Source organism: Dictyobacter formicarum (genome assembly GCF_016587435.1).
This window is the reverse complement of the sequence record NZ_BNJJ01000002.1, coordinates 401,544-516,886: the sequence shown is the minus strand read 5'-3', so window position 1 is coordinate 516,886 and position 115,343 is coordinate 401,544. Positions and strand designations below refer to the sequence as shown.

Annotated in this window: 90 protein-coding genes, 2 rRNA genes, 1 pseudogene, 1 riboswitch and 1 other annotated feature (2 of these 95 cut by a window edge); of the genes and pseudogenes, 63 read left to right on the top strand and 30 right to left on the bottom strand. The window is 49.0% G+C overall.

Annotated elements, in window-relative coordinates:
• The 3 genes from JMI88_RS04730 to JMI88_RS04720 all read left to right on the top strand — a co-directional run.
• On the top strand, positions 1-718 hold the 3' portion of the coding sequence (locus JMI88_RS04730; protein WP_201360580.1) for a PIG-L deacetylase family protein. The gene continues 14 nt to the left of window position 1, outside the view; the window shows 718 of its 732 coding nt (coding positions 15-732); its start codon lies beyond the left edge, outside the window; its stop codon occupies positions 716-718.
• 56 nt (positions 719-774) lie between these two features.
• Positions 775-937: riboswitch (FMN riboswitch) on the top strand.
• 196 nt (positions 938-1,133) lie between these two features.
• Entirely contained in the window at positions 1,134-2,012 is an 879-nt protein-coding gene (locus JMI88_RS04725; RefSeq protein WP_201360579.1) for an ABC transporter permease, read from the top strand.
• A gap of 125 nt (positions 2,013-2,137) precedes the next feature.
• The gene (locus tag JMI88_RS04720) at positions 2,138-3,163 is read left to right on the top strand and encodes an ABC transporter substrate-binding protein (protein ID WP_236022814.1); all 1,026 of its coding nucleotides are present in this window, start codon (positions 2,138-2,140) and stop codon (positions 3,161-3,163) included.
• Between the two features lie 73 nt (positions 3,164-3,236).
• Here the strand turns inward: JMI88_RS04720 and JMI88_RS04715 are convergent, their stop codons facing one another.
• Both JMI88_RS04715 and JMI88_RS04710 read right to left on the bottom strand, forming a co-directional pair.
• Positions 3,237-5,465 carry a serine/threonine protein kinase gene (locus tag JMI88_RS04715; protein WP_201360578.1) on the bottom strand — a complete coding sequence of 743 codons (2,229 nt, stop codon included), beginning with the start codon at positions 5,463-5,465 and terminating at the stop codon, positions 3,237-3,239.
• 469 nt (positions 5,466-5,934) lie between these two features.
• On the bottom strand, positions 5,935-7,419 hold the full coding sequence (locus JMI88_RS04710; protein ID WP_201360577.1) for a cation diffusion facilitator family transporter: 1,485 nt from the start codon (positions 7,417-7,419) through the stop codon (positions 5,935-5,937).
• Between the two features lie 836 nt (positions 7,420-8,255).
• On the opposite strand from JMI88_RS04710, the gene argC reads away from it, so the two are divergent.
• From argC to JMI88_RS04665, 9 genes are all read left to right on the top strand, one after another.
• Complete coding sequence (gene argC, locus JMI88_RS04705; protein ID WP_201360576.1) at positions 8,256-9,344, top strand: N-acetyl-gamma-glutamyl-phosphate reductase; 1,089 nt, start codon at positions 8,256-8,258, stop codon at positions 9,342-9,344.
• 50 nt (positions 9,345-9,394) lie between these two features.
• Positions 9,395-10,264: an acetylglutamate kinase gene (argB, locus tag JMI88_RS04700; RefSeq protein WP_201360575.1), complete on the top strand. Its 870-nt coding sequence runs from the start codon at positions 9,395-9,397 to the stop codon at positions 10,262-10,264.
• 221 nt (positions 10,265-10,485) lie between these two features.
• On the top strand, positions 10,486-12,816 hold the full coding sequence (locus JMI88_RS04695) for an HAD family hydrolase (RefSeq protein ID WP_201360574.1): 2,331 nt from the start codon (positions 10,486-10,488) through the stop codon (positions 12,814-12,816).
• A 66-nt stretch (positions 12,817-12,882) separates the two neighbouring features.
• Positions 12,883-13,491: an imidazole glycerol phosphate synthase subunit HisH gene (gene hisH, locus JMI88_RS04690; RefSeq protein ID WP_201360573.1), complete on the top strand. Its 609-nt coding sequence runs from the start codon at positions 12,883-12,885 to the stop codon at positions 13,489-13,491.
• Positions 13,488-14,204 (top strand): 1-(5-phosphoribosyl)-5-[(5-phosphoribosylamino)methylideneamino]imidazole-4-carboxamide isomerase, encoded by a 717-nt coding sequence (gene hisA, locus JMI88_RS04685; RefSeq protein WP_201360572.1) that lies wholly within the window; start codon positions 13,488-13,490, stop codon positions 14,202-14,204. The genes hisH and hisA overlap by 4 nt, the downstream gene beginning before the upstream one ends.
• 5 nt (positions 14,205-14,209) lie before the next feature.
• Entirely contained in the window at positions 14,210-14,977 is a 768-nt protein-coding gene (hisF, locus tag JMI88_RS04680) for an imidazole glycerol phosphate synthase subunit HisF (RefSeq protein ID WP_201360571.1), read from the top strand.
• Positions 14,971-15,909 carry a phosphoribosyl-AMP cyclohydrolase gene (gene hisI, locus JMI88_RS04675; protein ID WP_201360570.1) on the top strand — a complete coding sequence of 313 codons (939 nt, stop codon included), beginning with the start codon at positions 14,971-14,973 and terminating at the stop codon, positions 15,907-15,909. Before hisF ends, hisI begins: the two co-directional genes overlap by 7 nt.
• Positions 15,910-16,163: 254 nt before the next feature.
• Positions 16,164-16,877 carry an HAD family hydrolase gene (locus JMI88_RS04670; RefSeq protein WP_201360569.1) on the top strand — a complete coding sequence of 238 codons (714 nt, stop codon included), beginning with the start codon at positions 16,164-16,166 and terminating at the stop codon, positions 16,875-16,877.
• Positions 16,878-16,895: 18 nt separating this feature from the next.
• Positions 16,896-17,633: an HAD family hydrolase gene (locus tag JMI88_RS04665; RefSeq protein ID WP_201360568.1), complete on the top strand. Its 738-nt coding sequence runs from the start codon at positions 16,896-16,898 to the stop codon at positions 17,631-17,633.
• Positions 17,634-17,730: 97 nt separating this feature from the next.
• Here the strand turns inward: JMI88_RS04665 and JMI88_RS04660 are convergent, their stop codons facing one another.
• The 3 genes from JMI88_RS04660 to JMI88_RS04650 form a co-directional block, all read right to left on the bottom strand.
• On the bottom strand, positions 17,731-19,230 hold the full coding sequence (locus JMI88_RS04660; protein ID WP_236022813.1) for an amidase: 1,500 nt from the start codon (positions 19,228-19,230) through the stop codon (positions 17,731-17,733).
• Between the two features lie 336 nt (positions 19,231-19,566).
• Positions 19,567-22,881 carry an isoleucine--tRNA ligase gene (ileS, locus tag JMI88_RS04655; protein ID WP_201360566.1) on the bottom strand — a complete coding sequence of 1,105 codons (3,315 nt, stop codon included), beginning with the start codon at positions 22,879-22,881 and terminating at the stop codon, positions 19,567-19,569.
• A 96-nt stretch (positions 22,882-22,977) separates the two neighbouring features.
• Positions 22,978-23,703, bottom strand: coding sequence for an alanyl-tRNA editing protein (locus tag JMI88_RS04650; RefSeq protein ID WP_201360565.1), 726 nt, complete (start codon positions 23,701-23,703; stop codon positions 22,978-22,980).
• A gap of 41 nt (positions 23,704-23,744) precedes the next feature.
• Positions 23,745-24,119 (bottom strand) — a binding site (T-box leader).
• Between the two features lie 321 nt (positions 24,120-24,440).
• On the opposite strand from JMI88_RS04650, the gene JMI88_RS04645 reads away from it, so the two are divergent.
• The 6 genes from JMI88_RS04645 to JMI88_RS04620 all read left to right on the top strand — a co-directional run bounded on the left by JMI88_RS04645 (position 24,441) and on the right by JMI88_RS04620 (position 33,042).
• The gene (locus JMI88_RS04645; protein ID WP_201360564.1) at positions 24,441-27,299 is read left to right on the top strand and encodes a 2-oxoglutarate dehydrogenase E1 component; all 2,859 of its coding nucleotides are present in this window, start codon (positions 24,441-24,443) and stop codon (positions 27,297-27,299) included.
• Entirely contained in the window at positions 27,289-28,587 is a 1,299-nt protein-coding gene (gene odhB / locus JMI88_RS04640; RefSeq protein WP_201360563.1) for a 2-oxoglutarate dehydrogenase complex dihydrolipoyllysine-residue succinyltransferase, read from the top strand. The genes JMI88_RS04645 and odhB overlap by 11 nt, the downstream gene beginning before the upstream one ends.
• A gap of 205 nt (positions 28,588-28,792) precedes the next feature.
• Entirely contained in the window at positions 28,793-30,238 is a 1,446-nt protein-coding gene (locus tag JMI88_RS04635; RefSeq protein WP_201360562.1) for an FHA domain-containing serine/threonine-protein kinase, read from the top strand.
• Positions 30,239-30,350: 112 nt separating this feature from the next.
• Positions 30,351-30,890 (top strand): DUF6391 domain-containing protein, encoded by a 540-nt coding sequence (locus JMI88_RS04630; protein WP_201360561.1) that lies wholly within the window; start codon positions 30,351-30,353, stop codon positions 30,888-30,890.
• Positions 30,891-31,035: 145 nt separating this feature from the next.
• Complete coding sequence (locus JMI88_RS04625; protein WP_236022812.1) at positions 31,036-31,920, top strand: sulfurtransferase; 885 nt, start codon at positions 31,036-31,038, stop codon at positions 31,918-31,920.
• Between the two features lie 24 nt (positions 31,921-31,944).
• On the top strand, positions 31,945-33,042 hold the full coding sequence (locus JMI88_RS04620; RefSeq protein ID WP_201360560.1) for a phosphotransferase enzyme family protein: 1,098 nt from the start codon (positions 31,945-31,947) through the stop codon (positions 33,040-33,042).
• A 51-nt stretch (positions 33,043-33,093) separates the two neighbouring features.
• On the opposite strand, the gene JMI88_RS04615 is transcribed toward JMI88_RS04620, so the two are convergent.
• Positions 33,094-34,701, bottom strand: a complete 1,608-nt coding sequence (locus JMI88_RS04615) for a serine/threonine-protein kinase (RefSeq protein WP_201360559.1) — start codon at positions 34,699-34,701, stop codon at positions 33,094-33,096.
• Between the two features lie 866 nt (positions 34,702-35,567).
• Here JMI88_RS04615 and JMI88_RS04610 point away from each other — a divergent pair.
• A complete protein-coding gene (locus JMI88_RS04610) occupies positions 35,568-36,734 on the top strand; it encodes a class II histone deacetylase (protein ID WP_201360558.1) in 1,167 nt (388 codons plus the stop codon).
• 86 nt (positions 36,735-36,820) lie between these two features.
• On the opposite strand, the gene JMI88_RS04605 is transcribed toward JMI88_RS04610, so the two are convergent.
• Positions 36,821-38,578, bottom strand: a complete 1,758-nt coding sequence (locus tag JMI88_RS04605; protein WP_201360557.1) for a S53 family peptidase — start codon at positions 38,576-38,578, stop codon at positions 36,821-36,823.
• 482 nt (positions 38,579-39,060) lie between these two features.
• On the opposite strand from JMI88_RS04605, the gene JMI88_RS04600 reads away from it, so the two are divergent.
• The 4 genes from JMI88_RS04600 (at position 39,061) to JMI88_RS04585 (ending at position 43,077) form a co-directional block, all read left to right on the top strand.
• A complete protein-coding gene (locus tag JMI88_RS04600; protein WP_373323750.1) occupies positions 39,061-40,590 on the top strand; it encodes a YifB family Mg chelatase-like AAA ATPase in 1,530 nt (509 codons plus the stop codon).
• A 236-nt stretch (positions 40,591-40,826) separates the two neighbouring features.
• Entirely contained in the window at positions 40,827-41,681 is an 855-nt protein-coding gene (locus tag JMI88_RS04595; protein ID WP_201360555.1) for an amidohydrolase family protein, read from the top strand.
• Between the two features lie 20 nt (positions 41,682-41,701).
• Positions 41,702-42,025, top strand: a complete 324-nt coding sequence (locus JMI88_RS04590) for an L-rhamnose mutarotase (RefSeq protein WP_201360554.1) — start codon at positions 41,702-41,704, stop codon at positions 42,023-42,025.
• 137 nt (positions 42,026-42,162) lie between these two features.
• Entirely contained in the window at positions 42,163-43,077 is a 915-nt protein-coding gene (locus JMI88_RS04585) for a diacylglycerol/lipid kinase family protein (protein WP_201360553.1), read from the top strand.
• A gap of 49 nt (positions 43,078-43,126) precedes the next feature.
• Here the strand turns inward: JMI88_RS04585 and JMI88_RS04580 are convergent, their stop codons facing one another.
• From JMI88_RS04580 to JMI88_RS04565, 4 genes are all read right to left on the bottom strand, one after another.
• A complete protein-coding gene (locus tag JMI88_RS04580; RefSeq protein WP_201360552.1) occupies positions 43,127-43,537 on the bottom strand; it encodes a hypothetical protein in 411 nt (136 codons plus the stop codon).
• A 296-nt stretch (positions 43,538-43,833) separates the two neighbouring features.
• A complete protein-coding gene (locus JMI88_RS04575; RefSeq protein ID WP_201360551.1) occupies positions 43,834-44,193 on the bottom strand; it encodes a zinc-ribbon domain containing protein in 360 nt (119 codons plus the stop codon).
• 276 nt (positions 44,194-44,469) lie between these two features.
• Complete coding sequence (nth, locus tag JMI88_RS04570) at positions 44,470-45,162, bottom strand: endonuclease III (protein ID WP_201360550.1); 693 nt, start codon at positions 45,160-45,162, stop codon at positions 44,470-44,472.
• Position 45,163: 1 nt separating this feature from the next.
• On the bottom strand, positions 45,164-45,442 hold the full coding sequence (locus tag JMI88_RS04565) for a hypothetical protein (RefSeq protein WP_201360549.1): 279 nt from the start codon (positions 45,440-45,442) through the stop codon (positions 45,164-45,166).
• A gap of 468 nt (positions 45,443-45,910) precedes the next feature.
• Here JMI88_RS04565 and JMI88_RS04560 point away from each other — a divergent pair, with 468 nt between their 5' ends.
• The 9 genes from JMI88_RS04560 (at position 45,911) to JMI88_RS04520 (ending at position 58,927) form a co-directional block, all read left to right on the top strand.
• Positions 45,911-47,146 (top strand): GTP-binding protein, encoded by a 1,236-nt coding sequence (locus JMI88_RS04560; protein WP_201360548.1) that lies wholly within the window; start codon positions 45,911-45,913, stop codon positions 47,144-47,146.
• 3 nt (positions 47,147-47,149) lie between these two features.
• Positions 47,150-47,938 (top strand): hypothetical protein, encoded by a 789-nt coding sequence (locus JMI88_RS04555; protein WP_201360547.1) that lies wholly within the window; start codon positions 47,150-47,152, stop codon positions 47,936-47,938.
• Between the two features lie 123 nt (positions 47,939-48,061).
• Positions 48,062-48,808 carry a 4'-phosphopantetheinyl transferase family protein gene (locus JMI88_RS04550; RefSeq protein WP_201360546.1) on the top strand — a complete coding sequence of 249 codons (747 nt, stop codon included), beginning with the start codon at positions 48,062-48,064 and terminating at the stop codon, positions 48,806-48,808.
• Between the two features lie 111 nt (positions 48,809-48,919).
• Positions 48,920-49,789, top strand: coding sequence for a prephenate dehydrogenase (locus tag JMI88_RS04545; RefSeq protein WP_201360545.1), 870 nt, complete (start codon positions 48,920-48,922; stop codon positions 49,787-49,789).
• A 699-nt stretch (positions 49,790-50,488) separates the two neighbouring features.
• A 16S ribosomal RNA gene (locus JMI88_RS04540) occupies positions 50,489-51,974 on the top strand.
• A 310-nt stretch (positions 51,975-52,284) separates the two neighbouring features.
• Positions 52,285-55,249 (top strand): 23S ribosomal RNA (locus JMI88_RS04535).
• Together the 16S and 23S rRNA genes form the textbook arrangement of a ribosomal RNA operon.
• A 438-nt stretch (positions 55,250-55,687) precedes the next feature.
• On the top strand, positions 55,688-57,226 hold the full coding sequence (locus JMI88_RS04530) for a peptide ABC transporter substrate-binding protein (protein ID WP_201360544.1): 1,539 nt from the start codon (positions 55,688-55,690) through the stop codon (positions 57,224-57,226).
• Between the two features lie 208 nt (positions 57,227-57,434).
• A complete protein-coding gene (locus JMI88_RS04525; RefSeq protein WP_201360543.1) occupies positions 57,435-58,058 on the top strand; it encodes a cyclodeaminase/cyclohydrolase family protein in 624 nt (207 codons plus the stop codon).
• Positions 58,055-58,927 carry a bifunctional 5,10-methylenetetrahydrofolate dehydrogenase/5,10-methenyltetrahydrofolate cyclohydrolase gene (locus JMI88_RS04520; protein WP_201360542.1) on the top strand — a complete coding sequence of 291 codons (873 nt, stop codon included), beginning with the start codon at positions 58,055-58,057 and terminating at the stop codon, positions 58,925-58,927. Before JMI88_RS04525 ends, JMI88_RS04520 begins: the two co-directional genes overlap by 4 nt.
• A gap of 70 nt (positions 58,928-58,997) precedes the next feature.
• Here the strand turns inward: JMI88_RS04520 and JMI88_RS04515 are convergent, their stop codons facing one another.
• Together JMI88_RS04515 and JMI88_RS04510 are read right to left on the bottom strand one after the other, a co-directional pair.
• A complete protein-coding gene (locus JMI88_RS04515) occupies positions 58,998-59,780 on the bottom strand; it encodes a carboxymuconolactone decarboxylase family protein (protein WP_201360541.1) in 783 nt (260 codons plus the stop codon).
• 324 nt (positions 59,781-60,104) lie between these two features.
• A complete protein-coding gene (locus tag JMI88_RS04510) occupies positions 60,105-60,593 on the bottom strand; it encodes a hypothetical protein (protein WP_201360540.1) in 489 nt (162 codons plus the stop codon).
• Between the two features lie 774 nt (positions 60,594-61,367).
• On the opposite strand from JMI88_RS04510, the gene hemA reads away from it, so the two are divergent.
• From hemA to hemB, 6 genes are read left to right on the top strand one after another with little or no spacing between them, the layout of a single operon-like run.
• A complete protein-coding gene (gene hemA, locus JMI88_RS04505) occupies positions 61,368-62,729 on the top strand; it encodes a glutamyl-tRNA reductase (protein ID WP_201360539.1) in 1,362 nt (453 codons plus the stop codon).
• Entirely contained in the window at positions 62,635-63,636 is a 1,002-nt protein-coding gene (hemC, locus tag JMI88_RS04500; RefSeq protein ID WP_201360538.1) for a hydroxymethylbilane synthase, read from the top strand. Before hemA ends, hemC begins: the two co-directional genes overlap by 95 nt.
• On the top strand, positions 63,629-64,525 hold the full coding sequence (locus JMI88_RS04495; protein ID WP_201360537.1) for a uroporphyrinogen-III synthase: 897 nt from the start codon (positions 63,629-63,631) through the stop codon (positions 64,523-64,525). Before hemC ends, JMI88_RS04495 begins: the two co-directional genes overlap by 8 nt.
• 27 nt (positions 64,526-64,552) lie before the next feature.
• Complete coding sequence (locus JMI88_RS04490) at positions 64,553-65,266, top strand: chlorite dismutase family protein (protein WP_201360536.1); 714 nt, start codon at positions 64,553-64,555, stop codon at positions 65,264-65,266.
• Between the two features lie 22 nt (positions 65,267-65,288).
• Positions 65,289-66,593, top strand: coding sequence for a glutamate-1-semialdehyde 2,1-aminomutase (hemL, locus tag JMI88_RS04485; RefSeq protein WP_201360535.1), 1,305 nt, complete (start codon positions 65,289-65,291; stop codon positions 66,591-66,593).
• A gap of 30 nt (positions 66,594-66,623) precedes the next feature.
• A complete protein-coding gene (hemB, locus tag JMI88_RS04480) occupies positions 66,624-67,601 on the top strand; it encodes a porphobilinogen synthase (RefSeq protein WP_201360534.1) in 978 nt (325 codons plus the stop codon).
• 190 nt (positions 67,602-67,791) lie between these two features.
• Here hemB and JMI88_RS04475 read toward each other — a convergent pair whose 3' ends face one another.
• The gene (locus JMI88_RS04475; protein ID WP_201360533.1) at positions 67,792-67,956 is read right to left on the bottom strand and encodes a hypothetical protein; all 165 of its coding nucleotides are present in this window, start codon (positions 67,954-67,956) and stop codon (positions 67,792-67,794) included.
• A gap of 358 nt (positions 67,957-68,314) precedes the next feature.
• Here JMI88_RS04475 and JMI88_RS04470 point away from each other — a divergent pair, with 358 nt between their 5' ends.
• From JMI88_RS04470 to JMI88_RS04460, 3 genes are all read left to right on the top strand, one after another.
• On the top strand, positions 68,315-70,297 hold the full coding sequence (locus tag JMI88_RS04470) for a glycoside hydrolase family 15 protein (protein WP_201360532.1): 1,983 nt from the start codon (positions 68,315-68,317) through the stop codon (positions 70,295-70,297).
• A gap of 163 nt (positions 70,298-70,460) precedes the next feature.
• Positions 70,461-71,663, top strand: coding sequence for a class I SAM-dependent rRNA methyltransferase (locus JMI88_RS04465; RefSeq protein WP_201360531.1), 1,203 nt, complete (start codon positions 70,461-70,463; stop codon positions 71,661-71,663).
• A gap of 192 nt (positions 71,664-71,855) precedes the next feature.
• The gene (locus JMI88_RS04460) at positions 71,856-72,317 is read left to right on the top strand and encodes an SRPBCC family protein (RefSeq protein ID WP_201360530.1); all 462 of its coding nucleotides are present in this window, start codon (positions 71,856-71,858) and stop codon (positions 72,315-72,317) included.
• A gap of 103 nt (positions 72,318-72,420) precedes the next feature.
• Here the strand turns inward: JMI88_RS04460 and JMI88_RS04455 are convergent, their stop codons facing one another.
• The gene (locus JMI88_RS04455; protein WP_201360529.1) at positions 72,421-72,855 is read right to left on the bottom strand and encodes an SRPBCC family protein; all 435 of its coding nucleotides are present in this window, start codon (positions 72,853-72,855) and stop codon (positions 72,421-72,423) included.
• Positions 72,856-73,185: 330 nt separating this feature from the next.
• On the opposite strand from JMI88_RS04455, the gene JMI88_RS04450 reads away from it, so the two are divergent.
• Complete coding sequence (locus JMI88_RS04450) at positions 73,186-74,355, top strand: hypothetical protein (protein WP_201360528.1); 1,170 nt, start codon at positions 73,186-73,188, stop codon at positions 74,353-74,355.
• A 202-nt stretch (positions 74,356-74,557) separates the two neighbouring features.
• Positions 74,558-76,024, top strand: a complete 1,467-nt coding sequence (locus JMI88_RS04445; RefSeq protein WP_201360527.1) for an acyltransferase family protein — start codon at positions 74,558-74,560, stop codon at positions 76,022-76,024.
• A 36-nt stretch (positions 76,025-76,060) separates the two neighbouring features.
• On the opposite strand, the gene JMI88_RS04440 is transcribed toward JMI88_RS04445, so the two are convergent.
• Positions 76,061-78,979: a sensor histidine kinase gene (locus tag JMI88_RS04440; protein WP_201360526.1), complete on the bottom strand. Its 2,919-nt coding sequence runs from the start codon at positions 78,977-78,979 to the stop codon at positions 76,061-76,063.
• Positions 78,980-79,039: 60 nt separating this feature from the next.
• Here JMI88_RS04440 and JMI88_RS04435 point away from each other — a divergent pair, with 60 nt between their 5' ends.
• On the top strand, positions 79,040-79,357 hold the full coding sequence (locus JMI88_RS04435; protein WP_201360525.1) for a hypothetical protein: 318 nt from the start codon (positions 79,040-79,042) through the stop codon (positions 79,355-79,357).
• Here JMI88_RS04435 and JMI88_RS04430 read toward each other — a convergent pair whose 3' ends face one another.
• The gene (locus JMI88_RS04430; protein WP_201360524.1) at positions 79,358-80,515 is read right to left on the bottom strand and encodes a YihY/virulence factor BrkB family protein; all 1,158 of its coding nucleotides are present in this window, start codon (positions 80,513-80,515) and stop codon (positions 79,358-79,360) included.
• Positions 80,516-80,875: 360 nt separating this feature from the next.
• Here JMI88_RS04430 and JMI88_RS04425 point away from each other — a divergent pair, with 360 nt between their 5' ends.
• The gene (locus tag JMI88_RS04425; RefSeq protein WP_201360523.1) at positions 80,876-81,160 is read left to right on the top strand and encodes a J domain-containing protein; all 285 of its coding nucleotides are present in this window, start codon (positions 80,876-80,878) and stop codon (positions 81,158-81,160) included.
• A gap of 23 nt (positions 81,161-81,183) precedes the next feature.
• On the opposite strand, the gene JMI88_RS04420 is transcribed toward JMI88_RS04425, so the two are convergent.
• On the bottom strand, positions 81,184-81,912 hold the full coding sequence (locus JMI88_RS04420; protein WP_201360522.1) for a zinc ribbon domain-containing protein: 729 nt from the start codon (positions 81,910-81,912) through the stop codon (positions 81,184-81,186).
• Positions 81,913-82,622: 710 nt separating this feature from the next.
• Between JMI88_RS04420 and JMI88_RS04415 the strand changes: the two genes are divergently transcribed.
• Together JMI88_RS04415 and JMI88_RS04410 are read left to right on the top strand one after the other, a co-directional pair.
• Complete coding sequence (locus JMI88_RS04415) at positions 82,623-84,719, top strand: DNA gyrase/topoisomerase IV subunit B (protein ID WP_201360521.1); 2,097 nt, start codon at positions 82,623-82,625, stop codon at positions 84,717-84,719.
• A gap of 15 nt (positions 84,720-84,734) precedes the next feature.
• Entirely contained in the window at positions 84,735-87,218 is a 2,484-nt protein-coding gene (locus JMI88_RS04410; RefSeq protein WP_201360520.1) for a DNA gyrase/topoisomerase IV subunit A, read from the top strand.
• A 120-nt stretch (positions 87,219-87,338) separates the two neighbouring features.
• On the opposite strand, the gene JMI88_RS04405 is transcribed toward JMI88_RS04410, so the two are convergent.
• Together JMI88_RS04405 and JMI88_RS04400 are read right to left on the bottom strand one after the other, a co-directional pair.
• Entirely contained in the window at positions 87,339-87,812 is a 474-nt protein-coding gene (locus tag JMI88_RS04405) for a DinB family protein (RefSeq protein ID WP_201360519.1), read from the bottom strand.
• Positions 87,813-87,958: 146 nt separating this feature from the next.
• Complete coding sequence (locus JMI88_RS04400; RefSeq protein ID WP_201360518.1) at positions 87,959-88,300, bottom strand: DUF4342 domain-containing protein; 342 nt, start codon at positions 88,298-88,300, stop codon at positions 87,959-87,961.
• A gap of 323 nt (positions 88,301-88,623) precedes the next feature.
• Between JMI88_RS04400 and JMI88_RS04395 the strand changes: the two genes are divergently transcribed.
• Both JMI88_RS04395 and JMI88_RS04390 read left to right on the top strand, forming a co-directional pair.
• Positions 88,624-89,037, top strand: coding sequence for an EVE domain-containing protein (locus tag JMI88_RS04395; RefSeq protein ID WP_201360517.1), 414 nt, complete (start codon positions 88,624-88,626; stop codon positions 89,035-89,037).
• Positions 89,038-89,096: 59 nt separating this feature from the next.
• A complete protein-coding gene (locus tag JMI88_RS04390) occupies positions 89,097-89,942 on the top strand; it encodes an aminotransferase class IV (protein WP_201360516.1) in 846 nt (281 codons plus the stop codon).
• 92 nt (positions 89,943-90,034) lie between these two features.
• Here the strand turns inward: JMI88_RS04390 and JMI88_RS04385 are convergent, their stop codons facing one another.
• Entirely contained in the window at positions 90,035-90,658 is a 624-nt protein-coding gene (locus tag JMI88_RS04385; protein ID WP_201360515.1) for a hypothetical protein, read from the bottom strand.
• A gap of 263 nt (positions 90,659-90,921) precedes the next feature.
• On the opposite strand from JMI88_RS04385, the gene JMI88_RS04380 reads away from it, so the two are divergent.
• The 4 genes from JMI88_RS04380 (at position 90,922) to JMI88_RS04365 (ending at position 94,764) form a co-directional block, all read left to right on the top strand.
• Entirely contained in the window at positions 90,922-91,674 is a 753-nt protein-coding gene (locus JMI88_RS04380) for a hypothetical protein (RefSeq protein ID WP_201360514.1), read from the top strand.
• Between the two features lie 154 nt (positions 91,675-91,828).
• Positions 91,829-93,073: an NAD(P)/FAD-dependent oxidoreductase gene (locus JMI88_RS04375; protein WP_201360513.1), complete on the top strand. Its 1,245-nt coding sequence runs from the start codon at positions 91,829-91,831 to the stop codon at positions 93,071-93,073.
• A 133-nt stretch (positions 93,074-93,206) separates the two neighbouring features.
• Positions 93,207-93,440 carry a mycoredoxin gene (locus JMI88_RS04370; RefSeq protein WP_373323762.1) on the top strand — a complete coding sequence of 78 codons (234 nt, stop codon included), beginning with the start codon at positions 93,207-93,209 and terminating at the stop codon, positions 93,438-93,440.
• A 151-nt stretch (positions 93,441-93,591) separates the two neighbouring features.
• The gene (locus JMI88_RS04365) at positions 93,592-94,764 is read left to right on the top strand and encodes a cysteine desulfurase family protein (RefSeq protein WP_201360512.1); all 1,173 of its coding nucleotides are present in this window, start codon (positions 93,592-93,594) and stop codon (positions 94,762-94,764) included.
• Positions 94,765-94,879: 115 nt separating this feature from the next.
• Here the strand turns inward: JMI88_RS04365 and gnd are convergent, their stop codons facing one another.
• Both gnd and JMI88_RS04355 read right to left on the bottom strand, forming a co-directional pair.
• Positions 94,880-95,893 (bottom strand): phosphogluconate dehydrogenase (NAD(+)-dependent, decarboxylating), encoded by a 1,014-nt coding sequence (gene gnd, locus JMI88_RS04360; RefSeq protein ID WP_201360511.1) that lies wholly within the window; start codon positions 95,891-95,893, stop codon positions 94,880-94,882.
• 486 nt (positions 95,894-96,379) lie between these two features.
• Positions 96,380-97,795 (bottom strand): amino acid permease, encoded by a 1,416-nt coding sequence (locus tag JMI88_RS04355; protein ID WP_201360510.1) that lies wholly within the window; start codon positions 97,793-97,795, stop codon positions 96,380-96,382.
• A 646-nt stretch (positions 97,796-98,441) separates the two neighbouring features.
• Here JMI88_RS04355 and JMI88_RS04350 point away from each other — a divergent pair.
• Together JMI88_RS04350 and JMI88_RS04345 are read left to right on the top strand one after the other, a co-directional pair.
• Entirely contained in the window at positions 98,442-98,819 is a 378-nt protein-coding gene (locus JMI88_RS04350) for a zinc-ribbon domain-containing protein (protein WP_201360509.1), read from the top strand.
• Positions 98,820-99,143: 324 nt separating this feature from the next.
• Positions 99,144-100,355, top strand: coding sequence for a WD40/YVTN/BNR-like repeat-containing protein (locus tag JMI88_RS04345; protein ID WP_201360508.1), 1,212 nt, complete (start codon positions 99,144-99,146; stop codon positions 100,353-100,355).
• Here the strand turns inward: JMI88_RS04345 and JMI88_RS04340 are convergent.
• The 3 genes from JMI88_RS04340 to JMI88_RS04330 all read right to left on the bottom strand — a co-directional run bounded on the left by JMI88_RS04340 (position 100,344) and on the right by JMI88_RS04330 (position 101,786).
• Positions 100,344-100,652, bottom strand: a complete 309-nt coding sequence (locus tag JMI88_RS04340; protein ID WP_201360507.1) for an MBL fold metallo-hydrolase — start codon at positions 100,650-100,652, stop codon at positions 100,344-100,346. The genes JMI88_RS04345 and JMI88_RS04340 overlap by 12 nt on opposite strands.
• A complete protein-coding gene (locus tag JMI88_RS04335; RefSeq protein WP_201360506.1) occupies positions 100,637-101,248 on the bottom strand; it encodes an MBL fold metallo-hydrolase in 612 nt (203 codons plus the stop codon). Before JMI88_RS04335 ends, JMI88_RS04340 begins: the two co-directional genes overlap by 16 nt.
• A gap of 79 nt (positions 101,249-101,327) precedes the next feature.
• Entirely contained in the window at positions 101,328-101,786 is a 459-nt protein-coding gene (locus JMI88_RS04330) for a hypothetical protein (protein WP_201360505.1), read from the bottom strand.
• Positions 101,787-102,003: 217 nt separating this feature from the next.
• Between JMI88_RS04330 and JMI88_RS04325 the strand changes: the two genes are divergently transcribed.
• The 3 genes from JMI88_RS04325 to JMI88_RS04315 all read left to right on the top strand — a co-directional run bounded on the left by JMI88_RS04325 (position 102,004) and on the right by JMI88_RS04315 (position 104,891).
• Positions 102,004-102,438, top strand: coding sequence for a response regulator (locus JMI88_RS04325; protein ID WP_201360504.1), 435 nt, complete (start codon positions 102,004-102,006; stop codon positions 102,436-102,438).
• A 371-nt stretch (positions 102,439-102,809) separates the two neighbouring features.
• Entirely contained in the window at positions 102,810-103,772 is a 963-nt protein-coding gene (locus tag JMI88_RS04320) for a S1C family serine protease (RefSeq protein ID WP_201360503.1), read from the top strand.
• A 117-nt stretch (positions 103,773-103,889) separates the two neighbouring features.
• Positions 103,890-104,891, top strand: coding sequence for an NAD(P)H-dependent flavin oxidoreductase (locus JMI88_RS04315; protein ID WP_201360502.1), 1,002 nt, complete (start codon positions 103,890-103,892; stop codon positions 104,889-104,891).
• A 70-nt stretch (positions 104,892-104,961) separates the two neighbouring features.
• On the opposite strand, the gene JMI88_RS04310 is transcribed toward JMI88_RS04315, so the two are convergent.
• Both JMI88_RS04310 and JMI88_RS04305 read right to left on the bottom strand, forming a co-directional pair.
• A complete protein-coding gene (locus JMI88_RS04310; RefSeq protein ID WP_201360501.1) occupies positions 104,962-106,395 on the bottom strand; it encodes an acetate--CoA ligase family protein in 1,434 nt (477 codons plus the stop codon).
• Positions 106,392-107,357: a PAC2 family protein gene (locus JMI88_RS04305; protein ID WP_201360500.1), complete on the bottom strand. Its 966-nt coding sequence runs from the start codon at positions 107,355-107,357 to the stop codon at positions 106,392-106,394. Before JMI88_RS04305 ends, JMI88_RS04310 begins: the two co-directional genes overlap by 4 nt.
• A gap of 271 nt (positions 107,358-107,628) precedes the next feature.
• Between JMI88_RS04305 and JMI88_RS04300 the strand changes: the two genes are divergently transcribed.
• From JMI88_RS04300 to JMI88_RS04290, 3 genes are all read left to right on the top strand, one after another.
• Positions 107,629-108,567, top strand: coding sequence for an RluA family pseudouridine synthase (locus JMI88_RS04300; RefSeq protein ID WP_201360499.1), 939 nt, complete (start codon positions 107,629-107,631; stop codon positions 108,565-108,567).
• Positions 108,568-108,611: 44 nt separating this feature from the next.
• Positions 108,612-109,157, top strand: a complete 546-nt coding sequence (locus JMI88_RS04295) for a hypothetical protein (protein WP_201360498.1) — start codon at positions 108,612-108,614, stop codon at positions 109,155-109,157.
• A gap of 219 nt (positions 109,158-109,376) precedes the next feature.
• Positions 109,377-111,242, top strand: a complete 1,866-nt coding sequence (locus tag JMI88_RS04290; protein ID WP_201360497.1) for a MutS family DNA mismatch repair protein — start codon at positions 109,377-109,379, stop codon at positions 111,240-111,242.
• A 72-nt stretch (positions 111,243-111,314) separates the two neighbouring features.
• On the opposite strand, the gene JMI88_RS04285 is transcribed toward JMI88_RS04290, so the two are convergent.
• Positions 111,315-111,986, bottom strand: a complete 672-nt coding sequence (locus JMI88_RS04285) for an orotate phosphoribosyltransferase (protein WP_201360496.1) — start codon at positions 111,984-111,986, stop codon at positions 111,315-111,317.
• 303 nt (positions 111,987-112,289) lie between these two features.
• On the opposite strand from JMI88_RS04285, the pseudogene JMI88_RS04280 reads away from it, so the two are divergent.
• Positions 112,290-113,783: pseudogene (locus JMI88_RS04280) on the top strand (ABC-F family ATP-binding cassette domain-containing protein); the annotation flags it as partial.
• 48 nt (positions 113,784-113,831) lie between these two features.
• Positions 113,832-114,209, top strand: a complete 378-nt coding sequence (locus tag JMI88_RS41130) for an ABC transporter C-terminal domain-containing protein (RefSeq protein ID WP_444542377.1) — start codon at positions 113,832-113,834, stop codon at positions 114,207-114,209.
• Positions 114,210-114,244: 35 nt separating this feature from the next.
• Here JMI88_RS41130 and JMI88_RS04275 read toward each other — a convergent pair whose 3' ends face one another.
• A protein-coding gene (locus JMI88_RS04275) for a tetratricopeptide repeat protein (protein WP_201360494.1) crosses the window boundary here: on the bottom strand, positions 114,245-115,343 show its 3' portion. The gene runs 743 nt beyond the window's last position; the window shows 1,099 of its 1,842 coding nt (coding positions 744-1,842); its start codon lies beyond the right edge, outside the window; its stop codon occupies positions 114,245-114,247.

Below are 115,343 nucleotides of genomic sequence, written 5' to 3'. Positions count from 1 at the left end.
ACAGAAAGTAGCAATGGTGGTGGTAGCTCATCCGGATGATGCAGAGTTTGATAGTGCGGGTACCGCGGCGCTCTGGGCGCGTGAGGGCTGGGATGTTTATTTCGTCATCTGCACCGATGCCAGCGGTGGTGGTCCCGATAGTGCCACTGACGTTAGCCAGGATGCGCGGCGCTGGGTAAGTCAGACGCGGATGGAAGAGCAGCGGGCCGCAGCCAGAATCCTGGGCGTTAAGGACGTAATCTTTTTAGATTATCCAGATGGCTGTTTGCAGCCTGACCTGGATCTACGCCGTGCTATTGTGCGTCAACTGCGTATTTATCGTCCCTCACGCGTGATCTGCCAGTCACCTGAACGCACCTGGACGCCTGAGCTGATCATCCCTCGTTACCATCCCGATCACCTGGCAGCTGGAGAGGCCACGCTGTCCGCTATCTATCCCGCTTCCCAAAATCCCTGGGATTTTCCCGAATTGCTGGATGAAGGATTGCGGCCCCACAAAGTATCGGAAGTATATATAACAGGCGCGCCAGTACAAAACCATAGTATCGATATTTCCTCAACTATTGATCTTAAGCTCGCTGCTCTACGGGCGCATGTCAGTCAAGTGGGGGAGGGCTTTACAGAGTTGGAAAAATTTCTGCGCGACCTTGATGCCCAGACAGGTCAAAAGTACGGCTATACTTATGCCGAAGAATATCATCGTGTCGAAAACCGTTAGAATAACAACATAAGCACTTGCATATTTCGACTTGTATATGGCATAATAACCACAAATAAGACCTTCGGGGCAGGGTGAAATTCCCTACCGGCGGTATGGCATAGTATATTAGATTATGTCGAGCCCGCGAGTTTGCCATTGATTGCTTCTTGATCAATGGCGAACAGATTCGGTGAGAAGCCGAAGCCGACGGTATAGTCCGGATGGGAGAAGGTTATAATGTGAACCATCGCTATGCGCAATGAGCGTGTTAGTAGCGGATGGGGTGTTTTCGTATATCCACACCTCATATATGGTTTAATCACATCTCCCTCATATGTCCCCCTGGGTTAGTTGAATTGACATCACACTCTTTTATCCTTTTTCAGGTGAGTGAATGTCAGTATTAGCTAAGAACCGAGGGATATCAATTCTTATGAGTGCCACAACTTCAAGAACTGATGGCGCGCAACTGGACGTGCGCAAAAATCGTCGTGCTGGGTCCGCTAAACAGAGCGCAAAGGATGCGGGAGCGGCCCGGCAGGAGCGGTCCTGGAAAAAGTTAAATACCATCTGGAATCTTTTGCCTCCTATTGTTTTAGGCATATTACTATTGTTCGCCTGGTATATCACCACAGCCACCGGGCGCATCAACGCGTTTATCCTACCTCCTCCCAAAGATGTGTTTGCCAGCCTGATTGATGGATTAACCGGGGGCTTGTACTGGGAACATATTCTCATTACTGTGCAGGAAAGCCTGGCAGGCTTTTTATTGGGTGTAATCGTGGCGTTGCCGCTAGGCTATGGAGTCGCCAAATCGCGATTTCTGGCCAATATGTTGCAGCCATATCTGTCAGCTGGTCAGGCGATCCCGGCCATTGTGCTGGCTCCTTTCCTGTTTCTCTGGTTTAATACCGGGCCGTTGCCTGTAACGATCATATGTATGCTGGTCGTGCTTTTCCCCATGGTCATTAACACTATATTTGGTGTTCAGACCATTGAGCGTGAATTATTGGATGCAGCGCGACTAGAAGGAGCATCGGGCCTTTCTTTACTATCCTACATTGAGTTTCCTCTGGCGCTACCTGCCGTTCTGGCGGCAGTGCGTACTGGTCTCACACTCTCAATTACCGGGGCGCTGGTAGGGGAATTTTTCTGTAGTCCCGACAAAGGTCTGGGTGCCTTGATCCAGATGGCCCTGCACCAGTACAACATGTCCTTTATGTTTGCTACCGTAATTATCCTGGCGATACTGGCAGCCCTTTACTACAGTGCCACCTGGCTACTCATCAAGCTGGCAGAAATAATCTATTAATGACAACATCATTGTGGTAGGGAACAATATGCCCATGCATATTGTTCCCTTAGTAGGATAGTAAGCAGGCTGAGTAGCCCTATTCTAATGTCCTTAAAACGAATTGAAAGGCAGAAATCATCTCGATGTCATTAACATCTCATCGTTTATCTGTGACCTGGAAACTGATGGCACTCGTTGTATTATGCACCGTGTTACTGGCCGCCTGTGGAGAATCAGGGGCAGCAAATAATAGTAATAGCAACTCCAGTGGTAGTACGGACAAAACATTGAAAAGTATTTCGATTGGTCTGGGATACAATCCGGATATCCAGTTTGCTCCTTTTTACGTTGCGCAAAGCAAGGGATATTATAAAGATGCAGGCTTAAATGTCACTTTCAATCATGGTATTGTCACCGACCTGATCGGCACCATGGCCGCGGGAAAGAATAACTTTGTTTTTGCCAGTGGTGACGAATTGCTGGTGGCCCATGATAAAAATAAAAATCTACAGGCGGTAGACGTCTCGACTATTTTTCAGAAATATCCTGTAAGTCTCATTGTACCTAAAGACTCCCCTATTCAAACCCTGGCCGATTTAAAAGGCCATACAATCGGTGAGCCAGGACCTTTTGGGTCAACACACACTGGACTGTTAGCCCTGTTACAGGCCGGTAAACTTACACCATCTGATGTTAAGCTGCAGTCGATTGGTTTTAATCAGGTCTCAGCCATGATATCGCATAAAGTCGATGCCGTCGTTGGTTACTCCAATAACGAGCCCTTGCAGCTGGAGCGTAATGGTTTTAATGTGCGCACCTTTGCAGTTTCAGATTATGTGCCGCTGATCTCTAACGGCATTATTACCACCCAGGATATCTATACCAACCAGCCGCAGACCGTGCGCGCCTTTGTTGATGCCACCATTAAAGGTTTGAAAGACGTCATTGCTGATCCGCAGAAGGCGGTAGATATCAGTAAAAGCTATGTGCCTGGCATGAATGCCGATCAAGCATTGGCGGTGTTGAAATACACTATCCCTATTTACCAGGGTAATGGCAAACTGGGGTATAACGATCCAGCGATCTGGCAATCGACCGAAAAATTTCTGGTGGCGCAGAAAATGATCGCTCCAGTTGATAACCTTTCACAGATCTATACCAATAAGTAAAGGTAGCCTTTATCAAACAGGCCTCGCTAACATCTTATCTGTTAGCGAGGCCTGTTTGGTTTATTATCAACGATCAGGCGCTATAAATGGCGACGTTTTTGAACGAGACATCCGAGCCTGGCGCGACGGTGAGACCGATGTTGCCACCGCTGTTGCTGTCGCCAAAGTTACCGCTGGCGGTTCCTTGCTTGACTCCGTTAATATAGTAGTAAAAGGTGCTTCCCTGCACAAGGATATCTATCGTGGCAGTACCATCTAGCTGGGTGCCATTTAATCCTATTGAAGCCAGCTGGTTTTGGGTGCCGTTTTTATCGGTATAGTTGGCGGTCCAGGTAGAACTGCTGAACATGACTGTGTAGTAACTATCAGATTTATTGTGATAGTAGAAACCAAACTGACCGCCTGGTGTATTTATTTTGACCTGTGCCTGAATATAATAGTTATCAGGCAATGTTTGCCCATTGGGAAGCTGAGTCAGGAAGGTGCCAGCCACACCAGAGCCAGGATTTGACAGTCTTAACTCGTCTGGTCCACACACTGCTTGAATATTCGTATTTTGCCATTTACCACCCTGAGGATCACAGGTACCTGGATAGTTGGTGCCATAGATAAGGTTTCCCATGCCATCCACTTTGGGCGCAGGCAATGGATAGGTGGCATGCACTGTGCTCCCGGGAGGTGTTGACTTACCCGGAGCTGGCGTGGCTGTCCTGGTTGCTGCAGATGGAGACTGCGCGATGCCAGGTGGTTTGGATTGAGGCGAATTTCCTTGCTGATTGCTGATGATGACACTCGCAATTGCAATGACAAGAATAACTGCCAGCACGGCTCCAGACAGCACCAGATAGCGTGGCATTGTAGCGCCAGCCTGGCGGTGGCTGGTGCGAGGGAACCGTTCCGGGTAGACCTGAATCTGCGGCTGGCGTGCTGCCTGTTCAGATTGTTGTTGGCGGGGTTGTTCACTGGCAACTTCTGACTGCCTGGCCGCTGGTTCGACCTCCTGGTAATTGCGCGCAGCCGGTGGATTGGTTGTAGGTGTGACCGAACGAACGGGTGAATTTGCCAATGGTACCGCCAGGGGCTCGGGTCGAGCATGATCGGCAATGGTAGCATCCATTTCAGTGATGACGGTAGGCATAGCCTGTAAGCGATTCTGTGTATGTTCGGAAAGGCGAGGTGTAACTTTGGTTGGTTCAGTAGCCTCAGCATCCTCCTCCTCATTTTCCATCAGCATCGTTGACATCGCCTGATTTGGAGTTTCTTCTTTGTCTGCTGTATGCTTCATTGCCTCCGCTGGTAGCTCATCATTGTTTGTGGCTGGCTCAAGCGGCGTCTCAGCATTATTTTCTGGTGTCAATGGCGGCAACAGCACGGGGGTAATATGCTCACCAAGAGCAGGAGGAGCAACGCTAGGGAAGCAATCTCCCAGCGCTTCCGCTACGGCCTGTCGTAATGCCTGCGCAAAGACGCCAGCGCTGCTAAAGCGATCATTAGGAGATTTCGCCATAGCCTTCATTACCACCGCCTCCACATTCTTTGGCACCTGTGGATTAAAGCGCGTAATTGGAGGGGCCTGTTCCAGCGTATGTTTAATAGCCACTGCGACGGGAGAAGTACCGGTAAAAGGCACGCGACCAGCCAGCATTTGATAGAGTACCACCCCTAATGAATAGACATCGGTACGATAATCGATTGTATCGCCAGTGCTCTGTTCCGGTGAAAGGTATTCCGGTGTTCCCACGATAGTGCCAATGCTGGTAAGATGGCCATTGGTACTTTCCTGATTGGTCACATCTTTCAGCACCTTGGCCAGGCCGAAGTCCGCTAGCAGAACGCGACCATCGGCATGAAAAAGAATATTGCCCGGTTTTAAGTCGCGGTGCACAATACTCTGTGCGTGCGCGCTATCCAGTCCGGCGGCTGCCTGCTCGATAATCGGCACCACCTCTTCCAGTGAGAGAATGCCGCGTTTCTCAAGCACCTCACGCAGAGTGCCGCCAGTGACATAGGGCATGACCAGATACGCAAGATCGCCCTGTTCACCATATTCATACACTGGCATAATATTAACATGATCCAATGCTGCAACGGCATCTGCCTCGCGACGAAAACGGGCCAGAAACTCGTTACGTGGTCGCTGCTCAAGAACAATGCCAGGTAAAAGTACTTTGACGGCTACGATCCGCCGTGGACGTGATTGTCGCGCCAGATACACTGCACCCATACCGCCGCGTCCGAGGAGACGTTGGAGTGTACATGTTCCCAGCGCCTGCCCTAGTAACTCATTGCTATCCGTTACCACGCTCGTGCTTCCTCTCAATGAAAAAGATCAACTGGTTGGTAGTTTGCATAAGAAATATTTCTAATTAAGGAGTATTTCTGTATATCCTGTCCAACCCGTTAGCAAATCCGTTTGCAGATCCTTTCATTCTGGACAGAATAGTAGCAAGCGATTTCCTTAATGGCTTCTATTTTTCTGGTTCACTATCTATTAACTTTTTATCATGTATAATACGGTATCACACTTCTCCCAAACTTGTATGGCAGGGAAGAAAGAATATGAGCGAAGTGCCTACATCTCTTTTTCTCTTTGCTTATATCAGAGTTATCTTGTCTGACATGCAAAACGTTTTGAGAAAACAGAGAAGGTGATCTTGTGATATTTCTTAACTCATTATAATAGACGTTTCGTGTACGTCAACCTTTGTATTTGTTAACCAGGCCTGGAAATAGAGATACACGAACACTTTTAAGAGGCTGAATGAGGCTATTTAATCTCGACAGATTGAATTTTCTGGAGGCTCAGTGTGTATGATGACGGTGTTGAGATTGGGGTATGAGCGGCGTAGGGCGCGTTTGATCTTTTCTGCGTCAACATGAACCTGACTAAGAGGGGCATGGGCATCAAAAATTGCATGCAAAACAAGATCCAATTCGGGTGCCCCTTTTGTACCATGACCCCCTACCTCTGCGACTAACTTGTTTGGTCGATAGAGATGAATATCATGTGCACTTCCGACTCCAGCGATACCATCGGCAATACGGCACATTCTGGCGGCCATTTCTGGATAGTGCATCGTCACATCCTGGCGTTGTACAATATTTTCATCGGGAGCTTCCAGGTGGGTGGTCACACGGCGCAACCGTTTATTATGCTGTAGCAATGACTGTTCCAACTGCGTTGCGATCGTATGGGCTTGCTCCAGATTCATATCGGCGTGGATCTCTACATCAAAGTCTGCCTCTAGTTTACCGGCAACTTCTCGCACATGGATATCATGTGCATGTACCCCCTGACATTCAGCCAGGTAGTGAATCTGGTCGATGACCGTTTCCCTGGGAGAAGTAACTGGTTCAACGTGCACCACCACATCGATGTCATCCAGGGCCGAGAAGCTATGCACTTCGTCAATCGTTTCATTCTCAATCAGATCGCTCAACTGGTGAATTTGTTCAAAAGTCAGCATCCGTGGGGCAGATATAATCACATCAGCAAAATACTTATTGCCAGCGCGACGCACGCGCACTCGCCTCACTTCTATCACATCATCCAGCCGCGCCAGCCGTTGTTTGATCTGTGTTGGTAATGCTCCCGGGGAATGATCAAGCAGAGCATTGATGGTCTCACGAGCTAACCGCAGGCTTATCCAGATCACAATGCCTGAGACGCCAAATGCCGCGATCGCGTCCGCCTGACTCAGCCAGGCTGGCCAATGGAACAGATTCGTCAGGTAGACAATCAGCAAGCCAAAGATCACGACCGCTGAACTCCAGATATCAGTACTAAAATGGAGTGCATCCGCCTCCAGCGCCTGGCTTCCTAGCTTTTTTGCTACTCGCAGCAGTACCCTCGAACGCGTCACATCAACGACAATTGAAACCAGCATGACCACAAAAGCCCAAACACTGGCATCGACATGACCCTCATGATAGAGCAAGCGGCGGGCTGCCTCAACAATCACCCAGATGGCAGTACCCAATAACAACAAGGCTTCCAAAAAAGCGGAAAGGTTCTCGACCTTCCCATGCCCATAATTATGATTAGCATCGGCGGGACGATCTGCCACGCGTACCGCAAAAAAAGTCATCAATGCCGCTACCAGATCCAGGCCTGAATGGGCAGCCTCTGCCATAATACCCAGGCTCCCTGTCAAAACCGCCACCAGAATTTTCAAACCGGTTAAACCTACCGCAGCCAGCACCGACGACATTGCAGCCATCGTTTTCTCACGCTGGGCACTCTTTGAAAGTGACATGCGTCCGAACTGCCTCCTCTATCAAAAAAACTTTTATTTTCGTTTGTACCCGCTGTCCAGGAACATATCGTCCTCATTTTACTCGATGCAGTGATTCACAGCAAGGAATATTGAGACTTGTCCGGAGCTTTCCATATCGTCCGCGTGCTACCCGCACTGGCACTTTCACGTAAGGATGCAGCAAGATCAAAAAATGCTACCTGGAGGGAGCAAACTCATCGATCCGTATATTTTGTTGCGCATTTACCTGTTCAATGACAGAAATTGAATATAGTTAATTTTGCCATATGATTATACTACTACCATAAAAAATATTAATTGACAGAGACACATTCTGCTGTTATGCTGTTTATAACAACTATATAAATAAAGACTGACCCGCGTTGATCAAACCCAGTATGAGGTTGGGAGCCAACAGAGATCCGGCGTCTGGTGAGAGTTCGGAACGGTATACCCCCTCAGAACCCCTTTGTGAGCGGCTGGCCGAAGAAAGTCCTGGTTGCAAAATCTATACAATGTGTCTCTTTTTTCTCACGCACGCCTTGTTAATAAATAGAGGCAGCGAAAAAAGTATGAAAAAAGAGCACAGCATCAGGGCAAGTAGGACAGATGGGTGGCTCCCAGGCAGCACAATAGCTAGAAAGAGTGGTCTTTCCACGCTCGCTACATTGTGGTACGAGGAGAGTAGTTGTCTTTCAAGCAACTTCTCAGATACATGTGGAAGACAATCTGGGTGGTACCACGGGAGCAACAATGGCTTTCGTCCCTTGCAGAATGAAATATAAGGGATGAAGGCTTTTTTTATTGGTTCAAGTTTTTTTGCGAGGTGGACGACAATGACGACTGTTTCTATTGTGAATGTAACAAGCTATACAGGATCGGAACTGTTGCGTTTATTGGCGCAGCATCCTGATTTTGTTGTGACCTCTGTGACCGGGCGTAGTACCGTAGGGAAGCGTCTGGAAGAGGTGTTCCCCTATCTGCGTGCGGGTATACCTACTCTGGAAGGTCAGCGGCCAGCAATAGATCCAGCGTTAGTGATTACCGAAGAGCCTGCTCAGACGGATCTGGCATTTGTTTGTTTGCCCCACGCGGCGGCGGCCGAAGCTGTGATCAAATTGCTACAGCGTGGAACGAAAGTCGTGGACCTCTCGGCCGATTTTCGGCTGCGTGATGTAGCGACATATGAAGAATGGTATAAACACACACATCCGGCGCCAGCATTACTGGAGGACGCGGTTTACGGTTTGTGTGAGACCTACCGCGAACGAATTCGGCATACCAACCTGGTAGCTAACCCTGGTTGTCATACCACCACGGCCATCCTCGCGTTAAGCCCGGCCTTTGCCGCCAATATTATTCAGCCTGATGTAATTATTGACTCTAAGACCGGTATAAGTGGTGGCGGGCGTAACCCAAGTCCAACCTACCACTTCCCAGAGGCCAATGAAGACGTCAGCGCCTATGGTTTATCGGGGCACCGACATATGCCAGAGATCGCGCAAGAACTGACAGCGATCGCTGCCGCCCATAGCCATCCTTTTGATGACGCGTTACGTATTACATTTGTCCCACATTTAATGCCAATGACGCGTGGTATTCTGGCAACCTGTTATGCCGATCTCAAAGCAGGCGAGAATGGGGCCTTGCCAGCAACCGCAGATATTCGCGCACTTTATGAACATTATTATGCTAATGAACCATTTGTACATGTGGTCGATCAGCCACCGCACACCAAATGGACCTATGGAAGCAATCATTGTTTTATCTATCCAATTGTTGACCAACGAGCAAAACGTCTTATCGTCGTTTCCTGCCTGGATAATCTGGTTAAAGGCGCATCCGGTCAGGCGATACAAAATGCGAATTTACTCTATGGATTGCCAGAGACAACAGGTTTGTCCTCACTAGGCGTACATCCATAACACTTTTTAAAAAGATTTTTTGCAATCATCTATTCTGAGGAGTACAGCTCATGGCAATCTCATTTTCACGCACCCCGGAGGGTGATGTTATCAGCGACCATCATCTTATTGCGCAGGTACTGGGTGAAGCACTGCCATACATTGACTTTTTAAAGGGCAAAACGCTGGTTATCAAGCTGGGTGGTAGTACACTGGAGCATCAGCGTGCGGTTTTGCAAGATATCATCTGGCTGCGTGCTCTGGGTGCTTACCCTGTACTGGTGCATGGTGGGGGCCCCTATATCAACGAATGGCTTACAAAGCTCAATTTACCGACCCGCTTCGTCAATGGACTGCGAGTCACCGATGCGGCCACGCTTGAGGTCGTGCGCATGGTTTTGCTAGGACAGGTAAACCAGGGCCTCGTACTGATGGCTTCGCAGATGGGCGGCAAGGCCATTGGTTTGTCAGGAACAGATGGAGGCATGGTGCGAGCACATATGATTGATGAGCGCCTCGGTTTTGTGGGCGAAGTAGATTCGGTAGATCCAACGCCAGTGGAGGCCCTGTTAAAAGATGGTTATATTCCGATTGTAGCTCCACTGAGCGAAGGGCCGGATGGCACCTGCTTGAATATTAATGCCGACCTGGTAGCGGCACACCTGGCTGGTGCGCTGAACGCAGAGAAACTCATCTTCTTAAGCAACGTGTCCGGCATCTGTGGCTCCGATGGCAACTTGATTTCCGAATTGCGCGAGTCAGAAGCCAGGAAGCTGATTGACGATGGTGTCATTCATGGAGGCATGATCCCAAAGGTGACGGCCTGTCTGGATGCGCTGGTAGCAGTACCACGTGTCCATATTGTAGATGGTCGGGATTCGCATGTCTTGCTGCGTGAGCTGTTCACTGATAAGGGCGCCGGCACAATGATTATTCGCTAGCCACAACTAAAACGAGCGTATCGTCAAAGGGGACAGTCAGAAATACCGTTGGCTGTCCTTTTTTGTGTTATTTATCGCCGAACCTCACAATAGAATGATACACTATCTTTGAGATATGTATCACACATGAGTAAGGTGCAAAAAGTGAAGTGGAGCTTGCTACTGCCGATAATCAAACATATTAGCAGCAGGAATGCGCCTGAGCAATTGAAAGGGATGTTTTGAGCAACGTTGTTGTATTTGATCTAGATGGTGTAATTACAAGTGAAGAGGCTTACTGGGTTACAGCAGGCCTGGTTCTTCACGAAATCGCATACAGCCCTCGCTACTGGGATCTGCAGAGGGCTGAAAGCTATGTGCCGCCGGCTACAGCTGAAGAATGTGATCGTTTAAGCCACGAAGTGTTGCCTGAAGAGATCATGCTGGGATTTAAGGCACGCTCGATTAATTCTAATTGGGACACCTGCTATGCTGCAGTCAGCGTCTGCCTGGTTGATTTACTGGCCAGGATCCCCGATCGCGCAACCTTGTTTCCTTTGCAGCCCTGGAATCCGGGTTGGATGGCTCTATTCCGCCAGGCCCTCGACCATCTTGAAGGTGAAAAGACGCTCGGTCGAACTTCCTACAAGCTACTGGAAAAACCTCCTTTTCAAAATTATATTGGTTTTGAACTTTTTGAGCACCTGAACCAATATGCCAGCGAGCTACTTGGTCAGCCAGTTGAAGGCGTTTTCGCCCGCTACAGTCCTTTCTGGAATCTGTGTCAGGAGCTATTTCAAGAGATTTACCTTGGTGATCAATTGTATGAGCAGGAGTACCACCATGCCCCTTCGCAGCAAGGTCGTTATGGATGTATCTACCTGGAGAAGCCCATCCTGGATGTTGAGGCATTGCGCGCAACTCTACAGACCCTGCGTGAGCAAGGCTATATCCTGGGTGTAGCCACGGGTCGTCCAGGGCGCGAGGCCATCGTCCCACTACAAAATTACGGCCTGTTCGAGTATTTTGATCCCCGCCGTGTGCTGACCCATACCGAGGTTGCGCATGCCGAAGAGCAATTGCTGGCTCGGGGAGATAGCACTTCGCTGGTCAAGCCCCATCCTTACCAATTTTTAGCTGCAGCTGATCCAGATTATCAGCCCCATCAGCCTGTTTTGCCACGTGGCAGTTTCATCGTGATTGGCGACACAACCAGCGATGTTCGTGGGGGGCAGGCGGCCGGAGCCCTGGTTGTCGCCGTCCTGACGGGGGCAATGACCGCTGAAGCGCGCCGTCTACTGGAAGAGAGCCAGCCCGACTTTATGATACCCGATGTCACCAGAGTGCCAGAGCTATTGCAGCGCCTGGATGATCTGGCAACGATTCAGCGTATGCAATTTCTAGAGCGTGACAAGGCCGAAGTTCTTCTGAAGCGTTGGTTTATTCATCACATGGACCTGGTTGTAGATGAGATACGCCTGACCCCCAAAGCGGTCTCGCTCAATTCCTTCAATGGCGTGTATCGCGTCGGAGCCGAAGAATACTTCTTTAAGACGCATGTAGAAGAGCAGGGTATTCTCGAAGAATACTACCATGCAGAATTGTTGTACAAAGCTGGTTATAACATTGTGCGACCTTTGCGTACCGTCCACCAGAAGGGTCAGCAAATGGTCATTTATCCTGTAGTCAGTGCTCCGGTAATGTTTGATTTGATGCGAGCCGTAGAGACCGGTGACACCTCGCAGGCGAATGTAGAGTTGCTGGCAGCGGCCGAGCGACGAGAATGCGAGCGTTTACTGGAGATTTATCGCTCTACTCTCAGCAAGAGCACTGCAGCTGAACATGCTCAAGCTCCCATTCACCAGCTTTTCTGGCATCGTTTGATGGGAGGACGACTGGCCAGTTTCTACGAAGACAAATGGTTTCCCTTCCCTGGTCAACCAAAGGCTGAAGAAGGTGGACTGGGACTCTCCTTTGCCGAGCTCTTACAGTATGAATGGACGATTAATGGCGAAGAGATAGGGACATATGGGCGGACACTGGGGCAACTACTTGAGCGGGCAAAGGGAGTATTGCAGCCCTCTCAGGCCGCCTTAACCGCCATTGGCCACGGGGATGCCCACTTTGGCAATGTTTTTCTGGAGCAGCAGGCGCATTATCAATACTTCGACCCTGCTTTCGCGGGCCGGCATACGCCTCTATTGGATATCGTCAAACCATATTTCCACAATGTGTTTGCGACCTGGATGTATTTTCCACAGGAGATTGAACGGGAACTTTCCATTGCCGTACAGGTGCAGGATAAGAGGATCATAGTCGAGCACAACTATGCTCTGACCCCGGTACGGCAGGCCATACTGGATACCAAAAGAACATATCTACTGCCCCAGATGGTCGAGTTATTACGTGAGCAGCGAGCGCTACCGGACAACTGGGAAGAGATAGTGCGACTGGCCTTACTGTGTTGTCCATTGTTAACCGTTAACCTGCTAGATGACACGAAGCGGTCGGCGGCAATTTGTTGGTTAGGACTCTCGCAGGTGATGCAGATGGGGAATATCTTGATCTTTTAAAATGGTATCTCCAAGATGGATAGTAGTGTGAATAGCTGTTGATTTTTATGCCAGGAGGGTACTATCATGATTGCCATTATCGATTATGGTGCGGGCAATATTCACAGCATTGAGAAGGCACTCGAGCATGTGGGCGCGCAAGTGCAGGTGACGGATGATCCCCAGGTAGTGGCGAAGGCTCAGGCTGTGGTTCTGCCCGGAGTTGGTTCTGGTGGCGCTGCTATGGCACGCATGAGCTCGCGTGGACTTGATAACGCGATTCGCGAAGCCACATTTCAAGGCAAACCATTTTTAGGCATCTGCCTGGGAATGCAGTTGCTCGCGGACCACCATGAAGAGGGTGAAGTAGCAGGTTTGCGTCTGTTCCGGGGATCTGTGCGCCGCATTCCGCATGGTCCCAAAATTCCACACATGGGATGGAACCAGATCCAGGCTCTGCAACCTGATCTGCCCATTTTCGCCGAGTTGCCATCCGACGCTTACTTCTACTTTGCGCATTCATATTATGTCGAACCACAAGATCAAACAGGCGTAGCTGCAGTGACCGACTATGGTTCCCCATACTGTAGTGTGATTGCCACCGACCAGGTCTGGGGCACGCAATTTCATCCCGAGAAGAGTGGAGATATAGGAATGCAACTGCTCAAAAATTTTGTGAAATGGGTGAAGCAATGATCATTTTACCGGCTATTGATATTAAAGATGGGCGCTGTGTGCGCCTGTTCCAGGGCGATTATGCACAAGTAACCACCTATGATACCGATCCGGTACAGGTGGCGCTACGCTGGCAAGAGGCAGGTGCCTCCTGGCTGCACCTGGTTGATCTGGATGGAGCAAAAGCGGGCTACCCTGTTAATGTTGAATTGATCAAGCGCATTCGGGCGGCGACCACATTACGTATCGAGGTTGGTGGCGGCATGCGCACGCTAGAACATATTGAGCAGGTGCTTGGACTGGGCGTAGACCGCGTGATTCTGGGCACGGTAGCGATCACCAACCGGGATTTGTTGCGGCAAGCATTAGAGCGCTGGGGTGAGCGCATCGTAGTTGGATTAGATGCGCGAGATGGGCTGGTAGCAATTGCTGGTTGGATAGAAACCTCACAGGTAACAGCGGTCGCCCTGGCTCGTGAACTGAGTGAACTGGGCGTACAGCGTTTTGTGTATACCGATATCGCCCGTGATGGCGCCCTGACCGGTCCCAACCTGAAAGCTCTCACCGAGATGCAGCAAGCGATAACGAGCTCTCTGATCGCCTCTGGCGGAGTCAGTTCGTTAGCCGACCTGCAGGCTTTATCACAGAGCGGTGTTGAAGGCGCCATCATTGGCAAAGCAATCTACACAGGTGCTGTCGATCTCGCAACAGCTATTGGCGAAATTGAGAGGTAAAAGCCATGCTCACCAAACGTATTATTCCCTGTTTGGACGTCATGAATGGACGTGTAGTCAAGGGTGTCAGCTTTGTCAATCTGCGCGATGCAGGTGATCCGGTCGAGCTGGCAAAATTGTATAATCAAGAAGGCGCGGACGAAATAACCTTTCTGGATATCACTGCATCATATGAAAACCGAGCTACCATGCTAGACGTTGTACGACGTACGGCAGAGCAAGTATTTATTCCGGTCACGGTCGGTGGTGGTATTCGCTCAGTTGAAGATATCCGCGCGACCCTGGGTGCTGGCGCCGACAAAACCTCTGTCAACACCGCCGCCGTCCAGAATCCACGGTTAATCACCGCAGGCTCCGAACAATTTGGAGCGCAGTGTATCGTGCTGGCCATCGATGCTCGCTCCAATCCAGCCATGCCCAGCGGCTACGAAGTCTATGTGCATGGTGGGCGCACGCCCACGGGCCTGGATGTACTGGAATGGGCGAAGCGCGGTGTCGAACTAGGTGCTGGAGAGATTCTATTGACCAGTATGGACCGCGATGGTACAAAGAGTGGTTATGACCTTACGCTCAATGCTAAAGTTTCTGCTGCGGTCACAGTGCCGGTAATTGCTTCGGGTGGTGTCGGCACACTGGAGCATATGTATGAAGGTTTAACCCAGGGCGGTGCTGATGCCGTGCTAGCGGCCTCAATCTTCCACTTTGGTGAATTTCGAGTGCGCGACGTCAAGCACTACTTACAAACAAAAGGGGTAGTAGTACGACCATGCTGAATTTTGATAGCCAGGGTCTGGTCCCGGCTGTAATCGTAGACGATACAACAGGCGATGTCTTGCTGGTTGCCTTTATGAATCAAGAGGCCTATCAGCTTACTCGCCAGACCGGGCAGACCCATTTCTTCAGTCGCTCACGTAACAAAATCTGGCATAAAGGCGAACAATCGGGGAATGTCCAGGAGGTACGCGATATCTTCATTAACTGTGAAGAGAATAGCCTGATGATTCGCGTCCAACAGCATGGTGAAGCCGCCTGCCACGAAGGTTATCATAGCTGTTATTATCGGCGCATATTACCAGATGAAAGTTTTGAAGTCGTGGCCGAACGCATCTTTGATCCTGCAGATGTGTACGAGACTGAACAAAGCGAAGGAGAGCCTATGACCACTGATACAGGCCAATCGCAGACTCCACTAGAGCTTGAGCAAGCTTTGCGCCAGCTATATGCTGTTTATATTTTGTTGCGTGATCAGGACCACACCGCAACCTCCAACACATCACGCCTGCTGCACGAAAAGAATCACAGCTTTCTCGTGGGCCGCCTGGCCGACGAACTGGGGGAGCTGGCTGGCGTACAAACAGGTGAACACGTCCATACAGGTTTGCAAGAGGATACCACATTAGAGGGGAGCCAGGTAGGGTACTGGCTTTTCTTGCTGGCAGCCATCAATCAATTAGACTATGGTAGTTTTAACCCGCACACTGCCGTTCTCCAGGGTTTTATCGCACATTATACGGAGGACCAGATTAATGAATTACGGCAGAAAGCGATTGAGTTCCTGGCCTCCAATGATCAGGCCCATCTGGTACGTGGCCTGACGGCTGGATTTGCCCTCATTGGTTGGGCCTGTGTCTCCGCCGGTATCAGCCCCCTGGCTCCTGTCGAATACGACCTTGATCAGATGCGCAGCAAAGGCTTGCTGAAGTAAATTATTCACAGCTCGGCGTATGTGCGCTCGAGCTGTGTAGAGTATGTGGTGTGGAAAATGCAACAAGAACATTTTCCACACCACATATTCTACACTTTTGAGTACCGCAGGTGCGAAAATGTATGCACAGAGATTAGGGAGCGCATGCGAGTCGGGCACATTCTGACAATCAAAAATATTCTCAAATAACGGCAAGAAAAAGCTGTAATAGTGATATAATGATATGCAAATTTAATGGGTTGAGAGGAGGAGATATGAAGTATGATGCTATCATTTTTGATCTTTTTGGGACACTGGTCGATAATTTTCCACCAATAGCTTTTAAGCAACTTTTGACTCAGCTTGCTGATGTGTTGCAAGTGCCTGCCTCAGAGTTTATTCATCTATGGAATGGTGTTCTCTGGCCCAAACGTATGCGTGGTGAATTTCCGACTGTGCAGGCGGCTTTCAGCTATGTCTGTACCAGCTTAGGCGTGGTACCTACAGAAGCACAACTGGAAGAGGCGGCCCGGATGCGCTTAGACTATTCGCGGCGCTCATTAGTGCCTCGGGTGGATACAGTCGAGACCCTGCGCTGCCTGAAAGAGGCTGGTTACGCTCGTGCATTGATCAGCGACTGTTCGATGGAAGTGCCTCAACTGTGGGAAACCTCGGCACTGGCCCCTTTGATCGATGTGCCGATTTTCTCGTGTGTGGTTAAATTAAAGAAGCCAGATCCACATATTTATGCACTGGCCTTCGAGCGCCTGGGTATTCCTCCGGAGCATTGCCTGTATGTTGGAGATGGAGGGAGCCGCGAATTGACAGGTGCGGTAGCTGTTGGGATGCAGGCCGTTCTTATCTGCGCGCCACACGAAAAGGATAAAGGACACGACGAGCATCAGCAAGAGGTTGATGGCTGGCGGGGGCCGAGGATCGAGACCTTAAAGGAAGTGTTAGCTCTGGTGGATGAAGCGTTAGTGGTTTAGAAGGGATAAATGAGTATTATGGCTATTCGAGCTGTCATTTTTGATCTTGGTGGAACGCTGATTGACTGGCCGGATTGGGATGAGGATGTGCTTCGACGATGGGGATTATCCTATGAATATTTATGTCGCAAAGTTCCTGACCGTCAGTGGCCGGAGAAGGAGTACTATGTCGATGCTATGCGCGGGGCTGAACTGGCTCACTGGCAACGTGTCAACACAATACAAGCCAGTGCTACTCCAGAAGAAGTGTTGCAGGAAGGCTTTCAGGTCCTTAATTGTACAGTCAGTGCTACCGAACTGCGTATAGCCCTCGATGGCTATGGTCAGGCCGTCAACGGTTGGTCAATGGTCTTTCCAGATGCCGTTCCGACCCTGCTCAGCCTGCGCAAACAGGGATATCGGATTGGCCTGCTCTCCAATACCTGGTGGGCCGCGGCCTGGCATAACTCAGACCTGGCCACGCATGGCCTCGACAGTTTACTGGATGTCGTATTGTATACCTCAGAGCTCCCACACTCTAAACCACACCCAGAAGTATTTCGTCTCGTGAGCAAACTGTTGGAGGTTGACCCAGTTGAATGTGTTATGGTAGGAGATCGTCTGATTGATGATGTTTCAGGAGCCCTCGGGGCAGGCATGCGTGGTATCTGGAAAAAGACTCCCTACCCCTGGCCTGAGCCCTCTCATATTCAACCGACTGCAACCATTATCCAGCTCGCCGAACTTTTGCCTTTGCTCGAAACTCTCAACTCATGAATAAGCATCGAAACAACATGCAAAAAGAATATACATACCTTTGATCCAGCGACCGTTTCTCACTTATAGCGAGAAACAGTCGCCTGTTGTCTGCTGATTAGATGGTGGGTAGAAATTTTGGTTTTTGGCGAGCTTGCGTCATTTGCTCGAAGGCATAGGCAAGCTTGATCAGGGTAGGCTCACTGTAGGCGCGGCCCATAAAGGTAACGCCTACCGGGAGTTCCTGAACATGACCTGCTGGCACATTGATGGCGGGATAGCCAGCCAGCGCAGCGGGTTGAGTACTACTGCCAGTATAGTGGTCCCCATTAACGTTATCGATATACCAGCCAGGACTGCAGGTTGGCATGACTAGCGCATCTAACTGATACCGATCCATAACAGCGTCGATACCTTCCTGACGAGCGAGGCGATGGCTCTCTGCCAGGGCCTGGATGTACGCGGGATCATCAAGACCAGCAGTGGCTTCGGCTGCAATGAACATCTCCTGACCAAATAAACTCAATTCCTGCTCGGCATGCGCCTCATTGAAGGCGATCAGGTCGGCAAGGGTGCGCACTGGAGACTCTACCAGTTCACTCAGGTAGGCATTCATATCTGCCTTTAGATCAGTGATCAGCACGAGATTTTCCGCCGATGAGGATTCCATCTGTTTGGCGGTAGGGATATTGGCAGGATCTATCAGAATTGCTCCTGCTTCCTCGAGTGTGTGCAAAACTGTCTCGATCAAGCGATTTGCTTTTGGACTATAGCCAAAGTAAACATCACGGGCCACACCAATACGTGCTCCTCGCAGTGCACTGGCATCAAGGAATTGCGTATAATCTGTGTGATATTTACCTTCACTCGCAGCGGTCATCTCATCGCGCTCATCCACGCCGATAATCGCACCCAGCAGAATCGCAGCATCGGTCACGGTGCGACCAAAGGGCCCAATTGTGTCTTGATTGTGTGAGATCGGGATCACGCCCGCTCGGCTGGTCAAGCCAACAGTTGGTTTAATGCCCACCACATCGCAAATCGAGGCGGGACAGAGGATCGAACCATCCGTTTCCGTACCCAGGGAGACGGTCGTCAGATTAGCGGCTACTGCCACCGCCGAACCTGAACTGGAGCCACAGGGTGTGCGATCCAGTACATAAGGATTGCGCGTCTGGCCACCGCGGCCACTCCAGCCACTGATCGATGGATGTCCACGTAGATTTGCCCACTCGCTCAAGTTGGCTTTGCCCAGAATAACCGCCCCCGCCTCGCGCAGCTTCTGTGCCACAAAGGCATCCCGCGGCGGACGCGCACCGAGGAGTGCCAGTGAGCCAGCGGTTGTCTGCATCTTATCAGCTGTCGCGATATTATCTTTGATGATTACCGGGATGCCGTGTAAAGGGCCGCGCACACTCTGTTTAATGCGCTCCTGATCGAGCGTATCAGCAATTTCCAGAGCATCCGGGTTAAGCTCAATAATCGATTTTAGCGTTGGACCGTTCTGATCAATAGCATGTATACGTTCTACATAGTATTCAACCAACTGACGTGCTGTGAGTTTGCCTTCGGCCATTGAGGCCTGCAGCTCATTAATGGTAACTTCTTCCAAATGCATGAATCTACCCTTGCCGTATTCCATTGGTTAAGAGCGAATTTGTGTTCGCGAGATGAACTAAATAGAGATAAACGGACAGGAAAGAATAAATTAATAAAAAATTCCTCCTGTAAAAGAAGTGTAACGAGAATGAAAAGAGATACAGGCTAATAACATTTGCTATTAACTTAAATGAAATTTTAACCTATCATTCACTGGTTACAATTGCATTATTATAGCAAAAAAAGGTTCTATCGTACACGGATAGAACTACTTTAATAGTCCATAAAGCCTATAGTTGAAAAAAGTGCAGGCCCGCCATCACACGGGCGGGCCTGCATCTGTGAGTATGAAAGGTTAGAGGTGGCTACTGTCGCGGACATTTTTGCCGAGAACGACCTCGATAGTGTAGCCTTCGAGTTTTTTGCTGGACTCGGGCGAGATGCGTTCGCGATAGACCTCTTCAAAGGATGGGTAGTCACGCTGACTGATTGAGAGCAGGAGATTGGCGGCCAGGGTTTCGACCATGATCTCATGCTGATATGGCTGCAGAATGTGCGCCAACTCAACCTCAGTGTAGAGCGCGACCCCGATATGGTCTTCGATGTTGAAGCCAGCCTTTTTACGCATATCCTGTATAAAGTGGATCAGATCGCGCACCATACCTTCCTCACGCAATTGAGGCGTGATCGTGGTTTCCAGAGCAGCGATATAGCCACGCTCTTCTGCGGTAACGAAGCCCGGACGAGCCGTAGCCAGGATCGAGACCTCATCAGAGGTGAGACTGACTTCTTTGTCGGCCACGGTAAAGGTCAGAGTACCAGTGGTATTCAACTGCGTTGCAGCCTCCTGAGCCTCGTGGGCCGACAAGCCCTTGAGATGAGCCAGAATTTTCTGGACCAACGGACCATATTTGGGTCCCAGGATTTTGACCTGAGGCCGAACCGTGTAGGCCAGCATATCGCTGTCTGCGCTGATGAGCTCCAGCCGTTTGATGTTCAGCTCTTCCAGGACCTGCTCGCTCAAGCGTTGCAGAGCCTCTTCCTCAGCGCTGCTGGGCACATGGACATAGAGCGCGTTCAAAGGCTGGCGAACGCGGATTTGAGCCTTCTCACGGGCAGCACGACCGAGTCCAACGATACGCATCACCAGATGGGTCTCGTTCGTCAGCTTCTCGTCGATCAGCTCTGAACGGACCTCAGGCCAGTCCTGCAGATGGACGCTCAACGGTGCCTGCTCATCAACGCTACGCACCAGATTCTGATAAAGCTCTTCGGTCAGGAAGGGCATAAAAGGAGCCAACAACGTGATCAGCGTCGTCAGGCTCTCATAGAGAGTCAGGTACGCAGCAACCTTATCCTCATCCAGTTGTGATTTCCAGATGCGCTCACGACTACGGCGCAAGTACCAGTTAGATAGATCTTCCAGGAAACCCTGGATGGCCTCGGCTGGCTTCGTGGTGTCATACTGTTCCAGATTAGCCGTAACATCACGGATAGTTTGATGCAGTTCTGAGATGATCCAGCGATCCAGTTCACTGCGTCGCGCCACCGGCAACTGATGTTGCGTTGGATCGAACTGATCGATATTGGCATAGGTTACAAAGAACCAGTAGACATTCCAAATCTTATCCAGGGTACGACGGGTCAACATCCACTTCTCGCTCAAGCGCACCGGCATACCGGTCTCGCTGGCTTTCTGGATTTCCGCCTCGCCCGGGATGGCCGGGAAGTTCAGGTTTTGCTCGGGTGTATGGTTGGTATAGAGCCAGCGCATAGTATCTGAACCAACGCTCTCAGCGGCATCGTCGAAGATGACCATATTACCCTTGGATTTATGCATCGGCGTGCCATCTTCCGACATCAACGTGGCATAACCAAACAGGGTCTTGAAAGGCGCGGTCTTCTCTAACACCGTACTCATGACCAGCATGGAGTAGAACCAGTTTCTAAACTGGCCCGGGAAGGACTCAGTCACAAAGTCAGCCGGGAACCACTGCTGCCACTGCTCATGATTGGTGAGATAGTGGAGTGTTGAATAGGGAACGATACCCGCATCCAGCCAGGGATTGCCAACGTCTTTGATGCGCGAGACCTTGCTACCACATTTTTTACAGGCGATCTTGACCTCATCGATGTACGGGCGGTGTGGGGTATGGCCTTCAAACTCCTCCCAGCCAGCGACGGCACGCTCTTTCAGTTCCTCCTGGCTACCGATAACCTCAAAATTGCCACATTGCTGACAATCGAAGATTGGCAGGGCCAGGCCCCAGTAACGCTTCTTCGAGATCATCCAATCGTCCATATTGCGCAGCCAATCCATCTCGCGATCAAAGCCAAAGGCCGGGATCCACTGGATCTGGCGCACCACATCCATGATCTCATAGCGCAGGGTCTCCATCGAGATGAACCACTCGTCAACCAGGCGGAAGATCAGCTCAGTTTTACAGCGCCAGCAGGTTGGATAGCGGTGTTTATAGTTTTGTGGGCGGTAGAGCAGGCCCTTCTGGGTCAGGTTCTCAGCGATCGGTTTCGCAACCTCAGAGGTATGTTTGCCGGTCAACCAATCAAAGCCCTCTTTATAGATACCGAACTCATCGACAGGAGCCACCACGGCCAGCCCAAATTCCTTGGATAGCCCGAAGTCCTCACGACCACAGCCCGGAGCGATATGCACGATGCCGGTTCCCTCACTGGCATTGGCTTCTTTCCAGGGCACTACTGTATGTGCCACATCCTTCTCAGCAGGCAGTTCATCAAATGGACCCCGATACTTCCAACCGACCAGGTCAGAGCCCTTAAGGGTCTCCACCACCTTATAATCGCCCTTATCGTGTCCTTTGAGCCCCTTGAGCACCGGGAGCAACTGTTCGGCCAGGTAGTAGTACTCCCCATCCTGCTCAACTTTCACATAGGTCAGATCAGGATTAACGGCGGCAGCCACATTGGCCGCCAGTGTCCACGGGGTCGTAGTCCAGACCAGCAGATACTCACCCGGACGATCCACCAGCGGGAAGCGAACATACAGGCTCAAGTGGGTCAGCTCTTTATAGCCCTCGGCCTCCATCTCCATATTGGAGATACCGGTCGCACAGCGTGGACACCAGGGCATCACATCGCGGCCCTTATAGATCAGATTGCGCTCCTGACACTTCTTCAAAAAGTGCCAGATCGTATAGTTATTCTCGTCTGAGAGCGTATAATAGTCATTGCCCCAGTCCATCCAATAGCCAAGGCGGATCGACTGTTCAGTCTGGCGTTTCGAAAAGGTAAACACGCGTTCTTTACAGCGTTCCACAAAGGCCGCGATCCCGTACTTCTCGATATCGCGTTTGGTTTTCAGGCCCAGATCTTGCTCAACGTTTACCTCGACCCAGAGGCCCTGACAATCAAAACCATTCTGGTAGCGCTGCTTATAGCCTTGCATCGTCTTAAAGCGCTGATAAAGATCTTTATAGGTTCGGCCCCAGGCATGATGGACGCCCATGGGATTATTCGCGGTAATAGGACCATCCAGGAAAGAAAATTTCTTTTCGCTGTGCTCATTGCGTTTCAGATACTGCTGACGAACGGCATGTTCGTCCCACCAATGCTGGATGGTGTGCTCCAATTGTGGATAATCGACACGATCGGCCGCCACAACCGGCTTGAATACACTAGATTTTACTGACACGGTGTCCTCCTCTGCGTCCATGGCCACACAAGAGGCCGCCTCGCAGATGAATATAGCAGTTGTACAATAACTGCCCTGATAAATCCAATAGAATATTTATTGTGAAGAATCGAGCATAATCTCCAGGCGCTTATTGATTCTGCCCTTGTTCTCAGTTTTTGTAATATGGATCCCGCCAACCTCTCTGGTATGGTTGACATGCGTACCGCCGTCGGCCTGCAGATCCAGGCCAACTATTTCAACGATGCGTATCTCCTCCATTTCGGGTGGTAAAAGATTAACCTTGGTGCGTACGAGATCAGGAATTGAAAACGCCTTCTCGCGTGGCAGCGAATAGACCCGAATGGGATAATCCGCCTTGATAGCCTCATTAACCTTTTCTTCGATATAGGCAATGCGCTCTTTATCCAGATTCTCCATCGCGAAATCCATACGTGCGCGATCCGGATACATCTGTCCGCCGGTCACCTGGACATTAAATTCTTTCCAGATGACACCACAAAGAATATGTAGAGCCGTATGAGTACGCATCATCTGGTAACGGAAGTCCCAATCGATGGTGCCGACGACTTCAGTGCCAATGGGGGGCGGTGGATAATCCAGGGTATGCCAGACGACATCGTCGCGTTTATGCATAGCGATCACGCTGGCGGGATAATCCTGACCGGGCCAGGTAATCATCCCTCGATCGGCCATCTGCCCACCGCCACCAGGATAGAAAACGGTAGCATCTAGCGCGATATCGTCACCCTCCACAGCCACGACAGTGGCTGTACACTCATACGTGAAACTATTTGTATGGTAAAGGAGTTTGGTTTTCATCTGTAAGTTCCTTTTCCTCAACAAAAAAAACCCTCGTCCAACAAAGGGACGAGAGGAACTCCCGTGGTACCACCCTGATTAGCCTGGCATGGCACTTCCATGGCCAGGCTCACTCAATACACATATTCCGGACGACCCCCCAGCGAGAGTTTCTCCGTGATAACGGTTCTGCTCATCTTGTAAAGGTGTAGAAGTGCTGGAACGCATAGCATAAAGGAACGGCGGACTATATGCCTTCGTGATAACGGGAAGGAACCGACTGCGCTTACTCTGAAATGTTGATCCCGGGGATCACATCTGCTGGTTCGGCTGGTAGCTCTGGAGTGATATTCTGCACGCAACTTGTATCCGGTTGCACCATCCCCGGACTCTCTCTGACAAGGGTAGCGGCATACTGGCTCCGTCATCGCTTTTGAGCATTATGCTGTAATTATCGTTAATGTATGCTTCTCGCGCAGAGCGCGAGCAAGTCTATCTATTGTGTTCCAATATTCATGTTCTCTCTGCACGATAGGATTTCAGGTGTTTAGCATTAAAGAAACGAAAGGGTATGCTTATTCGTCCTAAGTCCTGTAGGCGTTAGTACCGTGAATATTTTGGAGTATGGTAAAGCTATGATACCATAGTACGTGGTAGAATACAATAGCTGGATCAGAGACACGAGCAACGAGGCTCATTCCTCAATTTCGTGTTCCGTAAGTTATACAAACTGTGTTAATGTAACCTAAGGAATATACATGCAAAATCTAGAGAAATTTTATGGTCCAAATGCAGGCTATGTTCAGGAACTTTATGAGCGTTATCAGCGGGATCCAGAGTCCGTTGATGCTGCGACGCGCGCAACATTTGATTCCTGGGCGGCTGAAGACGCGAGCGCAGCCGCAAGCTCGCGAGGCACAGGTGCTGTGTCAGCTCCTCCCGCACCAGCCGAAGCCCTCGAAGATACCCCGGCATACTCGCGCACCCAGGTGATGAAGATTGTCGCTGCTTCTACCTATGCTCATGCTATTCGTGAAAAAGGGCATCTGGGAGCTCACCTGGATCCCCTGGGAAGCGAACCAATCGGCGATCCTGCGCTGCTACCTGAGACATATGGTCTGTCGCAGGTAGACCTGGCGCAGTTGTCCCCTCGGGTCATAGGTGGTCATTCAGCAGAAGGGGTTGAGAACGCATTAGAGGCGGTTGCCGCCCTCAAGCGAATGTACTCGGGCACCATTAGCTACGAGTTCGACCAGGTGAAAAGCCCCGATGAGCGGCGCTGGTTGCGCGATACCGTCGGACTAAATTTATATCATCGCGATCCAAAAGCGGCCGATGCGCGCAAGTTATTAAAGCGCCTGACCCAGATTGAGGTGTTTGAACGTTATATCCACCAGAACTATACCGGTCAGAAGCGTTTTTCCATTGAAGGCATCGATATGCTGGTGCCGATGTTAGATGAAATTATCTCAGGCGCCATAGACTCAGAGACCAAAGAAGTAGTGATTGGCATGGCGCATCGTGGGCGCCTGAACGTATTAGCCCATGTGCTGGGCAAGCCCTATGGTGCTATCCTTGCCGAGTTCGTGCACTCCAAACATGAAGAGGGAGTGCCCTTAACCGATAGCTTTGGCTTTGGCTGGACCGGTGACGTCAAATATCATTTAGGGGCTGAACACCTCTTTGGCGAAGGAGCGGCTGTCGATCTCAAGGTCATTCTATCGCCAAATCCGAGCCATCTAGAATTTGTGAATCCCATAATCGGGGGGATGTCGCGTGCCTCGCAAGAGATTCGTACAGTCGCAGGTGCTCCATTACAAGATGTAGATAAAACGTTACCGATCCTCATCCACGGCGACGCCGCATTCCCGGGTGAAGGTGTGGTCGCGGAAACAATGAATCTATGGCATTTACGTGGGTATTGGGTGGGTGGAACTATTCATATTATTGCTAATAATCAGTTAGGCTTTACTACAGATCCTGAAGATAGCCGATCTACGCCCTTTGCCAGCGACCTGGCCAAAGGCTTTAGTATACCAATAATTCATGTTAATGCTGATGATCCTTATGCGTGTTTAACCGCTGTACGTATTGCGCATGCCTATCGAGATCAATTTCATAAAGATGTGGTAGTCGACCTGGTTGGCTATCGTCGTTGGGGTCATAACGAAGGCGACGAACCGGCATTTACTCAGCCCCAGATGTATGAAATTATTCGCACGCATCCAACAGTTCGTGAGCTCTATGCCCGTATGCTAGAGCAACAGAAGCAGATCGAGCCTGGTGAGGCCGAGGCCCTGGTGAATGATGCCTTTGCGGTTCTAGAGCAAGCCAAGCGCGAGGCCGATGAGGGAGTATATACTACCCAGGAACAGAAGTTAAGCAAGCGAGTTCGCCCAACATTGGAAGTTCCCCCGACCATGTCGGCGGAACAGGTGCGAGCGTACAACGACGAACTATTGAGCTGGCCCAAGAGCTTTACACCTAATTCCAAACTGGCGCGTATTTTACAGCGCCGCGCGACTACCCTGAGACCAGAAGGTGGCATCGACTGGGGACAGGCCGAAGCCCTGGCTTTTGCCTCTATTCTGGCTGAAGGGACTCCCATTCGCCTGACGGGCCAGGATGTAGAGCGAGGCACATTTAGCCATCGCAACGCGGTCCTGCATAGCTCTGATAGCAATGAAACCTATATCCCACTGCAACATCTGCTCGACTCACAGGCATCGTTTTCCATTTATAATAGCCCATTGAGTGAAGTCGGAGCACTGGGATTTGAGTACGGTTATAGCGTCCACGCGCCAGACACGCTGGTGTTGTGGGAAGCTCAATTTGGTGATTTTTCCAATGTAGCCCAGGTCATTATTGATCAATTTATCGCCTCGGGCCGAGCTAAATGGAAGCAGAACTCATCAATTGTTATGTTATTGCCTCATGGGTACGAGGGACAGGGACCAGAACATTCCAGCGCGCGCCTGGAGCGCTACCTGCAGCTGGCAGCCCAGGACAACTGGCGTGTAGCCAACTGCTCGACCGCGGCCCAGTATTATCATCTACTGCGCTTACAGGCCCATAATCTCAAGAACTATCCAAGGCCATTAATAATCATGTCGCCCAAGGCCCTCTTGCGCAACGCACAATCAGCATCTAAATTAGAGGATCTGGTCCAGGGCACCTTCCAATCGGTACTGGATGACCAGAGGGCGAATCAGCGTCCAAAGGACGTTCGACGTGTTATTCTCTGTACAGGCAAAATAGCCATCGACTTGCTTGCGCACGACAGCCGTGCCCATAATGATGATATCGCCATTGTGCGGGTAGAAATGCTCTATCCGTTCCCTGGAGAAGAAATCAAAAAAGTCCTGGCAAATTATCCACATGCGCGTGAGATAATCTGGGTACAAGAGGAGCCAAGAAATATGGGAGCGTGGAGTTATATCTCTCCTCGTTTGTCAGATATCGTCGACAACACGGTCACCATCGATGTCATCTCTCGTCCCGAACGATCAAGTCCAGCGGCGGGCTTCTGGGATCTTTATATTGCAGAGCAGGAAAAAATCATCAAGGAAGCCTCCACTTTACCGCTGAAACAACCCGGAGGAAACTATGTCCGTTGAAGTTAAAGTCCCTGCCCTGGGAGAGTCAATTGTCGATGCAACAATCGCATCCTGGTTAAAGAAAGAGGGTGACGTCGTGAAGCGCGGCGACACCCTTGCCGAACTCGAGACCGATAAAATTAATGTTGAGGTGAATGCCGAGCAAGATGGCGTTCTCCAGAAAGTATTAAAGCAGGTTGGAGATGTGGTTGCGGTTGGTGAAGCTATTTGTATAATTGGTGAAGGAGCGGCTGCGAGCAATGGCGCTTCTCCTCAGGCAACATCAACAACTGCTGAAACGACATCCGACAAGAAGCAAGCACAGAAATCGGCCAGCATAGAGGAGACAGCTGTATTTTCTGACACCCAGCGCCCGCCATCCCCATTGGCGCGCCGCATTGCCGCAGAGCATCACGTAGATATCTCGCAAGTGCGAGGCAGTAGCCCTCATGGACGTGTCACGAAAGAAGACGTTATTAGCTATCTGGAACAAAACGGACAAGAACCATCGATCGCTGTTGCTAATGGGACGCAGACGCCAGCAGCTCTGACCCAGCCAGAAGCCCCGGCACCAACAGCCAGAGTTACTCAGCCGGTCACCACAGATGCACGAGGCGAGGAGCGCATCCGTATGTCGCGTCGGCGCCAGACTATTGCTCAGCGCCTGGTTGAAGCTCAGCATACTGCGGCTATGCTCACGACATTTAACGAAATCGACATGACCGCAGTTATGGATGTGCGCAGCCGTCGCAAAGACGCTTTTAAAGAAAAGCATAATGTTTCACTAGGCTTTATGTCTTTCTTTACCAAGGCCGCCGTTGGTGCTTTGAAGGCCTATCCCCGCTTAAATGCCGAGATTCAGGGCACCGATCTTGTGCTCAAACACTACTACGATATCAGTATCGCCGTCTCTACCGACGAAGGACTGGTCGTGCCCGTAGTGCGTGACGCTGATCGCAAAGGATTTGCTCAGATCGAGCGCGAGATTGCTGAACTGGCCAAACGTGCCCGTGCCAATGCGCTCACACTCAATGATTTGCAGGGAGGGACCTTTACCATCACTAATGGTGGCATCTTTGGCTCCTTACTGTCGACCCCAATCTTGAATGCACCCCAGGTTGGTATTCTCGGCATGCACAAGATCGAGCAGCGCCCGATCGCCCTCAATGGTCAGGTCGTCATTCGTCCGATGATGTATGTCGCCCTCTCCTACGACCACCGGATTGTTGATGGTAGTGAAGCTGTGCGTTTCCTCGCCACTATCAAAGAATTGGTTGAAGACCCGGAATCCCTCCTTCTTGAAGGATAATTCGATACGCTGTTTCGCTCGACATGACGCGTTAATACCTGTATAATCAGAATGAAGAGAAGAACCATCGACCGTCTGGTCTGACCCATCAATGGTGGGTCAGACCACGGGTCAGCAATGTATCTATCATGGATATATTGCTGAAAGTGGATATTCCAGTCATTTCATAGATCACACGGCAGGAATAGAGGGAGTCGTCAGGGTTATGCAACCAGGAAATAACTATCCTCAACAAGCAGGAAACAGCGGCGATATGAACACACTCATAGGGAAATCCCTGGGACAGTATCGTATCGTTGAACGTATTGGAACTGGTGGTATGGCGACGGTCTTCAAAGCATATCAACCAACCCTTGATCGTCATGTAGCAATCAAAGTTTTACCTGCCTATCATGCAAAAGACCCTGTGTTTGTCAAAAGGTTTGTCCAGGAAGCTCGTTCGGTAGCGAAACTTGCGCATCCCAATATAGTGCAAATACATGATTTCGGCGAGCAGGATAATATAACATATATCGTCATGGAATATGTGGATGGTGGAACGCTCAAAGATCGCCTCAAACATGCATTATCAGTTCCCGAGGCAGTCGATTTTATCATCCAGGCGGCTGAAGGTTTGGATTGTGCACACCGCAACGGCATTATTCATCGTGATGTCAAGCCTGCTAATATGTTACTGCGCCGCGATGGGCATCTCTTGCTGTCAGACTTTGGCATTGCCAAGATCCTTGAGGAATCGACCAATTTAACACGTGTGGGTACTGGTATTGGCACGCCACAATATATGGCGCCAGAGCAAGGCATGGGGCAAAAAGTAGATCGCCGGAGCGACATTTATTCGCTAGGTATTGTGCTCTTCCATTGTTTGACTGGCCGTGTTCCATTTATCGCCGATAGCCCTTTGACGATTACTGTCAAGCACCTGAACGAACCGTTGCCGGTTGAGCGCATGGCGGCTGAAGGTGTGCCAACACCTGTCATCCAGGTGGTGCAAAAGATGACTGCCAAACAAGCAGCTGATCGTTATCAGGCAGCGGAAGACTTGATAGAAGCCCTGACAGGCGCGCTAGCTTCATCCCGTTTATCTTTGCCACGCCTGTACAGAGTAGCGCCGATCACCCCTGCAGTGGAAAGTGGATCAAATCCTGGCGCCATGACGAACCAATCCAGTGGTTCTGGATCGGGTATAAGCTCTATGCCCAGCAAATCCCTGGCTGGCTCGTCGGTTATCTGTTTCCGTTGTGGTGCGTCCAACCCAGGGTCACGGCTCTACTGTACAACCTGCGGTGATGAATTATCTAATCCGCGTGCCAGTAAAGATACCTACCTGGTCAATGGACGTCCGGTGTTGGCCCGCCTGACGTTACAGACCGGGCCGGAGGCCCTGGTGGGACGTTCTTATCGCTTCCATCAGGATGTGACGACCGTTGGGCGTACCAATGGCAACGACCTGATCATTCCCGGCCGTTCCGTATCACGGCGGCATGCGCGGCTCTGGTTTTCAGAAGGACACTGGTACCTGGATGATGTTGGCAGTTCCAACGGCACACTGGTCAATAATGTGCGAATTTTTCAAGCTGTCATGCTCAATGACGGTGATGTCATAAACTTTGGGGACGAAATAGTCGTATTTAATATTACATATGGTCCATAACTATCCACACGAGAAGTGAGCAGGAAGATAGTAACGACACGAAAGCAGTCAGGCCTTTATGTTGGTGCCAATGGGTACCAGGTTGCCTGCTCCTATGGAAGGACGGAAAACTATGAGTTCTATCAATCCCGTCGTACAAGTTGCCCAGCAGATGTTATTAGGTGGTGCAGTCAAACAGAATCACGCACTAGAGCATGCCACCATCGTCTTGCTTTCCCGTAAATTTCCTGAGGTGCGTTTTTCTGGCATCTCATTTGCTGCCGGCTTTTTTGTGTTTGGGGATGTGCCAACCGAAGCGATCTTGCCAGCGGCGCAGAAGGCTTTAGAACTGCTGCGAACCTCGCAGCCTGAACTGGCAGTGCATGAGCGCTGTGGCACCAACCTGGCTGTAGCGGGTCTGCTAACGGGTCTCTCTTCCATGGTGGTTGCCAAATTACGCCGACCTTACAGCACTGCTAACAACGTTATTCTGGCTTCAACCGCAGCCCTTGTGCTGGCGCGTCCGCTGGGTCTGGTCGTACAACGCTATGTGACCACTCAGACCCCCAACACATCCATGCGTATCCTGAATGTAAAACCGATGACCATCTTTGGCTCACCGGCCCATTTTGTCAGCACGGATAATCCCGATGCTGCCGGCTTATTCGCTTAGCGCAAATCACTTGACACGTTCAGTATCCTTCACTATCATGAGCCATTATTATGGGGCCTGGGAAGTAGTGGTTCTCTTTCCTCGTTGCTTTGATCCGTGTAAGGGTACTGTAAGTGTAAGGATACTATAATAGAGAGGAATATGTATGATGGAACAGGAGCGCCGCTCGCAATTTCTGGTGGAAACCGCGTGGCTAGAGGAAAACCTGTTTGATCCTGCCATTCGCGTAGTTGATATGCGTGGTTATGTACGAACCGTGATGAAGGATGGACAGCAAGAAGCTGTGTATGTAGGTGCTCCTGAAGAGTATGCTCAGGAGCATATTCCGGGAGCGGTCTATATCGATTGGACGCAAGATATTGTAGATCATGCTGATCCTGTCGAGGCGCAACTGGCTCCTGCCGACCAGTTTGCAGATGCCATGGCGCGTGTAGGTATCGGGGATCAACATCTGGTAGTGGTATATGATACACATCCCGCCTCACAGTTTGCGACACGGCTCTGGTGGGCCCTGAACTACTATGGGCACACACGCGTAGTCGTCTTGAATGGCGGGCTCACCAAATGGAAAGGTGAAGGGCGCCCTGTGGATCGTATCGTACCCAGTTACCCACGTGCTACCTTTACCCCGAAACCACAGCCCCAACTGCGTGCAACTGCTGAAGAGGTACTTGCGCTGATCAATCAGAAGGGCACCACCCTGGTAGATGCACGAGACAGCGGCCAATATACAGGTACTGTCGTGCGTGGCGCAGGCCGCGCGGGCCATATTCCAGGAGCTATCAGCCTGCCGCGTGAAGAATTAATCAATCCTGAAGATGGAACGTTTCGCTCGACTGAGGAATTGCAGAACATCTTTAAAGCGGCCAATCTCGCGCCAGAGCAGCATGTGGTCGCGTATTGCAATGGTGGTGTCGCAGCCACGACCGTGTTGTTTAGCCTGGCGATGCTAGGCTATCCACAATTAACCAACTACGACGGCTCCTGGAACGAATGGGGTATTCGTCAGGACCTGCCAGTAGAAATCTAAGGGGAACATCGAGACCAACATTCCATGAACGAATTCGAACAACAACCACTTGAAGGCAATTCTATAGACGAAAACCTGCTTGATCTCAACGAGGTCATGCAGGCTTTTGGCATTTCTACCTGGAAAAATCTGGGACCGCTAGATGCGGGAAACAGTGATAATTTGAGTCTGGCAGTTGAGATAGCTGGACAGCCCTATGTATTGCGTGAGCGCCCGCTGGGGCCGCTGGGCGAAGATGTGCATTTTCGTTATGCATTTCAGCAGCACCTTCAGAACGCAGGCATCCCGGTACCATCTTTTTTGCGCACGCCACAGGGTGATCCAACGGTACAAATAGGTGAAGACTTCTTTGAAATCCATCAACAGATTGGAGGAGAGCTTTTCAGTACCTCTAGTCGACGTAGCCTGGACTGGGTTGAGTCGGCAGGAGCGATGCTGGGACGTATTCACCAGGCATCTCAGCAGTACCGGGGAGAGCAGAATCGCTGGCCGGTTGATGCTCAGATCGGTAGCCTGGTCCAGGGTTATCTCAATCTCGCTCGTAGCAGAGCCGCTGAAGGATCGCTCCAGGCCGTCTCCTCCTCGCTTCAAGAATGGGCTGACCAATGGGAAGCCGTCCTGCCTCAAGCTATGATGTCGATTGGAGGTAATCATGCCTTGCCCGAATTTCATATCCATGGCGACTATCATGCCTTGAACCTGCGCTTTGGACCGTTCGGGGTTAGCGCAGTGACCGGGTTTGAAGCGGCCCGCTGGGAGAAACGCATCTTTGAAGTTGCTTACGCCCTCTTTTACTTCGGTGCCCTGGCCTGGTTACCTGGTAGTAACGTCACGCCTCCGCTTGTCAAGCGCGGGATGGAACCTGAGCGTGTACGTAGTTTCTTACAGGGATATCGTGACTTCTGTCCGCCGGTCAAAGGAGAGGCTAACCTGCTGGTGGATGCCCTCATGCTTGTCTCTCCCATCGCAACTCTGAATGGGCCACTAGAAGACCTCTTCTACGCTGGCGAAGAAACTGAAAGCGCAGTGATCGACGACCTTTTAGAGCGCTTGGCCTGGGCAACCTCATTACCAGCCTGGTTGGGACGTGTACGTCGTTCATTCGCAGAAATGTGGGAATAAAGCCGAGAGGGCTGAGCAATCGGCCCGGCCATAAAGGCCAGGAAACCGAAGCTACATATGGCGCATAAGTACGAAAGCGCTTACAAGCAAGATAACCAGAATAACGATGCCGCCAATAATCAGCCAACGCGGGATTCCTTGCTCGGTATTCTGAGTGACGCCCGATCGAGATGTCGGTCGGCGTGATGAATTATGTCCAGTTGGCATATTTGATTGAAGCGATTGAGCCGGCACTGCCATAGCCTGAGCCTGAGACGATTTGTTTTGCTGATACGCAGGATAATTATCAGACCTGGGAGTCGTGGGCGGTACTTGCATATGTCCTGGTTTCTGGCCAGGCGTGCGTGCTAGAGCCCCCTGTCGCATCTGCTCCTGAGACATAATCAATGTCTGCTCTGCCTGAGATACAGAAGTACTGGCATGCTGGGTCGGTAGATTTGGATGGCTGCCTGGATTGGTCAAAGACAAGCCGCAGCGTGGGCAGAAAGAGGCGTTGGGGGCCAGCGGATTGTTGCAGCGAGGGCAAACCATATTGGAGCCGCGCGTAGGGGGCGTCGGTGGCGTCTGCGGTGGATTTTGCTGATTGGTAGCATTGCCCTTGCTAGCCTGGAGGGTATCATAGATCTCAGACAGATTGGGCTGGGTGCTATTAGGGTCTTTGGGCCGATGTGGCGATGGTGGCTGTGGCAAAGCCGCGATCACATTTTTCAGATCATTGGCGAAATCCGCTACATACTGATAGCGATCCCGTGGACGCAGAGCCATCGACTTCTGAATGATATGATTCAAAGCATTCAATAACTCTGGTGGTACATTTCCCAGTTGAGCAATATGACGCGAGTGGCGTGGTGCTGGTTTTGCTGGCTTGCTCACACCCAGGCGGAACTGACGGGCAGCGCTAGCTTCTGGACTTTCTTCGGGCGGATTATTGGCCAGATGCTCCTGCAGAGAGAGAAGATCCGGGCGGCCTTGCTGGATTGATTGATTGCGCGTAGAGACGCTGGGGGGTTCAGCGGCGAGCAAGGCAAAATAGAGAGTACCACCCAGCGCATAGACATCGGAGCGAGCATCCGTGCCCGTTCCACCCGGATATTGTTCTGGTGGCGCATAGCCTGGAGTGCCCTGGTGACGAATAAAAAATAGTGTCCGAGCACCATCCGCTGCCGCCTTGGCATTGCCCAGATCCACCAGGACGGCTGTCCCATTGGGTGTAATACGGATATTATCTGGCTTGATATCACGATGAATGACCGTTGGACGCTGGCTATGCATAAACATTACAGCATCGCAGATTGATAAGATCCAGCTCAACATCTGGGCAATAGGAATAACCTCATTGCGCTGGCGCGTCAGGCGAATCAGATCCGTCAGATCCTCTCCCTCAATATAGCTCAAGACAACGTAGTAGCGCCCACGTTCGATAAAGGTATCCATGAAGGCAGGTAGGTTGGGATGATGTAACTGGCTGAGCACACGTGCCTCATGCTTCAGTTGCTCCTGACCACTTGTTCCTGTTACTAAATATTCTTTTACAGCAGCTTGCTGATTTGTCACCTGGTCGAGTGCCAGGTACACATGGCCAAAGCCACCGCTACCTAGTACACGTTCAATACGATACCGTCCATGTAGTATTGTACCAGATGGGACTGTTTCTATCATTTGTTCCTCCAGTGAATTTGCCCTGCCTTGTAAACGGGGAACATCGAATGTATTGGGGGATGAAAATAGTGAATAACGATGTTTATCTTCTCCCACCATCATACTATTATTATTACCATGACGCTTTTTAAGCGCTGTCGGGTCCAATGCTCCATGGTATGCTTAAGCGCAGCGACCAGATATGTATCTATCACATGCAGATCAATCCTTTGGATTGGTCTGAGGGAGCAAAACTAGCCACGATTGAGCGGCGTATTCGATTGTTTTGTACTGAGCGTCCGATTGTTATCGGTAATATGTAATAAAAAGTACGCATATGAAGCTATGCCATACAACTTACTGAAGGCACGCATGCTGTGTGAATGCAAAATACTTAATTGTGAATGTAAAATATATCCAACGAGGAGACCGCTCATCGTAGGGCTAAGCAGGACGAATGTTAAAAGTATGAATAAATATTATCGTTGCTCAGGCAGCTTTCACGCCCGCATTCGCATTATACACTAGTTCGGGAAACATGTACACGTCAAAAAGTCGGACGTAGGACCACCTTATTGTACTCCTCACGATGTGTTGATAAGTCTCTTCTCTTAACACGTATGGGAGAACCTTTTCGATATACGCATAGGTTGATTGATAGTTTATCGTGTATGATAGGGAGAATGTAATATTTTACCTGGATCAATCACATTGCTAACTTCATGCGTATGTTTATCGATCTAGCGCTTTGTTTTTGCGCTGTTTGTTTCAAATGTGTAGTGTGCAATGGGTAAGCTATGAATGCCTATCTGTTTCCTGCACACGATAAACGAGCGCCACTGAGAAAGAATATCTTGACTATATATATTTGTGGGAAGGATAGCAGCATGATGGATGTTGTAGATAGAACCACGTCTCGCACGGGCCTGGTCTATGATGAGCGTTTTCTTGCGCATGATACTGGTGTTGAAGCCCGGGTGCTGTTACGTACGGGATCATTTGAGCTGTCACCACAGCCTCATCCATCGGCGGCGGTAATCACGCAACGCACCAAAGAATTTTTTGATGGAACCGGTCTGACCGGGCACATGCAGCCTATTCCTGCCCGTCCCGCCAGCGTAGCTGAACTGAGTAGCTACCATACCCCTGAATACATTGCTGGTATTCGTGCTTGCGCTAAAGAAAGTATCCACGGGCCTCTGAGCACTTCCTGGGGAGAGATAGATGAAGAGACTATTTTAAGCCCCGGCTCATTTCAGGCAGCTCTTTACGCGGCTGGAGGGGCCATGAATGCGGTCCAGGCTGTATTGGAAGGAACTGTGCTTAATGCTTATGCCCTTCTACGTCCTCCGGGTCATCATGCCACAAGCAAACAGGCGATAGGTTTCTGTATCTTTAACAACGCGGTGGTAGCTGCCCATTATGCCCGGCGTGTATATGGATTGGAACGCATTATGATTATCGACTGGGATGTGCATCACGGCAACGGCACCCAGGATGCTTTTTATACAGATCCAGGGGTGTTGTTTGTTTCGCTACACCAGCAGGATTGGTTTCCGGAAAATAGTGGAACCTTAGAGCAAGCTGGCAGTGGTGCTGGTGAAGGGTATACTATTAATATTCCGCTGCCACCTGGCACTGGTGACCGTGGCTATCGAGCAGCCTTTGAGCGTATTATTCTTCCGCTAGGCCGCCAATATCGGCCTCAGCTGATTCTGATTTCTGCAGGACAAGATGCCTGCTGGTTGGATCCTCTGGCACAAATGATGATGACTATGGATGGGTACCGCGACCTGACTACAATGGTAGTCAAACTGGCCGCCGAGGTCTGTGAAGGCCGCTTAGTCCTCCTCCACGAAGGCGGTTATAGCGCACCGTACGCACCTTACTGTTCAGCAGCCACAGTTGAAGCCTTAACTGGTATAAACGTTGGCATTATTGACTTGTATGACACAGCACCTGAGCTCAAGTGCTGCCAGACCATCTTTAGCCATGATACGCAGCAGGCACTCCAGGATGCGTTCACACACTATCAGCGGTGGTGGCGACTGTGAGTAGCGGGGAAAAATATGAATTGGCCCTTGAATCGTTAAGACTCAAGGGCCAGGGGCTTTGACCTAAAATCTGCGAGGCTTGATGCTTAAATGCTATCAGCAATCACTTTATAGATGGTATAGAGGTTGGGTGTACCGATTCCCGTAGGCTGATCCCAGCCGGGAGTAGCTTTATAATAAAGATTATTTCCTTCTGTAACATCGAAGTAAGGAGTCTTGTTCTCACCTGCATTATTCACTACCCAGTACATTGGCTCGGGACTAAAGATCAGCGTCTGCTTTGCAGTCTTCAATTCTTGATTTACCAGCGTCCAGCCTGCCGCCCAGATTGGAGCAGCGGCACTGGTGCCTCCTGCCACAAGCCACTCACCATTGTAGTAAACGGGTAGATTTGTAGCAACCGCAGAGACATCGGGAACCTGGCGCATACCATGAGCATATTTATTATTAACACCGGGGGCATTTTGCCATTTGGGTTGCTCAATACGAGTACTCACACCACCGCCAGTGCCCCAGGAATTTTTGCAGGCACTCTGATTTTCACCATTGGACCAGGCAATTTCCTTCGCACGCGTGTTTTTATTATCAAGGGTAAGGGTTGTACCGCCGACGCCCACCACCGCCGGATCAGAAGCCGGGTAATCGACAGAGAGCAAGTTATAGATACCCATATTAAAGGCGCCACAATCTCCGCTGGATGCGAAAACCGTCAAATGCTCAACCTGGGTCATAATCTCAAAGCGCTGATGGACCGCCGCCAGATAATTACTGGATTTTAGCTCCTCCGCGCTACCCCAACTGGTAGTGACTACCCCGCCAGTTTTATTATTAGCATTGTCGTCGATAACGCGTTGCAGAACGTCCAGATACGCATTTGCTGCCTCAGTTTGCGTTTGCGCATAAGTCTGGTCGAGCATATAGACAACAATATTGGCAGACGGAGCCATGCCCGCGATCATCTCAATGTCCAGTGTTGTTTCACCCTCGGGCTTCGGAGCGGGTGTTATAACATTGACTGCCTTCAATGTTCCTCGAAAACCGACGCAGGTGAAATAATTCGCTATATCATTTTGATCAAAGCCATCGAATGTAATAATACTGATGGTTTGTTGTTCGCCATGAATACCTTTATTCCAGAACTGATCATAGCCATAGGCATGGGCCAGTGCTGCTGACTCAACGATTCCGGGATTCGCCCCCGGCCGTAAACAACTTGCCTGTGAATGCTGCATAGTATGTGCAGCCTGAACATTTTGAGCAGAAAGCGTACTATGTTTCTCTGGTGGGGAGCTGTAAGTATCCAAACCAGTAATAGCTACTGCATTATCTAACACAAACTTCGGCAACATTGGTGGTTGTTTCGGGTCAGGAGCATAGAACTGGCGCCCATTCAGCTCATGAAGAAGAAACTTCGTTTTTAACAGTGTAGCGGCAGATCCAGCCTTAATATCGATCGTCAGATCTGTACGCAACTTCCCTGCTTTAACCGTTGCATCCTGAATGCCAAAGTACGCCTGGACCTTCTTAACCACGGCTTCATTAATCCCCAGCGTGTTCGCCATCTCAGTTGCACTTTTCGAGCTACCTTCTGGCAGCTTACTATTTTTCCCGATCTGGTTTATCGCATTTTGATCCAGCTTGAAAGCCACACTGATATGCAAAATCTGATTATCAGGTACGGTACCCACAACCGGAGCTTTGAGTGCATTGGGTGGCAGGCCGGGATCAAACTTAGTCAATGTAGTATCCAGGTTCGGTATCAATGTTGAAGTCGGAGCCGGAGTTGGCGTTGACGCTGGCCGGGATGTTTCTGGTGACCCGGCACAGCTCGCAAAAAGCACCATGAAGAGCACTAATGATATACACCCTAATGACCTATTGAAGATTAAACAATTTTTGCATTTTAGAAGCATAATTACCTCTTTATATAAATGTAATACACAAATCTACATCACACATGAATTAAGCCTATTAATTGCCACCCACATAGTATCTTTAAGTACGTACCGTATCGATACAATATATACGGTACGAATAGAAATATTTCGTACTTCTAATACATAGAATATTAATATAGAAAAACAATTGTTACAGTGAAAAAATTCATATATTCCCTGATAATTTATTAACATTACTGTTCTGGTTATTGCTAGCGGTGTAGCTCTAATGGTTTGAACAGTACAGCACGCAATTACATAAGCGTAAGCACCAGAGCAGCCAGACAGGTCTCTCGTTGCCAGTGGATCTCTTGCATTTTCCTCTTTGCCTGTGCATAATGCGCATTAATAGAGAGAGAAATACCACACTAGAGGAGGGACTACGAGGTATGTTGTCAATGGCTCGTAGCTGCGCAGTGGTGGGCCTGGAAGGGGCTCTGATTGAAGTTGAGGTGGACCTGGCAACTGGCATGAGTGCTTTTACGATCGTTGGATTGCCTGATGCAGCCGTCAACGAAGCCAAGGATCGTGTTCGGGCTGCTATTAAAAATAGCAATTGTAGTTTTCCTTTCAAGCGTATCACCGTCAATCTCGCGCCCGCTGATCTGCGAAAAGAGGGTCCGGTTTATGATTTGCCAATCGCGATTGGTATTTTGATCGCCTCTGAGCAGATAGCCGATAGCGAATTAATCCATAACGCTCTGTTTCTGGGGGAGCTCTCTCTGGATGGAAGTGTGCGCCACACTAATGGCGTGTTACCGATGGTGGCCCTGGCTCGTGAGCGACATGTTAAAACCGTTTTTGTGCCTGCTGTCGACGCGCTGGAAGCCACACTGGTTGAAGGTATCGACGTCTATCCTGTTGAGACATTATATCAGCTCATCGAGCATTTAAATGGCGCCACCATGATTCAGCAATATACTCGCGATATGACCTTGCTTGATCATGATAGTGAACTTCATATTGGCCAGGAGATGTCAGCGATTCGTGGACAGGAGCATGTAAAGCGGGCGCTCGAAGTAGCGGCCAGCGGCGGACATAATCTTTTAATGAGTGGACCTCCCGGTTCGGGTAAAACTTTGCTTGCCCGTGCTGTGCCTTCAATTCTGCCTCGCATGCTGATTGAAGAGGCTTTGGAGGTCACCAAGATTTATAGTGTCAGCGGCATGCTCTCTTCAGACGTTCCGCTCATTCGTCAGCGATCATTCCGTGCGCCACACCACACTATCAGTCACGCAGGTCTGGTGGGTGGAGGCCGCATTCCCCGTCCTGGCGAAATTAGCCTGGCTCATCGCGGTGTACTCTTCCTGGATGAATTGCCAGAGTTTGGTCAAAACGTGCTGGAAGTACTTCGCCAGCCATTAGAAGACAAAGTTGTCACCATTTCACGAGCTCAAGGCAGCATCACCTATCCTGCCAACTTTATGCTGGTGGCTGCCATGAATCCCTGTCCATGTGGTTTTTATGGAGATCCTGTGCGCGAATGCACGTGTTCCGCGACTTCTATTGCCCGTTACCAGAAGCGTATCAGTGGTCCATTACTGGACCGTATCGACATTCACATTGAAGTTCCGCGTGTCGACTATGAAAAGCTTGCCGACAAACGCAACGCCGAATCCTCGGCAACCATTCAGGCGCGTGTCCAACAGGCTCGTGAACGCCAGCTTCAACGTTTGAAAGGTACCAACCTGACCTGCAATGCTGAGATGGGACCTGCCGAAGTACGAAATTTCTGTGACGTAGACAATGGTGGAGAGAAGCTGTTGAAAGCAGCCATGCAGCAACTCCATCTTTCTGCACGTGCGTTCCATCGCGTTCTCAAGTTGGCCCGTACCATCGCTGACCTGGCTGGATGCGATATTATCGCCGCTAATCACGTCGCCGAAGCCATCCAATATCGCCCCAAAATCCGCATCTGAGCGCTACCTGGATCGTTGATGAGGGAAATACGGGGAGGCGCACTTTTTGCCCGCCTCCCCATGCTTATTATTCTCTACGACTACAGCGAAGAGAAAATCACCAGGAGTGCTAGAAGAACTCATATGGTATTATGTAGATATTATAGCCCTTATCTATTTTTTGCCTGCTACGTGGTAGAAGACATAAAGCTATACTTTCACCGCAGCGTTGCCAGTAGAAAGGTAATGTAGTAAATATGCCTGACTTCCCAATTATTGATACGCATGTACATTTGTGGGATCCTGAACGCTTTCGTATGAGCTGGTTAGACAATGCTGGAATATTGAATCAACGTTATGCACTATCAGAATACCACCAGCATACTCAGGGTGTAGATATTGAAGGGATGGTTTACGTTGAAGTAGATATTGATCCACATTATACATTGATCGAGCCTAAATGGGTTGCTGAACAGGCCAGGCAAGATCCTCGCTTACGCGGTATCGTTGCCTATGCCCCAATCGAAAACGGTGCGCGTGTACGGGCCTATCTAGACGAACTGGTCAGCATCAGCCCTCTTATCAAAGGAGTGAGGCGGCTGTTCCAGGGTGAACAGGACGATGCCTACTGCTTGCGACCAGAGTTCGTCCACGGCATACAGATTCTGCCTGAGTATGGACTCTCTTTTGATATTTGTGTACGTCATACACAATTAGAGAGTGTGATTGAGTTGGTCCGCCGTTGTCCTGGCACAGCTTTTATACTGGATCATATCGCCAAACCTGACATCAAAGACCATCTTTTAGATCCATGGCGTCAGCATATTGAAGCCTTAGCGGCACAACCTAACGTCGTCTGCAAGATCAGCGGAATGGTTACTGAAGCTGATCCAGAGCACTGGACTATTGAGGACCTGGCACCCTATGTTGCCCATGTTATCGCTGCCTTTGGGGAAGATCGTATCCTCTACGGTGGTGACTGGCCGGTAGCTCTGCATGCTACCAGTTATCCTCGCTGGGTCGAAACCCTGGATACTTTAACAGCACATCTTTCTCCCACAGCCAGGCGCAAGCTCTGGATTGACAATGCACGTAAATTCTATCGTTTATAGTTTCAGAAGGAGCTGCTATTATGAAACGTGTTGGATTTTTACTTAAAGTCAAACCTGAAAAAATCCAGGAATATCGCGAACGTCACCGCGCCGTCTGGCCTGAGATGCAAGATGCTCTACGCCGCAATGGCTGGCACAATTATTCCCTGTTTCTGCGTGAGGATGGCACACTATTTGGCTACGTTGAGGTCGAGGACAGCTTTGCGGCTGTGTTAGAGGGGATGGATCGGGAAGAAATCAATACACGCTGGCAAACATATATGGATGGTTTCTTCGAAATTACGCCTGGCCTGCATGCAGATCAGGCCATGTTGGAGCTGGAAGAGGTTTTTCACCTGGATTAGCCAGCATCGTATTCAGGCGTACAGAGCGTTACTATGAACCAGGCAACGGTATGTGGTAAGCGAGCAAGTATAGCTGTGAACGAACGAAGATGTTACAATGACCCACATCATAGCTCAGTTTAGAAGGAGTTGTTGCCATGGAGACATCGGCTCCCATTGGGAATCCTCTTGTTATCCTGAATCCGGCTGCCAATCGAGGCAATATGAAGGTGTATCGCAGTTTGTTGCAACGCTATCGAGATCAGCAGCGCATCGATTATATCGAGACGCGCCGACCCGGCGAGGCAAAAGATCTGGCCCAGCAAGCTGCGATGGCTAATCGAGAGGTAATTGTTGTTGGCGGCGACGGTACCGTTCATGAAGTTGTGAATGGATTATTGACTGCAGGTCGACGGGTTCCTCTAGGTATTGTGGCAGCTGGTTCTGCCAACGACTTTGCCTGTAATACGCTCAAACTTCCACGCCAGCCAGAGGAAGCGATTGAACGTGCGCTCAATGGACACCTGACCGATGTTGATGCGGGCCGGGTTAATGACACATACTTTGCCAACGGCTTTAGTATTGGTATGGATGCCGAGATTGGTGCGCTCACCAATCGCATGAAGAATATTCCCCTGATGAGTGGGGCGGGACTTTACTATGTAGCTGCGCTAAGACAGCTTATCTTTGGTTTTCACCGTTGTCCATGGCTTACTTTTCGCCTGGATGATGGGGCTGTCGAACAGACAACTGAAAAACGCTACGTCTTGATTGCTGTGACCAATGGGCCAGCTTATGGCGCTGGTTTTCACATTAATCCCAGGGCCGATTATGCTGATGGCCTGCTCGACATCTGCATTGTCGACTACACCCCGCTCTGGCGTGTGCTTCAACTGTTTCCGGGCGTCAAGCAAGGCAAACACGTGAATGAACCGGAAGTCACATTTTATCGGGCACGCAATATCCATATTGAAAGTAAGCAGCCCGTTACTTTGCAGGCTGATGGAGAAGAAGCGCGCGTAACTGCTGTTGATGCTGTGGTTCTGCCGGGAGCTTTGTGGATACGCCTGTAGCACGGTGATAGAGGGAACTACTCTGCAATAGAGTAGCTCCCGCCGTCAACTATGCATTCTGAGTGGATTTACCTGAAGAGGCGCGTAGCCGGCGTAAGTAATTGGCCAGGTGTGCATTGAAAGTCACTCCCTCATACCATTCAGGATAGATAGTATGCAAAGATTGAAAAGCCACCGGAATGACATATTGTGCAAACTGATTGATATCCATCGCTGTTAGCAATGAACGCAACTGCTCGGAAGAGGGAGCTCGCCAGTAGGTATTTGTTCCGGATTCAGTGGATACGTTGGTATATCCCAAAGCAAGGCATGTATCTTCCGCAACACCCAATACTGATGCGACCAGGCTTTCTCCACCCATCCATCGATGAATTGTGATAAGCAAATCATCATTGCTGAGTGCGAGTAAATCTGTCTGAACCTGCTTGGTGAAATTGCGAGATTGGTTGCTGGTTTTCATGAAGCGTCCTTCCTGATACCCGGTTGATCAATGTAAAATATAATCCGTTGTACAATTAATGAGAAAAAAATACAAAGTAGTATTGACTATCTTATAGCCATACGACTATTGCTTTGCCCTCTGGTTCTCCATGTGGAAACTGACAAATATAGGAGAAGATGGGCAAACTTGTAAAGGAAGTTATATGTAAATGGCCCAACCGTCAAGCGCACCGGCAGATATCTGCAGTTCGCACTTACGAATTGGGCCGTTTACATACAAGTATTATCTGTTTGTGCCAGCAAGCTGGCTACAGATTACCAGCGGGAGCGTCGGTCGCTAGAGCGGCTATCACGCTGTGCCTGGAAGCAATCGCTACAATAGACGGGGCGATCTTCGCGTGGCTGGAAAGGCACCTGGGCCTCATTGCCACAGCTAGCGCAGATAGCAGTATACATCTGACGTGGCTCACTGCGGTAGCCACCGCCATTGCCACCGCGGCTGTAACCGCCACGGCTCTGGCCACCGGCCTGCTGCTTACGTGCGGCGCGGCATGATGGGCAGCGGCTTGGGGAATTGGTCAGGCCACGGCTGGCATAAAATTCTTGCTCACCGGCGGTGAATGTAAACTCCTGGTTGCAATCGCGACAGTAAAGGGTTTGATCGGTGTATGACATGTCACATTCTCAATTCTTGGGGAAAACCCCTATGTTGTTATTAAACGCTCGCTATCGCGCTGCTTCCAATAGGCAAACTACCCTAAGCAATCACGCACCTACGGCGTTTTTTTATTATACACCAACTGTCTACCCCTTAGTGGAGAAAAGTAAGGAAGTACTAATCATATTTGTATTTTTTTATCTGCACACTCTCGCTTCCGGTAAAAGTGTATGCTTGCCTCTGACAAAAGGGAGTGTACAATTCTCACGACCATGGAAATTGCACACTCTCTACTAGATTGAATTGCGTATTGGTGTAGCTCTAAAAGCTGAGGGGCAGAGGTGGGCCAGCGAGCATTGCTCACATAAGGGTTTACGAGCGTCGCAGATGGCGCGGCCATGGAAAATAAGAAGGTGTGAGAGATCGAGCCAATCTTCTTTGGGCACAATCAGCATGAGCTCTTGTTCAATCTTGACGGGATCAGTGCTGGTTGTCCAGCCAAAACGCCGTGCCAGGCGCCCCACGTGGGTATCAACGACAAAACCAACCACAATACCAAAGGCATTGCCCAGCACAACATTGGCGGTTTTGCGTGCCACACCTGGCAGGGTCAGCAAATCCTCCATCGTACGTGGAACGTTTCCATCATAAGCAGTAATCAAACGCTGGCAGGTGGCACGAATATTTTTTGCCTTATTACGATAAAAGCCAGTAGAGCGGATATCCTGTTCAAGTTCCTCCTGTGCGGCGGCAGCAAAGGCTTCAACACTGGTATATTTCTTAAACAGTCTGGCGGTTACTATATTGACGCGCTCATCAGTACACTGTGCTGAAAGCTGGGTAGCAATCAATAACTCCAGCGGATTTGAGAAGTTTAGTGAACAAGCAGCCTCGGGATAGAGACGACGTAACTCTGCGATAATCGCTTGTACCTGTGCTGGTGAGCCGGGCTGTGGTCCTGTATAAATGGGTGCAGCGATGTTCATACTAATCGTAGTTTTCACGCTGGATGCGCAAGAGGTTGCGTAAAGCATCAGCCTGGCCTCGGTTCCAGGCGGCAGATCGAACTTCAGACCCAACAATGGGAAGAGAGCTCTTCTCGCGGATACGCGCTGCTCGCTCACGTTGCACAATTTCATGAATAAGTTGGCGCTCACTTAAGCGCCAGCCATGAAGTCTGGCTTGCTCTGACAACCACATAATACGCCCAAAACCAGCCTCATAATCTCGCTCTGCTGGATCATTGCGCATCGGTGTATTTTGCATATAGTGCCTCTATTGCAGAAAAATAATGGGACGAAATGCTCCTGATTAGATTGTAGTTCTACTGTCCCGATTATGTCAGAAAATAGGTTTACATGTCAAGAATAACTGTACCTGATTCATAACTTGCGAGGCTGCCTTTACCAATGAATGATAGTGCGAATTGATTGCAGATGGAACAGTTCTGCACCCCTTCGCTTATATAGCCGTAATATATATAACCTGGAATATATTAGTCTAAAAGCTGTGCAGTATGCTAGAATCAGGAGACAAGCATTTCTTTCAAGGTAAGTTGAAGGACTTATGGTAGAATCTTGCGGTTTATATGAAACGCACTCTTATAGATGCTCGTACTATTGTTGTAAACAGTGTTGCTGAATATAACAAAGTGGCACAGACAGCGAATTTGTACAACACGTCATATTGTTTTATAGAGGTCTCGTTAAATGATGTCAGGGAAGGAAGTTGAGCGTGGCTAAAAAAAAATTCACCAATGCAAATACTGACAGGGAAAAGTTGAAAAATGACCTGGCTGCCAGCATTTTACGTGAACGTAAACAGCCCAAAAATTTCAAAGAATTAGGTCTGCACACCCTGCGGAATCTGCCAGCGAACATCTCAATGGTTCAAGGTTTGATGAAAGCCGCGAACTGGAAATTAGCCCAACAAGAAGTGCTGGAAAACCTGAATAATACGGTTGTCATTGTCGGACAACCAAATACAGGCAAGAGCACATTGTTTAACACTTTAAAGGGGCAAAATCTGTCTCCAGCATCTTCACAGGCTGGTACAACTCGTACTCTGGTACGCACAGACTTCGGGCCTTTCACTCTTGTTGATACTCCGGGACATTTGCCTGATGTGATGGAAAGTGGAATGGATCAGGCCAGCGTGATTGTGTTCTTGATAGATGCATCGAAGGGCTTGCAGGCGGCCGATCGTGAATTGTATAACGTTATCAAACGCTTTGAAAAACCAACGATTGTGGCAGTCAACAAGATTGATGCGCTCAAAGGTGGCGAAGGCGGTGATCAACTGGCAACGGAAGTAGCTGTACAACTTGAAGCGCCTGGAGTGATTCCTGTATCAGCTAAAACCGGCGAGAATATTGCTGAGGAGCTCATTCCAGTCATTATCGAATCCAGCCCTGAGGCTGCACTGGCGATTGGGCGAGAGTTGCCTGCCTACAGGCGTGTGGCCGCTCAGCGCATTATCCGTAACTCAACCCTGGTCAGTTTAGCAGCAGGATTGGAGCCAATTCCGTTTGTTGATATTCCCATTTTGCTCGGCACACAGATTCGCCTGGTATTGCGCCTGGCTGCACTATATGGTGAGCAGATGGATAATGCGGATTCCAAGAAGCATGCGCGCGAACTGATTGCTACGATTGCCGGTGGTCTGGGATTGCGCTATCTGGCCCAACAGGCTGCCAAAGCCGTACCCTTTGGTGGCGACTTTGTGGCAGGTGCTATCGCTGGTGCCGCAACCTGGTCTATCGGTCAGGTTGCACTTGAGTATTATGAAGATAACAAACAGTTAAGTCCGAAACGTCTGCAACAACTTTATGAGAGCTTCTACCATCGTTTCCGTAAAGATACCAGGATGCAGGACTTACGGGAGCAGGCGTTAAGCGAACTAGAGACAGGCAAATCTGAATCATTATTAGAAGAGCCCGATCGTCGGCTCTTAGAGGAAGGAAGGGCTTAAGTCGTGCCTATGCTCTTTCCCTATGATCATTACGAGATGCTGAATGAGCCCTTTACCGTATATTATCCGGCGAGTGAGGAAGTACTTGCTCGCCAGATAACGGAAAAGATTGATAAGGCTGGCAAACAGCTCTCAAATCTTCTCCATATAGACCTGCCTGACTTTGAAGTCTTGCTGGTTGATATGGAGGATTGGCCTCTGGTGCCTCACAGTGAATCTGAAGAGGTTGATGCGCCCCATCCCTATATAACTGATCTTACTGCACCGCCGACGCTAGTAGTGCCTACTGAGCTTGATCCCATTTTCGGCGATATTACGCCAGAGAAGTTTGCTTTTATGCTTTATCATGAGCTTACAGTGGCATACCTCGAAGATGATCCACGCCCCTGGCCAGAAGTAGCACCGCTCTGGGCAGATGAATGGCAGTTTAAGTTTATTTCTCTCTGGCTCTCCCAGCAACTGGATGGAGTCCAGGGCCTGGTTAATAAAGATTTACATGACCAATATAGCGAAGCCTTTGAGCCAGAAGCTGACGGCAAAACGCCGGTAACTGTGCGAGGTTTTGATTGGTATGATGACACAACGCCAGAAGAGTATCTCACGTATGAACTATTGCTAGAGCAGTTGGCATCCGATCTTTTAGCTCGTTATGATATTTCGCTGATACAGCGTTTCTTGAACCTTTATCGAAACGAACATCCCGAGTTGTTGAGTGATCAGGTAACAAAGATGTTGGCGGAAGCCATAGGGCCTCAATCTGAAGAATGGTTAGAAGAATTAGTCTATTTTTAGCTCCTGCTATTAACAGCACTCCAGCTGGAATGTGGTTCTCTCTGTGAAAAGGGGGCATTGAGTTAGGATGCTCATGCCTTCTTTCTTTTTCTGTTTGGCAAAGCAGTACAAAGGATGGTAAAGTTGGAATTAGCATGGGCGCGGTCACCTTCATCGGTAATATTGAAACCAAATGAGATCCATATCTGGCGTGTTTTTGTAGATGAATGGATCGCGGCAATACCCGATTTGCAAAACGTTTTAAGTCCTGAAGAGCAAGCGCGAGCGCAACGATTTTATTTTGAGCGCGATCGACACAGTTCGATCATTGCTCGTGGTGTCCTGCGTGTATTACTGGGACGTTACTGCACTATTGATCCTGCGATGATACTTTTACATTATAATGAATTTGGCAAGCCCAATCTGACCATAGATGGTTCACCTTCCCCACTCTATTTTAACCTGGCTCACTCGCATACTACCATTGTTTACGCTTTTACCTATATCAATCATATTGGCATTGATATAGAGTATATGCGCACTAATGTTGAATATGAGGAAGTGGCACAGCATTATTTTTCGCCCCGTGAAAAAGAACAACTACAAGCCGTACCTACGGAACAAAAAATGCAAGCTTTTTTTGCTGGTTGGACCAGAAAAGAAGCCTATATCAAAGCTCGTGGTAAAGGTTTGTCAATTCCACTAAATTCTTTTGATGTCACGTTACAGCCTGACAAAGATCCTTGTTTACTGGATTGCCGTGAAGACCCTCTGGCCGTGAACCACTGGTCGCTCTATGCGCTTCCTCCAGATCCCCATTATGCTGGCGCACTTGCCCTGGATGGGACATGCGAGCACATACATTTCTGGCAGTTAACCTCACCCTTTTGAGCAGCATTCGCCTCCTCTATGCTTTTGGAAGCCATTCTAGTATAATGGCACTCAATTCATAGGGTGAACATGTGGATTTGAGATTTACGGTGCGAGAAGGAGCGCTATGTTATGTTTAATCGGGTAACCATTATAGGTCTGGGGCTCATTGGTGGTTCGATCGGGCTGGCTCTGAGGAAGGCCGGGGCGGCTAAACAGATCGCGGGTTATGATCTGGGCCGCGGAGTAAGTGCGCAAGCGTCCAAGATTGGAGCAATCGATCAAGCTTATGAGTGTATAGCGGATGCAGTGCGTGGGTCTGACCTGGTTATCTTAGCAACTCCTGTTGGCGCGGTACGAGCCTTGTTGCAAGCGATCGCCCCGGTATTAACGCCTGGCACTGTTGTTACCGATGTCTCCAGTACGAAATCTCAGGTCATCAACTGGGCCGAAGAATTTCTGCCAGAGCATGCCTCTTTTGTTGGTGGTCATCCCATGGCAGGGAAAGAAGTGAGTGGAGTGGAGGTTGCTGATGCCGACCTTTTCAAAGATTGCATTTACTGTCTGACACCTACCGTCCACACAAACTCAGCAGCTGTTAGCAAGGTCGCTGCCTTAATAGAAACCCTTGGGGCGCGTGTGCGTTTTCTAGATCCTGCAGAACATGATGGATTGGTAGCAGGCATCAGTCATCTACCATTCCTGGTTTCGACCGCCCTCATGGCCACTGTTGCTGATGATCCCACCTGGGGAGACGCTTCTCTTCTGGCCTCATCAGGTTTCCGAGATGCTACGCGTCTGGCGGCGGGTAATCCCGAAATGTATCGAGATATTTGCCTTACGAATAGTACCGCTATTGTACGCTGGTTGGACATTTATATCTCAAAACTTTCTGATTTGCGTGATCATATTACCACGCACGACAAATACATCAACGAATCATTCGCCAAAGCGCAGCAACAACGTCAACAGTGGCAAGCATCTCATCATCCCGATGAATAAAAGAAGAACAGGCAATCAAAGTATGTTGTTGCTGGCCGCATAATTATTCAACAGAGGCAGCTTGTTATATGCAACAGGCTCTCACTGTATAGCCGGTATTTTTCTGTCCTAAAATGCTTGACAATCTCTATTCCTTCTGGCATAATCATCGAGCTGTCAAAAAAGCGACAATCACCCGCCTCAGCGAGCGTGGGTGCTCCTGTCCGTTTGCATCAGTTGTGCTACGGTAAGGTAGCTCCTTTGGGATCAGATGTTTCCCCCATGAACGACCCAACGCAGATCTGCGTCCGCGGGTGTTTCAGGCCTTTTTGACCGGTGGTTGCCACGGCAACCGGGAGAAACAACGAATTTTCGGAGCCGAGCAAAAAGTGGTCGGAAAACCGCTTGACAAAGCACAATGGATATGCGATACTACAGCACACGAGACAAGCGAACGCAAAAAGAACAAACGCTTGTCCGATGATGAAACGCTGGTTTCGTCGATTGTGTACCTTGACAACTGAAGAGTGGAAAGCAGAACAGCAACTGGAACAACAATACAAGTAACCAGTTCCTGTCAATTCGGTCCCAGCGCAGTTCCCCTGCGATGGTGACCATAGAATCTGCGAAACATGCCAATGTTATGTAACTTGGCCATGATCGCAACTTACCATGCTGTTTCACATATCTTGCAGAGATATGTGTCTATAAAAAAACAATTGGATGGCGAGTTTGATCCTGGCTCAGGATAAACGCTGGCGGCGTGCCTAACACATGCAAGTCGAACGCCCTTAGCAATAAGGGAGTGGCGGACGGGTGAGCAACACGTGGGTTATCTGCCTCCGGGTGAGGAATACCGGCGAGAAATCGCCGACAATACCGCATAGGCTCTTCCACACGAAGAGCAAAGCCGGAAACGGCGCCGGGAGATGAGCCTGCGCTCGATTAGTTGGTTGGTGGGGTAATGGCCTACCAAGGCGACGATCGATAGCTGGTCTGAGAGGACGATCAGCCACACTGGGATTGAGAACGGCCCAGACTCCTACGGGGGGCAGCAGTGAGGAATTTTCGTCAATGGGGGCAACCCTGAACGAGCAACGCCGCGTGCAGGATGACGGCCTTCGGGTTGTAAACTGCTTTTCTCTGGGACGAGAACGGACGGTACCAGAGGAATCAGCCTCGGCTAACTACGTGCCAGCAGCCGCGGTAATACGTAGGAGGCGAGCGTTGTCCGGAGTTACTGGGCGTAAAGCGCACGCAGGCGGTCAGATAAGTCTGTGGTGACAGTCGTCGGCTCAACTGACGAAGGACGATGGAAACTGTCTGACTTGAGGGCTTCAGAGGGACACGGAATTCCGGGTGGAGTGGTGAAATGCGTAGATATCCGGAGGAACACCAATGGCGAAGGCAGTGTCCTGGGAAGCACCTGACGCTCAGGTGCGAAAGCTAGGGGAGCGAACAGGATTAGATACCCTGGTAGTCCTAGCCGTAAACGATGACCACTAGACGTTGGGGGTATCGACCCCTTCAGTGTCGTAGTTAACACAGTAAGTGGTCCGCCTGGGGAGTACGGTCGCAAGATTAAAACTCAAAGGAATTGACGGGGACCCGCACAAGCAGCGGAGCGTGTGGTTTAATTCGATGCAACGCGAAGAACCTTACCAAGGCTTGACATGGACCTGCACCAGCCGTAACGGGCTGTCTCTTCGGAGCGGGTTCACAGGTGCTGCATGGCTGTCGTCAGCTCGTGTCGTGAGATGTTGGGTTAAGTCCCGCAACGAGCGCAACCCCTGTCGTTAGTTGAACTTCTCTAACGAAACTGCCATTTCAAAATGGAGGAAGGCGGGGATGACGTCAAGTCAGCACGGCCCTTACGCCTTGGGCGACACACACGCTACAATGGTCAGGACAAAGAGTGGCCAACCCGCGAGGGGGAGCTAATCTCGTCAAACCTGGCCTCAGTTCAGATTGGAGGCTGCAACCCGCCTCCATGAAGTTGGAGTTGCTAGTAACCGTAGGTCAGCACACTACGGTGAATACGTTCCCGGGTCTTGTACACACCGCCCGTCACACCACGAAAGTTGGCAACACCTGAAGCCGCTGGGCTAACCCGTTTGGGGGGCAAGCGTCGAGGGTGGGGTCAGTGATTGGGGTGAAGTCGTAACAAGGTAGCCGTACCGGAAGGTGCGGCTGGATCACCTCCTTTCTAGGGAGCTTGGACAAGGGTTGGAAGATACTTCCAACGTACATGATTGTCCCACTTCCAGGTCGAACAGGACACGGTCGCTGTGTTGCCAGAAGCAAAGCTGGTTTCCACTCTTGAGCTGTTGGGGTACAGCGTCTACTCTCATGGGAGCATGATGGCCAACAGTGCACCCTGAACAATTGAATACGATCTATCTTCAATTTTGCTGAGCCAAGAAGGTCAGCCAGAGTTGAAGCAGAGGGTCGTCTGGTTGGAGTCATCCAACCAACGACACGAACAAGCATTCACATACATGATGAAGAAATGAAGAGAACAAGCTACACAGAGTACGAGGTGGATGCCTTGGCGCTAAAGACCGAAGAAGGACGCGGAGACCGGCGAAACGTTCGGGGGGAGCTGCATACAAGCGATGAACCCCGAGAATCCGAATGAGGCAACTCCTCCAGAGTGATGTCTGGAGACCGCCTGCTGAACACATAGGCAGTGACGGGGGGCAGTGGGTGAACTGAAACATCTCAGTAACTCGACGAACAGAAATCAACCGAGATTCCCGTAGTAGTGGCGAGCGAACCGGGAGGAGCCCAAACCAGTGGTTTTTCGGAACCAGTGGGGTTGTAGGACTGACAGCAAACACCGATGAACTACTTGAACACGCTGGAAAGCGTGACCAGAGCGAGTGAGAGTCTCGTAGAGGACGGTTTATTGGTGTGGGTCAGGATCCTGAGTACCACGAGACACGTGCAATCTTGTGGGAAGCTGGGGGGACCACCCTCCAAGGCTACACATCTTTAGCGACCGATAGCGAACAAGTACCGTGAGGGAAAGGTGAAAAGCACCCCGAGAGGGGGATGAAAGAGACCCTGAAACCACGTACTCACCAGCAGTCAGAGGCCACTGTAGCACGAGCTACCAAGGGCTGATGGCGTGCCTTTTGTAGAATGATCCGGCGAGTGCATCGTCGTAGCCTGGTTAACCAGCGCTAAAGCTGGGGAGCCCCAGGGCAACCGAGTCTGAAGAGGGCGGATGTTGCGGCGATGCGACCCGAAACCGTGTGAGCTATCCATGAGCAGAGTGAAGCGGATGTGACAGTCCGTCGAGGCTCGCACCCACCAGTGTTGCAAAACTGGGGGATGACTTGTGGATAGGGGAGAAATTCCAATCGAACACGGAGATAGCTGGTTCTCCCCGAAATGTATTGAGGTACAGCTGTATGTTGTACTATCCTGGAGGTAGAGCTCTGAATGGGCTAGGGGCCTCGTGCAGGTTACCAAACCCAAGCAAACTGCGAATGCCAGGACAGCATGCATGCAAGTGAGACGGCGGGGGCTAAGCTTCGTCGTCAAAAGGGAAACAGCCCAGACCATCGGCTAAGGTCTCCAAATCCATGCTTAGTGTCAAAGGGGGTCACAACGCCCAAACAGCCAGGATGTTGGCTTAGAAGCAGCCACCATTTAAAGAGTGCGTAATAGCTCACTGGTCGAGTGTCGTGGCACCGACAACGTATCGAGGCTCAAGTATGGTACCGAAGCCATGGAACCTGGTGAACAACCAGGTTGGTAGGGGAGCGTTCTGTTGGGCAGAGAAGCCAGACCGCGAGGACTGGTGGAGCGAACAGAAGTGAGAATGCCGGAATGAGTAGCGTCATGTCTGTGATAACCAGACACACCGAATGCCTGAGGGTTCCTGGGCACCGTCAATCGTCCCAGGGTGAGTCGGGTCCTAAGCCGAGGACGTCATCGTCGTAGGCGATGGAAAGCAGGTCAGAGATTCCTGCACCGGAGATGCTCGTTAGGAGCAATGGGGGGACGCGGTAAGGAAGGTGAGCCCATCGATTGGACAGGATGGGTCTGTGCGCTGAAGTGCGAAGCCGAGGCAAATCCCGGTTTCCTGTGCATGACACGTGCAGCGAGCGGACGACAAGTCCGCGGAAGTCATCGGCCCCTAGGCCGCCAAGAAAAGCCTCTCGCCAGAGTTGTCTCCGCCCGTACCGCACACCGACACAGGTAGGCAGGGGGAACACTCCCCAGGTGATCGAGCGACCCTCTGTTAAGGAACTCGGCAAATTGACCCCGTACCTTCGGAAGAAGGGGTGCCCTAGTAGCTTTCAGGCTTGCCTGGGGGTGAGGGGGTTGCAAGAAATTGGCTCAACCGACTGTTTACCAAAAACACAGGTCTCTGCGAACGCGCAAGCGGAAGTATAGGGGCTGACTCCTGCCCAGTGCCGGAAGGTTACGAGGAGCGGTGCACGTAGCTGCGAATCTAAGCCCCGGTGAACGGCGGCCGTAACTATAACGGTCCTAAGGTAGCGAAATTCCTTGTCGGGTAAGTTCCGACCCGCACGAAAGGAGTAACGAGTTGAGCACTGTCTCGACAGAGGACTCGGCGAAATTGAAGTACCCGTGAAGATACGGGTTACCCACGACAGGACAAAAAGACCCCGTGGAGCTTTACTACACCTTGACCCGGAAACGAGGCAGAGCGTGCGTAGCATAGGTGGGAGTCGGAGAACCTATCCTTGTGGGGGTAGGGGAGACAGCAGTGAAATACCACTCTCGGTGTGTTTTGTTTCTCACACGTCACCGTGAGCCGGGACGTGGACAGGATCAGGCGGGTAGTTTGACTGGGGCGGTCGCCTCCCAAAGGGTAACGGAGGCGCCCAAAGGTTCCCTCAGGGTGGATGGACATCACCCATGAGAGTGTAAAGGCACAAGGGAGCTTGACTGCAAGACGGACAGGTCGAGCAGGGACGAAAGTCGGGCTTAGTGATCCCACATTCCCGAGTGGAAGGAGTGTGGCTCAACGGATAAAAGCTACCCCGGGGATAACAGGCTTATCTTGCCCAAGAGTTCACATCGACGGCAAGGTTTGGCACCTCGATGTCGGCTCGTCGCATCCTGGGGCTGGAGTAGGTCCCAAGGGTTGGGCTGTTCGCCCATGAAAGCGGCACGCGAGCTGGGTTCAGAACGTCGCGAGACAGTTCGGTCTCTATCCGTCGTGGGCGAAGGAGAATTGAGGGGCGTCATCTCCAGTACGAGAGGACCGAGATGGCTCGACCGCTGGTGTGCCAGTTGGCCTGCCCGGGCCAGAGCTGGATAGCTATGTCGAGAAGGGATAAGCGCTGAAAGCATCTAAGCGCGAAGCCGCACCCAAGACGAGTTCTCCCATCACATACGTGTGATCAAGATCCCAGGAAGACGACCTGGTGGATAGACGACACGTGGACACCTGGTAACAGGCGGAGCGAAGTCGCCCTAATGATCGTACGGCTTGTTTCACCCATTGTATCTTCATCGTGGAGCGCGTGAGTGCCCTCGGCTTCAGCTCGGCTGACTGCTGGCTCGGCAAAATTGAGGATAGATCGTATGCAGTTGTGCACAACCAGAGAGATCTTACTTGGCAGAAGTAAGGTCTTTTTTGTTTGCATAAAAGCTGACACACTGGGAATTTATAGGTGATAGATCCTATTAAAGCATAATTTTTGATCGCCCCTTTGTCATAGCGGACAACCTCCGGTATAATGATCACAACCATATATACTATGTCTCACCTCGAGAGAGATAATTATACCTTAAATTAAATGAGGTCTGATAAAGAGAGGTCCAGGAATGTATTATCGTTCCCTATATATACATACGCGCCGTTTTAGTGCTACTCTCCTATGCATCTGTGTTGCAGTTCTGATGTTGGCTGGCTGTGGTGCTGGAAGTGGAACGATGCTGCTTACAAATGGCAAGCCTACCCTCTCGGCGCAGCAGAATTTGACCATACCTCTAATCGGTATGACCGACACTCCCTCTTTCAATCCAACCGATCAGCCGGATGCCAGTACCAAAATACTGATGAATATGCTTTACAGCGGTCTCGTTCGCACCGACAAAAACCTTCAAGTGATACCTGACCAGGCTACATGGACAATCTCTGCTGACCAGAAACAATATATATTTCATCTAAAGCCACAGATCATGTTTGGGGATGGTAGTCCTGTAACGGCTCAAACCTATATTGACTCCTGGACATATGCAGCACGGCCATCAAATCAATCGCCACTTGTTTCCAGGCTGATGTATGCTATTGTTGGTGCTCGTGATATACATGAAGGTCATGCTCAAACGCTCGCGGGCGTCAAAGCTATTGATGAACATACCATCCAGGTTACACTAAGCAAGCCAACACCATACTTCCTGGCAGCCCTGGCCGATCCTCTTTTTATGCCCATCAACCAGAAATATTTACATTCGTATAGTCAGAAGGCGACGGCGATTACTGCCGCTCAGCAAGGGCTTGGTACGGGACCTTTTGTTGTGAAAGATGTAACGGGCGCAGTTAAAATGACGCTGATACCCAACTCGCACTATTATGGCCATAAGTTGATTACTCAACAGGTTAATGTTTATTTTGTCAATGATCCCCGGGTCGCTTATATCGCCAACCGGGCAGGTCGTTATGATCTTGTTTGGGACCTGGAGCAGCAGGATCAGCAGCCTGCAGTGAAGCTGGCTGGTTTTGTACGTACTGAATTGTTACAGACAGATACTTTATTTTTCGATACCAGCAAAGCACCTTTTAACGCTGTTTCTGTACGCCAGGCTTTTGCTCAATCCCTTGATAAACAAAATTTTGCTCATACAGTAATGCAGGATTCTGTTGCTCCAGCTGAAACACTGCTACCTCCTGATATGCCTGGATATCAGGAGCAGAAGCCAACCTTTGCAGCTTCTAAAGCGCGGGCGCTACTGAAAACAGCCTATCCAGATGTTTCTAAATTTCCGACTGTGACTTTTGCCTATCCAGATTCTCAGGTTTCGCCAACGATGGCCCAATCCTTGCAGAACATGTGGCAGAAGTCTCTGGGCATTCAGATCAATTTGAGGCCGTTAGAAGATATGGCTTATCAACAAGCCCTGGCCGATCATAGTATTCAATTTGGTTTTATCTCCTGGCACGCAGAGATAGCAGACCCATACTTTTTTGCGGAAAAATTTCTTTCCGACTCAAAACAGAATGTCTCGCAGTGGCACAATCCTGCCTATGATCAGCTCATAGAACAGGCTGAGAATGCCACCGGCAGCCAACGTCTGGCTTTGTACCACGAGGCTGAACAGAAAATACTTACCAACGCCATCGTAATTCCTCTGGATCATCAGCAGCTAGCCGCCTTAATTCCCAACTGGCTGCAGGGGATCTCGATCAATAGCAACGGACTGTATTTTGGGGACTGGTCTGACGTCGCAATTCTAAACCATAAGGAATAATTGAGCATAATCTTCATGGACCTCTTCTTCATCACCAATGAAGAAGAGGTCTATTTATGTCGGCCCACTCGACGTTAGCTTTGAGAGGGTGTTAGAATGCAAAGGAGTATCCCAGAGAATAGGTTCTGATTACCGTCATACAGAAGCAAAAATATGTGCATCGCTGTGGCGGCTGGGAGTGATCTAAAATGAATTTGGAAGAGAGAACATGTATCTAGATAAACCTCTACAAGAATACCTTGATGATCTGGCCTCGTCAAAGTCCACGCCAGGAGGCGGCTCTACCGCGGCCTTAAGTGGGGCAATGGGATCGGCATTGGCCTGTATGGTTTCCAGACTGACGCTGAGCAAGGCTGATTACGCGGATGTACATGCCGACATCGAAACGATCCTGACGCAGACTGAACAGCTTCGTACGCGCTTTCAAGAGCTCATGCAAGCTGATATAGATGCTTATGATAAACTTTCAGCCAGTTTTAAATTACCACGAGCAACCGCGGAAGAAAAAGCTGCTCGCACACAGGCTATTCAGGCTGGTTTGGTAGATGCTGCCCTGGTACCACTGGAGATGGCCGAGTGTGCAGCCGAGTTAGTCCAGCACTGCCAGCGCATTGCTGAGATTGGTAATAAGAACGTCTTGAGCGATATCGCAACCGCTTCCATGATGGCTTCTGGTGCCGGAACAGGCGCCGCCTGGATGGTGCGCACTAACCTGAATGCCATGAAGGACGCTGAACGTGTTAGCGCATTGAATAGTCGTTTGAATGCTGCCCTGGACACCATCTCGGCTGGCAGTCAGCGCGTGGTTGCTATTGTAGGAGAAAGAGCGTGACAGCAGCAATACTCAACGGGCGCACGATGAGCGCTGAATTGAAAGTCGAGCTGCGCGAAGAAGTACAGCGCTATGAACAAAAGCATGGGCATGCACCAGGATTAGTAATTGTGCGCGTTGAAGGTGATGCAGCATCCGGCTTTTATAGCAAAGCAATTTTAAAGATTGCCAGAGAGATTGGTGTTGAAGCGCGCCTGGATCTGTTGCCTGAGCAAACAACTGCTGAGGAACTACATACAGCTCTGGTGCGTCTAAACCGCGATGACAGAGTGCATGGAATTATTGTGCAGATGCCTTTACCAACCCATCTCTCTCAAGATCTTGTCGCAAACACGATTGCACCTGAAAAGGATATCGATGGTATCAGCCCGATCAGTGCAGGCAACCTTTGTCTGGGACTTCCCAGCTTCCAGCCATCTACAGCTGCGGCTGTGATGGAGATTTTAGAACGCGGCAATATTCAGTTAGAAGGAAAACACGTAGTTGTGCTGGGGCGGAGTAATGTAGTTGGAAAGCCGCTGGCTTTACTATTGCTACAGAAAAACGCAACTGTAACGATCTGCCATTCTCGCACACCTGATCTTGCATCTTTCACCAGGCAAGCAGATGTGCTGGTTGCAGCCGTGGGCCGTGCAACCATGGTCAAGGCAGAAATGGTACGTCCGGGGGCAACTGTCATTGACGTTGGTATCAACGCCTTGCCGGAAGGCGGTATGGTGGGTGATGTAGATTATACCGCAGTGCAAGAGATCGCAGGCGCTATCACTCCTGTGCCTGGTGGTGTAGGGCCTTTAACCAATGCATTGTTACTGAAGCAATGTATAGCTGCAGCCTGGCAACAGGCAGAGAAACGCGCACAAACGCGCTAGCCAGTTTTTATGCCGTGCATTTCGTTGCCGGCCAGATATATGTGTCAGGATTTAGAGCAACCAGCCTTAACTACCATAAGGCTGGTTGCTCTATTCCCCATATAAGCTCAGATTTACTCTGCTTCTGGCAACGTAAACCAGAAGGTCGTACCCTGGTATGAAGATCTTGTTCAGTGAGTTGGTGCTGTCGATGTGCTCGTTCAAATTGCTCATTAATAACTGTATGAAGCCGAGTTGCATCTCCAAACGCGGTATCGAAACTATTGATAATCTGTTTATCTTTTTCTTTATATATTTCTGGATTTGCTCCAATCCAACGATGGCAGGTATGTATATAGTTAAAGAGCGCAACAAGAAACATATAGCGTTTTCCTAGCAACCGCTGTAACTCTTTACGGCAACCAGCCGAGGCATGAGTATGGTATAAAAAGAGATGAACTATGCAGGCGAAAAACATCAACTCAAGGCTCTTATCGTTTTTTGGCCAGTTATCTAATGTCTCTGGTATGGCACGCAACTGCTGCACATGCTGATCAATTTGTTGCGCCGTAGGAAGTGGTGTTTGTAGCAAGGCAACTATTTCGGATTCACTTACACCATATTTTTTGAGCATAATACAATGACTACGTAAGTCGTAAGGCATGTCGCAAGAATACGATATATATAGAAAAAATTTTTCTTTAAGTACAGGTGGAAGAGGATTATTGATGTACATTGCACGAGTTTGCTGCCATAAAGCGTGTAGCAGATCATGATCTGCCTTTACAGCAACAAAAACAGGAGGAACAAAGCCAAAGTAATGCCTGATTTGATTAAACACAGGATTGGTTGTTTTTTTATCAGGATTGAACATGCTTACCTCCCCCACTAAAATCTATTACCCCAGAGTGCGATGAAGTGTCATAAAGCCAACAATATTACATTTCACAAACACTATAGCTATTATTTTTATCGAATATTTGTTCTGGTTAAAAGCCTTTTTGAAGATCACACGTTCACAGATCAGTTTTCCGTCCAATGCACCTGGAAAAGTAGCGACAATGATTTTGGCTGCTCTCTTTGTATGATAACGATTGAGGCATGTTAATTAGATGCATGCTGTATGAGAGGGGTGAGCACACATCTAATGTGGAGCGCAAAGATTATTGGATGAGAGGTGAAGTAATAATCCGGCCTGTCAGGCTTTACCCGACTGACGTCGGCGGGCAGCTGCTGCCTTCTTGCGTCGTTCACGACGATGGCGAATCTGGATCGCAAGTTGTTCAGCTGTAAGTTTCTGCTGCTCAGGCTCTTCTGAAACTATTGGCTGATGGACTGGCGTTGAAGTGCGGCGAGAACGACGGCGTGAGGCTGCCAATGTCTGTAAGAGTATCAGCAGAAGCACGGCGGCAGCCAATAGCAGCACTATGGTGTAGAGTGGTACAACGATAGCTGCCATCGACTCTGGAAAAAAACCTGTCGAGATGCCTAGATTAAGAAGAAGAACCACCCCAAGTAAGCTATACTCTATACCTGTTAAGATACCAACCTGCTTGTACCAGGCAGTCTTATCACCACGGGCACGCATCAACCGCATGCGCTTCTGCCCAATATAGCAGTTATAGAGCCCCATAGCAATAAAAAGCACACTAATAATGGCCGTAAAACGGGGATCGAGATGAATCATGCAATGTTACTCCTGGATGACAGCCTTAGAACCGGCTCAAGCGGTCCCTGCTTAAGCCAGCTCATTAAAATACCATCAACATTGTTATCAGAGATTATGCTGATATGATACAACTTTTTGTCCGTCGCGGGAGTACATTTTGACTCTTCATTTGAGTCGTTATATCCTGGTGATTATCTGAGTAATAGCGACCGGTATTGTCGGATGCGGTTGTGACATTCGTGGCACTTTATAGGTAAGCGCAATAATGCATAATAGCTCGTGAAGTGGATGAATGCCAGAGTTTTTGGTTGCACTGGGAAATTGGGATATACAAAAGACGTTCTTGATTATGTTTGCCCCTAAAATAGGAACGCCAGTGAAGATAAATTTGGGGCTAAAAATTACATAGGATAGACTTGGAGAGGCCATCAGCCCGAGCGCGTACCACAGGAGGCATGCTCATTTTTCCCTCTACGTCATCCTATGTATCTACCTTGATGTTGCATGAATGAAGAACGGGTAACATACATAGCTATTACCTCGCACAAAAATTTCTGCTTCATGCACTAGCAGCGTTTCTTTGCCGGACGCCAATACAGTATTCTGGTACTATTGCTGGTAAGCTGGAAATTGATGTTTTTTCTATCGGACTTTGTCAGCTTACGCCAGAATGTACCATCATATATAGGGTGTTCTCCTGATAAGATATCGGGCAATACAGCCTTGACTAACGGCAAAAAAACGCTAAAATCTCTATAGACTATAAATTATTTAGAGGTTTATGAGGTTTGCATGCATATCATTGTTGTTGGCGTTGATCATACTACCGCCTCTATTGCATTGCGTGAGCGCCTCGCGTGTTCTGCGCGTTATATTCCGCAGCAGCTCCAAGCAGCTAGTAAGGTTGCCAGTGAATGTGTTTTTCTCTCTACCTGTAACCGTGTTGAACTGTATGCAGTGTGCCAGGATGCTATTCAAGGGCGTATAGACCTACTTCATGTTCTGAGTGAGATGCGTCAGGTTGCTCTCGACGAATTAGAAGCTCATTGCTATTGTTTTATTGACGAACGTGCAACTGCGCATCTCTTTGGTGTTGCCGCTGGCCTTTATTCTTTGGTTCCAGGAGAGCCTCAAATTCAAGGACAAGTGGTTGATGCATTGGAGATTGCGCAGGGAAGTGGCTATGCCGGCTCTGTAACTTCTGCTTTATTTCGGGCAGCGGTTGTCGCAGGGAAGCGAGCGCGCAGCGAAACTGGTATTAGTAAAAATGCAGCCTCATTGAGCCATGTCGCTGTACAGCTGGCGCGCCACCTGCTACCTGATTTTCATCAGGCCAATGTTTTGCTGGTTGGCTCTGGTAAAATGAGCGAACTGGCTGCTCGTAACCTGAAGGACAACGGGGCGCGTCAAATTGTTATTGTCAATCGTACTCAGGCCAATGCGATAGAACTGGCAGAGTCCCTGCAAGCGACCTTGCGGCCATTTCAAGAGCTATCTGAAGCATTACTGGATGCTGATGTTGTCATCAGCTCAACCAAAGCGCCCCATGCCATTCTCACTCCTGACATAATGACCCAGGTCATGGAACAGCGTGGAGAGCGTTCCCTGTTAATGATTGACATTGCATTACCACGAGATATAGATCCCGCAGTGGGAGCAATTCCAGATATTCATCTTTATAATCTTGATGATCTACAATCTGAAGTAGAACGAGGTATACAGCTACGCTTATTAGAAACTGAACACGTACAGGCCATTATTGAAGAAGAAGTTCAGTCCTTTCAGCGCTGGTTGGCTTCCCTCAGTGTTGTTGATACCATCAGTGATTTACGGCAAAAAGCTGACGAATTACGCCAGCAAGAATTGACGCGCATACTGCGCCAGCTCTCCCCTACTCTCTCTGAACGGGAAGTAGTGGCTGTACAAGAACTGACAAAACGTCTCATGAATAAATTGTTGCATACGCCTATGTTACGACTAAAGGATGCGGCGGCGGCTGGTCAGGGGCATGTTTATGCTGATGCTATGCGCTATCTGTTTGATTTAGAAGAGAAAAACCATGAGAGTGACCATCGGAACGCGAGCCAGCAAGCTCGCCATGACCCAGACCCAGTGGATTGTCCAGAAATTACATCAGCAGTGGCCAAACCTTGAAATCGTTATTGAGCAAATTCGTACGACTGGCGACCGTGTTACAGGTGTGCCACTCTCACAAATTGGCAGCGATGGCGTTTTCGTTACCGAAATCGAGCGCGCCCTGCATGAGGGCAGCATCGACCTGGCCGTCCATAGTTTAAAAGATTTACCGACGGTACAGCCAGATGACTTACGCCTGGTGATCGTCGGCCCGCGTGAAGACGTACGTGACGTTTTTGTTTCCCGTGTACCTTTTCATATTACAGATGGAATGCTGCGACCGGTAGAAGAGCAGGCCGCTTTTGCAAACACATTGCGAATTGGTACTTGTAGTTTACGGCGTACGGCGCAGATCCGCGATCTGGCTCCCCATGCTCAGATCTTATCATTGCGAGGAAACGTAGATACACGTCTGCGCAAATTGGACGCAGGCGATTATGATGGCATTGTTTTAGCCTCTGCAGGCCTTCACCGTTTAGGGATGCAGGAGCGGCTGGCTGGACGACTCACATACTTTCCTGTCGATAAGTTGTTGCCGGCCCCGGGACAGGGCGCTCTAGCCCTTGAATGTCGGGCAGAGGATCGCATGCTAGAATTGCTAGCCCCCCTTCAGGATACGGCGGTCCTGGCTACTACAACCGCTGAACGTATGTTTATGCGTCGCCTGGGAGCTGGTTGTTACTTGCCAGTGGCGGCGTATAGTACCATAGCTGCACAGACACTTGAGATTGATGGTATTGTTGCCAGCCTGGATGGTCAGCGACGTATACGTGTACGACAGTCGATATCCTGGACAGAGCATTCTACCGTAGAGGAGGCCGAAAAACTAGGAATTGCCCTGGCAGAGCAAGCTCTGGCTCAAGGTGCGCGTGACATCATCCAGGAGTTAGCCTTACCCCGAGATCGGGAGCATCTCAATGTTTAAACACAGCATCGTCTCGCTACAGGGAAAGCGCATCCTGGTTACCCGCACTCGGGAGCAAGCCAGCGTTTTATGTGAGCGCCTGCGCTCATTAGGCGCTATTCCCATTGAATTTCCTACTATCCATATTGTTCCGCCGGAAGACTGGACAGAACTGGATCAGGCCTTAAAGCGCTTATATGCCCATGATAGCTCTGCTTATGATTGGCTGATCCTGACCAGTGCCAACGGAGTGCATATCTGCATGCAGCGCCTGCAAACAATCGGATATGAGCCAGCCGCACTGCATACCAACCAGAGCGTACGGATAGCCACCATTGGTCCCGCGACCGCGGCGGCCCTGGCACAATATGGAGTGACCGCCGATCTGATCCCCGACGAGTATATTGCCGAAGGAGTTATCAGTGCCCTTCAAAAAGACGCAGACGAGCGCCAGACTCCTCTATCAGGGCAGCGTATACTATTGGCGCGAGCTGCGGAAGCACGCAAGATCCTTCTCACCGAGTTGCGGCAGGCCGGAGCTCAGGTAGATGAAGTTCCTGCATACTATACAGTTCCCGTTGCCCGGGATGACGAGCGGGGCCGCGAAGTGTTACAACTTTTACAGCAAGGTCAGCTCGATATTTTGACTTTCACCAGTTCTTCTACAGTACGCAATTTTGTTGCATGGCTACAAAGTTGTGCCGCTGATGCCACCACACCTTCGTTAGATGACATCAACCAGCACGTACAATTGGCCAGCATTGGTCCCATTACTTCACAAACCGCGCGTGAACTGGGCCTCAAGGTTGATATTGAGGCCACAGAATTTACCATTGACGGGTTAGTGCAAGCAATAGTTTTACACGAGGAAAATTATGGTAGATCAAGCAACCACAATACATACAGATAATATTAATATCCCCAGACCGAGACCCAGGTGGCCACGGCCCAACCGAAGCCGAAGCAACCACGTCAGCTTGTGCGCTTTAGCTTCTATAAATTAGATCAGCAATGGCAACTGTTACCTGCTGATGTGCGTGAGCAAGGCAAGCAGCAACTCAAGCAAATCTATGCTGACTATGCTGCTCAGGACGAGCTGATTCGCAGTTTTGCTCTGTACGGCGTGCGTTCTGATATAGATTTTATGATCTGGCAGGCCACGTACGATATTGAACAGCTGCGCAAATTTAGCAGCCAGCTGCGCCGCAGCATTATGGGACCATATCTGCGTGAAGAGCGCTCCATGTTATCTATGACGAAGCGTTCCGTGTATGTCGGGAAAAATGCCCGTGGCGCACACGATCCGCGCCTGGTTATTACTCCAGACGATAAAAAATACCTGTTTGTCTATCCGTTTGTTAAGACGCGTCCGTGGTATGCACTGCCAATGGAGGACCGTAAACGCATGATGGGTGAGCATATTCGGGTAGGGCTGAAATATCCGAGCGTCTCTTTGAATACGACCTATTCATTTGGTATCGATGATCAGGAATTCGTAGTAGCCTTTGAAACCGATAACATTTCTGACTTCCTGGATCTAGTACAGGAATTACGTGAGACCGAAGCCAGCATGTATACATTACGAGATACTCCCATGTACACCTGCGTGGCTGAGCCGCTTGCAGACATTCTGGATGCGCTTGGCGCCTAACAAGGATGATAAGGGGATATATATGCTCATAACAAATTCTGATACCTTTTCATTGGAGCGTTCCCATCAGCTTTATCAAGAGGCGCAACAACTGCTTCCTGGTGGAGTAAATAGTCCGGTACGCGCCTTTCGGGGCGTGGGTGGCGAACCTGTGTTTATCGAGCGAGCGGAGGGGCCATATCTCTATGATGTAGATGGACACCGCTATCTGGATTATGTGCAATCCTGGGGCCCTATGATTCTGGGCCATACGCATCCGGCTGTGCTGGAGGCTGTAGTAGCAGCCGGGCAGCGCGGTTTTAGCTTTGGGGCTCCCACGGAGGCGGAGAGTAACCTGGCGCGTCTGGTGATCGACTGTGTTCCTTCGGTCGAGATGATTCGCTTTGTCAATTCTGGTACGGAGGCGACTATGAGCGCGCTGCGCCTGGCGCGCGCCTATACCGGACGCAACAAAATTATCAAGTTTAGTGGATGCTACCATGGACACGCCGATATGCTGCTGGTACAGGCTGGCTCAGGCGTGGCAACGATGGGGCTACCAGATAGTCCAGGTGTACCAACACAGACGACGCAGAACACTCTCACCGCCGACTATAATAACGCAGCCGAAGTGGAACAGCTCTTTGCCAGTTACCCTGATGATATCGCAGCCGTTATTGTTGAGCCAATCGCTGCCAATATGGGGCTGGTTCCACCTGAACCGGGATTTCTGGAGAGGCTACGCGAGTTAACACAGAAGTACCATGCCATCTTGATCTTTGATGAAGTGATGACTGGCTTCCGCGTTGCCCTGGGTGGTATGCAAGAGCGTGTCAAAATTACCCCTGACCTGACCTGCTTTGGCAAAATTATTGGGGGCGGTTTACCTGTGGGGGCCTATGGTGGTCGTAGAGAGATTATGGACATGGTGGCGCCAGTTGGCCCCATGTACCAGGCTGGTACGCTCTCTGGCAATCCACTGGCCATGGCGGCAGGTATTGCAACATTAAACGAGCTGCGCAAGGCCGGACAATATGAAGAACTTGAAAGAAAAGGACAGCGATTAGAAGAGGGCTTTAATAAAGCCTTGCAGGATAACAAAGTTGACGCAACCTTTAAACGGATTGGTGCTATGTTCTGTCTGTATTTTTCGCGTGAAGCCGTCGTAGATTACACCAGCGCGAAGCGTTCAGACACACAACGATTTGCTCGTTACTTTTGGAGTATGTTGACGAGTGGCATCTACCTTCCTCCTTCTCAATTTGAGTCCTGTTTTATCTCACTTGCGCTTGATGATGATATGATCGAAGAGACTATCCAGGCAGCGGCTACAAGTGTAAATGCATAAGAGTAGTAAGTAGGAGAGGATTTGGAAGTGATGAATAATTTTCCGCATGTACGTTTACGTCGTTTGCGTCAGAATGAAAAGATACGCAGCCTGGTGCGAGAAACCCATTTACGCGTAGACCAGTTAATCTATCCCATGTTTATTGCCGAGGGTGCGCAGGAGCCACAGGAAATAGCTTCTATGCCAGGAATCATGCAATGGCCGTTGGACCAGGTGACTCAGGAAGCTAGACGCATCGCTGACCTTGGCATCCCGGCCGTCTTACTTTTTGGTATCCCCAATGAGAAAGATGCTGTTGGCTCACAGGCGTATGCCGAGCATGGCGTCATCCAGGAAGCCATTCGTCGTTTGAAGGCCGAGTTGCCAGAGCTCCTGATCATTACCGACGTCTGCCTGTGTGAATATACAGACCATGGTCACTGTGGCGTTATCCATAATGGCACCGTTCAGAACGACGAGTCCCTGAATTTGCTAGCCCAGATGGCCCTCTCTCATGTGGAGGCCGGTGCGGATATTGTGGCTCCATCAGATATGATGGATGGAAGGGTTGGAGTGCTGCGCCAAACGCTTGATGAACATGGCTTTAATCAGACGCCGATCATGGCATATTCGATCAAATATGCCTCAGGCTTTTATGGCCCATTCCGTGAAGCGGCCGGCTCCACGCCTCAGTTTGGGGACCGACGAGCGTATCAGATGGATCCCGCTAATGTCCGTGAAGCCTTACGCGAGCTAGAACAGGATATCAGCGAAGGGGCGGATATGGTTATGGTTAAGCCGGCTTTGTCCTACCTGGATGTCATTCGTCAGGTGAGAGACCATTGTGATCTACCTGTGGTGGCATATAATGTCAGTGGTGAATATTCAATGGTGAAGGCAGCCGCCCAGAACGGCTGGATCGATGAGCAACGCATCGTGATGGAGATCCTGACAAGCATCAGACGCGCGGGAGCAGACATGATTATTACCTACTTTGCTCCCGAAGTCGCTCAATGGCTCAATAGCTAGTACTTGATGAGTGTGATATAGTGTCAGAGAAAGACAGCGCCGGTTATTTATAATACCAGCGCTGCTATTGTAGGGAAAGACAGCGCTGGGTATTATATACCAGCGCTGCTATTGTTATACAGACTCTAGATGGCAAGAGAAACGAGGATGCTGAAGCACTATAAGCATCATAGAGAGCCTCTTGATAATGCTAGACTGGTCGCTTCATTTTACCCGCGATCAAACGACACAGGCCTGCGAACAGTAAGGCTTTACTTGCCTCACCCATTACGGTGGCGATAAGGCCAAGTGTCAGACCAATGGTGATTCCAATTCTACCTGCCGGGTGCCGCATCACTTGTTGGAATGCTCGCATGTATAGCCGCCCTTTATACTAATAGTAACTGTTCTATAGCATAGATAGCCTGGCTCTTCCGTAGGTTTCGAAGGTGAAATCCTACTAAAAGTAAGGTAGCATATATGGGCTATCGGTGTCCATAGGAAACAGCAATAAATTTGATTGTTGTACGTATAGTGCACCTCTGTATGCGCCTTTAGATGCGAAAAGATTAAAAAAAGAAAATCCTTAAAAATCCTGTTACCATTTCATGTGCTATTGCGTTCTTCTTTGGTATAAGGCTCCTATCGTTATTAAGGATTTTTTAAGGAAGCTTTAATAGTTTTCTAAGGGTGTTGTGATCGCAAAGTTTTTTAAAAGAGAGAAGTGTTGTGTAATGGTTGGGATGAACGAACTCAATCGCACATATCTGCCGATTAATTCGTATGGCGTCATTGGAGACTGCCATTCAGCGGTACACGTATCGCCAGACGGGTCGGTAGACTGGGGATGTCTACCGGACTTTGATAGCCCGGCCATCTTTTGCCGTTTGTTAGATGCGGAGCGTGGAGGCTACTTCCAGATTGCACCAACGGAAGGGACCATTCCAGGCTCACAGCGTTACCTACGTGGAAGTAACGTATTACAAACACGTTTTGCCAGTATCGCGGGAGAGATAGTCCTTACGGACTTCATGCCAGTTGAAACACTGAGCGCGTGGCCGTATAAGGCTATGAATAATAATACCTGGACCCGCGATGATGGTTCCTGCCATTGTTTGGTACGCATAGTTGAATGTGTACACGGAGAAATGTCGGTTACCATGAGGTTGAAAGTCAGTCCTAACTACGCAGCCGATGCCTGTGCAGTTGAACTGATCCCTGAACACCTGGGTGCCTTCATCTCCAGTGGCCAGCAACATGTGGCCCTGGCAATTGTTGGAGCTAATTTACTGCCATCGTATTCCGTGCAGGTAGTGCAAGAAAGTAATGAGGCTTTTGCTACAATTGTAGCTCAAGTAACATTGCGTGAGGGTGAGCGTCTCTTATTCGCTGTTGGTATGGGGAGGACAGCTCAATCTGCCAGGAGACTGGTAGAAGAAGAACTGCCAACTCGTAACTTTGATGCTGAATTAGCGCATACTCTTCATGCCTGGCGTAAATGGATTGCAGGAAGCAGCTACCAGGGCCCTTATGCTGAATGGGTCGAGCGTAGTGCACTTGCCTTGAAGCTAATGACATATGCTCCGACCGGAGCAATTGTTGCGGCGCCTACAACATCGTTGCCTGAACATCTGGGAGGAGTACGTAACTGGGATTATCGTTTTACCTGGTTACGGGATGCTACCTTTACCTTGTATGCTTTTAATGTATTGGGCTTCACTGAAGAAGCACGTGCCTTTACACATTGGTTGCGTCGCCTCTCTTACGCAAACGGTGAAGATCTGCAAATTATGTATGGTATTCGTGGTGAACGAGATTTAACGGAATTTGAACTACATCATCTTAGCGGCTATTGCAATTCTAGGCCTGTACGTATCGGGAACGGTGCGGCTGACCAGAAACAAATGGACGTGTTTGGTGAGGTATTAGACTGTATCCATCTCTATCGACGCCAGGGGTGTTTTGAACGCTACGGTGAGACGCTGGAAGGCCCTCTGTGGTCGATGATGCGTATGCTGGTAGATCATGTTTGTGCTCACTGGCAAGAACCCGACAGTGGTATCTGGGAAGTACGCGGCGGATTACGTCATTTTGTGTATTCAAAAGTTATGTGCTGGGTTGCCCTGGATCGTGGTATTCGAGCTGCTGAGCAAATGAATCTGGAAGCTGACCTGGCGCGTTGGATTGCTGTACGTGACCAGATCAGAGCTGATATTCTGATGAACGGATATGATACGAACCTGGGAGCATTTACACAATCTTATGGTGATGCAACCCTGGACGCATCTAATCTATTGCTGCCCCTGGTTGGTTTTATCGCTCCAGATGATCCACGTATGCGTTCGACAGTTGACCGCACGATTGAGCAACTCACAGATGAACATGGTTTTGTCTATCGATATCATGCTGATGATGGTTTAGATGGTTCCGAAGGGACATTTGCCATCTGTACATTCTGGTTAGTTGATAATTTAGCTATGCAAGGGCGCATAGATGAGGCTCGCTCTCTGTTTGAGCGTTTATTAACCTATGCAGGACGTCTGGGATTGTTTTCAGAGGAAATTGATTCAGAGAATAATACATCTCTGGGAAATTATCCACAGGCATTTACCCATATAGCTCTTATCAATAGTGCAAATAACTTAAGAAAAGCAGAAATTCGCATGGCCGAGCATCATACTGATCCACTTATCGCTGCTATCCGTTTACAAAAGTAGTAAGCGCAGGCCATCTTTATTATTCTCGCAATTATTCATTTTTCCTTGGGGGGGACGCTACTAAAAGCGTTCTCCTCTTTGTTTTTGTGCTCTTGTCCATCTATGCGATAATGAGCCAGATTGTATGTATACATAGTGTATGGATGAAGGAGTATGTGGTCTAGTGTCTGCTATTCATTACCCTGCCACGAGCTTGAAGCCTCATCGCGATGAAAGCTTGCTCAATGGACATCTCTGGATTTTCTCTGGAGCCCTTCAACAACCTCCCCGTTGGGTTGAAAATGGCGGCGTCCTGGACGTAAAATCGGCAACCGGCCAGTTTATTGCCCGTGGATATTATAATGCGAACACCGATATTGCAATTCGTATTTTAACGTATGACGCTGACGAGGATATTGACCTTGATTTTTTACGGCGTCGCATTCGCAGTGCTCAGGCATTGAGAGAGGTTTTTGATCCTGCCCATACAAATGCTTATCGTCTAATTAACTCCGAGGGTGATGGTTTGCCCGGGTTGGTGGTGGATCGTTATGCTGATGTTCTGGTCGCCCAGATTCATACAGCAGGGATGGAGCGGCTACGCCCATTGGTGATAGAAGCGTTAATGCTAGAGACGGGGGCTCGTGGGATACTGTTGCGCAATGATGGTCAATCCCGTCGGAGGGAAGGATTGCAAATCGAAGAACCCATTATAGCCTCCGGCGACGTTCCTGAGCAGGTGCAGGTGCGTGAAAATGGAGTTTCCTTTTTCGTCGATTTCTGGCAAGGACAGAAAACGGGCTTTTTTCTAGATCAGCGCGATAAACGTGAAGCCTTGCGTAAATATACTCGCGGCAAGCGTGTACTCAATTGTTTTAGTTACACTGGAGGCTTCTCTGTTTATGCGGCTTTGAGCACGCCACCTGCTCAGGTTACCAGCGTAGACATCTCGGCACCCGCCATAGATGCATCCCGCCAGATTTTTGCTATGAACGGATTGGATATTTCTAATCATCAATTCATAGTAGCTGATGTCTTTGATTATCTAGCAGAGGCTCGTGACAAGGGTGAGTTCTTCGATGTTGTAGTATTAGACCCACCGGCCTTTGCCAAGTCCCAAGGGGCCCGTACACAGGCTCTCAAGGCTTATCGCCGACTTAACCTTCTTGGCATGCAGGTATTGAAACCTGGAGGTATTCTTCTGACTTGTTCATGTTCTGGTGTCGTTAGAATGGATGATTTATTGGGTGCAGTATCGCTCAGCGCCCAGCGCCTGCACCGTTCGGTACAATTGCTCGAGTCCTATACCCATGGAGTAGACCATCCTATTCATATAGCAATGCCCGAGACAGCGTACTTAAAATCTGTGTTTTGCCGTGTTCAATAGCATGTGGTTGATACAAGAGATTTTAATCATTTGCATTCTGCCCGAAGTGATGTGATGCCAATGCGGGAATCACATCACTTGTAACCTTTGCCGGTTGATAAGTCAGTCTGTGGTATGATAAAGACCTGTGTTGATATGCGCCATGAGCTAATTTATGGATGATATATCCTGGTTGAAAGGTAGTTGTTCAATATGGAATTTGCTGGTTCGCAAACGATTGCCGTCCCTATCGAGAAAGTATGGACGTATCTTATGGATGTCAACAAAGTAGCTGCCTGTGCTCCTGGCTTTCAGAGCCTGGAGGTCATAGAACCTGAATACTGGAAAGCCCTGGTCGCGGTTGGTATTGGTCCTGTTAAGGCCAAATTCACGCTGGATGTAACTCGTCCAGAAATGGTTGAGCCCGAAAAGATGACGGTGAAAGCCCGTGGTAAAGCGCCTGGAAGCACTGTAGATTTGTCTGGGAGCATGAATTTGACGTCTCTGGATGCTAACCAGACACAGATGAATTGGACGGCTCATGTCGTGGTTGGAGGAACGCTGGCCAGTGTGGGCGCACGTTTGATGAACAGTACTGCAGAAAAGCTTACCGGGCAATTTTTCTCTTGTCTGAAAGCTAACTTACAGGCTCCCCAAGAAACAACAGCAGAATAACAGATGGTAGTGATGAGCTAGAAAAGCCAGCAGCATATTTGCGCGACGTGTGTTGTACCGATATGCTGCTGGCTTTTTGTGTAAAGCACGCTTACAATGGATATTAAGCGATATTTTTTTCCAGATTTTTGAAGAAGCTGCTGAGAGAACTCTTCACGATGCCCTGGCCAAGTGGGTTGCTGGCGATAGCAATGGGGCCTTCGAGCTCTGCATTGCCATTGTAGGTGAGCAGGGCGCCATCAGCCTCGTCAACCAGGCTGATCTGAGCAACAGCATTGATAGAACCACCTTTACCCTGGCGCAGGAGCTGCAGTTCGAGATCGCTGGGATCCTGGCGACGCACAATATTAAGACTGAGTCCATATGGTCCGCGCAGGCCGGGCAGAGATGTAGTGATCTCAACATAGAGTGTGTTAGGGTTCTCATATCTAACACTATTTGCACCTGGGATGCTTGCTTTCAGTACCTCAGGATTGAGAATCGCATTGAATACTTGAACGCTACTCGCATTGAATTTATGTGTTCCGCTGAGCTTCATGTAGGAAAAATCCTTCCTCTTTTTTTGAAATATGACGTCCCACCACGTCTGTTGAGACGAACGCATATAAATGCGTTCGTGTCGATCTATCCGATCAGGCATTATTGTAGCGGTTTCTCCCGATACTTTCAAGTGTGTGAATGCAAATATGCCAAATTTCCTAGTCTGCTTCTCATACCTTTAAGATATATTCTAATTACAAGTTTTTAACGCTAATAAGGTGAATGTGCTATAGATAGCAGTAAGTATTCATTTCTGTGCTATAATGCCTCTGTGTATCTCAACGTGTATCGTATATGCCAAAAAATGTGTTATATATCGGGAGCTGCGATGATTTTGAATGAAGAACATAATGAGCAAAATCAGCAAGCATGGCTATCTCGTGTGGCACGGGAGCGGCAAGGCCTCTCTGTTTCTGTTGAGGAAACATTGGGGGACGCTTCTTCAGGAGAATCAGGCTGGTCAGAGGACGATGAGCATGGAATGACAAATTTTACACGGTCAGTCCATGAGCCATCGCTTGTTCTACCCCGCTTGCGCCTTCAATCCAGGGCGATAGAAGCAATTCATACTGAAGAAGATGCTTTTGCTGATGCAAGCTCATATACCGTTGTTTCTTCTGGTGAGGTGGAAGAGAGGAAGCTCGATACCGCGACACAAAATACGAACATACTGATGCGCTTTGCGCAACGTCTAACCTCGTCTTTTGTTGCCTTTAACGGTCCTGTTCCAGCGGCAGAGGCGCCTTCGCTGGTATCCACTCATTCAGATTGTACTCAGCCAGTTGCAATGGGCGCGAAAGCCTCTGCCCTGGCTTCTATTGCAGATGTAGAAGTTTGTACTGCCTCAACAACTGGCTCGATACCTAAAGAGGCGAAAAAGTCCCCGACACCTTTAAAGGAGCCACAGGGTCGACAACGCCTGGCTGGTCGGACCACAAGAATTCGTCTGGAAGTAGTTCCAAATCCTGCTGCGCAGAAGAACAAGGCGGCGCGGGCAACTAATGGTAGAGGTAGTGATAAGGTTGCTGACCAAAAAGGACAGAGAGCTTTCGTTGAACGGGAGGATGGTAATACTACAGGTATGCACCTTCCTGTGCTCTCTCCGCGGCGTGAGGAAGCAGGCTCAACCAGTGTACATCTTCCCACTGTAGGCACAAAAAAAGGAGAGCCTTCTACCAGCAACCAACCCCTGTGTGTATCGGTGGCTGAGAAGGAAACGCCCCATTTGGGGACCTGTGATAGAGTGATGAAGCGAGCCACTCAGGGAAGCCTATCAGGGACAGATTTTTTTGAATGTGGACAAAGAGACGCTACTGTTGCCAATCCACATATCACTGCATCCAGCGTGGTAATGGTCACGCTCACTTCAAATCCGGGCCCTGTAGTTGTTCAATATATCTCTTTGCAGCCGCAAGTAGGATTTACTGTACATCTAACGGCGCCTACCTCGATGCGTACTTCTTTTAATTATATTGTGTTGCTGGGTGAACTCTTTTAAGTAAGTTGTTCACCTGGATGATATGTAGTAAATAGTGGCATGGGTGGGGTTAGTCGCAGCACTAACCCCTATTTTTACTGTATTTTGTCGGCCTCTCAAATATTCTTTAGGGCAAAATAAAGTTTCTCGTGTATTTTAAAATAAAAATAAAGCGGAAAATTGCTGCGAAAGATCATTGACCACACAAAAGGATGGCGCTGAGATGTGGAGGAGGGATACGTCGTTGCCGGAGGTGACCAACAGTCTTGTTAGTAGCATACAAATGTGGAGTCAATCTGTAACCTGTTCGCTTGAGGACAGCAAACAGAAGAAAACTATTTATGCATTAGATGGTATACGTGCTCTAACATGTCTGGGTGTGGTCAGCTTTCATTTGAATCTACGGGCCTATATTGCTCATGTCTGGTCCCCTTTTTTAGATAATTTTGGGGCTATGATAAGTTCTCTGGCTTTAATTGGTGAGACGGGCGTACTCCTATTTTTTCTGCTATCAGGATTTCTCCTTTTTTTACCTTATGCAAAAGCAATGTTATTTGATAGCGATTGGCCCTCATGGCAACGTTTTTATATACGTCGCATATTTCGTATTTTCCCAGGCTATTATGTCGCCCTCTTCTTGATGCTTCTTTACCTCAGCCCTGAATATTTACGGGCTGCTAATTGGGATAAGCTTTTCCTTTTTCTGACTTTTCGTATGGACTTTCCTGCTACCTATCAACAGTTGAATGCGCCTTTTTGGACGTTGGCGATCGAGGTTCAATTTTATCTGGTCTTGCCATTAATTGCCTGGTTGATAGGACGCCTGGTACGCGGAGGGTCTCTTCGCCTGCGCATGTGTAAGTTAAGCTTTTGTTTAGCTCTCTTGTGGATGTGGGGTTTTATTACGCGCTACTGGGGGTTCAAGCTGGCTGATACCCATCAGCTAGATACCATTATTCCACATGAATTCGCTCAGATGCTCAGACCCTATATTTTTGGTACGGTTGGCAAATTTTTTGAATCTTTTGCGATTGGTATGTCCGTGTGTATGTTGTATATATACCTACATTCTGCGCCCAACGCCGCCAATTTAAAGGGCCGTATATCGCGTTTCTGCCCATTGATACTTGGAGCAGGTCTGGTCTTGCTGTTTGCAGTCAATATCTGGCACTACTACGTCATTTACATGATTCATCTTTCCTTTCACTTTCTTGATCCCTATCAAAATTTTATGGAAAGTTATCGAGATATTGTTATGCAAGATGGTTTTTCATTCGCCTACGGTTTTATTTTATTTGCCGTCCTCCATGGTTCGCGTTGGCTCCAGCGACCATTGGAGTGGGCACCGTTGCGCTGGATTGGTTTTATTTCTTTCAGTTTGTATATGTGGCATGATCCATTTGTAATCTATTTTTTTTACATGCTCTTACCAAAATTTCAGAACATGGGCTGGAATGTCACTGCACAATATACTGTCTATGTCCTGTGGGTGGATGTGACAACGATCCCGCTGGCGTTTACACTTTATCGCTGGGTGGAGCTACCAGGTATGCGTCTGGGAGAGAAATTATGTAAACTCATTGAGCGCACGCCACAAAAGATAAAGATCGCCCCCATCGCAGAACCAGCGGCCGTGGAAGACGTTCCAGCGGTGCTCTCTGGCTCCTCAAGCACAAAAAACGTGGTATAGATTGCGACATTAATGTCTACTTTGTTGGATGTATATTTATATTGACTGGCTATTTTTTTCGAAAAGCGGCAATCTGACTGTGAAACAGCTACCTTCGCCCGCGATACCACTACTCTCTACCTCGATGGTCCCGTCATGTAGATGTAGAAACTCTGCTACCACATAGAGGCCGAGCCCAACACCACGGGTCTGACTGTTGCCAATATTTGGAGCGCGATAAAATCGTTCAAAAAGATGTTGTTGTGCTTGCAACGGAACGCCAATGCCTTTATCTGCAATCGTTATCTCGATATGTGGAGCTTCATTATTGAGCTGGCGTTGGGCCATGGTGATGGTAATTGGGCCGCCATCGGGGCTATATTTGATGGCATTTTGGAGCAGATTAACAAAAATTTGCTGTAATCGTGCGCGATCTCCCTGGATCATATATGGTTTGTGCGCTTTTCCTATGCTCAAGCTAATGTGATGAATAGCAGAAGTCGTGCTTTGATTGTGTACCGTTTCCTTAATCAGATCTGCCAGATTGAGCTCTTCTGAATTGAGCTCGATCTGCCCACGATTGAGCCGCGTTACTTCTAAAAATGTATTGACAATATTAGTCAACTGGCGTGTTTGCTCCTCGATGTACGAAATACTTTCATTGAGGCGCTCTTTCAATTCGGGAACGACTTCAACGGCTTTACCGAGCAAGCGCGACATCATCTGACTATGAGCCAGAATAATAGTCAATGGGGTGCGGAACTCATGTGCAGTGATAGCTAAAAACTCATCTTTAAGCGCGTTGGATTCGCGCATGGTTGCTTCATTGGTACGAGCAATTTCAGCCTCTTGTTGCCAGCGGGTCTGCTCAATAGCCAGGCCTGCAAACTGAGCAATGCCTTCGACCACAGCCATATCCCAGGCGTTAAACCCTGGTGCTGCTAGAGGTCGGGTTGCACCAGGAAAGTGAGTTGTTGTTTTCTTATAGTATGTTGAGCGATCAAGCAGCATCACTCCTAATAGGTGTTTGTTGTGCGTGATAGGAGTAGCCAACACCAGCGTCTGATTGATGATCTCAGAATTTCCCAGCGTTGATATGACATGCTCTTCACTGAAGAGGGTGGCATGACCATCCTTCAGTTGTTCTTGAAAACCGTTATATTGATTAGCGCCTGGTGAGAACCAGCCTGCCTGTTCACTTAACCAGGACTGCACTTCATCTTCTGTAAAGCCAATTGAGAGAAGAGGGACAAACTCTTGTTGCTCATCCTGATAGATTTGAACCACTCCACGCTCACAGTTGAGCGCAGTCAACGTCATAGCGAGTACGCGATAGAGAATTTCTTTGATATTGGTAATACCAGAAACTGCTTCGGCTGCGTGCAGCATCGTGTCGAGGGCGCGTCTGATGCGGCGCTCAACCCTGACCTGTTCGGTAATATCGCGAAAGGCACTAACGATACCAATTTTTTTCTGATCATTATCGAGCAACGGTTCAATATTGACTTCAATGGCATGCTCGGCCCCATCGTGGGACGTATCCAGGTAACGTTCGCCCCGGACACGTTCGCCATGCAATGCCCTGGTAAGCGGAAAGTGCTCAGGGGCAATTTGTTGACCTGTTAATGTGTATACGGGATGATGTTGCAGATAGGTCGCGAGTTGTTTTTTCGTTTTGCCTGTGAGTCCCAGGAAGCGCGAGGCATTTTCATTGCTGAGCATGACCTTGCCATCCGCATCACACACGATCAACCCTTCGGTCATGGCATTAAACACCGCATTCAGGGTATTTGCCCGTTCATTGGCAAGAGCTTCTACTCGTTGTGACTCGGCTAAATGGCGTGCTTTCTCAATAGCAAGTGCGCAATGCGCGGCAATATCTTGCGCAAAGGCAATATATCCTGAGGAAGGTGGTTTTGATGTTTGACGATAATTGACGAAAGCAAAACCAACACAATGTTTTTCATGGCTGGAAACACATTCCGGCTGATGGGCTATCTGGTGATGAGTACCTCCGACTAGCAACGGAATAATCAAAATGTTGGTCATGCTCAGATGATTAAACCAGGACTGTTCCTCCTGCGTCAGCTGTTCATGGTACATAAATAGAGGGGTTTGTTGCTTGATCGTTGCACAGCAGTTCTCAAAGGTTGTGAGTAATGAGGGAGGTGCACTAGACACGAGCGCAAGGCTGGATCGATTCGCAAGTACGAGCCGATCCTGTTCTAGTAAAGCGATGGCAGCCTGGTCCGTGTGGAGTCCTCGTGTTAGATGCTGGACGGCAATTTCAAGCACATCTGAAAGATCGTCACCAGAGTTGACCGCCATGGCTACTTGATAAATAGATTGTGCTCTTTCAATCAATCGTTCCGCACGCTTACGCTCTATTTGGGCTTCCTGATAAAGTCGCGCATTATCGATTGCCACCGCGGCTTGTTGACCAATCGCGCGCGCCATCTGTAGCTGATCATTGCTGAATTCTGTACATTGCCCTGGATTGTCAAGAGACATCATGCCAACGGGCCGATCTTCTCTGATAAGAGCCACCAATAGTACTGAGCGCACAAAGAATTTTTCTGCCAGCGGCAAGAGCGTTATCTCAGTGGAGAGATCATGGAGTGAGAGCAAACCGTTTTCATGCAACAATTGCTGAATAACAGAGTTATCAAAAGCGATTGAGCTATGACGCCACACGCGGTCAGCGGCCTGCAATACTTTGCTTTTAATGTTCTGGGTTGACATATGATAAGCGGAAGGGAGGAATCTGGTATGGGACTCATCGAGGAGCCAGACTGTGCAGCGGGAGACATCGCAAACCTCGGTAGCGCGCCTTACAAGCACCTGTAGAATACGCGTGGGGTCCAAAGAAGAGGCCAGTAATTCTGCTAACTCTCGTAACAGTTCACTTTCGCGCAAAGCTTTGCGTAGGCGGTTCTGCTCCTGACTGTCAGTGGATAAGGAACGTTTACTTTGCATATATGTTGACCTCTTATTAAGAAAAGAAATGCTATATAAGCATAGGTACAGGGAAATTTATTGCCAGCAACCTTGCAAATCATGTCTGTACGAGGCTTTGTCTTGTTGAGTCAAAGTGTAGCAGATTCATCTACTTCGCGTCAAGAAATGCGTCAATGCGGTCAATGGGATTTCACGCTGCCTGAGGTTGTGACAGGAGTAAAGGGTATAAGCGCCAGGGCCATACCTTTGGATGAGTGCTACTTTGCTGATCGCTATCGCTTTTTTCACTATCCCCAGACCGAGGCCGAGCTAGCAGGTTTTGAGGCGGCACAGGGGGCCGCGCTTTTAGCTTATGGGCTGGGTCGACCCGGTCTGGCAGAAGAAGTAGCGCAATAGCTATTTGCCATTGCGAATACGGAGCATTTCAATTACCATAGCAAGCAATGATCCCGCGACCACGGCCAGTGTAGTTGAACCCTTACCTGGTTGTTTATTTTTATCTTTATGTTCCGTCATCTTCATATGTTGGTGAGCAATTTCTTGCTGGCGTTGCATATTATGCCGCTGATTTTGCTCCTCCTCCTGACGTACTCTCGCAATGTGTATAGAGTCTGCGCGTTCAGTTGGTTCCGTATCGACATGAGTAGGCGACTCTGCATCTGGACGATCTTGATTAAGTTTGCCAGCCATTGTGCACACAAAAGTGGCCAGATTATTGGGTAAGGGACGAATCTTCTCGAAGAAGAAGGCATTGACCTCGGCACCCAGCATCAGGATAACCGCGAAGTAGTAGAAGAACGCCAGCAGCACGACAGCAAAGCCAATTTGTCCCTGATAGTTTCCCATGGCGCGAGCTGTATAGACAGGGAAAAGCGCAATAAAGATTTCCAGTAAAACGCCCGCTGCAAGGGCGCCCTGCCAGCTATTGCGAATACTGATACGCTGATTGGGCACAATTACATAGATAGCTTCAAACAGCAGGAACGCTGCGATTAAGCCACCAATGTAGCCACCAATCTGAGCCGTTATAGCGTTCTCAGCGAGGGTTGATAGAAATGGAATGGCCTTCAATGAAGGATTATTGTTGACCAGATTGAGTAAAGTTAAAGGGAGCGTTGCGGCAAAGACCATAATGGGGATAAGTATAGTAAAGATCAACATCATGCCGATTGCGATCGCGTTTTGCTTTAAGAAAGGTCGAGGGCGCACGCGATAAACGATGCTCATACACCCCTCCATGGCCACAAAGAGGCGTGAGCCGCCAAATAGAGCCAGCAGAACCGCAATAATAGCCAGAAAGCCAGCCGACTTGGCCAGGCTATTTGTAGCGCTTCGAAGCAGGTCCTGCTGTGCAGAACCCAGGCCAGGGATACCTTTGAGCGCATCAAGTATGTTTGCACTATATTGCGTGCCCGGAATAGCGGTAAAGATGAAGCCTAAAATAGCCACCAGGGCGATGGCAATTGGCAGCATAGCGGTTAATAAACTATATGCGAGCGCACCCGAAAAAGTCATTGCCCAATCGTAACTGAACTTACGGAAAAATTGTTGCAATGGCCTACTTTCTTTTTGGGCCGTGGATATCACATTTGTTGTTTTTGATTTGCGTGAATTATCTTTTGTAGAATTCTCACTTGCCATGAAAAACACCTCACTTACAGCTGGTTAAAAGATTATCTGGAATAATGCATTGCATTAACGGTATTTCAGCTACAGAAATAGCCAGTTATATAGCATTCAATGCCAGGCCAGCCAGTTAGTCAGGTGTTTACTCAAATCCGATACTATAGAACTTCTATTCCTGCTATGTATTTTACGGTCGATCCTGGACAGGCGTTTCATTGTGCTGGAGAATAGCGTATAGTATAGGCATATGTATCAGTTGTATCTGCCCAATGAATAGAAAAGAAGAAAATGAGCTCAAAACCACCTAAATCATTTGTCTTTTTATTATGGGATGCGGTACGAATAGGGGTTCGTGCTTTCTGGCAGAGCGGTGCAAATCCTGCGCGTCCAATCTTGCTGCGGCAACAAGCCCTGGCTGTTCTGGGATTACCCGCCAATGCAACCCCGGAACAGATTAAGCGACGCTATCGCAAACTGGCCAAGCGCCATCACCCTGACTGTGGTGGCGATCCCAAAGAAATGCAGCGCATTATTGCCGCCTATGAATATCTGGCGAAAGAGCATGCCAGATAAGATAGGCAGATCAAGCCGTTTTGTTATGCCAGGCGTGCTCCACAGCTATTGCAGAAACGCTTGCCAGGGCGACAGCGTGCCCCACATTGATCGCAGAAGATTGCCTCGGGCCGGCCTGGTGAGGGAGTAGGCGTGGGATTGGCAACTTGCTGTTGAATTGGTGGTTGGTAAGGGGTAGCGGCCGGCGCAGAGGGTGAATAATGCTGCGCAGGAGCAGCCTGAGGAGATCCTGCTGGCTGTGATGGTCCGGCTGGTGCCTGATGCTGACTACTAGACTCCTGCACTGATTGGATGGTTCCCTGAATGGTTTTAGCCGCTTTAATGGCCATACCGCCCAGCGTACTGGCGATCTTCAATCCTTTAGCAATATCATCCATATCTTTTTGCAGCCTATGGGTAGGCGGCAACAGTGTAGAGTCTGAAACTTTCGTAAAGTAATTGGGACCAATCTGTATGCCAGAGCCATCAGGAGTAAGATGAGCCTGTTCGCTGCCACTGTTATTAAACTGTAGATATACCAACAAATCCTGCTGGGTATATGTGCCTTCCAGACGTGTTTCAGGTGCCGCTGATGAGACCTGCTGTCCTTTTAGCAACGACTGGGCAGCATTAGCCGCACGACTCTGACTTTGTGTTGTCATCACAAAGCTGCCATTTGATTGTAGTACAAGTCGATCGATGCGGGACGTAAAGTAATCCAGGCCAACCCCAGAGCTATGCACGCATTCATATTGACCAACAATGGGTTTCATAATGTTGACCCCCTTGCTCCCAGAAATATTGTAGTAAGAACGAACTAATGTATACTATAGCACTTAATTGGCGTGCGTGTCGTCTGCCAGAGTGGTGTGATAGTTACTGGCTATCCTGATAGATTGCGGTCATATAGCCCAAAGGGGTAGCACTATTGATCATTTGCAAAGTCGTTTTATAATGTTCCAGTGCCGCGTCCAGTGATTGAGCTTCCCTAAGTTTCTACCAGGTGGATACACAGGGAAGCAGAAGCGCATATTTTGAACGGCTGACAGAGAGACATTGGCCGAGAAAGCTTATTGTGCCTATACATAAAATCTTGTTTCCAGGCCACTCTTCCTACTTGAAAATCTTTACTTACAGTGAGAGAGTATAAGAGAATTAAGCGTACTTATAATTGATTGCGCAGGAAAAACAATTGGGAATATGATGAAGAGGTAAATAGACCGAAAGTATAGTCAGCGAGTAGATTTCCTGTCTATAAGCGTCTAAATAGAAGTATACGTTGCGGAAATAGCATAAGCTCACGAAAATATTTCCACTTTCATTTTTGAAGACAAGAATAGAGTCTTACATACCATTTGCGAACGGATGCTCAAAAATTTCATGGGAATTAGAACTTTTGGTCCAATCCCATCTTGACTTTCAGGAATGAAGGCTGTATGCTGAATAAGCAATTAAAGCATTCTGAAGAGAGGTATAAGGGTAGATGTTTCGTTCCCCCAATGCACTCCCTCCTACGCGAGATGAGTCAGATGCCAAGCATGAGCAACTCTCTCTCTTTGCTACCAGGAGAACAGGTGAACATACTGAAGAAATGATTTCAAATAAATTAGAAGCAAAGCAAGCGACGCGCACCAAGAAGAGTGCAACAACCTATTCATCGGCAGATATCCAGGTACTTGAAGGTATTGCTGCCATCCGACATCGCCCAGGCATGTATATCGGTTCTACGTCTACCTCGGGGCTGATCCATTTGATCTGGGAAGCATTAGACAATGCTGTAGACGAAGCGGTTACGGGGTATGGTAAGCATATTTGGGTCCAGATTGATCGGGATGGGTGGGTGACGGTTCGTGACGAAGGGCGTGGTATGCCCTTTGATCCCATGCTTTACCAGGGTGAATATTTGCCGGCAGCCACCGTAATTTTGACGGTACCTCATTCTGGCGGTAAATTTGCTGAAGGAGCATATAAGACTGCAGGGGGATTGCACGGTGTTGGCTCGACGGTGATTAACGCGCTATCTGAAAAACTGGAATTGACGATCTGGAAAGATGGTCAGGAATTTTCTCAAACATTTAGTCGCGGAACGGCCATGCCGCACCAGATTACTCCGTGTGATCCTAAACTCCATGGCACCCGGTTACGTTGGCTGTACGATAGTGCTATCTTTGATCCGGATGTCTATTATTCGCTGGAATCATTAGAGAGCCGTCTCAAAGCTGCAACCTATCTCAATCGCGGTGTTACTTTTCATCTCAATGCGTGGGATGACGCTGCCAACGAGCAGGTTGAGCGCGTCTTTTATTCGCGTGATGGCTTGCCCGATTATGTACGCGACCTGGCAACCACCACCAATACACCATTATTCAAGCATGTCATCAGCATCATGAAAGAGAAAGATGAGGTGCGGGTCGAGGTCGCTTTACAACCAACATCTGGCTATAAAATCTCCATGTACAGTTACGCCAATGCGGTCAGAACACGTGATGGCGGAGTGCATGAAACTGGTTTTAAGGCAGCACTTACCAAGGTCGTGAATGACTATGCGTTGAAGTGGAACATCATTAAAAATCGTGAGCGCGATGGTTTCCGACCAGAAGTGATCCAGCAGGGCTTAAATGTCGTCATTTCGGTGAAGCTTACCAACCCACAATTCCAGGGGCAGACCAAGGATCGTTTGAACAATGCTCCGGTAGAAGGATTAGTGCGCTCCGTTGTGGACGAGGGCCTCAAAGACTGGTTTGAATCCAATGTCAGTGCTGGAAAAGAGTGGTTAAAGAAGATCCAGCAAATGCAGAAAGCGCGTAACGAGGCGCAACTGGTAGAAGAACTGGCGCGGGCGGGTAACAAAAAGAATGGCGAACTGATCGATACCAGTCTGTCAAAGAAGTTTTTGCGTTGCAATACCAGTGATGCTTCACGCGCTGAGCTCTTTATCGTTGAGGGTGATTCGGCCGGCGGTAGCGCGGGTCAGGGGCGTTTTTCAGATTTCCAGGCTGTGCTAAAGCTTAAAGGGAAGCCACTGAACGTTGCTAAAGCTGACCTGAAAAGTATTGTCGAAAACGAGGAAATTCGCACCATTATCAATGTATTAGGCACAGGTACTCGTGATACATTTGATATCAGTCGCCTCAAATTTAGTCGAATCATTATCGCCACTGACGCCGACGTGGATGGGTTGCACATTCAATGTCTGCTTTTAACGCTGTTTCATCAAGAATTTAGTGACCTGATCGAAGCAGGGCATGTCTATATCGCGTGTCCTCCACTCTATTCAGTAAAATACAAAAATAAGGTTCACTGGTTATTAGATGATGAGGCACGGCTACAATTTGTTCGCTTGCATCCAGACGCACAGAATCTTGAATTCAAGCGCTTTAAAGGCCTGGGTGAAATGAATCCTAAAGAATTACGTGATACCACCCTGGACCCTGCAAGGCGCATGCTCAAGCGTGTCACTATGGAAGATGGCGTTCTGGCTGCCAGGCTCGTTGCCGAACTGATGGAAGATAAGAATGCGGAGCGTAGACGCACATTCCTGGCCGAACATTCCCGCAAAATTAAGGAACTGGACGTATAACAGATGGCTCGTAATATGACTGAAACAGATTCTTCAGGAACTGGAATTATTCGCGAGGATTTTTCCGTTATTATGTCGCAAGCCTTTGCGACGTATGGACTTTCGGTAGTTACTGACCGTGCTCTACCAGATGCTCGTGATGGTCTTAAACCTGTGCAGCGACGTATTCTGGCAGGTATGCTCGATGCGCGTTATCTCTCATCACGGCCAACTGTCAAAAGCGCTGAAGTAGTTGGACTGATTCTTGGTAACTATCATCCTCATGGCGACGTCTCAGTGTACGAAGCAGCAGCTCGTATGTCGCAACCCTTTACCCTGCGTTACCCCCTGATCGAGGGTCAGGGTAATATGGGTAGTGAAGATGGGGATGCACCCGCCGCATATCGTTATACTGAAATGCGGCTTTCGCCTCTGGCGGAAGCCTTGATGGCGGACATTGAACGCGATACCGTGCCCTTGCATCCTACCTACAAGCAAGATCCCAAAGTGCAAGAGCCGGATTATTTACCTGGCCGCATTCCGCCCATTGTCAATCCTTCAAGCGGTATTGCCGTTGGACTTTCCACCAATATTCCTCCACATAATCTGGGCGAAGTCATGCGAGCCTGCATTGCTCTGCTAGATCGTCCCGACATGACTGTTGAACAGATCATGACATACATTCAGGGTCCAGACTTTTCCCAGGGCGGTCGTGTCATTGGTATTGAAGGCATTAAAGATTATTTCACCACCGGCAAGGGACGCATCATCATACGTGCGGATGTGCGGCTGGAAGAGACGCCGCGTAGTCGTTCGTTGATTGTCACTCAGATTCCTCCCATTGGTCGTGACAAGCTTAAAGCCTCAATTGTTAAAGCGATCAATGCGCGCAAGCTCGAAGGTCTAATGCCTGATCTACGGGATGAAAGTGATACCGAAAAAGGCACGCGTATCGTGCTAGAGTTGCGCAAAGATGCTGATGCCGCGCAGACATTGATGCAACTTTTCAAAGAGACAGATCTGCAAATCGCGTTATCATTCCAGATGGTTTTTCTCTTTGGTGAGCCGATGCAGCCTGGTCGACAGCCGAAGCAAGTGGGTGTAATTGAATTACTTAATTACTGGAATGAGCATCAAATCGATGTATTGACCCGTCGCGCGCAGTATGATCTACGCAAGGCTCAGGAACGTTTGCACGTAGTCGAAGGCCTGGTGATTGGTGCTGCTAATGCCGAGCAGATCGTCAAGATCTTCCAACAGGCTGAAGACCGGATGTCGGCGCGTAAAGAGATCGAAGCGCGCTATCAGCTTACCGCTATACAATCAGACGTCATTGCCTCCATGACTCTGTCTCAAGTAACACGTCTGGATAGCAGCAAATACGCACGAGAACGAGAAGAACTCCAGGTACGGATTCAAGAACTACAGCGCTTGCTCTCTGACCGCAAAGTTTTGATTGCCGCTTTGAAAAAAGAGATGCAGCAGTTAATCAAACAATTTGGTGATGAGCGGCGCACAATCATTGATGCTGAAAGCCACGTGCTGACTCCAATCGAAACAGTTGAGAGTCTACATGAGCGCGAACCTCTGCTGATCGGCTTTACCCGTAACAATGCATTGAAGGCCTTGCCTATAGACACCTACAAGCCGAAAGGCAAAAATGGCAATACTGTCTATACACCAGTACGGGGAGATGAACAGCTACGCCAACTCGTTGCATCGACGACTCAGGACTACCTGTTGTGCGTGTGTTCAAGTGGCCGGGTATGTCAGATAGCCACGCATCGCATTCCAGTGACCACACGCTCAAATAAGGGTGAGCTCATACATGATCTGCTGCAGTTGGCACCAGATGAAGAGGTTGTCAGCGTGCTACCAGTTGACGCCTACGACGAGGATCGTTACCTGGTCATTTTTAGCGCCTCTGGTAAGGTCAAGAAATCTCCCCTGAGTGAATATAAGGCAACTGATGTAGATGGCATCCAGGATATGAAGCTAGCCGACGGTGACATGGTGGCTACCGCTTTGATCTCCTATGGACGAGGAGAATATATCGTTTCAACCGACAATGCCCTGACGCTACGCTTTAGTGATGAGCAGCTGCGCAGCCAGGGACGTGGTGGGCAAGGCGTTGCTGCGATTGCCCTGAACAAGGGAGGTACAGTCGTAAGCGCCTCTTACCTTGACAGCGAACCAGCGATTGAAGCTGATCGCGACATCTTTAGCGTGACCAGCCTGCTCGTCATTACCGAAAGTGGCCGAGCCAAAAAGGTACCCATCAGCCAGTTTGCTCAGAAAGGGCGAGCGACCGCTGGCGTCCTGACGATAGAATTGGCCGCTGAGGACCATGTTGTGCAAACCATGCTGGTGCAAGAAGAAGACACATTCTTAATTGTCGTAGCGAATGGTAAGAATGAACAGGCTGTTGTCGTGAAGGCTGCGAATATTAAAACCTTTTTGCGACCGCACACAGGTGAAGAAATTGTTACTGGACCAGTCCATAGAATTATCAAGCTGTGAACTCCTCTCACATAGAGGGTAAATATAGAGAAACGTCTGATTTCCCTGCTTTTCGCACCTGCGGCCCCTGACGCTACGCACCTGCGGACGGGCGCGCATGCGCGCCCGTCCGCAAAGGTGTTATTGGGTCAATGCTTGTTTAATGCGCTCTATTTGTTGGAGATGGATTTCTCCATGCTCTACATATGTCTGGAAAATGTCGTAAAGACTTAGTTTGCCACGCTCAGCATGGGTGCTGGTCAACTCCCACGATTCGGAAGGAAGAAGTTCGAGTAAGGCCGCGCTGGATGCGCGGAGAGCTGCGAATAGTTGTAACGCCAGACGGTAATCCTGTTGGCGATAGAAAAGTGTCTTGCTCCAGGCATCCTCATCATAAACGGCCAGAATAGAATCTCTTTCCGCCAGTGTTTTGCGTAGCCGCCAGAAGCCAACCGCCTCACTATCTGCTAGATGAATGATAACCTCATGGATATTCCATTCTCCATCAAAGGGCGTTTGCTGTAACTGTGTTTCTGTCAGTCCCTCGATCGTTCTGGCAACCTGTGCTGGGATAGCTGCATATTGTTCTATCTGTTCACGCGTAGCGACGGGCATATATGGGGTATCCTTTCCATTATACAATAGTATGAAGACCTCGCCATTATATAATATTGTGCGCTATACTCACCATCCAAATTAAAAGCCCTCGCAGAAGATCAATAGTTTTCTGCGAGGGCTTTTTTTATTGTGATTGCTGCTGGTTAGAGGGTTGCGCCGCCGTCGAGTTTTACCTCCTCAACGCTATGAGCGCTGGTCGTATCAGCGGCCGGTGCATCTGTACGGACCACTTCGATCGAGCACTGGCCGAGCAATGCACCCAGTACGCCCAGAGCGGCCCAGACGGGAGCGATCGCGATACTGGCCACACCAAGGGTCAGCGGAAACTCGATGATCGAGCGCCCATCCTGCTTGATGATGATGCGGCGAACATTGCCTTCATGGACAAGCTCTTTTACCCTGGCCAATAGCTGTTCACCGACAACTTGTAATTCCTCTACTCCATAGCCTGATTTCTGTTCGAGATTTGGATCTGTCTGAGTCATACTAAAGTTTCTCCTTATATGCGTAAACAATAACGCTTCGATAGAATTCTTCAACAATGTTTAGTACATGTGTAAACAGATGTATCCTCGTAGAAGCAACCGGCGCCTGGTTTGTTTTACGATGAACATGAAGGCCGTCATTTTGTTGACTACACCTTGTATACGTAACAGAGCGACTTTAAGTTAGATAAATTGATATATTTATGTGAACTTATTTTGTACTGGCTATACGCCTGTATTTTTGTTTGCTATGATGGGATTATAGAACACCACGTTCTCACGACTTGATGAGAGAAGCGTGAGGATGCAGATAAGGAAATGAAATGGCGTATTTTTTAGCAAAAACCGATCCAGAGACATACGCAATCGAGCGCTTTGCGTTGGAGAAAGAGACTGTGTGGGATGGGGTGCGTAATGCTCAGGCTGTTCGTATTATTCAGGCTATGAGGCCAGGTGATATGGTTTTTATTTATCATAGTATGGGAGATGCGGCGATCGTTGGCCTGGCACGGGTGATATCTGAACCGCGTCCAGATGCCCAGGATGCAAAAAGCTGGGTGGTCGACATGGCATTTGTGCGCCAGTTTAAACAACCGGTTACCCTGAAAACAATTAAAGAGACGCATCTTTTCGACGATTGGAGCCTGATACGTCAAAGCAGGCTTTCAACCATGGGTGTACCCGATACATTTGTGACCTGGTTCCAGGAGCACTATCCAGGCAATGAATTGGCTTGATTATGATCCAGATTTACATAGAGAGGCTGGCAAAAGCCTGAGAGAAAGAGGTGAGAGCTATGGATGAGCAGGCATGGTGGTATGTCAATGGTAACTGGGTACACCCACATGAAGCGAGCATCTCAATTAACGATGTGGGGGTTCTGCGCGGCTATAGTGTCTTTGAGTCATTGCGCACCTATCATCGCCGTCCATTTCATCTGGATGAGCACTTGCAGCGTTTATATCGCTCGGCCCAATTGATTGAATTAGATGTTACATTTTCTTTTGATGTTTTGAGAAATATTGTGCTTGAGAGCATTCAGCGCAATGCTTATGAGCATGCAACTGTACGTTTGTTGGTGACAGGTGGCATCAGCGAAGATGGTGTCCTACCTGCCAGTCAATCCAGCCTGGCCGTCATGGTCACGCAGTTGGCTGAGCGGGATATGGAGCGCTTTGCACGAGGCTGTAAACTAATCACTACCCATCTCACCCGTATGATGCCCGAGGCCAAAACTTCTAATTACGTCTCGGCTATTCGAGCGCTAAAAGAGGCCGCCCAACAGCAAGCCAGCGATGCGCTCTTTGTCAATGAACAAGGTCATGTGTTGGAATGCACCAGAAGCAATTTTTTTGTCTTTCGTGGTGACACTCTGATTACACCTCAAGCAGAGGTCCTGATCGGAGTGACCAGGAATGTCGTTTTAGCGCTAGCGCGTGAGCGTTTTGCTGTCGAAGAGCGCCCCATTCTCCTCCACGAACTCAGCAGCATTGACGAGGCATTTATTACCTCGTCTTCAAAAGAGATTATGCCAGTGGTACAGATCAATGACATAGTGATTGGTGATGGAAAACCCGGGGTCCGCACTTACGAACTGGAGCAGCACTTTATTGAGCTGGTAGAACAAGGCACATTTAAGTGATTATGTTGACATGAAGAAAGCGATGCATTATACACCTGCACGTTCAGATGTATAATGCATCGCCTCCAATGCTGTAGTTGCGTTGATCTAATTTATGCCGCACCCTGTGGAGCATTATCATTAGCGAGTTTATTTTTGGGCAGAAGTTGCTCGGCAGCCGCTTTCAAACGAGCCTCGCTGCGGGGGCCAAAGCCTGGCAGGTGGCGAATACGCTGTTGACGGGCCGCCCACCATAGCTTCTCGACCGAATCGATCGCTAATTCCTGATGTAACCGAATAGCGGTATAGGGTCCGACATGTTCGACCGCCATCAATGTACGTACCCCATGGGGAAGTGTTTCCATACAAAATCCATTATTAATTGTTATTGTGCCCAGCTCAACTAACTCCGCTATACGCCCTCGTAAGCGCGTACCGAGTCCGGCTATCGGCAACTGTTCTCCACGGGCCAGAATATCGGCTGCCGGCTCTTCAAGCTCTAAGACGCCGCGGGCAGCGTTGCGATACGCCTGAACACGATACATATTACTGTTCTGAGCAGCCAGCATATCTGCGATTTCGGATAGTACCTCTGCGATCTGGCGATTCGTAATTTTTGGAGCCGCTTCAGGCTCATTTTCCATACCTGGCAACGTAAGCTGAGAAGTATTCTTGCTAGATCTGGGTAGAAGCGTTGGCATGATATGAATAGTCTGGGTAATTTGCAAAATACTCATGATACGTTGCTCCCCTTGTTTGATGTGTAACGTCCTATAAGGGAATTCTTTTTTGAGTCAGTAAAAACGGAGAACATACAAGGAACGAAGAATGAAAAATGCGTAGAAGATGTATACGTAAGTGTTCGAAATCTTGTTCTAATTATAGCATGTTTACGAGTTAACGTCAAATAAAATCTAGCCCTGTCCAGGCAGCTTATAGGCGGCTTGAGACATAATAGAATAATGTATCTGCGTACCTTTTGTAGAGAAAAGAATACTGTATGAACATCGCTGATCACGAACCGGTAGTAGCTTTTACCCTGGCCCGTTATCCACGTCAGGAGAGTGTGCGGGCCCTGGCACATTTAGGCCTTGATCGCTGGCCATTAGCACACACCCCTGGTTTACAATTCTGGCGCCTGCTTGGTGTGGGACAGGGATGCGTCTTCGATCCACATGCAGACCTGCAGCGCTATGCCCTGTTTACTATTTGGAGATCGCTGGAGGATCTACGGCGCTTTGAAAGCACTTCGGCAGTTATGAGGCGTATCTACCAACGCTCTGAAGAGTCCTGGACCGTGCATATGTTGCCTGTCAGTTGGCATGGTAAGTGGGGTGGGCATGATCCACTGCAAAGGTTTGTAGCCGCTCCTCCTCCGCAGACAGACCCATGGATTATTCTGACCCGAGCAACGATACGCCCGGGTAGGGTCCAAGCATTTCTGCAAGCGGTGCCCGCGGTAGCAGAGCAACTCCTACAACAACAGACCTTACTACACTCCGTTGGTGTTGGAGAAGCACCATTATTCTATCAAGCAACATTAAGTATCTGGTCTACATTGCCTCCGATGAAACAATTTGCTTATGGGCCCACCGCGCATGCTGACGTCATTCGACGAACAAGAAATGAGCAATGGTACAAAGAGGAAATGTTCGCGCGCTTTCGTCCACTGGCGTCTTACGGGACCTGGGACGGTATAGATCCTCTTGGTACGCGACCTGAATACAATGCAGGCTGTATCAAAAGACAATAGGTGTCTTGTCTGGCAGAGTAGACAGTCTGTCATAGTTCGACTATACTAACCACGATAAGAGCGAGAAACATACCTTAGTTGGTTTCCTTGAATGTTTCATGGTAATCATCGGTAATATTCTCTTTATGCATCATTCTCCTAAAGAAGGACTTCCATGTCAGACGATTATAATGTGCTCGTAGTGGGCGGTGGACCTGCTGGTTTAGCGGCTGCAGAGGCTGCTGCTAAGCGAGGCGTTCGCACACTGGTTTTAGAGCGTCAGAACGAAATTGGTTACCCTATTCATACCAGTGGTGGGAGCTGGATCAAGGATATGCAGGCACTTGGGATACCTGAACACCTGTATCATCCTGTCAAAACAGTTTATTTCTTAACTCCACATCGTGAAGTTTCTTTCCAGTACAATCCCGCTGTTGCTTGTGTGGTAGATATTCGTGGTTTATACCAGCATCTCGCCGCCCGCGCAGTAGCCGCTGGTGCAGAATTGCGGGTTCGCCATACGGTGGAACAGGCATTGCTCGAACAGGGCCGTGTGATTGGCGTAACGGCAAAGACCCATGTAAGCGAGCGCATAACTGTGCACGCCGATGTCACCATTGATGCCTCCGGCTTCTCGCGCCATATCGGTGTACGCGCAGACATGGGTGGAGCATTTCATCGCTATGGATTTGGGGCAGAATATGATCTCTATGCCCCTAACTATCCTCAAGATGAATTATTTCTGATTATGGGGAGCGCCTTTGCGCCGCAGGGATATGCCTGGGCCTTTCCTCGAGGCAACGGTCGTGTTCGCCTGGGTGTTGGCGTGATTCATCCTGATAATGACGAGGACGCTCGTGTATACCTGGACCGCATTATGCACGATATTCCGCAGCTCGCTGAACGTTTCAAAGGTGCCAGCCCCCTGGAATATCATACAGGTCTTTTCCCCTCAGAAGGCGCTTTGCCAGGTTTCTCACGCGATGGTCTGTTACTGGCTGGAGATGCCGGTGGGCATGGTTCCACGCTGGTGGGTGAAGGCATTCGTTTTGCTATCTATTCTGGTCAGATGGCTGGAGAGACCGCGGCAGAAGCCGTCAAAGTGGGGGATACTTCGGGAGCATACCTGGCGCGTTTTGATCAGCGCTGGCACGCTCGCTTTGCGCGCGACATGGATATCGCTTATATGATTAACAAGCATATCACAGCATATAGCGATGCACAGTGGGATAGCTCGCTAGATCTCCTAAAACGACTCACTCCGGCTCAGGCGGCTCAGGCTTTGCGTGGTGATTTTACCGCTAGCCTGGTAATGGGCATTCTGGCGCGAAACCCTTCCCTGATCGCGACTGGCGGCAAGCGTTTCCTCGACAAAATGTTAGAGCGCATCAATAAACCCGTGGCGGTAAGCATCAAGTAAATAATGGGAATAAGCATACCCAGATGAGTGTTAGAAATAGCAGAAGCTATATTCAACTCACTCAGAGCATATTAAGGAGAAGACTGTGTCTGAATCTACTATAGAGACTCCACAAACAGAACAAAAGATTACCATGTACGCTACTACCTGGTGTGGTGATTGCCGATTTGCCAAGCGCTGGTTTGATTCTCATGGTATTGCCTATGATTATATTAATATCGAGGAAAACGAGCAGGCTGCTGACTATGTCATGAAAGTCAATGGTGGCGCGCGCACAGTTCCAACCATCATTTTTCCAGACGGATCTGTACTGGTTGAGCCTGATGCTCGTGATCTGGCTTCCAAGTTTCCTGAACTGGCAAAATAAGTTAAGCTGGCAGGTATGAGCTCCTACTTGATGGTAGGAGCTTTTTGTTTGCTAATAGCGTACTCTATACATGTGCGCTATGCTATAAAAAAGCACATTACGAATAGAGCTGTAGCTTACGCTGACAGCTAAGTTGGAAGGGATTAAGATCATGGCTCATCCTGGTTTAAAAGACGGCCCGATTTATCTTGACTACAACGCTACGACGCCAGTTGATCCAGGGGTCGTAGATGCGATGTTGCCGTATCTCTCCACCTACTTTGGCAATCCATCCAGTACACATGCATACGCACAGACCACTCGCATGGCGATGACAACCGCACGAGAGCAAGTTGCGCAGTTGCTTGGTTGTATCGCCGAGGAAATTATTTTTACCAGTTGTGGGTCAGAAAGTAATGCTCTGGCCATTCGGGGAGCCGCTCTGGCGAATCGCTTTCATGGCAACCACATTATTACTCAAGTCACAGAGCACCCGGCAGTCATCAATGTGTGTAAGTCCCTGACCCGTTTGCACGGTTTTCGCATCACCTATCTACCAGTTGATAAATTTGGACGCATTGATCCTGCTGAATTAGAAGCGGCGATCGATGAGCATACAACCCTTATCTCCATTATGTATGCTAACAATGAAACAGGAACCATACAGCCGATCGCTGAACTGGCCGATATCGCCCGCCGGCATCGTGTTCTCCTACATACAGACGCCTCACAGGCGATTGGGAAAGTGCCAATAGATGTACAACATCTAGGTGTCGACTTTTTGACACTTACAGGGCATAAATTTTATGCTCCGAAAGGTATTGGGGCATTGTATGTGCGTCGGGGACTGCAATTAGAGCCCCTGCTTTATGGGGGAGGACAAGAGTCTGGTGTGCGTGCCGGCACCGAAAATGTTGCCTTTATGGTAGCGCTAGGCGCGGCAGCTACCCAGGCGCGTGAAAAGCTAACTAGCAGCAAAGCGCGTCTGCAGCAGCAACGAGACCGGCTACAGCAAAAGCTAGAGCAACGTTTGCCGCATGCAATACATCTTAATGGGCACCCCTCAGACCGATTGCCTAATACTTTGAACATAAGCATCGATGGGGTACTTGGAGAAGAGGTTCTCGAGGCGACACCAGGTATCGCCAGTTCCACAGGATCCGCCTGCCATGAAGGCAAAGCCGAGCCATCAGCAGTGCTAACGGCCATGGGACTCTCGCGTGAACGTGCGCTGAGCGCGCTACGCCTAACGGTAGGCCGCTGGACCACTGAAAAGGATATTGATGTGGCAGCAGAACGGCTAGCGCAAAGCGTACAGACACTATGGAGCAACCGTGATCGCTAATGCTACCAGATATACGGATGCCCGGTCTCTGGCTATTCTGTAAGGAGAGACCGGGCAACAACGGCAGCAAACATAAAATATGTTCATCTACCAATAAATGGCATCCACCGAGTGCTTAGCGCTCGTGGTGGCCACCAAACTCAAAGCGCATTGCCGAGAGAATTTTATTGGCGAACTCCGCCTCATTACGAGATTCGAAGCGATCATACAGGGCTGCACTCAAAACGTGGGCTGGTACACCCTCATCGATAGCAGCTTTCACTGTCCAACGACCCTCACCAGAGTCAGCTACGCGGCCAGAAAAATTGCTGAGGTCCGGGCTCTGCAGGAATGCATGGGCGGTCAAATCCAGCAGCCACGAACTTACAACGCTACCACGGCGCCAGAGCTCAGTGATCTCTGGGAGATTCATGTCATACTGATAGTACTCAGGACTCTGGATCGGCGCGGTCTCCGCATCCACCAGGTGCTCACGTTTACCGATATTAGCATGACGCAGAACATTCAGGCCTTCCGCATAAGCAGCCATAATGCCATACTCAATACCATTGTGAACCATTTTCACAAAGTGGCCAGCGCCGTGAGGGCCACAATGCAAATAGCCATATTCAGCAGTGCCACCTTTATTCTCGCGGCCTTCGGTGCGAGGAGCAGTTTCAATGCCAGGAGCCAGAGTTTTAAAAATGGGATCCAGATATTTGACCGTCTCTTCTTCGCCACCAATCATTTCGCAGTAGCCACGTTCCAGTCCCCATACGCCACCGCTGGTGCCGCAGTCGACATAGTGAATATTATGCTTTTTCAGTTCAGCTGCACGGCGGATATCATCCTGATAGTTGGAATTACCACCATCGATGATGATATCGTTTGCGGACAGATGAGGAAGCAACTGAGCAATAGTATCATCGACAGAAGCAGCAGGCACCATTAACCAGAGGATGCGAGGTGTGTTCAATTGCTTCGCAACATCCCCTAACGATGTGGCGCCGCTCGAAATAGCCCCTTCCTTAACGCGCTGCTCAACGGTAGATGCTGTACGTGCGTAACCAACAACTTTATGTCCAGCACGTACCAGCCTCTGCGCCATATTGGCGCCCATACGGCCAATTCCAATCATTCCAAGTTCCATATAAGACGTTCCTTTCTTTATTCCATATGTTCGCATTTTTCCACAAGGACATACATAAACGGACCTCAGGTTTTTATGCGAACAGGGCAGGAAAATATCTTCCTACGAAGGTAGAGAACCAGTTTAGACAAGTCGTCAGCGGTGGACGATGGCTCTCTTTTCGCATTCAGTATGCTTGTTGTGTATCGCATATGTTTACCACTGAATAATATATCACGTTTGTGAATTCCTCGCAGAAAAAAAACACTTAAATAACATAGATGGTGGAAGATCAATTGGATCAGATAGAAAACAACTTCAAACCCTAACACGAATCATCCTGTTAGTATGTTTCTTTATGGCACCTAGTAGCAAGCGTTATTGCTTGCCCAGCTTCCTTACTCCTTTCTTCCCTTACCAGGCGGATAGTTTCTTCTAATAAGGGGTACGCATTGATCAGGAAGAGAGTTTCCCGCCTGGTAAGGAAAAAGGTGCATATTGTGGTATTTAACTGCTATGCGTCATTTCCAATTTACTGGAACGTCGGCTATACACAAAGTAGACAATGAGTCCAAGCACGAGCCAGATGAGAAAGCGTAAGATTGTAACCAGAGGAAGACTGACAATCAAAGTCAGCGAGGCCAGTATCGAAAGAATGGGTATGAGTGGAACGAATGGAACGCGGAAGGCGCGGCGTAAATCTGGTTGTGTGCGTCGCAAAATCAGTACAGCCGCTGAAACGAGCACAAAGGCGGTCAACGTCCCGATATTAGTCAACTCAGCCACGACATCGATGGGAGTTAATCCTGCCACGGCGGCTACGATAATGCCAATCAATATGCTGGACAAGTATGGGGTTTTGAATCTGGGATGGATGCGTGAAAAAAAAGCAGGTAAAAGTCCATCACGAGCCATTGAAAAGAAGATGCGGCTTTGCCCATAGAGCAACACCAGCAAGACAGTAGTCAATCCACAAATGGCGCCGATCGAGATAATCGAGCCGGCAGTGTTTAGCCCGATGAGAATCAAGGCGCGGGATACAGGCGAAGGCACATCCAATTGTTTATAAGACACCATTCCGGTTAAAACAGCGGTAACCAGAATATATAACAGAGTACAGATAGTCAGACTCCATAAAATACCCAAAGGCAAATCTCTAGAAGGATTACGTGCCTCCTCGGCGGAAGTGGAAATCTGGTCAAAGCCAATATAGGCGAAGAAAATGATGCTGGCTCCCCTGAAGATGCCGCCTGGTCCAAATGCTAAAAATGGATGCCAGTTAGTTGGATTGAGGTGGAAAGCGCCAATGACAATAAAAAAGATGATAACTGCAAGCTTGATTGCTACCATGATGTTATTAAAACGACTACTCTCCGACGTACCAATAACCAGTAGTGCTGTGATAAGCAAAATAATGAGTACGGCTGGTAAATTAATGATACCTCCCGAGAAAGGAGAAGCTGTTAATGCCTGGGGAATGGTGATTCCAAACAAGCTTTTCAACAGATCAGTAAAATAGCCCGACCAACCAATGCTGACAGCCGCAGCACCAACCGCATACTCCAGCACCAGATCCCATCCAATGATCCAGGCAATCAATTCACCCAATGTAGCATATGAATAGGTATAAGCACTACCAGCGATTGGTACAGAACTGGCGAATTCCGCATAGCAGATAGCAGCCAGTCCACTGGCAATGCCCGCAACGATAAATGACAGAATCAAACCTGGTCCGGCATATTTAGCTGCCGCAACGCCTGTTAAAACGAAGATACCGGTGCCGACAATGGCTCCGATACCCATAGCCGTAATACTCAGTGGTCCCAGGGTTCGCTTCAGGGAGCGTTCCGTTTCACCACCTTGTTTTAAAATAACATCAACAGGTTTAACACGCCAAATAGAATTACGTCGTGGACTTGCCATGAAATTGTTGTGTCTCCTTTTTCTTTCTTTCTTGATTGTGAAATGTTAGCAGGGGAGAAGTACATATCTGCCTGTTTTGCTTGATTGGTATATATTTGAGGTTGGCAAATATACACGGAATACCTAGTATATACTGTTGACACGCTTTTATGGAAGGGAAGGTTTCAGGCAAAGCAGTTAATCAGGCGATGAAATCGCCCGGAGCAATCTCATGTGCCTTATTCTGGGACGCGCCATGCTTGCGCGGCGTACTATCGTCCCCGCAGGGCTTAAATTGCGGGACTTAGAGGCTATGAAGTAGTATAATGTAGCTAATGTAACAGAGGAAACGTACCTCTAAAGAGGGGGCCAACTTTATCGCTTCTATTACTCTTATATGGGAGTGTTATTTGGAGTATAACAACGAGCATACAAAAATGTGAAACGTTTGTAGCGATAGCAAATCAAAGAGCAAAGGCATACAGGTTTACAGAGAAGGCTCTCCGTTCTTATTGATTACTAAATATCTCGATCAATATGTCCTGTATCGCTCCATCCTTCTATACTATGAGTGGAGGCTTGATGTTTCTTCTTGTGTATGCAGATTAAAGATGGAAACATACGAACAAAAGACTAGTGAACCATATGTCTATGGAGGAAGAAGACTATGCAGTGTCCCAATTGTCATTCAAAATATACTGAGGATGACCTGTACTGCCAGCAATGTGGAACTGACCTGACAAAGAAAGCAACCAGTATAATCCCTATGCAGGCGAACCTGCCCGCTTTACTCTATAACTCTCAGTTGCCTCGTAACGTCGCAGCAAGTGTCGGGGCAGTGGCTGTTGGTGTTGGCATAGAACTGTTACGGCGTAATCTCCTGGCCCGTTTGCAGCCAAAGCGCGGTGTAGAGCGTGCCCTACCAGCTCTGGGCGATATGAAAGATCTGATATCTTCACAAAACAAATCGACCCGGCTTCCAAAGGGCTATGAGATTGAAGAAACCGTGGTAGCAGTACGTCGCATCATTCGTCGCACTAACTAACCGGGAAGCCGTATGGCTTTGTGAGGGCAAGGAAGATATTGTACACCCGGTATAGAACATGCGCAGCATAGCAATGCGAGAGGATATTTTCATTGCGGCTGTCAGAGACTGAATGCATTTTTAATTACTGGATAGTCATCGGCTACAGCCTGGTTGTTAGAGCAGCAGAGTTGACCTGACCCGGGCTATGCAGCATAAATTGGATAGCGCAAACTCACAGAGGTGTGCTATCATTGCAAGCGACTCACTGGAACAAGCTTATATCCCTGCTGGTGATCTGACCATTCCAGTGGGAGAAGGATATTTGCTGCAGAAGAGGATCCTATGTATTACCCGGTAACAAAATTTCGCGTTTCTCGCTTTCTCTCATTGGGTGCCCTGTGCCTTGTATTGCTACTCATATTGGCTGCCTGTGGTACCGGCTCTGGCATTTTGAACGCTGGTGGAAGCTGGCAACCTGGTGGTATCAGTGGCTATCGTTTCCGCTCCCTGGCTACTGATCCTAACAATCCACAAAAGATATTTGCAGGTAGTGAGCAAGGCGCTATTTTTGTCAGTGCTGATAGTGGCGTACATTGGGTGCGTACCAAATCTGATATTACCCACCTGGCAGCCATCAACACATTGAGCTTTGATAAAGCTGGCAAGCAATTATATGCCGCTAGCGATAGTGGTTTATGGTCAAGTACAAATGGTGGACAATCATGGAATGCTATTGCCAGTCAAACATTGCCAGCTGATAAATATACTGCCCTGGCTTTCGACATGAAGGCTGCAAACCATGTCTATGTGGGAACTGCCCGGCACGGGATTTTTATGAGTGCTGATGCTGGAAATACCTGGGCAACCATTTCTAAAACGTTGCCATCTAATGTTGTCGTGAATGGTCTGACCTATGATTCCGACCAGCATCAACTCTGGGCGGCCACCTCGGCAGGCATTTATCGGACTGCCGATCAAGGAGCAAACTGGACCGCTCTCAATACAGGCTTACCTGCACATGTAGCAATTAATGCAGTGGTACCGGCTGCATTGATTGGAGGAGAGCAAGGTCGTATTTACGCTGGTACCGAGCAGGGTTTCTTTATCTCAACCGATAACGGCGCGCACTGGGCGCATGGTAAAGATAGCCTCTCGGTAGTTCCTATCACATCTATTGTGCTTGATTTTCGTTCAGCGGATGCTAAAACCATCTATATCGGTACCGGCGCTGGTGCCTTGCAAAGCGATGACCAGGGACAAACCTGGCGCGCCGTCGCCCCAGGCTTACCAAAGATTATCACCGTCAATGCTCTTGCTCTGGGTGGAGATCACTATGCCCAGCTATTGGCAGCTATGAACGACGTTTATCTCTATCCAGGCAATAGTGGAGGAGGGAGCTCGAATATCTTCCCCATCGTGCTCTTTATCGGCTTCTTCGCATTACTCTACTATTTCGCTCAGGGAAGACGTAAGCGTCGATTAAATGCTTTATCCTCGCCAGCCATCAAAGAAGAGTCCACGACATCTGAGTCTGAAACTCCATCAGAGCAGTAGCCACTGCAATACATAACGCACATTTTGTTTATGCACCTCGCGATAAAAAGCATGATCAATGCCTAGAAGAGAGCAGTGGTCTACGACGTCCTCATAGAAATACTGAATGAGAGTCGAAGGCCGTTGCTGCTCGGTATCTGGTGCAGCATGAGAAGCCAGAAAGTTGCGGCAGCGGCTCTCAATCGTGCGCACATAGGAAAGATTTTGTCTCACAACATCAGGGCTTGTGGTTGTTCCATGAGAACAGAGCACCATATGTGCTCCAAGCGTTTGTAGCCGTTCTAACGATTGCAACATAGCGCCCACGCTCTGAGCATTCTCAATGGTGGGAAAAGGCCATTCCACAGCGTCAAAAGCCAGCAAAAGATATATTTCAGGTAGCCAGAGGACGCATGTTCTGGACAGTGGCCGGGCATCGAGAGCAATTCAAGCGTCAGATCGCCGGCATTGATAGTGAGCGCACTGTTAAATGTTATGGCTGGAGGTACCAGGCGCACATTCTTGAATAATGGGAAGCGCTGTTGATATTGCTCTAAAAACGCTTGCTGTACGGGATCACACAACCTTTGAGTGCATAATGACTGAGCAATAATCAGAGCGGTTTTCGTCTGTGTAAAATAGCTATTGCCCCATGTATGGTCCCAATCAGTATGACTATTGATCACCAGCAACTGTTGTCCACTATATTTCGACTGCACACTGCTTAGCATATAGGCAGCGTCTTCAGGGCAAAGAAGCGTATCACAAATAATCAGAAAGCGTTCAGTTCTGATAATATACGCATCGACCTGTAACTCATCGAACTCACCGAGAGCTGTGAACAAGCGTCGGAAAACGTGTACGCGTGGATCAAGATGTCGGTCCTGTACCTGAAAGAGCGTAGATTGTGGCATAGCTTGAGCTTACGACCTTATTCAGCTAGCAAAAAGTACAGATTTCAGCATATGCAGAGTTTACAACAACCTTCCATTTCTAATGGTGAAGAGAGCCCAGAAAAGCAACCAGGAGATAGAGGACATAGACCAATAAGCAAACCATAATGCAGGCTACATAGCACGTAATATTCCAGGCCCGCTTATTATTCAAGGCTTGCCGCAATTGTTCTCCCATATCGGGTGGATCTAATTGCAGATTGGGACAAAGCTCAGTAATTTTTGGCAGCATTTCACGAAAGTCTTTGGCATTCGTCATACCTTCAGCAAGAATAATCGTCTCGCCATCATCCATATCAGCCATTAAGACAAGTTTGGAGGGAGTTGGTTCGCCCGGTACCAGCGTCAGGCGTCGCATGGCATCCAACTGTACGCGTAATTCCTGATCTTGTTCGATGCCAGTGATGACCAGTTCATCATAGTAGAGTTGGATCTCTTTGCCCATTCCAAAGCGCACGACGCTAATTGGGTGTTTGCGTACTATTTCATTATCGCTCATGCTTTGTTCCGTTTTTTTGAAATCAAAAGTATTGCCTAGATTGTACACTAAGTTTAGTGAAGCGTCGAGGGAGAATGACTTTATGCAGATTTTTTTACCGAATAAGCAACAGCCAGCTAGCCGAGATGGGGTAAAAGCCGGAATTTTCTTGACATACGTGCATAGAAACATTACAATTTGGACGAAGTTGCCATCAGATAAGGAATATTGATATTCTATGGCCCAGGTAGGTCTACTTGAAGATAATACACGTATCGCAAAGCTCTGTGCAACAATGTTGCAATATGCAGGCCATCATGTTATTGTGTATGAACATCCACGAGAATGTTTAGATGCACTATTGCCTGAAATGGCGGGAAGTTCAGCTGTAGCGTATCACTCTATAGCATCTCGCTCGTTGTCTCCATTACCAGTCGATGTATTGATTTTAGATTTACATTTACCGGACATGACTGGCATAGATGTATTGCGTTTTTTACGTGCCAATCCGCGCACCCGATCTTTACCGCTGATTTTCTGCACCGCTGCAACCTCTTCTGAAGTTGCAAATGCACTCAGCATTGCCCCTCAAGCATGTTTTATTGAAAAGCCATTTACATTTCAAGAGTTGATTTCGGCGATTAGCAGCGCATTAAGTAGACATGAGAACTAAAGCTCTGATTCAATGACAAGTTGTAAAAAGCAATCGGAAACGCCGCTTGATCGCGGCTAGCTCCGCCGCCACTGACTCAGCCATTTGAATGGTTCAGTTTTTAGGGAATGCGTTGGTTTCCCGGGTGGCCGCGCTCATCCAAATGAATGGCATGACATGCAGGCTGGCTTTGTAAGGATCTCTCCTGAGAGCAGGACATCTATGTGCTAGCCAGAATGTTTGACAAGACGGTTTCTCCCTGCTACGCCCGAAATTTGAACCATCCGCATCTGTTGTTATCAAAAAATGTGATACAATAGGTATCAACCTTAATGAGTTGTTGCCTCGCACGCATAGCTACTCTGTCGGGTTCCACAGAAAGTTAGCATATTATGAATACATATGAGCGAGATGCGCTGGCTATGGATGCATATTCCAACGCTGTAACCGCTGCTGCCGAGCTAGTGGGCCCGGCCGTTGTACGTATAGATATTGAGCGCGATATGGGGTCCCGTTATGGACGCTACGCGCCACCTCCTGGTGCCGGAATTGGATCTGGTTTCATTTTTTCCTCAGATGGACAGATCCTGACAAATGCTCATGTTGTTGAAAAAGCCAAACGTATCTTTGTGACCCTGGCGGATGGACGTAAATTTCCCGCTGGACTGGTAGGCATTGACGCAGAGGTAGATGTGTCAGTACTACGCATTGGCGCGGATCATCTTCCTGTAGCTGAACTTGGCCGCCAACCGCTGCGCGTGGGTCAACTGGTTATTGCTGTTGGCAATCCTTACGGCTTGAACTGGACTGTAACGGCTGGAGTTGTCAGCGCTCTAGGACGCAGCCTGGATGTGCCTGGCTCCAAAAAAATGGTGAACCTGATACAGACAGACACATCGATCAATCCAGGCAATTCCGGGGGGCCACTGACGGATAGTGCTGGCCGCGTTGTCGGCATTACCACAGCAATGCTGCCAATGGCGCAAGGACTCGGCTTCTCCATTCCACTAGACACGATCAAAGCAGTGCTGGCCAGATTCGCGCAAAAGCGCCAGGCTCCTCTGACAGGAGTCTCGCTAGGGGTTGGTGGTATGCGTGTACCTCTGGACGAACATGTGCGGCGCACTCTTCGATTAGCGCAGCAATCGGGGATGGAGATCGTTGAGATCCGCCCACGCAGTCCTGCCGAGCAGGCAGAGCTGAAACGCCTGGACATTATTATCGCTGCTGATGGAGAAGCCGTAACCGAGCCACAAGACCTCCAACGGCTGGTACGTCGCCATTCTACTGGTGATAAAACCATCATTACCTTCCTCCGTGGAGGTAGGCAACGCAAGGTTACGGTTGTCCTATAGCGCCCGGTACGGTATGATGTAGATTAGATATGTACATAATTCCCTTAATGAATAGCATGCCTGGGTAACGATATGTACCAGGCATGCATATTTTAACGAGAAAGAGAGTACGGGTCTATGTCAACGCTACCCGCAAAGATGCATACGCGTTTTACCGAATTGCTGAATATTCGTTATCCAATCGTACAGGGAGGGCTATCTCATCTTTCGTATGCTGAGCTGGCCGCCGCCGTATCTAATGCAGGAGGGCTGGGCCAGCTTGGATGCGCCTGTTTTGCAACTCCTGAAGAGCTTCGCGCCGATATGCAGAAGGTCAAACGACTGACAGACAAGCCATTTGGCGTCAATTTTCCCATTGGCCATGTACCGCTGGACGGTTTCCTGGAAGTGGCCCTGGAAGAGGCGCCGGCGGCGATCAGCATCACAGGCGGCAATCCTGAAAAACTCCTACGCAGCATTCAGCAAAGCGGAGTCAACGTACGCACAATGGTATTGGTGGCAGGCGTCAGAGCCGCCCAGAAAGCTGAAAGCCTGGGAGCTGACGCAGTAATCGCGGTAGGTTTTGAGGGTGGCGGCCATCTAGGGCGAGATGATATCGGTACCATGGTTCTGGTACCACGAATACTGGACTCTGTGCGCATTCCTGTCCTGGCCAGTGGCGGCCTGGCCGATGGCCGTGGTCTAGCCGCTGCCCTGGCTCTGGGAGCTGATGGCATTGAGTTGGGTACCCGTTTTGTCGCTGTACGCGAAAGCAATGCACATCCTGCCTATCAGCAAGCATTGGTGGAGGCAAAGGAAACGGACACCGTGATTATTGAACGGGCCATTGGTCGGCCTGCGCGTGTATTAAAGGGACCTATGCCAGATGCTATCTTGCAAATAGAGCAAGAATTGGAGCGGACCCAGGCCACACCGGAAGAACGCTTACAGCGCCTCCTCCCACATATTCGTGGACAGGTGAATACACGCGCCTCGCTGGAAGGTAAATTGGATGAAGGTTTTGTGTGGGCAGGCCAGATGATTGGACTGATACACGATATTCCAACTGCGCAGGAGTTGATCGAGCGCAGTGTGCGCGAAGCCTATGAACAGGTTCAACGCCTACAACAGATATTTTAAGTAACTAAAACGCAAGCAGGCCTCACATGACTATTTACTACGTGGGTGAGACCTGCTTAGCATCCATAGATTAATATTCCTGCGCCGTCTCCAGAAATTGTCCAACTTCTGCCAGCGCAGCCATGGCACGACAGGTTATTTCCACCGACTCATAGTAGGGAATGTTTTCTTCACGCAAGAGCTTGAGCGCCGGGATATCATGGCGAGCATAGACCGTCTGGACCAGTACAGGTTTTTTATATCGTTTGACTAATTGACCCAGCATACGAGCGGCCGCCTCTTCACGAGCCCCGAAATCCTCGGAAAGCAACATACGATAGCCACCAAAGAGTCCAGTAATGATGACGCCATCGACGGTAGGATCTTGCAAGCACACTTCTGTAATCGTAGCAAAGGAAAGCGGATCCTCGTCAGTTGCTCCGGCGACATCGATAGGATTCGTGGGGGTAGCGCGAGCAGGCATCAACTGACGTAATTTATCCTGCGTTTCCTCACTGAGAATTTCTACCTCCATACCGGTGCGGGCCGCCGCATCTCCCGTAGCGACCGAGCTTCCGCCACCGTCTCCAACGATGGCAATACGTCGTCCCCCTTTAGGAGTAGGTGGTTGCAGCGCCAGCGCCTGTGCCACAGGAAATAATTCATCCGAACGAAGGACGCGGATAATACCACTACCCAGCAGGCTGGTATCATTGTCTGGTCGGACGGTTGCCTGTGTACCAGTATGAGCGAGTGCAGAGCGTGCACCAACCTCAGTAGCCCCACTCAGAAAGATCACTGTTGGTTTATAGCATCCATTGGCATACATTTTCCTGGTTACCTGGCGCAACGTTTCTTCCTGGATCGCCTCAACGTAGCCTGCGATAACCGTTGTTTGTGGATCCGTTGCTAAATACTGCATACATTCCGGGAAAGACACATCAGCAGCATTGCCGATACTGAGAAAGGTATTGAATCCAAGTCCATCCAGGTGAGCCTGGGCATACCAGTACATCCCCAGATTTCCACTTTGAGATACTAGGCCGATAGGCCCAACTGGTAGAGGAAAGACCATACCCAGTGCATTAAGTTTTGAGCGATGGACGTACAGGCCCATGCAGTTACTTCCAATAATGCGGATACCATGTTTACGGCAACGGGCAACGATCTGTTGTTCTAACTCACGACCTGCGGGACCCGTTTCGCTGAAGCCGGCAGTAATGATGACGATGCCCTTCACTCCATGGGCAATACAATCGTCAACCCCTTTCTCAACGTGATTGAACGCTGTAGCAATCACGGCCAGATCAACATGTCCAGGGACATCGCGCAGACTGGGATAAGTCGGTTTATCCAGAATCTCAGATACTGATGGATTAATCAAATAAATATCGCCGGCGAAGCCCCCGGCGATCAACTGTTTAGCCGCAACGTGTCCCCATTTTTGCGGGGCACGAGATGCGCCCAGTATCGCTACTGAGCGCGGCTGCAAAACCTCTTCTAATGGATAGGGTGAAATACTCATTCACTCTCCTCTTCGTCGTCAGATTGTTGTGATTGTCCGCTCCCGCGTTGTTCGCGTAGTAGCGCCTCCACATCGCGAATAAGGCTATCTGCACTGGGCAGCGGGCCACTATGTAATGAGCGATCTGGATCTATCATTAACTCCTCTTCGTCCTCCTCACTGTCATCCAGATCCACCCCATTGGCAATTTGCTCCTCCAGGCGACGCACATATTCGCGAGCTTCAGGATCTTTGGCGACCAGAGCGGTCACCTGTTCCTCGAAACGTACGGCCTCAGATTGAATTTCATGTAAATCTAGTCCGAAGGAGAGAAATTGATTAAGATAGGTAAGGAGCGCTGCCGTCACTTTTATATTCGGGGTAGCCGCCAGATAGTGAGGGGCGGCAGCCCAGAGCGTAGCCGAGGAAATCTGTGCACGATGGCAAGCATCATGTAGCACACCAATCATACCAGTTGGACCCTCGTAGCGCGAATTATTTACATCCATCTCTTGGAGACGTTCCATGATGTCATTATCCGCTGAAGCCCCAGTAATTGGAACGGTAATTGAATGAGGAACATCAGCGAGCAATGCGCCCAAGAAGACCACTTCGGATACATGGAATTTTTTACACACATCCAGAAATGCAGCACAAAATGTTTTCCATTTAAGTTGTGGTTCCGTGCCAAGAAAGAGGATCACATCACGATTGAATTCCGGCTCAGCATGAGCAAAGAACTGATTGGCTGGCCAGGTAATACTACGCTGGACGCCATCGACATACTTAATAGTTGGACGTGTTTCAGTAAAAACAAAAAAGTCTTCAGCGTCTATTTCGGCAATTTTTTCTGGTAACCAGCGGTCGATTAGAAATTTTATGGCAGTAGTTGCTGAATCTGCGGCATCGTTCCAGCCTCCAAAGGCCACTACGACAATTGGTTCACGCAGTTCTGGCTGATTATAATAGTGTATTTGTGACATGTCCATCCCTCTTTATCTGCCTGTTCGTGTCTTTTCCAAGCAAATATGTTGTTACCATTCTATCACAGTTGCACAATCCCTTATTGGCTTAAAACCGCACTACAAGCCATTTGACATCGGTTTTTTTATTACATAATACATCTGGATAATGTCTATCATGACTATTGTTCTCAACTCCCCGCTTGTATATTAATGTGGTAGCGAGTAAAAATTGTTCCTGTTTTTGCGTTGCAATATTGACGTCTCACAGAGAAAGACCTATACTCACGGCATGGAAATTGCTGACGTCTCACTTATTTATCAAGATCATTACCTCCTGATTGTAAATAAACCAGCCGGGCTTGTAATACATCCTACTTATAAACACTCAGATGGCACAATGTGGGATGCTGTGCTGGCATATTTAGAAAAGCAAGGTGGTGATGATTGGCAGCCTCCTCTCCTACCCGATGATCCCGAGTGGGCCGGGGCACCACCTGCTATTCGAGATATGTTGCGCAATAAGCGCCTTGAACGCTTATGGAAAGAAGATGGTCTGTTACCTCGCCCATGCCTGGTGCATCGTCTGGATAAAGATACATCTGGCATTGTCGCCCTGGCACGCACCGAGCGGTCGCGACGACACCTGATCAAGCAATTTCATGATCATACAATCGGCAAACGCTACCTGGCCGTCATTGCGCGAGGAGCATATGAGTGGGCGCAACCGCGTACCATATTTACTATCACCAGGCGTTCAGCAGATGGTCAGGAAACACCTGTGGATGGCAAGTATTTTTATAGTGCCACCAACACAGATGAATTTATTTTGGATGGCCCTTTACAGCGTGATCCTGATGAGCGTAGGCGCTGTATTGTTGGGCCCGATGGACAGGCAGCGAGCACCGCGGTGAAAGTACTGGCCGTAGAAGAGCCGTTTGTTTTCCTGGAAGTACAGCCGATTACTGGACGTACCCATCAGATTCGGGCGCATCTTGCAGCAGCAGGGATGTCCATCGTTGGTGATCAAATGTATGCGCCACCTGACCATATACCTGCAACCAATCTTCCCCTGGCACGACAGTTTTTGCATGCATATAGTCTGGCACTACGGCGCTATCCCCAGAATGACACATGCCATTTCAGGGCTGCACTGCCTCAAGACCTTTGCGATTGGCTAAAACACAGTTGTCCATCACTATGGAAAGCCTGGCTTACGCTAAATGTGTAGCCCTGAAGTCTGGTTATATCGATATGATGAAAGGTACATCGGCAATGGGAACTGAAGGATATCCTCCCGATACTGGCTCATTGGCCCAATTAAGTACAGAAGACAAAAAAAAGCGCCTGGATGCCATGGTGAAAATCTGGCAAAGCGATACTGAAAAACGCTGTCAACTAGAAGATCTTGCCGCTTTTATCGCCGCAACAGGTTTGGATGAGTACCGCTACAGTGTCTCATTGCGCTTCCCTGAGTGGGAGCGGAGCGCAGTTGTCGGGCAGGTACTGACGCTACGACGTACTCCCCAGGAACAAGAACACCCGGTCCTGTTCAGCCAATGGCGGTATGAGCCGTTGTTAAAGCAGATGCCTGATTGGAAACAGCGGCTACCCAACGAGACGGTTTTTAATATTTCAGTGAGGATTACGCCGGGCGGTCTTGGAGAAGGCAGTAAGTGGGCGATTGTTATGCCAAGGGACATGGTACCACGCTACAAGCCAGGCTGGCCCAGGCAACAGGACTGGGTTGCCTGGACGCAGAGATTCGATTGGCTCGCGGTCAGCACGCATTTTGTCCATGGCCTGCTGAACGCGCTTTAGCTCAACGTTGATTCATACTTGATCTGGCCGCTGTTCTCTGTGACGGATTGTAGATGGGGATTGGAGCAAAATACTATGCGCTGATACAGACGTTTCCGGGATGATCGGTTGTATTGCAACCAAATGGCTGTAAAAGCTTATATGTATATAGAGTCGATATCTAACTTTTGAACATGTTAAGCAGTGTCTTTACATCAACCTTTAAGGGTAAAAAAATATATGGAATCAACGTTCTCAAAACAAAAGATTCTTGAGCGACAGCTTGAGCATATACAGCATCGATTAGCGCAAACCCGGCAACTTGACCAGAACAATAAAGTCAGGACACTTGGAGTTGTTGGTGGAGGAATCTTTCTGACCATTGTTGGCCTGGCCACCGTACATTGGCTAGGCTTTATTTTTTTACTGGCGACCTGCCTGGGTTTTTATTTGCTGGCTCGCTTTCAACCCAATGTGAATCAAAGCGTCTTGCGCTATCAAGTCTGGTTGCGCATGTTAGAGGCCCAGCAAGCGCGATTGAATCTCAATTGGGATGGTATGCCACCAGTGCCACCACGTGAGGAGCAAGAAGTAGATCATCCCTTTGAAATTGACCTGGATATTAGTGGCGAGCGTTCCTTACACCGTTTACTAAATACCGCCGTCTCTTTAGAAGGGACGTTACGTTTGCGTGATTGGCTATTAGAGCCAGAGCCTGATATCGACATCATTCAAGATCGCCAGACACTGGTGCGCGAACTGATTCCATTGACCCGCTTTCGCCATAAATTGTTATTGTATTCGTTGTTTGCAACGCGTTTTACCAGTGGCCCAGTTGACGGAGATCGTCTTTTAGACTGGCTTGAGGCGCAGGCAGAGTCCAAACAAACCCTCTCCTCTCTACTAGTGGCATGTGGACTGGTGGCCTTATTTTATCTATCGGTGTTGCTGTTTGTTTTTGAACACATATCGCCCCTGTTTTGTGTCATTACTCTGATTGCCTCATTTATCTGGTACTTGATGACCAAAAGAGAGCAGGGCCATCTGGCTGAGGATACGCACACACAGCGAGTAGCCTTTGGGCAACTGCAATTCATTTTTAGCTATCTTGAAAAATATCCATATACCAAAAAATCGCGCCTGCGCACTCTTTGCGCCCCATTCTTTGAGCATGGAGATCGTCGCCCCTCACTGCTTTTAAAGCAGTTGGAACGGATCACCAGCCTGGCCACACTAGCGCGCAGTCCTGAAGCCTGGGCCATCCTGAATGCTCTCATACCGATTGGAGCTATTACCGCATATCGATTGGATCAATGCAAAGCTTTGATTGCGCAGTATCTTCCTATCTGGTTAGATGTCTGGTATGAACTGGAAGCCATCTGTTCGCTGGCTAACTTTGCCTATCTCAATCCAGAGTATACATTCCCTGAGATTGTGACTGGCAAACAAACCAGAGCCGCCACCGTTTTTCAAGCCCGAGAATTGGGCCATCCAATGATCAAGAAAGAGCGCAAAGTTGTCAATGACTTCCAGATGGAGGAAGATGGAGAAATTTTACTGATTACCGGCTCCAACATGGCGGGTAAAAGTACCTTTTTACGGACCCTGGGTGTTAATCTTTGTCTGTCATATGCTGGAAGTGTAGTCAACGCCAGTTTGCTACGTGCCTCACTATTTGAAATTTATGCCTGTATACGTGTAACCGACTCGTTGGCTGATGGTTACTCGTATTTCTACGCCGAGGTACGGCGCTTGAAAAGTTTATTGGACGCCATTGATGAGAACACACGTTATCCCATCTTTTTCTTAATTGACGAAATCTTTAAAGGCACCAATAACTACGAACGCCTCATTGGCAGCGAGGCATACATGCGTGCGCTGGTGGAAAAGAAGTGTACCGGTGCCATCTCGACCCATGACCTCGAACTGGTCAAACTTTCAGAGCTCTTTCCAATCATCAAAAACGCCCATTTCCGTGAGAATATTATTGATGGACAAATGGTATTTGAGTACCTGTTGCGCGAAGGACCCAGTCCAACTCGTAATGCTTTACGGATCATGCAGATGGAAGGGTTGCCGATAAACTGGGATGCGATTTCATCCTAATCATTAGTGAGAGGCCTAAAAAATAAAAAGGAAGGGCAGCAATTTTTGCTGCCCTTCCTGGATAAGTAGTGATTATAAACCGAGTGTGCCAGTATGTGGCTCGCCCTGTTTAGCGCGTAAATACTCAGCACATGTACGATAGGTTTCTTCCGTAATCAAACCTTTCGACATATAGTGAGTAAGCATTACATCGAGCTTTAAGATGCTTATCAAATTATATCCATGACGGCGTAAACGCTCGGCGGCGCCATGTTCGCGGTCAATAAGAACGATTACATCTTTTACTTTCAGGCCATTTTCCTCAAGAAGCGATGTCGTTTCGAGGATACTTCCACCGCGAGTGATGAGATCGTCGATGATAATAGCCGTATCACCTTGTTTAAAATGTCCTTCTATTCCACGTTTGCCGGTTCCCTCAGGACGGCTGCGTGCATAGATAAGAGGAATATTTGTTTCTAATGAGTAGGCTGTGGCCAATAAGAGTCCACCGACTGGGACCCCCGCAATAACGGAGAAGGGGTGAACACGTGGACGACGTAATGATTGGGCTAAATTAATTTCTTGTTGCATCAACTTACTTGCAACACGAAGTGCGGTTGGGTTACTAATTAAAACTTTGGGATTTACGAAAATGGGAGAACTTACAGCAGATTCACTTACCGTAAAGTTACCAAATTGTACACCTCCCAAATCGAATAGTATTTGGGCCAACCACAGATTATCCAGAGACTGCTCTTTCGCCACCTCAGCATCCTTTCTCTTAGCAGAAGGATTTGTTTTATAAGTATATCATAATCGCATAAGTTCAGCCAACCTCTTGCTGGTTGCTGTCTGACTTATGAGATTGGCTACAATAGGTTACGCTCCATTTATAATAGCACTAAATGGTACTAAGCATTTTGTATGATCGATAGGTGCTCCGGGTTGTAGCGCCGGGGACGCACGAACTCTTGCATAGGGCAAGCTGATATGATACGCTAGCCCAAACGTATATGATAAAACTATGCTTTTGAATTTGGGTGAAGACATATGCCAGTAATCAGTGTTATAAATTTAGGGAAGTCATTTGGGGCAGAGAGAATATTTTCTGGCCTAAATTTTCAAATTGATCCACAAGATAGGATCGGCCTCGTTGGACCCAATGGAGCCGGAAAGTCGACCTTGCTCAATATTTTGGCTGGACGGGAAGAACCTGATGAAGGCTCAGTTGCTATTGCTCGTAACACCCGCATTGGATATCTCACACAGGTGACAGATTTCCATCCTGATAATAGTCTTCGCGAAGAGATGCTCTCGGTTTTCACAGAACTGCGGCAGTGGGAGCAAGAGCTTAGTGAACTGGCAATGGAAATGTCATCGACACAGCCAGATACTGATCAGCATCAGATGTTGTTGCAGCGTTATGATCAATTGCAGGCACGTTATGAACACGCTGGCGGCTATACTTATGAAAATCGAGTTGATCAGGTATTGGATGGGCTTGAGTTCACGCGTGACCAGCAGTCCGCGCCAGTTATGCAGTTAAGTGGTGGTCAGCAAACGCGTGCAGCACTGGGAAAACTCCTGTTACAAGAGCCAGAAGTGTTATTGCTTGATGAGCCAACCAACCACTTAGATCTGGCCACCCTTGAATGGCTCGAAACCTACTTATCATCCTGGAAAGGCGCCATGGTCATTGTGGCTCACGACCGCTACTTTTTGGACAAAGTAGTGTCGCGTACCATCGAGCTAGCATTTGAGCGCATCGAGGAATATCCAGGCAACTATACAAAATATCTCTCACTGCGTGAAGAACGCATGGAGAGGCGGCGTCGTGAGTATGATGCGCAACAAGCTTATATTGCACATACAGAAGAGTTCATTCGACGTTATAAAGCTGGCCAGCGCAGCCGAGAGGCGCGCGGTCGGCAAACCTTGCTGGATCGGATGGAGCGTGTAGCCCGTCCACAAGATATGCCGGAACTCAACTTCGAATTCACTCCTGTTGCTGATAGCGGCCTGGTGGTCATTTCGACGCAGAAATTAGCCGTTGGCTATGGTAAGGGCACGAAATCGTTTCGACCACCAGAGAACGAAGCAAATGTGCTCGTCCAGGTGGCGGACCTGGAATTATTGCGTGGTGATCGCATTGGCCTGATTGGGCCTAACGGTACGGGTAAGACTACCCTGCTGCGCACATTGATTGGAGAGTTGCCTCCACTCAATGGTCAGGTACATATTGGTCATGGGGTGCGTATTGGTTATTATTCTCAGACCCATACTGGTTTAAACATGGAGCGCAACATTGTCGATGAAATACGCCAGGTCAGCGCATTAAGCGAAGAAGGTGCCCGCAGCTTTCTAGGACGTTTCCTCTTCTCTGGTGACGATGTGTTCAAGCAAATTGGTAGCCTGAGTGGTGGTGAAAGAAGCCGCGTAGCCCTGGCCAAACTGACCTTGCAGGGTTCAAATTTGATGGTGTTGGACGAACCAACCAACCATCTGGATTTACAATCGCGTCAGTTCCTGGAAGAGGTTTTAAGTGAATTCGAAGGAACCCTGCTTTTCGTCTCTCACGACCGCTACTTTATTGATAGTCTGGCCACCAAAGTGTGGGCGATCGAAGGGAAGGTACTCTATCCTTACCAGGGCAATTACACCGAATACCGAACGCGCCATCAGCAAATAGTGCTGAGCACATCCAGCAATAAGACGCCTGTTAAAGCCGCGCCAGCTAAAGCCGCGGCGTCCGGTAAGACCAGTGGTAAAAAGAATGGAAAAGTCAAAACTCGGACATTGGAAGATGTCGAGAAGGATGTAGAGAAAGCCGAGGCACAGGTGAAATCCTTAGAAGACGCTCTTTCGCAGGCTGCACTTGAAGCGGATGCCGAAAAATTAACTCAGCTCTCATCAGACTATGAGCAAGCTCGAGCACGGGTTGATGAATTGTTGAAAGAATGGGAGCAGTTGGCAGATATGGCCAGCTAGAAAAGCCAGTACGGCCACCAGGCAGGTAGCGTATGCTACCTGCCTTTCTTTTGGCGTAGACGCCCAGGGAAGCCGCCGATAAAGCCGCCCAGAGCCAGAACTGGTGGCACGACAGCAGCAATAATCAACCAGGCTACTAGAGTCATTATAGGCATAAATAATGACGGATGCAGATTGATCTGGTGGATCAAAGATGACTGACCAACTTTGTACATGGCTCCCAGGATAGCCGCGAGCACGACAGAGACCAGAATGGTTTCAGCTAGCAGTGCAAACCCGTAGCGAAAAGCGCCTCTGGCTGCATTTACACAGAGTATAGCTATAGCTATACTGATGACAAAGAGCCCGATATAGGGGCTTGAGGCGACAAATGCCATAAGCCCAATACCAATCAAGCCAGCGACAATGCCAAGGATGCTGAGTGAGAGTCCTAGCATAAAGCTCTTCGCGGCACTTTTAGGAGCTTCGTCGGCATTGAACTTACTTTTGGATTGATCGGTCGTTTGTGTCTGGGTCATAGCCAGATTGCTCATAATAGTATTTTTAATGGCATAAGTTTCCGGATTTTGAGGATCCAGTTCCAGCGAGCGCTCCACCGCATTAAGCGCCTGCTGGTGTTGTCCCAGATTGCTTAAAACTACAGCTTGCATACTCCAGCCCATCGCATTATTCGGATCCAACTGGAGAATATGCTCGATAGTCTGTTGGGCTTCGGTGTAGCGAGCTGCGGTACCCAGCAACTGTCCCTTTAATATCAAAGCTTGCAGATTATTAGGCATTCCCTGCAGAATTTGTTCTACCAGGTTAAAAGCCTCACCATAATTTTGCGCCTGAAATAATTGTTGCGCACGGGCCACCATTTGTTGTCCCTGCTGCTCACGTTGTTGTTCCAGTACCGAAGACAAAAGATGTCCTGATGTGGATGGGGAAGATGTTTGTACTGGTGGCGCTGTAGCTGTTGACGCGGCAGCCCCAAAAGGCATGTTCTTTTTCAAAAGCAGGCTACTGGATGGTGATTCTGCGCCTGATTGAAAGCTGCCTGAGAAATTGGTTGCCATAGTCTGCTTGACAGGAGCTACCTCTGGAATATCCCCCACAATGCTAAATGGAACCTGTTGTTGCCCAAAGAGTTGC

What these genes read in the sequence shown, in the direction of transcription:
- gnd (WP_201360511.1), bottom strand. Translation starts at nt 95,893, where the DNA reads ATGGAACTTGGAATGATTGGAATTGGCCGTATGGGCGCCAATATGGCG.
- JMI88_RS04610 (WP_201360558.1), top strand. Translation starts at nt 35,568, where the DNA reads ATGATGGATGTTGTAGATAGAACCACGTCTCGCACGGGCCTGGTCTAT.
- JMI88_RS04585 (WP_201360553.1), top strand. Translation starts at nt 42,163, where the DNA reads ATGGAGACATCGGCTCCCATTGGGAATCCTCTTGTTATCCTGAATCCG.
- hisF (WP_201360571.1), top strand. Translation starts at nt 14,210, where the DNA reads ATGCTCACCAAACGTATTATTCCCTGTTTGGACGTCATGAATGGACGT.
- JMI88_RS04415 (WP_201360521.1), top strand. Translation starts at nt 82,623, where the DNA reads ATGTTTCGTTCCCCCAATGCACTCCCTCCTACGCGAGATGAGTCAGAT.
- JMI88_RS04650 (WP_201360565.1), bottom strand. Translation starts at nt 23,703, where the DNA reads ATGAAAACCAAACTCCTTTACCATACAAATAGTTTCACGTATGAGTGT.
- JMI88_RS04710 (WP_201360577.1), bottom strand. Translation starts at nt 7,419, where the DNA reads ATGTCACTTTCAAAGAGTGCCCAGCGTGAGAAAACGATGGCTGCAATG.
- JMI88_RS04320 (WP_201360503.1), top strand. Translation starts at nt 102,810, where the DNA reads ATGAATACATATGAGCGAGATGCGCTGGCTATGGATGCATATTCCAAC.
- JMI88_RS04310 (WP_201360501.1), bottom strand. Translation starts at nt 106,395, where the DNA reads ATGAGTATTTCACCCTATCCATTAGAAGAGGTTTTGCAGCCGCGCTCA.
- JMI88_RS04575 (WP_201360551.1), bottom strand. Translation starts at nt 44,193, where the DNA reads ATGTCATACACCGATCAAACCCTTTACTGTCGCGATTGCAACCAGGAG.
- JMI88_RS04335 (WP_201360506.1), bottom strand. Translation starts at nt 101,248, where the DNA reads ATGCCACAATCTACGCTCTTTCAGGTACAGGACCGACATCTTGATCCA.
- JMI88_RS04390 (WP_201360516.1), top strand. Translation starts at nt 89,097, where the DNA reads ATGGATGAGCAGGCATGGTGGTATGTCAATGGTAACTGGGTACACCCA.
- hisI (WP_201360570.1), top strand. Translation starts at nt 14,971, where the DNA reads ATGCTGAATTTTGATAGCCAGGGTCTGGTCCCGGCTGTAATCGTAGAC.
- JMI88_RS04600 (WP_373323750.1), top strand. Translation starts at nt 39,061, where the DNA reads ATGTTGTCAATGGCTCGTAGCTGCGCAGTGGTGGGCCTGGAAGGGGCT.
- JMI88_RS04510 (WP_201360540.1), bottom strand. Translation starts at nt 60,593, where the DNA reads ATGATTCATCTCGATCCCCGTTTTACGGCCATTATTAGTGTGCTTTTT.
- JMI88_RS04460 (WP_201360530.1), top strand. Translation starts at nt 71,856, where the DNA reads ATGGAATTTGCTGGTTCGCAAACGATTGCCGTCCCTATCGAGAAAGTA.
- JMI88_RS04355 (WP_201360510.1), bottom strand. Translation starts at nt 97,795, where the DNA reads ATGGCAAGTCCACGACGTAATTCTATTTGGCGTGTTAAACCTGTTGAT.
- JMI88_RS04595 (WP_201360555.1), top strand. Translation starts at nt 40,827, where the DNA reads ATGCCTGACTTCCCAATTATTGATACGCATGTACATTTGTGGGATCCT.
- JMI88_RS04525 (WP_201360543.1), top strand. Translation starts at nt 57,435, where the DNA reads ATGTATCTAGATAAACCTCTACAAGAATACCTTGATGATCTGGCCTCG.
- hisA (WP_201360572.1), top strand. Translation starts at nt 13,488, where the DNA reads ATGATCATTTTACCGGCTATTGATATTAAAGATGGGCGCTGTGTGCGC.
- JMI88_RS04385 (WP_201360515.1), bottom strand. Translation starts at nt 90,658, where the DNA reads ATGAGTATTTTGCAAATTACCCAGACTATTCATATCATGCCAACGCTT.
- JMI88_RS04315 (WP_201360502.1), top strand. Translation starts at nt 103,890, where the DNA reads ATGTCAACGCTACCCGCAAAGATGCATACGCGTTTTACCGAATTGCTG.
- odhB (WP_201360563.1), top strand. Translation starts at nt 27,289, where the DNA reads ATGTCCGTTGAAGTTAAAGTCCCTGCCCTGGGAGAGTCAATTGTCGAT.
- JMI88_RS04345 (WP_201360508.1), top strand. Translation starts at nt 99,144, where the DNA reads ATGTATTACCCGGTAACAAAATTTCGCGTTTCTCGCTTTCTCTCATTG.
- JMI88_RS04635 (WP_201360562.1), top strand. Translation starts at nt 28,793, where the DNA reads ATGCAACCAGGAAATAACTATCCTCAACAAGCAGGAAACAGCGGCGAT.
- JMI88_RS04400 (WP_201360518.1), bottom strand. Translation starts at nt 88,300, where the DNA reads ATGACTCAGACAGATCCAAATCTCGAACAGAAATCAGGCTATGGAGTA.
- argB (WP_201360575.1), top strand. Translation starts at nt 9,395, where the DNA reads ATGGCAATCTCATTTTCACGCACCCCGGAGGGTGATGTTATCAGCGAC.
- JMI88_RS04440 (WP_201360526.1), bottom strand. Translation starts at nt 78,979, where the DNA reads ATGCAAAGTAAACGTTCCTTATCCACTGACAGTCAGGAGCAGAACCGC.
- JMI88_RS04625 (WP_236022812.1), top strand. Translation starts at nt 31,036, where the DNA reads ATGATGGAACAGGAGCGCCGCTCGCAATTTCTGGTGGAAACCGCGTGG.
- JMI88_RS04450 (WP_201360528.1), top strand. Translation starts at nt 73,186, where the DNA reads ATGATTTTGAATGAAGAACATAATGAGCAAAATCAGCAAGCATGGCTA.
- JMI88_RS04455 (WP_201360529.1), bottom strand. Translation starts at nt 72,855, where the DNA reads ATGAAGCTCAGCGGAACACATAAATTCAATGCGAGTAGCGTTCAAGTA.
- JMI88_RS04725 (WP_201360579.1), top strand. Translation starts at nt 1,134, where the DNA reads ATGAGTGCCACAACTTCAAGAACTGATGGCGCGCAACTGGACGTGCGC.
- JMI88_RS04645 (WP_201360564.1), top strand. Translation starts at nt 24,441, where the DNA reads ATGCAAAATCTAGAGAAATTTTATGGTCCAAATGCAGGCTATGTTCAG.
- JMI88_RS04605 (WP_201360557.1), bottom strand. Translation starts at nt 38,578, where the DNA reads ATGGTGCTTTTTGCGAGCTGTGCCGGGTCACCAGAAACATCCCGGCCA.
- JMI88_RS04330 (WP_201360505.1), bottom strand. Translation starts at nt 101,786, where the DNA reads ATGAGCGATAATGAAATAGTACGCAAACACCCAATTAGCGTCGTGCGC.
- JMI88_RS04295 (WP_201360498.1), top strand. Translation starts at nt 108,612, where the DNA reads ATGGGAACTGAAGGATATCCTCCCGATACTGGCTCATTGGCCCAATTA.
- JMI88_RS04325 (WP_201360504.1), top strand. Translation starts at nt 102,004, where the DNA reads ATGGCCCAGGTAGGTCTACTTGAAGATAATACACGTATCGCAAAGCTC.
- JMI88_RS04515 (WP_201360541.1), bottom strand. Translation starts at nt 59,780, where the DNA reads ATGTTCAATCCTGATAAAAAAACAACCAATCCTGTGTTTAATCAAATC.
- JMI88_RS04670 (WP_201360569.1), top strand. Translation starts at nt 16,164, where the DNA reads ATGAAGTATGATGCTATCATTTTTGATCTTTTTGGGACACTGGTCGAT.
- JMI88_RS04475 (WP_201360533.1), bottom strand. Translation starts at nt 67,956, where the DNA reads ATGCGAGCATTCCAACAAGTGATGCGGCACCCGGCAGGTAGAATTGGA.
- hemL (WP_201360535.1), top strand. Translation starts at nt 65,289, where the DNA reads ATGCTCATAACAAATTCTGATACCTTTTCATTGGAGCGTTCCCATCAG.
- JMI88_RS04350 (WP_201360509.1), top strand. Translation starts at nt 98,442, where the DNA reads ATGCAGTGTCCCAATTGTCATTCAAAATATACTGAGGATGACCTGTAC.
- JMI88_RS04620 (WP_201360560.1), top strand. Translation starts at nt 31,945, where the DNA reads ATGAACGAATTCGAACAACAACCACTTGAAGGCAATTCTATAGACGAA.
- JMI88_RS04290 (WP_201360497.1), top strand. Translation starts at nt 109,377, where the DNA reads ATGGAATCAACGTTCTCAAAACAAAAGATTCTTGAGCGACAGCTTGAG.
- JMI88_RS04410 (WP_201360520.1), top strand. Translation starts at nt 84,735, where the DNA reads ATGACTGAAACAGATTCTTCAGGAACTGGAATTATTCGCGAGGATTTT.
- nth (WP_201360550.1), bottom strand. Translation starts at nt 45,162, where the DNA reads ATGAACATCGCTGCACCCATTTATACAGGACCACAGCCCGGCTCACCA.
- JMI88_RS04530 (WP_201360544.1), top strand. Translation starts at nt 55,688, where the DNA reads ATGCTGCTTACAAATGGCAAGCCTACCCTCTCGGCGCAGCAGAATTTG.
- JMI88_RS04470 (WP_201360532.1), top strand. Translation starts at nt 68,315, where the DNA reads ATGGTTGGGATGAACGAACTCAATCGCACATATCTGCCGATTAATTCG.
- JMI88_RS04545 (WP_201360545.1), top strand. Translation starts at nt 48,920, where the DNA reads ATGTTTAATCGGGTAACCATTATAGGTCTGGGGCTCATTGGTGGTTCG.
- JMI88_RS04630 (WP_201360561.1), top strand. Translation starts at nt 30,351, where the DNA reads ATGAGTTCTATCAATCCCGTCGTACAAGTTGCCCAGCAGATGTTATTA.
- JMI88_RS04660 (WP_236022813.1), bottom strand. Translation starts at nt 19,230, where the DNA reads ATGCATTTGGAAGAAGTTACCATTAATGAGCTGCAGGCCTCAATGGCC.
- hemB (WP_201360534.1), top strand. Translation starts at nt 66,624, where the DNA reads ATGAATAATTTTCCGCATGTACGTTTACGTCGTTTGCGTCAGAATGAA.
- JMI88_RS04720 (WP_236022814.1), top strand. Translation starts at nt 2,138, where the DNA reads ATGTCATTAACATCTCATCGTTTATCTGTGACCTGGAAACTGATGGCA.
- JMI88_RS04580 (WP_201360552.1), bottom strand. Translation starts at nt 43,537, where the DNA reads ATGAAAACCAGCAACCAATCTCGCAATTTCACCAAGCAGGTTCAGACA.
- hemA (WP_201360539.1), top strand. Translation starts at nt 61,368, where the DNA reads ATGCATATCATTGTTGTTGGCGTTGATCATACTACCGCCTCTATTGCA.
- JMI88_RS04425 (WP_201360523.1), top strand. Translation starts at nt 80,876, where the DNA reads ATGAGCTCAAAACCACCTAAATCATTTGTCTTTTTATTATGGGATGCG.
- JMI88_RS04495 (WP_201360537.1), top strand. Translation starts at nt 63,629, where the DNA reads ATGTTTAAACACAGCATCGTCTCGCTACAGGGAAAGCGCATCCTGGTT.
- JMI88_RS04370 (WP_373323762.1), top strand. Translation starts at nt 93,207, where the DNA reads ATGTACGCTACTACCTGGTGTGGTGATTGCCGATTTGCCAAGCGCTGG.
- argC (WP_201360576.1), top strand. Translation starts at nt 8,256, where the DNA reads ATGACGACTGTTTCTATTGTGAATGTAACAAGCTATACAGGATCGGAA.
- JMI88_RS04380 (WP_201360514.1), top strand. Translation starts at nt 90,922, where the DNA reads ATGAACATCGCTGATCACGAACCGGTAGTAGCTTTTACCCTGGCCCGT.
- JMI88_RS04395 (WP_201360517.1), top strand. Translation starts at nt 88,624, where the DNA reads ATGGCGTATTTTTTAGCAAAAACCGATCCAGAGACATACGCAATCGAG.
- JMI88_RS04365 (WP_201360512.1), top strand. Translation starts at nt 93,592, where the DNA reads ATGGCTCATCCTGGTTTAAAAGACGGCCCGATTTATCTTGACTACAAC.
- hemC (WP_201360538.1), top strand. Translation starts at nt 62,635, where the DNA reads ATGAGAGTGACCATCGGAACGCGAGCCAGCAAGCTCGCCATGACCCAG.
- JMI88_RS04565 (WP_201360549.1), bottom strand. Translation starts at nt 45,442, where the DNA reads ATGCAAAATACACCGATGCGCAATGATCCAGCAGAGCGAGATTATGAG.
- JMI88_RS04340 (WP_201360507.1), bottom strand. Translation starts at nt 100,652, where the DNA reads ATGTTGCAATCGTTAGAACGGCTACAAACGCTTGGAGCACATATGGTG.
- JMI88_RS04590 (WP_201360554.1), top strand. Translation starts at nt 41,702, where the DNA reads ATGAAACGTGTTGGATTTTTACTTAAAGTCAAACCTGAAAAAATCCAG.
- JMI88_RS04420 (WP_201360522.1), bottom strand. Translation starts at nt 81,912, where the DNA reads ATGAAACCCATTGTTGGTCAATATGAATGCGTGCATAGCTCTGGGGTT.
- JMI88_RS04300 (WP_201360499.1), top strand. Translation starts at nt 107,629, where the DNA reads ATGGAAATTGCTGACGTCTCACTTATTTATCAAGATCATTACCTCCTG.
- JMI88_RS04375 (WP_201360513.1), top strand. Translation starts at nt 91,829, where the DNA reads ATGTCAGACGATTATAATGTGCTCGTAGTGGGCGGTGGACCTGCTGGT.
- JMI88_RS04445 (WP_201360527.1), top strand. Translation starts at nt 74,558, where the DNA reads ATGTGGAGGAGGGATACGTCGTTGCCGGAGGTGACCAACAGTCTTGTT.
- hisH (WP_201360573.1), top strand. Translation starts at nt 12,883, where the DNA reads ATGATTGCCATTATCGATTATGGTGCGGGCAATATTCACAGCATTGAG.
- JMI88_RS04665 (WP_201360568.1), top strand. Translation starts at nt 16,896, where the DNA reads ATGGCTATTCGAGCTGTCATTTTTGATCTTGGTGGAACGCTGATTGAC.
- JMI88_RS04305 (WP_201360500.1), bottom strand. Translation starts at nt 107,357, where the DNA reads ATGTCACAAATACACTATTATAATCAGCCAGAACTGCGTGAACCAATT.
- JMI88_RS04615 (WP_201360559.1), bottom strand. Translation starts at nt 34,701, where the DNA reads ATGATAGAAACAGTCCCATCTGGTACAATACTACATGGACGGTATCGT.
- JMI88_RS04405 (WP_201360519.1), bottom strand. Translation starts at nt 87,812, where the DNA reads ATGCCCGTCGCTACGCGTGAACAGATAGAACAATATGCAGCTATCCCA.